Below are 115343 nucleotides of genomic sequence, written 5' to 3'. Positions count from 1 at the left end.
ACACCTTGCCGATCATTGCCAGTCCGCCAGCAGGCCAGTCCGTGGCCCAGTGGCTCAAGGACCTGCAAGCCCAGAACCTGAGTCTGCGCGAGTTCGAGCACGTGCCGCTGTACGACATTCAGGGCTGGGCCGGACAGCAAGGGGCGCTGTTCGACAGCCTGCTGGTGTTCGAAAACTTCCCGGTGGCTGAAGCCCTCAAGCAAGGGGCGCCGGCGGGCCTGACCTTCGGCGCGCTGCATAATCACGAAATCACCAGTTATCCACTGACCCTCGGCATCGAAGTCGGTGCCCACCTGCGTCTGGATTTCAGTTTCGACCGGGCCATGTTCAGTGCCGCGCAGATCAGCCAGTTGGGCGCCAGCCTGTTGCATGTACTGGAGCAATTCATCGCGCAGCCACAACAGGCGCTGGGCGCGATCAGCCTACTGAACCCTGAGGCACAGGCAAAGATGCTGGCGTGTTCCCGTCTGCCTGCGCCGCCAATCGACAGTCCGTTGCTGGTCCATGAGCGTTTCGAACAGCAAGCGGCACGCACGCCCGATGCACTGGCGGTGATGGTGGGTGACGAGCGCCTGACCTACGCCCAACTCAACGTGCAAGCCAATCAGCTCGCCCATCGCCTGCGCGCTCACGGTGTGGCACCGGGGCAGCGGGTGGGCCTGTCGGTGCGGCGCAATGCGCAGATGATCGTCAGCCTGATGGCCATCCTCAAGGCCGGCGCCGGTTATGTGCCACTGGATCCGGATTACCCGGCCGAGCGCCTGGCCTACATGATCGAAGACAGCGGCATGGACCTGCTGCTGGCGCAACCGGGCTTGCTGACCGATGTAGCGTTGCCGCAAGGTTTGCCGCGCCTGACGCTGGAGCCGGGCGCCGACGGTTACTCCACGGAAAACCTGGAAAACCTCGCCAGCGCCGAAGACCTGGCCTACCTGATCTACACCTCAGGCTCCACCGGACGCCCGAAAGGCGTATGCCTGGCCCATGCCGCGCTACGCGAGTTTTGCGTGATCGCGGCGGACTATTCGCAATTGGTCCCTGAAGACCGTGTGCTGCAATTCGCCACGTTCAGCTTCGACGGCTTTGTCGAGCAGTGCTACCCGCCACTGTGCGTTGGCGCGGCGCTGGTGATGCGCGGCGATGAGTTGTGGGACACCGACACGCTTTATCGGCAGATCATCCGGCACGACGTGACCCTGGCCGATTTGCCGGCAGCCTACTGGTTCCTGCTGGCTCAGGAGTGGGCCGCCCAGCCTCAGCGGGACAAGGGGCGTCTGCGTCAGGTCCACGTCGGTGGCGAGGCCATGTCGCTGGAAGGTTTGAAGCTGTGGCACGCGGCCGGTCTGGGCGATGTGCGCCTGCTCAATACCTATGGCCCGACCGAAGCCACCGTCGTTTCCAGTACCCACGAATGCACATTGGCCGATACCCGCAATCACATTGGCGTGCCCATCGGCAAAGCGCTGCCCGGTCGCGCGTTGTATGTGCTGGACAGCGAAGGGCACCTGCTGCCGAGCGGTTGTGTCGGCGAGTTGTGCATCGGCGGTGACGCCGGCCTTGCCCAGTGCTATCACCAGCGACCGGGCCTGAGCGCCGAACGCTTTATCGCCGATCCGTTTTCCGCCAATCCGGGTGCGCAGCTGTACCGCAGCGGCGACCTGGCGCGCTATCGCGAGGACGGTGCGCTGGAATACCTGGGGCGTATCGATCATCAGGTGAAGATTCGCGGTTTCCGGGTCGAGCTGGGTGAGCTGCAAGCGCACCTGCAAGGCCTGCCGATGATCAGCGAAGCCGCGGTGCTGGTGCACGAGGGCGTCGGCGGCAAGCAATTGATCGGCTATGTGGTGCCAGCTTCAGATGAACTGCTGGACGCGGATGCGCGTCAACTCACCGACACCGTGCGTCGCGCCTTGGGCGAGCGCCTGCCGGACTACATGCTCCCGGCGCAACTGGTGTTGCTGGCCGCGTTGCCGCTCAACCGCAACGGCAAACTCGACCGCGCCGCGTTGCCGGCCCCGCAGGTCTGGGAGGCCGAAGCCGGCAGCGCACCACAAGGGGCACTGGAAATCGAACTGGCGCAGATCTGGCAGCAGGTGTTGCAAGTCAGTCGCGTCGACCGCGAAAACAGCTTCTTCGAATTGGGCGGGCACTCGTTGCTGGCGACGCAAATCGTCTCGCAGATCCGCCAGCGCCTGGGCCTTTCAGTGAGCCTGCGTAGCCTGTTCGAACATCCGCGCCTTGAGGATTTCGCCGCTCAAGTGCAGACGCTGCAACACACCTGTGAGCGCCCGGCGCTGGTGGCCGACACCTCTGGCGAACGCCAGCCGTTGTCCTTTGCCCAGCAGCGCTTGTGGTTCCTGTGGAACCTGGAACCGGACAGTTCGATGTACAACATGCCGGGTGCCTTGCGCCTGCGGGGCGAGTTGAACCTCGACGCCCTGCGCCAGACCTTCGAAACCCTGGTGCAGCGTCACTCGGTATTGCGCACCACGTTCTACGAAGAAGACGGCCAGACCTGGCAACGGGTGCATCCGCAACTGCCGTTGAGCTTTGTCGACAGCGACCTGCGGCACCTGCCGGCGCCGGACGCCGAAGCACAACAGCTGGCCGGCGAAGAAGTCGCCCGGCCATTCGACCTGCGCCACGGTCCGTTGCTGCGGGTGCGAGTGCTGCGGGTCGCGGAGGATGAGCATGTGCTGTTGCTGACGGTGCACCACATCGTCGCCGATGACTGGTCGTTCCGTGTCCTGATCAATGAATTCGTCACGCTGTATCCAACCCTCAGCCGTGGCGAAACCCCGCAACTGCCGGCGCACAGCGTGCAGTACGCCGACTTCGCCAAATGGCAGCGCCAGTGGCTGGAGCAGGGCGGTGAACTGCAGCGCCAGCTCGATTACTGGCAGCAGCGCCTCGCTGAGCCACAAGCGGTGCTGGCGTTGCCCGCCGATGGTGACCAGCGCACCGCGCAAGCAGGCGCCGGCGCGCATTTCACCTTCAGTGCCGAACTGAGCCAGCAGTTGCGCGACTTTGCCCAGCAGCGCGATGTGTCGCTGTTCATGCTGCTGCTGAGCGGTTTCGCCCTGGTCCTGCGCCAGCGTACCGAGGTCAGTCGTGTGCGCATCGGCACCGATATCGCCAACCGAAATCAAGCCGGGCTTGAAGAAATGGTCGGCTTCTTCGTTAACCAACTAGTACTGCAAGTGGAGGTCGATGCCGAACAGTCGGCGGCGCAGTTGCTGGACGCCTGTCGCCGGGCGGTACTGGAGGCTTCGGACCATCAGGACCTGCCGTTCGAGCGTCTGGTGGAGGCCTTGCGCCTGCCGCGCCGCGCCGGACGTTCGCCGCTGTTCGACATCAAGCTGATTTACCAGGAAGGCGTTGGTCGCCTGCCGTCGATGGAGGGCCTGCAAGTCGAGGACTTCCCGTCCGGGCGACAGGCCGCCGAGATCGGCATGGTCGCTGCGTTCTACAACGACGCACAGCACATCCACCTGAGCTTCGAGACACCGGCCGGCCAGTACCTGCCGAGCACGCTGGAAAGTCTGTTCGAGCAGATTCAGGCGGTACTGGAGGCGCAGTTGCGCCGTGATCAGTTGCAGGTGGGCGAATTGCTGAACCTGGCCAGCGACGTGCAACGCCGCGCCGATGCGCGCTTGAGCGAGCAACGCAAGGCCTTGCTCGGTGGCGCCATGGCGATCAAGCGCCGCTCGGCGAACCGCGGCGCGCCGGCAGCGCAATCCGCAGCGGACTGATTCAGTCGGCGGCGCCCTTGAGCGTCGCCGTCATCATTTTCTGGAGGGGTTTATGACCGTTTCAACGACCAAGTCCATTCTCAAGATGGGTCGTGGTGCCCGCAAAAGCCTGTCCACCGATCCGACGCGGCTGGTGAGTTTTGCGCCGATGTTCGAAGACCACAGCATGCCGCTGGTGTGCCGTCCGGCCGTGTCCGGCGTGAGCCTGGTGGAATGGGCGACCCAGAATCGCGCGCTGATCGAAAGCAAGCTGCTGGAGCACGCGGTGATCCTGTTCCGTGGCTTCCAGGTGGCCGATATCGGCGAGTTCAACCGCTGCGTCGATGCGATTTCCGGCGGTGCCCTGGAGTACCTGTTCCGCGCCTCGCCACGGACCCAGATCACCGGCCAGTTCAAGATCTACAGCTCCACCGATTACCCGGCACCGGAGAAGATCTTCCCGCACAACGAACATTCGTATTCGCCGGTTTTTCCGCGTCACCTGTACTTCTACTGCGACACGCCGTCGACCACTGGCGGTGAAACGCCCTTCGGCGACACCCGCCGGATCCTCGCGCGGATCGATCCGGCGGTACGTGAAGAGTTTGCCCGTAAACGCATCATGTACGTGCGCAACTACGGCGACGGCATGGGCCTGCCGTGGCAGACCGTGTTCCAGAGCGAGGATCGCGCCGAGGTCGAAGCCTACTGCGCCAGAATCGGCATCCAGGCCGAGTGGAAATCCGGAAACCGCCTGCGCACCCGGCAGAACGGTCCGGCGATCGTGCGCCATCCATTGACCGGCGAGCGCATCTGGTTCAACCACGGCACCTTCTTCAACGCACTGACCCTGCCGGACAGCATTCGCGACAACCTGCTGCGTGAATTCGGCCCGCAAGACCTGCCGCAAAACACTTTCTTCGGCGACGGCTCGCCGATTCCCGACGAGGTGATCCGCCACCTGCAAGGCATCTACCGCGACGTGATGGTTGAGTTCGCCTGGGAGAAGGGCGACGTGGTCCTGCTCGACAACATCCTCAGCGTGCATGCGCGCAACGAATTCACCGGCTACAGAAAAATCCTCACGGCCATGGCCATCGCGCAGAAAAGCGCCGACCTGGATCAGGAATAAGGACACCCGACATGAACACCACCGCCCTCGAACCCTCGGTAGACGTATTCCAGACTTCGGCCCAGCAGGCCTTTTATTTGCGTGCCCAGGAGCTGGGTGCCCGGCCGCTGTTCGCCGCACTGACATTGCCGCTCGCCAGGCCGGTGGAAGCTCAGGTGTTGTGCAGAGCCGTGGAAACACTCGGCCGGCGCCATGAAATTCTGCGTACGGTGTACCGCCGTCTGCCGGGCATGAAATGGCCGGTGCAGAGCCTGTGCGATGCGCTGCCGGTCACGCTGCTGGGCAACCAGCCTTCGGTGGCCGAGGCCTTGAGCCGCAGCCGTGAAGTCATGGTTGAAGATTCGAATCAAGGGCTGGTGGTGGCGCCGGTCGAAGGCGAAGCAGGGCAGCATTTCATCACCCTGCTGACCCCGGCATGCAGCTTCGACGAGGCCTCTCTGCGGGTGCTGTCGGCCGAACTGGCCAGCCTGTTGCGCGGCGAAACCCTGGCCGACGACGAGGATGCACTGCAATACCTGGACTACAGCGCGTGGCAGGAAGAGCTGCGTGAAGAAGACATCGGCCACCAGGGCGCGGCGTTCTGGCGCAACCTGCAACAGCAGTTCGCCGTGGCCCATCGCTTGCCGTTCGAAAAAACCGTCGAGGTTTCCCTGGCCCGCTGTCTGGCCATACACACCGACGCCCATTGGCTCGCTGAGGTGCAACGGCTGGCGGCTGACCTGAAGGTCGAGGCGCAGCAAGTGGCGTTGCTGCTGTGGAGTGCATTTGTCGCCCGCATCGGCCAACAGGAAAAAGGCCTGATGGGCTGGCAGGTGGACGGTCGCAACGAGCAAACCGCCACCACTCTTGGCCGTTTCGCCCGGCGTTTGCCGGTGGCGTTCGAGCACCGTAGCCAGCAGACGCTGGCGCAAGCAATGGCAGCCTTTGCCGCCAGCGTCGAACAGTCGTTGTCGTGGCTCGATTGCCTCAACGAGTTCGAACTGAGCGCAGAGGGAGCCGCGCCGTTGCGTTACGGCTTCGTCTATCAGGCGGCCATTGAAAGCGCTATCGAGGTGGACGACGGCAACCCTGAAGTCCTGCGCCTGCGAGTGCAGGGTGATCAGTTGCAGTTGTCGTGTCTTGACGGTGCACTGCCCGAGTCGATGATGGCCGAATGGCTGGAGCAGTTTGTCGAGTTCAGCCGCCAGCTATTGGCGTCACCCGAACTGACCCTGGGTCAGGCTGAGCTGGTGAGTGCTGCGCAACGAACCCGATTGATCGATGGCTTCAATCCGAACGCCACCGCGCAGGCATTGCCGTGCCGCTTCCTCCACGAGTTGTTCAGCGAACAGGCGCGGCTGCATCCGCAGCGCATTGCCCTGAGTGTCAACGGCCAGCGCCTGACCTTTGCCGAGCTGGATGCGCGCTCCAACCAGGTGGCCAATGCCTTGCGCGGCCAAGGTGTGGCGCCGGACCAGATCGTGGCGGTCTACGGCCAGCGCTCGCTGGAAATCGTCATTGCGATGTTGGGCACGCTCAAGGCCGGTGCTGCGTACTTGCCGCTGGACCCGAACTACCCGATCGAGCGCCTGGCATTCATGCTGGCCGATACCGCTGCACGCCATGTGCTGGCCTGCCAACCGCTGCCGGACGCACTGGGTCGCGAGCAGAACATTTCACTGATGCCGGGGGCCGAGGTCTGGTCTGCCGCGCAAACCCGGCCTGAGCCACAAGGCGACAGTGCCAATCTGGCTTACGTCATCTACACCTCCGGTTCCACCGGCAAACCCAAGGGCGTGATGATCAGTCATGCCAACGCCGTGGCCTCGACCCTGGCGCGTAACGCCTTCTATCGCCAGCCGCTGCGCGGGTTCCTGATGCTCTCGTCGTTCTCCTTCGACAGCTCGGTGGCCGGGGTTTTCTGGGCGCTGGGGCAGGGCGCGACCCTGTGCCTGCCGGACGAAGACAGCTACAAGGACCCGGCGCGACTGGCCGAGTTGATCCAGCGCGAAGAGGTCTCCCACTACCTGACCTTGCCGTCCTACCACGCGCAGATTCTCGAACACCTCGACCGCCAGGCCCTTGCCTGTGTGATTGTCGCTGGCGAAGCGTGCAGCAATGCGCTGGTGCAGCGACATCGCGAGGCACTGCCGGGAGTGGCACTGGTCAACGAATACGGCCCGACCGAAGGCACCGTGTGGTGTTCGGCCTGGGAACTGCCCCTGGGCAATGACGACGACAGCATTCCCATCGGCCAGCCGATTGCCGGCATGCGCATCCACGTGCTCGGCCCGGACCTGCAACCGGTGGCCGTGGGCGTCGAAGGCGAGTTGTATGTCGGTGGTACCGGCATTGCCCGGGGTTATCTGCAGCGCGCCACGCTGACGGCCGAGCGCTTTGTTCCGGACTCATTCACCGCGAGCACGGGCCAGCGCCTGTACCGCACCGGCGACCTGGCGCGCTATCGCGCCGATGGCGTGCTGGAGTATCTGGGCCGGGTCGACCACCAGGTGAAAATCCGTGGTTTCCGCATCGAGTTGGGCGAGATCGAAGCGGCCATGCGCAGTGCGCCGGGTATCGAGGACGCCGCCGTGATTGCCGACCAAACCCCGACCGGCCCGCAGCTGTTGGGCTTTGCGGTGTCCCCGGCCGACACCGCCGACATCCGCCTCAACGAGTTGCGCAGCCACCTGGCCGAGGCTCTGCCCGAGCACATGCAGCCGGCGCGCTTGCAGGTGCTGGAGCGTTTCCCGCTGATGCCCAACGGCAAACTCAACCGCCAGGCCTTGCTCGATCTCGACGTGCGCCGCAGCGCCTTCGTCGCGCCGCGCAACGAACTGGAGAAAAGCCTCGCGGCGATCTGGGCCGAATCGCTGCACGTCGAGCGCGTCGGCGTGCACGACAACTTCTTCGAACTCGGCGGGCACTCACTGTTGGCCACGCGCATTCGTGCACGGATTCAGGAAGAGCTGAACCTGGCGATCCCGCTCAAGCTGTTTTTCGACGGTGACACCCTGGAACGTCTGGCGGCGCAGATCGAGCAGTTCCGTCAGCAAAGTGAACACCCGGAAAACGCTGTAGACGCCCTCGAAGCGTTGTTCGACGAAGTGGATGAGGAACACGCGCAATGAGTGCCGCACCGGACAGAATGATGACCCTGGCCCAGCGATTCTGTGGCTTGAGCACGGACGCCCGGCGTGCGTTGCAACAGAAGATGCACGCTCAGGGACTGACCCTTGAACTGCTGCCGATTCCGCCACGGGACCGCATCGTCGACACGTTGCCAGCGTCCTACGCGCAGCAGCGCTTGTGGTTCCTCTGGCAGATGCAACCCCAGGCCACCGCTTACAACCTGACCGGAGCCTTCCGCCTGAGCGGTGAGCTGGACCGCGATGCGCTGGCGCAAACCCTGGTGACTCTGGTGCAACGTCATGAAGTGTTGCGCACCACCTTTGTCTTCGATGACCGGCAAGTGCTGCAACACATCCACCCGCAGATGGACACCCCGCTGGTCGAGGCCACGGCGGCCAACGAGGTCGAACTGCAACGCCAGATCGCCCTCAACGCCGGGCAGCCATTCGACCTGCAGCACGGCCCGTTGATGCGTTGCCGCTTGATTCGCCTCGATGCGCAGCAACATGTACTGGTGCTGACCTTGCACCACATCGTCACCGATGGCGGCTCGCTGCCGATCCTGTTGCAGGAATTCACCCAACTCTACGGGCAATTGAGCGCCGGGCAGAACGCGCAGCTACCGGAGCTGGGCATTCAGTACGCCGACTTCGCCCGCTGGCAGCGCCTGTGGCTGGAGGCGGGCGAGGCTGAGCGCCAGCTCGACTATTGGCGCCGGCAGCTGGGTAACGAACACCCGCCACTGAACCTGCCGACCGACCGTCGTCGCCCGGCGATCCCGAGCCAGCAGGGTGCCAGCGTCGAGCTGGACATCTCTGCCGCACTGACCGCTCGACTGCGTGAGCTCGCCCGCCGTGAAGGCTGCACCCTGTTCATGGTGCTGATGGCCGCGTTGCAGGCGTTGTTGCATCGTTACAGCGGTGAACAGGACATTCGCGTCGGCGTGCCGATTGCCAACCGCACCCGCCAGGACGTGGAAAATCTGCTGGGCTTTTTCGTCAACACCCAAGTGCTGCGCAGTCAGCCCCGGGCCGACCAGCCATTCGTGCAATTGCTGGCCGAGATCAAGGCCGCGGCACTCGGCGCGCAGGCCCATCAGGACCTGCCGTTCGAGCAACTGGTCGACGGTTTGGGCGTCGAGCGCAGCCTGAGCCACACGCCGCTGTTTCAGGTGATGTTCAACCACCAGCGTGACAGCGGCGACCCGCAACGCTGGGACTTGCCGGGCCTGAGCGTCGAACCGCTGATCTGGGACGAAAAGACCACCAAGTTCGACCTGATGCTCGACACCGTCGAAGGCGACGAGGGCATCCACGCCTCGTTCGTGTATGCCACCGAATTGTTCGACGCCTCGACCATCGAGCGTCTCGGCCGGCACTGGCTGAACCTGTTGCAGGCGATCTGCACGGATAGCACGGTTGCCTTGGCGGACCTGTGCATGCTCGACGCCTGCGAGCAGCAGGCCACTTTGCTCGACTGGAACCGCAGCGCCGTATTGAACGTCGATCAGGCGAACGCTTTGTGCGCCCATCAACTGATCGAAGCCCAGGCCGCCGCGCACCCGCACAACATCGCCGTGACCTGCGACGGCGTCACCCTCACTTACGCCGAACTGAACCGTCGCGCCAACCGCATCGCCCATCGCCTGCGTGAGCGCGGCGTCGGCCCGGACGTATTGGTGGGCATCGCCCTGGAGCGTTCGCTGGAGATGATCGTCAGCCTGCTGGCGATTCTCAAGGCCGGTGGCGCCTATGTGCCGCTGGACCCGGAGTACCCGCAGGATCGCCTGGCCTACATGCTCGCCGACAGCGGCACGCGCCTGCTGCTGACCGATTCCGGGCTGTTGCCCCGCCTGCCATTGAACGAGCAGATCGAAGTGATCTGCCTCGATCACGCCAGCGACTGGCTGTTTGAGGCCAGTGCCGACAACCTGCCGAACCTGAGCGCTCCCGCGAACCTGGCCTACGTCATCTACACCTCCGGTTCCACCGGCAAACCCAAAGGCACGCTGCTGCCCCACAGCAACCTGACGCGGCTGTTCAGCGCCACCGAGCACTGGTTTGGTTTCAACGCGGACGACGTCTGGAGCCTGTTCCACTCCTATGCCTTCGACTTTTCCGTGTGGGAAATCTTTGGCGCGTTGTTCTACGGCGGCAAACTGGTGGTGGTGCCCCACGCGGTCAGCCGCTCCCCGGAAGACTTCGCCCGTTTACTCAGTAATGAGGGGGTCACGGTACTCAACCAGACCCCCTCGGCCTTCCGTCAGTTGATGCCTTACGCCTGCGCCAACGCGCCAGGCATGGCCCTGCGGTATGTGGTGTTCGGCGGCGAGGCGCTGGACGTGGCCAGCCTGCGTCCGTGGTACGACGCCTTCGACGACCGGCAGCCGTTGCTGATCAACATGTATGGCATCACCGAAACCACGGTGCACGTGACCTGGCGACCGCTGTCCCGCGCTGACCTTGATGGCGCCAACAGCTCGCCGCTGGGGGAACCGATCGGCGACCTGCGCTGGTACGTGCTCGACCCGCGCCTGAACCCGGTGGCCAAGGGCTGCGTTGGTGAGCTTTACGTTGGCGGCGCCGGCCTGGCCCGGGGTTATCACCAGCGTGCCGATCTGACCGCCACGCGGTTTGTGCCGGACCTGTTCGCCGCCGAGTCGGGCGCGCGTCTGTATCGAACCGGCGATCTGGCGCGTTACTGCACCGATGGCAGCATCGAGTACGCCGGGCGTATCGACCATCAGGTGAAGATCCGTGGCTTTCGCATCGAGCTGGGGGAAATCCAGGACCGCCTGCAAAGCCATCCGGCCATCGAGCAAGCATTGGTGTTGGCACCTGAGGTCAATGGCAGCCCGCAACTGGTCGCGTGGTTCACGGTTAGCCACAACGACAGCGATCTGCGCCAGTCCCTGCGCGAACATTTGCAGGCCGGTTTGCCGGACTACATGGTGCCGGCGCACCTGATCAAACTCGATCACTGGCCGCTGACCAGCAACGGCAAACTCGATCGCGGTGCATTGCCCAAGCCCGACGCGGTGCTGCTGCAGCAGGCTTACACGGCGCCGATGGATGAACTGCAAACCGGGTTGGCGGCGATCTGGCAAGACGTGCTCAGGCTCGAGCGCGTCGGCATCGACGACAACTTCTTCGAACTGGGCGGCGACTCGATCATCTCGATCCAGGTGGTCAGCCGCGCCCGTCAGGCCGGGATCCGCATCACCCCGCGCGATCTGTTCCAGCACCAGACCGTACAGAGCCTGGCAAAGGTCGCGGTACGCAGTGCCGGGCTGGTCATCGATCAGGGTCCGGTGCGCGGCGAAGTGCTGCTGACGCCGATCCAGCACTGGTTCTTCGAGCAAGCCATCGAGGCCCGTCATCACTGGAACCAGTCGGTATTGCTGGAACTGCACGAGCCATTGGACAGCGGCTGCCTGCAACAAGCGCTGGCGGCGTTGCTGGAACATCACGATGCCCTGCGTTTGCGCTGGCATCAGGTAAATGGCGTGTGGCATCAGGCACAAGCCGAGCACTGGAGCAGCGCCGAGGTGCTGTGGCAGCGTCAGGCGGCAAACGCCGATGAGCTGCTTGACCTGTGCAACGACGCGCAAGCCAGCCTGAGCTTGCAGGACGGCCCGCTGTTGCGTGCCTTGCTGGTGGACATGGGCGCCGCAGGCCAACGCCTGCTGCTGGTGGTGCACCACCTGGCGGTGGACGGCGTGTCCTGGCGTCTGCTGCTTGAAGACCTGCAAACCGCTTACGCTCAAGCACGTCAGGCCGAGCCGTTGCGCCTGCCGGCCAAGACCAGCGCCTACCAGGCCTGGGCCGCACATTTGCAACGGCATGCCCGCAGCCCGGAACTGGAGGCGCAAGCCGCTTACTGGCAAGCCCAATACCACGAAGTCGCACTGGAGCTGCCCGCCGACAACCCCGACGGCAGCCTGGCCAGCCAGCATGCGGTGAGTGTGGAAACCGTGCTCGACAGCACCTTCACCCGCCAACTGCTGCAAGATGCTCCGGCGGCTTACCGCACCCAGGTCAACGACCTGTTGTTGACCGCCCTGGCGCGGGTGCTGGGCCAATGGACCGGCCAGTCGTCGACGCTGGTGAAGCTCGAAGGCCACGGCCGCGAAGACCTGTTCGACGACATCGACCTGACCCGCACCCTGGGCTGGTTCACCTCGATTTTTCCGGTGAAACTCACCCCGGCTGGCGATCTGGCCGGCAGCATCAAGGCCGTCAAGGAACAGCTGCGCGCCGTGCCCGACAAAGGCATCGGCTTCGGCATACTGCGTTATCTGGCCGATGCCGGCCTTGAGGATTTGCCGTCACCCCAAGTCACCTTCAACTACATGGGCCAGTTCGACGCCAGCTTCGACGAGCAGGCGCCGTGGCGTCCGGCCAGGGAAAGCGGTGGCGCCGAGCAGGGCGCGTCGGCCGAACTGGACCGGGGCCTGAGCATCAACGGCCAGGTGTATGCCGGGCAACTGCGCCTGAGCTGGACCTTCAGCAGCGAAGTGTTCAAACCGCAAACGGTGCAGCGCCTGGCCGATGCCTACACCGCTGAACTGCAACAGCTGATCGAACATTGCCTCAGCGGTGCCGGCGGGTTGACCCCGAGCGACGTGCCGCTGGTGCACGTCGATCAGGTGCAACTGGATGCCTTGCCGCTGGCGGCCAGCCAGATCGAAGACATCCTGCCGTTGTCGCCTATGCAACAGGGCATGTTGTTCCACAGCCTGTTCGCCCCGGATGCCGGTGCCTACGTCCCGCAAATGCGCGTGGATGTGCAGGGGCTGGACGTCGAGGCCTTCCGCAATGCCTGGCAGCAGACGCTGGAGCGTCATGAAGTGCTGCGCGCGGCGTTCTTCAGCGAGAGCAATGGCTCGCGACCGCTGCAAGTGATCCTGGCCGACGCCACGTTGCCGCTGACCGTGCTCGACTGGCGCGACCGGCCTGATCTGCCCCAGGCGCTGGAGCGTCTGGCCGAGGATGACCGCCTGCGCGGTTTCGACCTGACGGCGGCGCCGTTGCTGCGCCTGACCCTGGTGCAGACTGCCGGTGACAACCATCACCTGATCTTCACCAACCACCACATCCTGCTGGACGGCTGGAGCACCTCGCAGTTGTTCGGTGAAGTGCTGCAGCGCTACTCCGGCGTCCTGCCCGCGCCGGGTGTTGGCCGTTACCGCGATTACATGGCGTGGCTGGGGACTCGCGACCGTGCCGCGTGCGAAGCCTTCTGGCTGGAGCAATTGCAGTCGTTCACCGAGCCAACGCGATTGGCCGGTGCCTTGCCGGGGTCGGTTGCAGGGCAGGGTGGTCATCGCACCCTGCACCTGAGCCTGGGCCGCGCGGCCACCGAGCGTCTGAACGGGTTTGCCCGCCAGGCCCGCGTCACGCCCAACACCCTGCTGCAAGCGGCATGGCTGTTGATATTGCAGCGCCACACCGGGCAGCCAACCGTGGCGTTCGGCGCCACGGTGTCGGGGCGCCCGAGCGAATTGCAAGGCATCGAGCAGCAGATCGGTCTGTTCATCAACACCTTGCCGGTGATCGCCACACCGCACCCCGAGCGCACGGTCAGCCAATGGATCGATGAAGTCCAGGCGCTCAACCTGCGGTTGCGCGAAGTCGAATACACACCGCTGGCGGACGTGCAGCGCTGGGCCGGTCACTCCGGCGAGGCGCTGTTCGACACCCTTCTGGTGTTCGAAAACTACCCGGTGGCGCAAGCGCTGGAGGAGGGCAACAGTAGCGCGTTGAAATTCTCCGGGATCACTCATCACGACCAGACCAGTTTCCCCTTGGCGATTGCCGCCGAGCTGGGCGACTGCCTGGACCTGCGTTTCAACTACGACACGGCGCTGTTCAGCGCCGAGGCAATCGAAGGTCTGGGCACACGTTTGGTTGCGTTGCTCGATGCCATGGTCAGTGCACCGCAACAGCCATTGGGGCGCTTGAGCCTGCTCGATGCCGCGCAAACCGCGCAGCAGGTCGAAGGCTTCAACCGCACTGCGCGGAGCTGGGCGGATGTGCGCCCGGTCTACCAGTGCTTCGAAGCCCAGGTACTGCAAACCCCGGACGCCCCGGCCCTGGTGTTTGCCGGCCAGCCCCTGAGTTATCGCGAGCTCAACCAACGGGCCAACCGCCTGGCGCACCTGCTGCGCAGCCAGGGTGTGGGCGCCGAGGTGTTGGTGGGTATCGCGGCCGAACGTTCGCTGGAGCTGGTCATCGGTCTGCTGGCAATCATGAAGGCCGGTGGCGCCTACGTGCCGCTGGACCCGGACTACCCACGCGAACGCCTGGAGCACATGTTCGACGACAGTGGCGTGCACTTGCTGTTGACCCAGCGTCATCTGCTTGCGCAGTTGCCGATTCCGGCCGCCACCACGGCGATTTGTCTCGACGACCTGGGCGGATTGCTCGATGGCCTGAGCGAAGAAAACCTGCCCTGCGTGGTCGAGTTGCAATCGCTGGCCTACATGATCTACACCTCTGGCTCCACGGGGAAACCCAAGGGCGCGGCCAACCGTCACGATGCCTTGTACAACCGTCTGGCGTGGATGCAGGGCGCCTATCCGCTGGACGGACGCGACACCGTGCTGCAGAAAACCCCGTTCAGTTTCGACGTGTCGGTCTGGGAGTTCTTCTGGCCGTTGATGACCGGCGCGCGCCTGGTCGTGGCCGAACCGGGTGCCCATCGCGATCCGGCGCAACTGGTCAGCCTGATCGAGCAGTACCGGGTCAGCACCCTGCATTTCGTGCCGTCGATGTTGCAGGCGTTTGTCCAGGGCGAAGGTTTCGAACGGTGCGTCAGCCTGCGCCAGATCCTGTGCAGCGGCGAAGCGTTGTCGGCGGATTTGCAGCGCAGCCTGTTCCAAGTGCTGCCGAACGTTGGCCTGTACAACCTGTATGGCCCGACCGAAGCGGCCATCGACGTGACCCATTGGACCTGCGTCGACGACGGCGGCATCAGCGTGCCGATCGGCCAGCCGATTGCCAACCTGGTGACCTACATCCTCGACGACAGCCTGCAACCGCAAGTGGCGGGCTGCGTCGGTGAGCTGTACCTGGGCGGCATCGGCCTGGCTCGTGGTTATCACAAGCGTCCGGACCTGACCGCCGAACGCTTCGTCGCCAGCCCGTTTGGCGAGCAGGGTGGGCGCCTGTACCGCACCGGCGACCTGGCGCGTTACCGCAAAGACGGCGTGATCGAATACGTCGGGCGCATCGACCATCAAGTGAAGATCCGCGGCCTGCGTATCGAGCTGGGGGAAATCGAAGCCTGCCTGCTGGAGCATCCGTCGGTGCGCGAAGCGGTGGTGATCGCCCTCGATGTCGGCAAATCCAAACAGTTGGTGGCCTATGTCGTAGGTGATGCCGCCATCGAGCCACTCAAACAACATCTGCGTCAGGCGCTGCCCGAACACATGCAGCCGAGCCACGTGCTGCTGCTCGATCAGTTGCCGGTCACGCCCAACGGCAAGCTTGACCGCCGCGCGCTGCCACAACCGGACCAGCAAGTGCGCGAGTACGTCGCGCCGCGCAATACCGTGGAATCGACGTTGCAAGGGGTGTGGCAAGCGTTGTTCGAAGTGCCGCTGGTGGGCATGCACGACAACTTCTTCGAACTGGGCGGCGACTCTATCGTCTCGATCCAGGCCGTCAGCCGCGCACGCAAGGCCGGTTTGAGCATTTCCCCCAAGGACGTGTTCAGCCATCCGACCCTGGCCGAGCTGGCTACGGTGGCCCAACCGGTCGTGGCGGATGAAACCGGGCTGGCGTTGGTTGCACCGGCAGCGAAAATCGAGCTGAGTGACGCGCAGTATCAAGCGCTGGATTTGACGGCGGACGAAGTCGAAGACGTCTATCCGCTGTCGCCGATGCAGCAAGGCATGCTGTTTCACTCGGTGCAGGACGGCGAATCGGGGCTCTACGTCAACCAGATCGAAGTGGGCGTGCGCGGCGTTGACGGTACGCGCTTCCGTGAAGCCTGGGCCGATGCCGCCCGCCGTCATGCAATTCTGCGCACCGCATTCCTCTGGGAAGGCGATAAGGAGCCGCTGCAAGTGGTGCGGCGCGATGCGCCTTCGCTGTTGACCGAACTGGACTGGCGCGGGCTGGATGATCAGCCTGGGCGCGTCCGCCAACTGGCCCGGGAGGAACGCGAACGCGGCTTCTCGCTGAACCGTGCACCCTTGCTGCGCCTGTTGCTGGTGCGTATGGAAGACGACCGCTATCGCCTGATCTGGACCTACCACCACATCCTCATGGACGGCTGGAGCGTGTCGCGCCTGATCGGTGAAGTGCTGCGCCATTACCGTGGTGATGAGCACGAGCCGGTGGCCGCTTATCGCGACTACATCGACTGGCTCGGTCAGCAAGCAGCGGAGGCCAGCGAGGCGTTCTGGAAAGGCAAACTCAGTAACCTCGAAGGCGCCACGCATCTGGCCCGCGCCTTGCCGGTCAAGGCGCCGCAAGCGGGTTACGACGCGATCTATACGCATCTGAGTGCCGGGCAGACCGCAGGATTGCAGGCCTTTGCCCAGCAACAGCAAGTGACGCTCAACACCTTGGTGCAAGCCGCGTGGCTGTTGCTGTTGCAGCGCTACACCGGCCAGCGCACGGTGACGTTCGGCGCCACCGTGTCCGGACGTCCGGAAACCCTCAACGGCTCGGAAAACATGCTCGGGTTGTTCATCAACACCTTGCCGGTGGTCAACACGGTGCCGACCGACATGAACGTCGGTGACTGGCTGCGCGAGATCCAGGCCTATAACCTCGACATCCGCGACTTCCAGCAAACACCGCTCAGCGATATCCAGCGCTGGGCCGGGCAGGGCGGGCAGGCGTTGTTCGACAGCATCATCGTCTTCGAAAACCAGCCGGTGGACCGCACCCTGCGCGAATGGAACGGCGACTCGCTGCGCTTCGAAGACGTCAGCGACTTCGGCCTGACCAGCTTTGCCATGGACCTGATGGTCAGCCTCGACGAGGGGCTGCGCATCGAGTACATGCACCAGCGCGATCAGTTCGATCTGGCGACCGTCGAAATCCTGCGCAGCCACATGGAAAGCCTGCTGCAGCGCCTGTGTGACAACGCCGGACGCGCCGTCGGCGAGCTGGGCCTGTTGACCCTGGACGAAGGCCGGGCGCTGGACGGCGAACGGCCGGTAGTGGCCGACGGTGACGAGACGCCGGTGCACGAGCTGATCCGTCAGCGTGCGCGCCGACAACCGGATCACACGGCGCTGGTCCTGAGCCATGCCGACCGCGATGCCGAACACTTGAGCTACGCCGAGCTGGACCGGCGCTCCGATGCTTTGGCGGTGCATCTGCTGGAACAAGGCGTGCAGGCCGAAGACGTGATCGGCGTGTTCATGGAGCGTTCGCTGGAGCTGGTGGTGTCGCTGTTGGCGGTGATGAAGTGCGGTGCCGCCTATGTGCCGCTGGACCCGCAATACCCGCAGGAACGCCTGCGCTACATGATGGCCGACAGCGACATGCGCTTGCTGCTGACCCAGGAACGGCTGCGCGATTCGGCGCAGCTTGATCCCGGCACGGCCATGGTCGCGGTGGACCGCCTGGACCTCGACATCGACGTGCCGACGCCGCAACGCACTGTGCACGCCGAGCAATTGGCCTACCTGATCTACACCTCCGGTTCGACCGGCAAACCGAAAAGCGTCGCCGTGGCCCACGGGCCATTGAGCATGCACGTGCAAGCCATCGCCGAGCTGTACGAAATGGACCCGGACAATCGCGAACTGCATTTCATGTCGTTCGCCTTCGATGGCGCCCATGAACGCTGGATCACCGCGCTGATCAGCGGTTCCACCCTGGTGATCCGCGACAACACCTTGTGGACCGCCGAACAGACCCTGGCCGTGCTGCACCGCCAGCGCATCAGCGTCGCCTGCTTCCCGCCGGCGTACCTGCTGCAACTGGCCGAGCACGCCGAATTGCAGGGCGGTGAGCCGCCGCCGGTGCGCATCTATTGCTTCGGTGGCGATGCGGTGCCGGACGCGACGTTCGAGCGGGTCAAACACAGGCTCAAGCCGCAATACCTGGTCAACGGCTACGGGCCGACTGAAACCGTGGTCACGCCGCTGCTGTGGAAAATCGCCGCCGACGGCCATTGCCAGGCGATGTACGCGCCGATTGGCCAACGCGTCGGTAGCCGCAGCCTGCACGTGCTGGACATGGACCTCAACCCGCTGCCGGTGGGCATGGTCGGTGAGCTGTACATTGGCGGACGGGGTGTCGCGCGCGGCTACCATCGTCACCCGTGGCTGAGCGCCGAGCGCTTCGTCGCCGATCCTTTCAGCACCGAAGGCGGGCGCCTGTACCGCACCGGCGACCTGGTGCGCCGCCGCGAGGATGGCGTGTTCGATTACGTCGGGCGTATCGACCATCAGGTCAAGGTGCGCGGCTTCCGCATCGAGCTGGGCGAAATCGAAGCGCGCTTGCGCGAGCAGGCCGGGGTCAACGATGCGCTGGTGGTGGTGCGTGACAACGGGCAGGGGCCGCAACTGGTGGGCTATGTGGTGGCGGCTGAGGACGAGGGCCTCGGCCCGCGTTGCCAGGCGGCATTGCGCGAGAGCCTACCCGACTACATGGTGCCGACCCATGTCGTGGTGCTGCCGTGCTTCCCGTTGACCCCCAACGGCAAGCTCGACCGCAAGGCCTTGCCGGATCCGGCCTTCACCGGCCGTGACTACGTGGCACCGCGCACGCCACTGGAATGGGCGTTGGCGGACATCTGGCAACAGGTGCTGGGCATCGACAAGGTCGGTATCACCGACAACTTCTTCGAGTTGGGTGGCGATTCGCTGCGCACCCTCAAGGTGATCTCGAAAGTCCGTGCCCTGAATCAGCCGGGCTTCCAGTTGAAACTGCGCGACATGATGGCCAGGCCGACGATTGCCGGGCTGTCCGGTGTCGATGAGCAGCCGCTGCGGCAGCGCCCGCAACCGCTGCTGTTGCTCAATCAGGTGGTCGATGATCAGCCGCCGCTGTTCTGCCTGCACGCCGGTTTCGGCACGGTGTTCGATTACGAGCCATTGGCCCGGCGCCTGGATGGCGAGCGCACGGTGTACGGCGTGCAATGCCGGATGCTGCTCGACCGGCAGTGGCACGACACCTCGCTTGCGCAGATGGCCGCCGACTACGTCGAGGCGATCCGCGCCCGGCAACCTCAGGGGCCGTACCACGTGCTGGGCTGGTCGCTGGGCGGGACGTTGGCGTTGCTGGTGAGTGATTTGTTCGAACAGCAAGGCCAGCGGGTGGCATTCGTCGGCCTGGTGGACAGTTTTGTGCCAACCCAGGCCAATGCCGTCGCCAGCCCGGATGAGTGGCGAGTGGATCTGGGCGAATTCCTGGGTGCAACGTTGGGTATGGATGGCGAGGTGATTGACCGGGCGTTGCGTGGTGAGTCGGCGGGAGACCACGACGCGGTGGCGCGGATCATTCGCGCGGTGATCGACAGCGAAAGTGATCAGGCCAGCGGGTACGCGCTGCTCGGTGCCGATGAGTTGGCCCAGACGTTCATGGTCAGCACGCGCTTGAAGGCGCTGTCGCGGCAGGTCGAGACCTTGCCGATTCCCCAGGCCGAGCTGCATTGCTGGTGGGCCGATGGCAACCCGACTGCCGAACGCGCGACCCTGGAGCGTCAGCAACCACGGCTGCGCAAGGTGCAGACTGTAACGGCGGGCCACTTCGATATCCTGCAACAGGACGAATGCCTGGACGCCGTGGTGGCGCTGCTTGGCCGGGAGGTGGTACCGCAGCTCTAGGGCTTGCCCGCGACAAAAACAGGCTCGCCCTAATGAACGGTCCTCACGGTTCGTTTATTGGGCGAGCCTGTTTATTTTTGGAGACTACCGCCCATGGCACTGCACCCGGACATCGAGGGATTTCTAGAGCTGGCCGAGTTCGGCCGCCTCAGCGGCAAAAGCCAACCCATGCATGAGCTGAGCCCGAGCGAAGCGCGGCAGCAATTCGAACAGACGTCACAGCTTCTCGATGCGGCTCCGGCAGGGGCGCTGACGGTATCTGCGCTCAGCATTACGGCGCGGGACGGGCATATGCTCAACGCGCGGCTGTACGCCAGACCGCAACCGGGCAACGAGCCGCGCCCGGTGCTGTTGTACTTGCATGGCGGCGGGTACGTGGTGGGCAGCCTCGATTCCCACGACACCCTGTGCCGGCGTCTGGCGCTGGCAGGGGAGTTTGCCGTGTTGTCGGCAGATTATCGGCTGGCACCTGAACACCGTTTTCCAACGGCTTTCAACGACGCCGAAGACATCGCCCGTTGGCTGGCGATTACCGGCGCCAAAGCGTTGGGCCTGGACGCGAGACGGATCGCACTGGCCGGGGACAGCGTCGGCGGCAGTCTGGTGGCATCGCTGTGTATCGCCATCGCCCATGACCCATTGGGATGGCCGCTTGTGCCGCGTCTGCAAGTGCTGCTGTATCCGGTGATCGACGCGGTAAAAAAACGCCCGTCTCTTGCGCGATTCGCCGAAGGCTATCTGCTGGAGGCCACGACGCTGGAGTGGTTCTACCAGCAATACCAACGCAGCGAAGCCGACCGCAGCGACTGGCGTTTTTCACCGCTGTACGCCGAGCGTTTGCATAGTCTGACACCCACCGTCCTGTGGCTGGCCGAGTACGACCCGTTGCTCGATGAAGGCCTGGCCTGGGCCGAGAAACTGCGTACCGCGGGGCAACCCGTGGTGCTGGACGTGAAGACCGGCATGACCCACGACTTTGCGCGCATGGGCGAAATGGTCCAGGAAGTGCCGGGGATGCTGGCGCAACTGGCGGCGCAGATCGGCGAGAGTCTGGCCTGACGCGTGGCGTGGTGATCAGCCACGCCGTCCCCCTGTAGGAGCGAGCTTGCTCGCGATGGTCGTTAACGATAACGCGTGTTTACTGGCTAAACGCAGCGCCTTTGAATCCATCGCGAGCAAGCTCGCTCCTACAGTTTGTTTTGCGCCGACTCAGATAACTAGGGCGGATCAAGCCGATCCAGCGCCCGATTCACCGCCAGTTCCCCCAGCATGATCACCTGCGCAATCCCCAACAGCGCATTGCGGCTTGTCCCCTGCAGATGATCCACCAGATCGTTGGCCATGACATTGGCCGACGCTAGCGACTCACTGGCGTGCACCAGCAGGGTTTCGGTACTGAGTTCGGGATTGACGATGAACATCGTGCAGGGTGCGCGCGGTGTGGCCATGATGTTGGGGCCCGGGTTGAGGTGGTGATCGAGGCTTTCGTGCGGGGAGGCCGGGTCGGAATCCGGCGGATTGGGTGTGACCTTGAACATAAGCTGATTACTCCTGAATGGAGCCGCTCATTCTTCTCTACTAAAAGAAGGGTGGCGGCTGGACGCAGGTTAGTAGACCGGGGAGATCAGCATTTACCGGCGCGCCGAAGCGCCCTGCGTACAGCCACCATCAATTTCAGGCAAGCCTGACTGATAGCGCTTCTACACCGTACTGATACAACCACGGGCTACTAAACCCGATCACTGACAATCAGTGACCCGAATCAAGTTACCGAGGCTCCCCAAGGCGCACAAGCCGGCGGATTCTGGCGTACCTGTAGGCAACGACGCAAGGCGTTGTGGCTTTCACGAAGTAACCTGTAGGGCGCTTAAACAAATGCTGCTGACGGGTGTTTGTCAGCGACGATCTGATTTCTGCACCGATTGTGTTTCGAACAAATAAACGGGAAACATCAGATGGGCTGTCCGGATTGATGTCACTCGACACTTAACTAAAAACTGCTAGATTCACCGCTCGATTGGCACGACAAGGAATGTTCGTTCATGAAATTTGGCTACCTGATCATCTACGTCAAGGATGTAGAGGCCTCTCTCAAGTTCTTCTCATCGGCCTTCGGGCTCAGCGTTCGGTTCATCCATGAGTCCGGCACCTATGGCGAACTGGCAACCGGCGAAACCGCCCTGGCATTCGCCGTCGATGAACTGGCCGCATCGAACTTCAGCACCGGTCATGTCCCGGCGCACTCATCCCTCAAACCGTTAGGCATCGAAGTCGGGCTGGTGACCGGGGATGTCCCGGCGGCCCATGCCAAAGCGATTCAAGCAGGCGCCAGCGAAATCGCTGCTCCGACTACCAAGCCCTGGGGGCAAACCGTGTCTTACGTTCGATGCCCTGACGGAACGCTGGTTGAGCTGTGCACGCCCGTAAACGCTACCGAGAGTGAGTCTTGAAAGCCGGGTGCGGAGCGAACCTCACAGACAAGTCTGGCAGTAACCTGCAAGTGGTCACGTCAACGGACCCATTGGCAATTATTAAAATCTCAGGGATTACACCGCAAATCCGGGAGCTGGAAACGCAGGCCGTTGCCGAAGGCTTCAGGTTCCTCTCCCGATTGATCGAGGAATGGGAAAGCGGTGCCAATCGATTCGATCAGCAGGGTGAGTGTCTTTTCGGAGTGTTCCGGAACGGGCGGCTGATTGCCGTGGGAGGTCTTTCATCAGACCCATTTGCCGAACCGGATGTAGGGCGATTACGGCGGGTCTACGTCGCACGTGCATCAAGGGGCCAGAACGTGGGTAAAGCGTTGGTGCAGCACCTGCTGGAAGTGGCGTCTGAGCATTTTCGCATTGTGCGACTGTCCACGGACACACCCGAGGGCGCTGCCTTTTACCTCCGCTGCGGGTTCCGGCCGATACAGGATGATTTTGCGACGCATATGAAGTCGTTGGTGGATGTCCCATAGAAAATGGGACATCGCTTTTGAAGTGCCTGACCTACTTTTTCGCCCGGTAACCGCTGTGTATGATCATTACGGCCCGATGCTGCCCGCCGCTCGGTCCCGCTGGGAAAGGTGAAAGCATCTCCTCCTTATTGATCAGCCGCTTTGAACCACGACGATTCGCCGCCAGTATTAAGGATGGACACGGTATGACCACGCAGAACACTTCACTACAAGACATCGCCGCGCCAGAGGGTGTTTGTTATGGCTGCGGCAGCCAGAATCCGCACGGGCTGCACATCAAGAGCTTCTGGCATGAAGACGGGGTGCATGTCATGGCGGAGCATATGCCCGATGACAAGTACTGCGGCTGGCCGGACCTGGTCTACGGCGGTTTGATCGCGATGCTGGTCGATTGCCACTCCAACTGGGCGGCGATGGCTTATCACTATCGGGCAGAACAGCGCGAGGTAGGCAGTTTGCCCCACATCACCTGCGTCACCGGTAACCTGGGCATCAAGTTCATCAAGCCCACCCCGATGGGGGTACGCCTGACGCTGCGTGCAAAAGTCGAGGGCGATGTCGGACGCAAAAGCCGGGTCATTTGCGAAGTTTTCGCCGGGGATGTCCTGACCGCTGTCGGGGACTCCATCTTTGTCCGCGCCGATACCGAACAACTCAGGGCCGCCGCGCAAGCAGAAAACGGAACCGGGCCACTGTAGGAGCGAGCCCGCTCGCGATGGACGCATAGGCGCAGCGTTTAACCAGTGAACACGCGTTATCGTTAACGATCATCGCGAGCATGCTCGCTCCTACAGGTGGAAGCAGTCAGCCATCGGGTTCGCCGCGCCAGCCACTGTAGGAGCGAGCTCGCTCGCGATGGACTCACAGGCGCAGCGTTTAACCAGTGAGCACGCGTTATCGTTAACGACCATCGCGAGCATGCTCGCTCCTACAGGTGGAAGCAGTCAGCCGTCGATACCGGACAACCCGGGGCCGCCGCGCAGCCACTGTAGGAGCGAGCCCGCTCGCGATGAACTCACAGGCGCCTCGTTTAACCTGTAAATACGCGTAATCGTTAACGACCATCGCGAGCGAGCTCGCTCCTACAGGTGGGGGCACTCAGTTATCAGTACTGCGCGCGCAGGCTCAGGGTTACGGTGCGCGGGTCGCCGTAGAAGTTGGTGCCCCAGGAGGCATCGACGCGGTCGTAGTACTTGCGATCGAACAGGTTGTTGGCGGTCAGTGTCGACGACAGGTTTTCGTTGAACTTGTAGCCGACCTGCGCCGTGGTGACGGCAAAACCGCCTTGCCGGAACTTCACGTCACGCTGGAAGTAGGTTTCGCTGACCACACGCACGCCACCGCCGACGCTGAAGTCCTTGAGCGGACCGTCGGTGAACTCGTACTTGGTCCACAGGTTGTAGTTGTGCTTGGGCGTGATGGTGCTGAAGGTCTTGCCTTTGTTGGCCTGGTCGCCGTCCAGGAACTTGGTGGAGGTGTAGGCGTAACCGGTGACGATGCTCCAGTTATCGGTCAGGTTGCCGCTCAGCTCGGTTTCCCAACCCTCGCTGCGTGCCTTGCCTTCGGTCATGTAGGCACCGGAGTTGTTGTCGTATTCGGCGCGGTTTTCATCGTAGATGCGGAAGGCGGCGATGCTGGCGTTCAGGCGGCCGTCGTAGAACTCGCGCTTGAGGCCGATCTCGTACTGCTTGCCTTCGCGCGGGCCGACCGGCTCGCCGTTCGTTCCGATTTCGCTCTGCGGTTTGAACACGCCGGTGTAGCTGAAGTAGGTCGACAGTTCCGGGGTGATCTTGCCGATGACGGCGCCGTACGGCACGACCTTGCGGTTGATGCTGGTGTGGGCCTGGCCGAAGTTGTTGAAGAAGGCGTTGGCGTTCTTCGCGTCGCTTTCGTACCAGGTCACACGGCTGCCGCCGATGACATCGAGCCAGTCGGTGACGTCGAACTTGGCGCGGGTGTAGACGCCATACTGGTCGGACTTGGACCAGTTGCCGTTGACGTGCGCATAGTCTTTGCGGGGAATGTCGATGCTGCCCGGATCGAACACGTTGATCGGGAAGTACTCGCCGCCGCCGTAGGTGAAGTCCTTGTCCAGGTGCTGGTACTCGGCGCCCAGGGTGAACTCGTGCCGGCGATTGGCGAACTCGAACGGCGTGGTCACGAAGCTGTCGACGCCGATGGTCTTGATGTGGGTGTAGTAATCGTAGGCCACGGCCCAGCTGTCACCGGTGGCCGGGTCGACCGCGCCGTCGGCCCAGGTGAAGTTACGCTGCGGGGTTTCGGCATCGCGGTAGGTCAGGGTGGTCTTGAACTGACCGCCGTTGTCCAGTTCGTGGTCGAGTTCGGCGAAGGTTTCCCAGACTTTTTCGTTGAGGGTGTTCCACTTGGCATCGACGAAGGTCGAGCGAGGAACGTCGAGCAGTTTGCCGTCGGCGTAGGCCGGCAAACCGAACGCCGGGGTGGAGTTGTTCTTCTGGTAGGCGCCGCCAACCGACAGGGTGGTGACCGGGTCGAGGTCGAATTCCAGGCGGCCGTAGACCATCGGGCGTTCGTTCTTCGCGTAGTCGACGAAGGACTTGTTGTTCTCGTAGGCGGTGATGAAGCGACCGCGCACGGTGCCCTCGTCGTTCAACGGGCCGGTGACGTCCACCGAAGAACGGTAGCGATCATAGGAGCCGGCGGCCAGTTCACCCCCGAGGGCGAATTTGCTCAGGGCGCGCTTGCGCACCACGTTGATCGTGCCGCCGGGTTCGCCAGCGCCCTGGTACAGGCCCGCCGGGCCACGCAGTACTTCGATACGGTCGTACATCGCCAGGTCGAAACTGGTGCCCATGTCGCCCTGGCCGGTCGGCTGCGAGACGCCGTCGACCTGCACCTGGTCAACGAGGAAGCCGCGCATGAAGATGTCGTTGAGGCTGGAGCCGGAGTTGTAGGTCTTGACGGTCACGCCGGTGACCTGGCGCAGGGCGTCCTGCAGGCTGTTCAAATTCTGGTCGTCCATGCGCTGGCGCGTGACGACGGACACCGACTGCGGGATGTCCTTGAGCTTGATGTTGCCCTTGCCGATGCTGACTTCATTGGTGGTATAGGAGTGCGAGCCTTCGGTGGTCGGCCCCAGCGCCAGGCCGGTAATGGACGTCGCACCCAACTGCAATGCACTGGAGTCTCCGGCCGACGGCACCAGCGACACGGTGTTGCCATTCAACTGAAAATTGATGCCGCTCCCCAGCAGCAAGGTTTTCAGTGCCTGTTCCGGTTCCATGTTGCCGGACACCGCCGTGGACTTGATGCCGTTGACCAGGTCCTGGCTGTAGAGAATCTGCAGATTGGTCTGCTGGCCCAGCTGGCGCAATGCACTGGCCAGCGACTGGGACGGCACATTGACGTTCACCGGAGCAGCCTCGACCTGGGTAGTTCCCAGCAGCAACAGGGTCAACAGCGCGCCCGGCACGACCGTTCGGAATTTCTTTTGCCGTTCGATGGCTAATGCCAACGGCGCGCGGGACAGGGTAGGGCTTTGCATTGCTCGAATCGCTCCAGAATGGTGTGTGCAGTTTTTTAGTTAATGATAATTATTATTAGACGGACCGCTTTGGCTAAACCGGAAAACAAACTTCAAAAAAACAATGATCTGCGCGCGGCACTGACCGTCAGGCCGTTGCGCGCTCGGTGACGACCCGGCCCGATTCCATGCGCACCAGTTGATCGGCCATGTCGAAATAGCGGTCATCGTGGGAGATGACGATGATGGTCTTGCCCAGGCGTTTGAGGTCCGGCAGCAGCTCGGTGTAGAAGATGCGGCGGAAGGTCGGGTCCTGGTCGGCGGCCCATTCGTCGAACACCAGCACCGGGCGTTCCTCCAGCCAGGCATTGACCAGCGCCAGGCGCTTGCGCTGGCCGGTGGACAGGTCGGTGGTGGTGAAACGGCCGTCCCTGACGCTGACCTTGTGTGCGATCTCCAGCCGCTGCAGATAGGTGTTGGCATCTTCGGGGATGTGCCGGTCGCCCTGCACCACGTCATCGAACAGGTAGTAGTCAGCAAAAATCGTGGTGAACAACTGGCGGTAGTCGTCGCGATTGTGCGCATCGATGCCCTGGCCGTTGAGCAGGATCGAACCCTGTTGTGGCGCGTAGAGCCCCAGCAGCAACTTGATCAGCGTGGTCTTGCCGCAGCCGTTTTCGCCGACGATGAAAATGATGTCGCCTTGCTCGATGGTCAGGTTCACCGGGCCCAGGCGAAAGGCGTCGCTGCCGGGTGCGGCGGGGAAGGCGTAGCTGACGTTGTTCAACTGCAGGCTGTCGACCATGGTCGGCGAGGTGCCTTGGTCGTTGAGCAGCAGGTGCGGTTCGGGCGAGGAGAACTGGCTCGACAGCTCGGCGATACGGCGGAAGGCAATCCGTGCGCGGCTCACAATTGGCAAAGTGCTGACCAGGTGCTCGATCGGGCCTTTCATGTACAGCAGCACCAGCACGAAGCCGCTCATCACTGCTTTGTCGGCGCTGGGCCAGTAGGATTGCAGGGCCAGTGCCAGGCCGATGACCACGAAGAACAGCATCGAGCCCAGGGTCTTGGCGATCACGAAGGTGTTGATCGAACGCACCTGGGTGTCGCAGATGAAATCGGCGGTGCCCTGGATGCCCTTGACGAACATGCGCTGGCGTCGCGGGCGGTGGATGCGCAATTCCTTGGCGCCGCCGGCAATGGCGTTGTAGTGCTTTTGCAAATCGTCTTCGGCCTCGCGGGCGGCCATGAAACCCAGGATGCCCTTGCCCTGCGCGTAGAACTGGATGCCGGTGCCGATGGCAATCGCCAGCACCATCATCAGGAACATCGGCCACGACAACAGCGCCAGATAACCCATGCAGCCGAGGGTCACGGTCAGGGAAATCGCCAACGGCGCGAAGGCGAAGGCGAAGTCGCTGATGGTGTCGACGTCGTGGGTCAGCACCGGGATCAACCGGTGGCTGCGGTAGCGCTCGATCTGCTCGATGGGCGCCGAAAGGACTTTTTCCCCAAGCGTTTTGCGCAGCCTGGCAATGATGTGCTGGCCGACGTAATTGGTGCCGATATCCGAGCAGATCGAACTGCCCAGGGCCAGCAGGCATAGACCGCTGAACAGGGCCACTACGCCTTGGGTCAGGCCGTCCGGCGAGTGCAGCGCATTGTTGATGGTCGCCAGCAGCACCGTCACGCTCAGACCGCCGACCATGCCCAGAAGGATCGACAGACTGACGACGAGCCGGAACGGTTTCAGGAGGGTGAACAATTCATGAATTGCACCGCGCGATGGCTGGGTCATGAGCAGAGGGTTCCTTGGGTCTTGAGGCAGATACCCAGTAGAACGTCTGGTGAGGGGGTTTATTTAAAGGATGGACGACACAAAACCTGTGGGAGCGGCGGTGCGGCGATCCGACTTGCTCGCGAAAGCGGTGGATCAGCAAAGTTGATGTTGGCTGACACGACGCCTTCGCGAGCAAGCCCGCTCCCACAAGGGCAGGGGGTGGTCAGAGATTGCGTACTACGCGGAAACCAATCCAGTCGCCACGGGTTTGCGGGTCGATGTCATTGCGGTTGCCCGAGCGGGAAAACACCGGTGCTTCACCCCAGTCGTTGCCACGGATGCGCAGGGTGTCGCAATCGGGTTCGGTCCAGGCGCTGCCATCGGTGGGCGCGCCGACATAGTCCGGGTGGTAGCAATCGGCGATCCATTCGTAGACGTTGCCATGCATGTCGTACATGCCGAAGGCATTCGCTGGATAGCTACCGACCGGGGAGGTATGGCTGTAGCCGTCGGTGGGGCCGTAGGTGTTGGCGTGGGTGGCGATGCTGTACTCGGTGCCGGGGTCGAACGGGAAGGGGAACGGTCCCGTTGACCCGGCACGGGCCGCGTACTCGCGCTGGGCCTCGCTGACGATGTGGTAATGCTGGCCGGTTTTGCGCGACAGCCAGGCGACATACGCCGTGACTTCGGCGAAGTTCATGCACACCGCCGGCTGACGCGGGCCTTGGGGGTAACTCGGTTTGCCATTGGTGCATGCCCGGCCGGGACGGGTATCGCCATCGGGCAGGGTGATCCCGGTTTCCTTCATGTATTGGGCCCATTCGCCGGCAGTGATCTGGTAACGGCTCATGGCGAAGGGTTTGTCGAATGTCACCTCATGCATCGGGCCTTCATCCGGCTCGCGGCCGACTTCGCCTTCCGGGGTGCCCATGGTGAAGGTGCCGGCGGGCAGCACCACCATTTCCGGACAGTTGCGGCAATCCTTGAAGACCTTGCCCGGCAGCGGTGCCGTGTACGCCTGGGCGAGGCTCGGTACGGCACTGCCGAGCAATGCCAGCAGCATCAGGGCACCGAGGCGTTGAAGGGGCAGCCTGTACAGGGTGTTTTTCATGAGGGTTCTCGCTAAAGGGAATCGGCGGTTCAGAGCTTGCTGGCCATCAGCTCCATCAACTGGTCGATGTGCGCTTCGGTATTGAGCAGCCCCGGCGATACACGAATGATCGGCCCGACATCACGGTCCACGGCATCGCACACGACACGACGATCCATCAGGAAATTGGCGACTTCCTCGCAGTCCTGGTGCTTGATGCGGAAGAAGGTGAAACCGGCGGAATGCTCCGGTGACAGCGGCGTGACCAGTTCCACCGACGGGTGTGCCTGCAAGCGTTTCTTCAGGTAGCTGTTGATGTCGTGAATGCGCGTCGCGACCTCGGCCTTGCCCAGTTCCAGATGCAGCTTGAAGGCTTCGGTCAGCGCCCAGCGGTGTTCGAACGAGTGGTAGCCGCCGTAGGTCATCACGGTGGAAAACTGGGTGGCTTCGGAGAAGGTCGGGATGGTCGGGGTCACGTCCTTTAGCTCGTCGGAACGGGCGCAGATGATCCCGGTGCCCCGTGGGCCGAACATCCATTTGTGGGTGCCGGCGATGAAAAAGTCGCAGTGCATGTCCGGGAAATCGACGTTCTCCACGCCAAATCCGTGTACGCCATCGATCACGTAGAGGATGCGGTCCTTGTCGGCGCGGTCACGGTTTTTCTCGGCCACCAGTTTGCCGATCTCGCCGATGGGCAGCTTCACGCCGCTGCCGGAATGCACCCAGGTCATGCCGAGTACACGGGTCTCGGGGCGGATGTTGCGTTCAATCGCGACCAGCACTTCGGCGGTCGAGACCTTGTACGGGTCTTCGAACAATCTGATCTTGCGAACCTTGGTGCCGTCCTTCTGGGTGCGGTATTCGAACACGCTGTTGGCGGCGTAGTGCTCGTGTTCGCTGGTGAGGATTTCCTGGTCCGGGCGCACGTGGATGCCGGCGTAGATCATCGCCAGGCCTTCAGTGGTGCTGCCGGTCAGGGCGATCTGCGACGGCTTGGCTTTCAGGTAGCGACCGGCCCACACGCGCACGTCTTCTTCACGGCGTTCGGTTTCGCCGCGATGCCAGTCCATGGCCAGGCCCGGGTTGCGATCGAGGTTGGCGCGGTGCATCTCGATGGCTTCACGCACCGGGCGCGGATGCGAGGTCACCAGGAAGTTGGCGAAGTGCAGGTAGTCCGGGTCCTGCGTGAACAGTTGACGCAGTTGGTCCCATTTGTCCTTGGGCAGCGGCGCGGGGCTTGCAGCCTGTGCGGGCAGGCTGATGGCCGAGGCCAGGGGAATGCCGGCCGCCAGAATGCCGGCCTGCTTGAGGAATGAACGACGGTTGGTCATGGGTTCGGTTCGCTTTGGCAAAAGGAAAAATCAGTTCTGCACCACAGGCCGGGAAGACTTCTGCACCTGGTCCCAGACCCGCAGGAAGTTGCCGCCCCAGAGCTTGGCGATGTCGGCTTCACTGTAGCCGCGGCTGATCAGTTCGGCGGTCACGTTGCGGGCCTCGCTGACGTCTTTCCAGCCGTCGAGGCCGCCGCCGTCGTTGAAGTCGGAACTGATGCCGACGTGATCGATGCCGATTTTCTTCACGGCGTAATCGATCGCATCGCCGTAGTTCTTGAGGGAGGCCTTGGGTTCTTCGTCGAGGATCGAGTAGAGCTGGCTGGCGTATTCGCCGAAACGCTGCTCGGGCCAGACGGTGATCACCGGATCGCCGGGCATCAGGGCCATCTCCAGTCCTTGCAACGGTTGCAGGTCGAAGCGCGCGCGCAGGGCGTTGAGCTTGGCCAGGGTGGCCTGGCTCAGCGGGCGGATGTAGGTCGGGAAGCCGACTATCTGCACCACGCCGCCGCTGTTCTTGATCAACTGCATTTCCGCGTCGCTGAGGTTGCGCGGGATGTCCACCAGCGCTCGGGGTGCCGAGTGAGAGGCGACCATCGGCGTGCGGCTCAGTTGCGCGACTTGCTCCAGGGCCTTGGTCGACATCTGCGACACATCGATGATCACGCCCAGGTCGTTGAGGCGATGGACCGCCTGTTTGCCAATGTCCGATAGCCCGCCAAGGGCATCGCGCGAATCATTGAAGAACGGCAGCGGCCGCGACGAATCGGCCCAGGCGTTGTTACCCACGTAGCTGAAGCCGAACATACGCATGCCTCGCGCTGCCCACTTGTCCAGGGCGTCGAGGTCATTGCCCAGAGGGTAGGCGTTGAGCATGCTGATGAAGATCGCGAACTTGCCTTCGCCATGCAGGCGCCGGAAGTCGTCGGGGGTGTAGGCGATGGCCGCTTGATTGGGGAAGTCACGCACCATGGTGCTGATGATCCTGTAGCGGGTTTCCTGCTCGTGTCGGGCCTCGTCGACGAAGCCGGTAGTCGGGCGATGGGGGGCGTTGGGACCGTTCCAGATTTCCGGCCAGCCGAAGATCGTCAGCGCCGCACCGGACAGGCGCCCGCGGCCGGTCTTGACCAGGTCGAACTGGCCTTCGCCGTCCTTGTCGACTTCGTTGCCGGCGGTGCCGAAGTCCATGGGCACGGTGATGTGGCCGTCGAACGAGAGGATGCGCTCCTGCAATTGATCGGCCTGTTTCATCACCTTGACCGGGTAGCCGGGATTGTCCCGAAACCAATAATCCCAAGCGGCGAAACCTGCACCGGCGCTGATCGCCAGGGCCAGCGGCAGGCCGATGAAAAGAGCCTTTTTCGAACGTGGTTTTGTCATTGCCGTCTCAGTCAGGTTCGCCGTCGGGGATCAGGCGCAGGGGCCTTTGCTATCTGGAGGGGACGAGTGGCTGGGCTGAGAATTTAGTTGTTTGTGCCGGCCTCTTCGCGAGCAAGCCCGCTCCCACATTCGACCGCGTTCCCCTGTGGGAGCGGGCTTGCTCCGGGCGGCGTTCCGACGAAGCTTTTAAATTTGTCTGCACAACAATCGTTCTAGCTTGGATAAAGCCTGCTCCATGGCTGACACAGGTAGGGCAATGACGATTTCTCGACGATGGTTCCTTGCGGGTCTGGCGCTGACCGGTGCCGCCGTGCCGGCGGCGTATTACGGGCAGCGCGAACTGACCAGGCCGGACCCGACGATCACCCCCGGCGAAGCCTCGTTCGACGTGGCGGATGTTGCCGGCCAGCGGTTGGCGGATACCTTGCGCGGGGTCTGGCACATTCGTTTCGAAGGTCGTGACGCCGGCATCGAAGGCTTGCCGCTGGAGGGACTGGAAGTGTTCCTCGATATCGGGCACAAGGGCCGCGGTTTCAGTGGATATCTCGACACCGCCGAGCGATTGCGCTCCACGCAAGAGCCCCGTTACCGGGTGCTGGGCGATCTGTCCGCGGCCAACCCGAAGCAGCTGGGTTGGCGACTGCTGGGTGCCAGCGGCTGCTGCGAGTACGAGTTCGACATGACCCTGGACGAGGTCTGGGCCGGCTTCGGCAACGCCGGCAGCGGCAGTCTCAGCGGGCGCGTGCTGGACCTGAAGCGGCCGTTGATGCTGCCTGCCCAGGACAATCGATTCATTGCCGTCAAACGGGTCTTCCCTGAAGCCCGCGAGCGCACCGGCCTCGATCCGGCCCTGCTGGCCTGGCTGGTATCGCCGGAGCACCGATTGTTCCACCAGCTCTGGCATGCCTCCCGGGACAAATGGCACAAGCTGTCCGAAGAGCAGCGCGGCGCCTTGCGCGGGCTCGGCTGGCAACCCGGCCCACGGGACAAGGAGCGCGACGCCCGAGGGGCGCGCAAGGATCGCAACGGTTCGGGCGTGGACTTTTTCTTCATGCACCGGCACATGCTCGGCACTGCACGTTCGATGCAGGACTTGCCCTCCTGGACGCATTTCCCGTTGCCGCAGCCGGAGCTGGCACGGGACCGGCCCGGCTTCGCACGTTATTTCGACAACCACGACGGTACGGCGCTGCCGCCGACCTGGCTGGCCGAGGACGATGACGAGTACACGCAGTGGGTCAGCGACATCAAGACCGCTGAGACGTATCACAGCAATTTCCAGGTCTGGGAATCGCGCTACCGTGATCCACGCTATCTGTCGACGCTGACCCTCGGCCAGTTCGGCTCGGAGGTCGAACTGGGCCTGCACGACTGGCTGCACATGCGCTGGGCTTCGGTGCCGCGTGATCCGTCGAACGGCCAGCCGGTGCCGTTTGCCCGTGATCCGGCGGACTTTTCCGCACGCTGGTTCGCCGCGGAAAACGACTTCCTCGGCGACCCGTTTTCCTCCCATGTGAACCCGGTTTTCTGGCATTTCCACGGCTGGATCGACGATCGCCTGGAGGACTGGTTCCGCGCCCACGAGCGCTTCCATCCGGGTCAGGTCAGCCGGCTTCAGGTCAACGGTGTGCAATGGTTTGCGCCGGGGCGCTGGGTCGAGATCGATGACCCTTGGCTCGGCCCGGTCACTCACGGCTGCAGCACTACCCCGGGGTTGCAGGCCGGCAAGTCAGTGGAAATGGACCCGGAAACCATGAAGCTGGCGTTGCGCATTACCTTTGGTGAGGACGAGAAAAAACTGGCGGGGCTGTTGCGCAAGGTGCCACAGCGGCCTTGGTATGCGCGCAATCTTAAGGCTAAACAGAGCCTGGCTTGATACCGCGTTATCGTTCTTCGCGAGCAAGCCCGCTCCCACACTGGATCTTGGTCGTACACAGGTTTTGTGTTCACTGAAGATCCAGTGTGGGAGCGGGCTTGCTCGCGAAGGCGTACTCACTGACAACAGAAATTACAGAACCTGCCACCCCCCACCCAACGCTTTGTACAACGCAATACTGGCCTGCATCCGCGACAACCGCAGTTGCACGTTCAAATCCTGTGCCGCATACAGCGTGCGCTGGGTTTCCAGTACCGTCAGCAAGTCCTCGGCCCCGGCCCGGTAGCGGCTTTGCGCGATGTTGAACGCGGTCTGCGCCTGGCTCAGCTCTTCACTCTGCCACTGGCGCTGTTCATCCAGTCCGCGAATGCTGTTGAGGGCTTTTTCGACGTCGGCGAAGCCGTTGATGATTGCGCCGCGATAGGTCTCCAGCAGTTCTTCCTGGCGCGCCGTGGCCTTGTCGCGCTGGGCACCGAGGCGGCCGTTGTTGAACACCGGCGCGAGCAGCCCGGCGGTGAGGTTATAGAAGGGGCTGCGCAGGATATCGTCGGCCCGGTCGGCACCGGAGCCGACTTCGGCGGTGAGCGTCACGGTCGGCAGCATCGCGGCCCGGGCGACGCTGACGTCGGCCTGGGCGGCGGCCAGTTGGGCCTCGGCCCGGGCAATGTCCGGACGGCGGCTGAGCAACTGGCTGGGCACCCCGGCGTCGATGACGGGCCAGGTCAGTTGATCGAAGTGTTCCTGGCCCAACGACAGCGCCTGAACCGGGCGGCCGAGCAGGGCGGCGAGGCTGATTCGCGCATCCTCGGCCTGTTGCTGCACCAGCGGTAACTGGCGTTGCTGCGCCGCCACCAGGCTTTTTTGCTGCGCCAGTTCAAGGGCGGTGGCCGAGCCCGAATCGAAACGGGTCTGCACCAGTTTCAGCACGCTCCGGGCATTGGCCAGGTTCAACCCGGCGATGCGGCCCTGCTCCTGCAACGACAAGGCTTGCGCGTAGCCGTTGGCCACGGCGCTGAGCAACGTCAACTCCACCGTGGCCTGGTCAAATTCGCTGGCTTGCAAGCTGAACTGAGCACTGTCGCGGCTGGCCCGTTGGCCACCCCAGAAATCGATTTCGTAGCTGGCGACAAGGTTCGCATTGAAGTAATCGACGGCGTCGTTATCGCTGTCGGCATCGAGCTGACTGTAGCCGCTGCCCCGCAGCAATTTCTGGCGGTTGGCGTTGACCGCGGCCTTGACCTCGGGCAGTTGCGAGCCTCCGGCAATCACCGTATCGGCCCGGGCCTGGCGCACTCTCGCGATGGCTGCGGCCAGGTCGTAACTGCCGAGCCGCGCCTGTTCGATCAGGCGACCCAGTTGCGGGCTGCCGAAGCGGCTCCACCATTGTCGGTTGGCATCGGTAACGCCTGCGGTGTGCAGCGATTGCCAGGCAGCGGGAGGCTGGATGCCGCTGTCGGGGCGCTGGGCCGGGCTGCCGCAGGCGCCGAGCAACAGGCACAGGGTTAACACACTGAGTGGCGGCTTCATAAATCGATCATTCACTGGTAAGGGCCGTGACCGGGTCGAGTCGGGCAGCTTTGCGGGCCGGCATGTAGCCGAAGACAACACCGGTGACCAGGGCGCAGCCGAAGGCGCCCAGCACCGCTATCAGAGAGAAGGCGACTGCGACTTCGCTGAAAATCAGCACGCCACCGACGATCAGCGCCAGGGCAATCCCGGTGAGGCCGCCCACCACCGAGAGCATCACCGCTTCGGTGAGGAACTGGCGCAGGATGTCGCGCTGGCGGGCACCGGTGGCCATGCGGATACCGATCTCCCGGGTACGTTCGCGCACGGTCATGAGCATGATGTTCATCACACCGATCCCGCCCACCAGCAGCGAAATCGCGGCAATCGAGCCGAGCATCAGCGACAGGGTGTTTTGCGTGCGTGCCTCGGCCTGGATCATCGCCGCGTTGTTGGTCAGTTCGAAATCGTGCTTGCCGTCGTGCAGGCGCAACATCAGTTGCTCGATGGCTTTTTCGGTTTCCTTGACCTTACGCGCGTCCGCGGCGGCGATGGCGATGTACTCCGGGTTGTGAGTACCGAACAGGCGCACGCTCGCGGCGGAGTAGGGGATGGCGATGCGGTCGTCGCTGTCGGAGTCGCCGGAGCTGGCGCCTTTTTCCGCGAGTACGCCGACCACCTGGAAGGGCACGTTTTCGATCAGGATGTACTGGCCGATCGGGTTGGCCACGTCCTTGAGCAGCTTGGTCCGCACCTTGTGCCCGATCACCGCGACGGCGGCGGCGTTCTGCTCATCGGCGTGGGTGAAGTAGCTGCCTTCGACCACCGGCCAGTTGAAAATCGCCGGGAAGTTGGTGTCGTTGCCACCGACGTAGCTCAAGTGATCGAGGTTGCCATAGCGCACCCCGGCCTCCTGGCCGTTGACCGGCATGATCCGCATCACCTGGGGCAGGCTGGCAATCGCCGCGACCTCATCGAGGGTGACGATGCCCATCGGCGTGCGCGGGTTGGGGGCCGAGCCGCTGAGGTAAATGATGTTGGAACCGAATGCGCCCATCTGCGCCATCACCTGGCGCTTGCTGCCTTCGCCCACGGCCAGCATCACCACCACCGAGGCGACGCCGATGATGATGCCGAGCAAGGTAAGCGCGGTACGAAACCTGTTTATCCACATCACCCGCCACGCCGCATGCACGGCATCGACCAATTCGCCTTTCCACGCGCCTGTCGCTTCGGCGCCTTCACTCAAGCGCTTGCGCAGGTCGACGGCTTGTAGCGCACCGGGTGTGGCCGAATTTTGCGCGCTCGGGTTTTCGTCGGCGCTGTCGCTGATGATCAGGCCGTCGCGGATCTCGATGATGCGCTTGGCCCGGGCTGCCACTTCGCGGTCATGGGTGATGAGGATCACCACATGACCCTGGCTGGCTAGCTCGTCAAGCAAGGTCATGACCTCGGCGCCGCTGTGGCTGTCGAGCGCGCCGGTGGGTTCGTCGGCAAGGATGATGTGGCCGCCGTTCATCAGGGCGCGGGCAATCGACACCCGTTGCTGTTGACCGCCGGAGAGTTGGTGCGGACGGTTGCCGGTGCGCGAGGCCAGGCCGAGGCGGTCGAGCAGGGCGGCGGCGCGGGCGTGGCGTTCGGCGGTCGGTAAGCCTGCGTAGATGGCCGGCATCTCGACGTTTTCCTGGGCCGAACCGGACGCAATCAGGTGGTAACCCTGGAATACGAAACCGAAGGCTTCGCGGCGCAGCCAGGCCAGTTCGTCACTGTCCAGGGCCGCGACGTTCTCCCCGGCGAAGCGGTATTCGCCCGAGGTCGGGCGGTCGAGGCAGCCGAGGATGTTCATCAGCGTCGACTTGCCGGAACCGGAGGCGCCGACAATCGCCACGAATTCACCGGCATGGATCGACAGGTCGATGCCGCGCAATACGTGAACTTCAGGGGCGTCGCCACCGCCGTAGGCTTTACGGATTTCGTGCAGTTCGATCAAGGGCGTCCGCATTCAGCCGCCACTCCCGTCGACCGGGCCGATCAACAGGTGATCGCCTTCCTGCAGGCCATCGAGGATCTGTACCCGCAGGCGGTCACTGATACCGGTACGCACGTTGCGCTGCTCGATGCTGCCATTGCTGGCGACCACTTGTGCGGTCTGCAGGTCTGCCTGCGCGCCGGCCCGCAGGGCAGCGATGGGCGCGGTGAGTACGTTCTGCGCCTGATTGGCGACGAAAAATACCTGGGTGGTCATTTCCGCCATCAAGGCGTTGTCAGCGTTGTCGACGTCCAGCAACACGGTGTACAGCACCACGCGGGCACTCCCGCTTTTGCTGGTGCTGGCGGGGCTGCCGCCGCCCTGGCTGGTCTGGTCCAGTGGTTTGGGCGGGACGGGGAGGATTTGCCGCACGGTGCTGGTCCAGCGCCGGGTGCCGCCGCTCAGGGTGGTGAACCAGGCGTGCATGCCGGGTTTGACGTGACCGATGTCGGCCTCCGAAACCTCGGCCCACACGGTCATTGGCGACAGTTTGGCGATGCGCAGGATCAGCGGCGTCTGCTGCTGGGCGTTGAGGGTCTGGCCGACCCGGGCATCCAGCGCCACCACGGTGCCGGCCATCGGCGCATAAATCCGCGTGTAGCCCAACTCGGCCTGATCGCTGCGCAGGCTGGCTTCGGCCTGGCGGATCTGCGCCTGGAACATGTCGATGCGCGCCTGGGTCGCGCGCAATTCGGCCTGGGCGGTCTGCACGTCTTCTTCACGGGTGGCACCGCCGGCGGCGAGGTTCTGTTGGCGCTGGTATTTCTGTCGGGCCAGTTCGTGTTGCGCCCGTTGTTCCTGCAGCTGCGCCTTGAGGTTTTCGATGGAGAAGCGCCCGGCGTCGAGTTTGGCCTGTTGCGTGGACGGGTCGATTTCCACCAGCAACTGGCCTTCCTTGACCAGGTCGCCGACTTCCACATGGATCTTGTGGATTTGCCCGGAAGCCTGGGCGCCGACATCGACATAGCGCCGCGGTTGCAGGGTGCCCAATGCCGTGACGCTGCTTTCAATGTCGGCGCGGCTGACCTGGACGGTGGCAAACCGGTCGCGGCCCGGCGGGATGAACTGCCAGGCGGCGACGGCGATGACGGGGATCAGGCAGAGTGCTGCAAACACGACACGTCGGGTTTGTCGGGAACGTTTCATTCGGGGTTCCGGCCAAAGGAAATCGGCCCGTCGTTCAGCGGCGCAGGCGGGCAGAGACGGGGAGCTGTCCTGTAAACGATGAGCCGGGCGCAGAATTTAGCCGACAACACGACCCTTTGTAGGAGCGAGCTTGCTCGCGATGGCATCAAGGACAACGCGTTGATCCAGACAGCACGCGTTATCGTTGACGTCCATCGCGAGCAAGCTCGCTCCTACACAGGGGGCGTGACTAAATGCCCGGCAAATTGAAGCAGTACTTTAAATCTATATGAGAATTACTATAAATTACGCTGCTCAAACTGCCACTATCGTGCCATTGCGTAATTCAGCGGGCGCCGAAACGGCTCAAGGACAGAAACCGCACCCCCGTGCGGACGGGAGTCATGTTGGAAAACTACTATCGCGAGCTGGTGTGTTTCCTGAACGCCAGGCTGGGCAACCGCCAGGTGGCCGAAGATGTGGTTCATGACGCTTATCTGCGCGTGCTGGAACGGACCAGCGACGCGCCGATCGAGCAGCCCCGCGCCTTCCTTTATCGCACCGCATTGAACCTGGTCATCGATGACCACCGCCGCAATGCCTTGCGTCGCGCCGAGCCGCTGGATGTGCTCGACAGCGAAGAACGCTACTTCACGCCTTCACCGCACAAGGTCCTCGATCACGGCCAGCGCCTGGACATGCTCCAGCGTGCCTTGGCGGAGTTGCCGCGGCTGTGCCGCGAGAGTTTCCTGTTGCGCAAGATCGAGGGCCTGTCCCATCCACAGATCGCCGAGCAACTGGGCATTTCCCGTGCACTGGTCGAAAAGCACATCGTCAATGCCATGAAGCATTGCCGTGTGCGGATGCGCCAGTGGGAAGGCCATTGAGCCTTCAGATTCATCAAGCCTCGTTAAATTTTGTTTCATTGTCCTCGTTCCTACTCAACAGACGACCTGTTGTGCGGCCCAAGGCCTGTCAGGTCACTTAGGTTCAATGCCCCGCTATTGAGGGGAACATCCAGAGGACACTGGAAATGACACAGGCAATTGCATCGCCCCTCGTTCACGACCTGATCGGCGTCGGATTCGGCCCGTCGAACCTGGCACTGGCCATCGCGCTGCAAGAGCGCGGGGCGAGCCAGGGTGACCTGGATGTGCTGTTCCTCGACAAGCAGGCTGACTACCGCTGGCACGGCAACACCCTGGTGACCCAGAGCGAATTGCAGATTTCCTTCCTCAAGGACCTGGTGACCCTGCGCAATCCGACCAGCCCTTACTCGTTCGTCAATTACCTCAAGGCCCACGGGCGCCTGGTGGACTTCATCAACCTGGGCACCTTCTATCCGTGCCGCATGGAGTACAACGACTACCTGCGCTGGGTCGCCGGGCAGTTCACTGCGCAAAGCCGTTACGGCGAAGAAGTGCTGACCATCGAGCCGGTGCTGCACAACCATCAGGTCGAGGCGTTGCGGGTGATTTCCCGCGATGCGAGCGGGCATCAGCATGTGCGCACCACCCGTTCGGTGGTGGTCAGCGCCGGCGGCACGCCGCGTATTCCCGAGGTGTTCAAGGCGCTCAAGGATGACGGCCGGGTGTTCCACCATTCCCAGTACCTGGCGCAGATGGCCAAACAGCCGTGCGTGGACAACCGGCCGATGAGCATCGCAATCATCGGTGGCGGGCAGAGTGCGGCAGAGGCCTTCATCGATTTGAACGACAGCTTCCCGTCGGTGCAGGTGGACATGATCCTGCGCGGCTCGGCACTGAAGCCGGCCGACGACAGCCCCTTCGTCAACGAAGTGTTCTCGCCGGAGTTCACCGACCTGGTGTTCCAGCAGCCTGACAGCGAACGCGAGCGTCTGGTGAACGAGTACCACAACACCAACTACTCGGTGGTGGACATCGATCTGATCGAGCGCATCTACGGCATCTTCTACCGGCAGAAAGTCTCGGGCATCGCCCGCCATGCGTTCCACACGCTGACCACTCTCTCAAAAGCCACAGCCAACGAACGCGGCATCGATCTGGTGCTGCGCAACAACGCCACCGGTGAAGTCTCGGTGCGTCACTACGACGCCGTGGTTCTGGCCACCGGTTACGAGCGGCAGATGCACCGCAAACTGCTGGCACCGCTGGAAGAGTACCTGGGCGATTTCGAGGTCGATCGCAACTACAGACTGATCACCGACGAGCGCTGCAAGGCCGGCCTCTACATGCAGGGCTTCTGCCAGGCCAGCCACGGCTTGAGCGACACCTTGCTGTCGATCCTGCCGATTCGCGCCGATGAGATTGCCGCTTCACTGTATGAGCATGGCAAGCATCGCGGGCATGGCCGGTCGGTGGTGGATTTGTTGCTGGCCACGGCCAGCTGAGTTGTTCGGTGGCTGCAAGGTCCTCTTCGCGAGCAAGCCCGCTCCCACAATTGATCTGCGAACACAGGTCAAAATGTGGGAGCGGGCTTGCTCGCGAAGGGGCCATCACAAACACCACCAGATTTGATTCCTGAACCCTTCCTGAAGAACCCCGCATTTCCCCCGGCAAGCTTTTGTAACGGGTTTACTCTCCAAACATCGGGGCGTAAGCTTCGCGCGTTTTCATCCATTACGGAGACCCACAGTGGGTACTTGTTCGAGTGACAGTTGTCGGCCGGTCTCGGTAACCGGCATTTTCTCGGCAAGATAACGCGCAGTCTCCTGTGCCGTTGTCTCGCCGACAAGCGAGCAGCGGCATCCTGATCATGGCCAGTCCTGGCCGTGTCCCGACGTCCCTCTCATCGACGCTGAACAGAGCGTGGTTTCGACTTTTCCTGTCGTGGCCGCCGCCCTATCGACACGCCTGTCATTCGTGACCGGCGCGCCAGGCCTTGCTTTGCCGGTCGTTCCGGCGGAACAGGCGTGGACTTGCCTGCTCGACGGTTTCCCGGCTGACCAAAGGGGCACCAGCCATGAAACTTACCCTCAAGGAATTCTTCGCAGGTTTCCTGCGTACCCGCCACATCGCCCGGCACTTCCGTCGCCTGGCGTTGCTGGAAACCTTCACCGACACCACGGTCAGCCGTGAAGTCCCACCGACCCTGGCGCAAACCCTGGTGGCTGCTGCCGGTAGCGACACGGGTCAATTGCTCAACAATCTGGGCAGTCACACCGATGGCTTGAGCGAGCATGAAGCCGATGCCCTGCGCGAGCAATTGGGCCTCAATGAAGTCGAGCACGAACAACCGCTGCCCTGGTGGACGCACCTGTGGCACTGCTACAAAAACCCGTTCAACCTGCTGCTGACGCTGCTGGCGGTCATCTCGTGGCTGACCGAAGACATGAAAGCTGCCATCGTGATTTTCTCCATGGTGGTGCTCTCGACCTTGCTGCGCTTCTGGCAGGAAACCAAATCCAACCAGGCCGCCGATGCTCTCAAGGCCATGGTCAGTAACACTGCCACGGTGATGCGCCGGGACCTTGAGGACCTCAGCGCGCAGCGCATCGAGTTGCCGATCAGGTTTCTGGTGCCGGGCGATCTGATCGTGCTGTCTGCCGGTGACATGATTCCCGCCGATTGCCGGGTGCTCAGTGCCAAGGACCTGTTCGTCAGCCAGGCGGCCATGACCGGTGAATCGATGCCGGTGGAAAAATTTCCCCGTCAGCAGGACCGCGACACACTCAACCCCCTGGACCTGGAAAACATCCTGTTCATGGGCACCAACGTGGTGTCCGGCACGGCCATGGCGGTGATTCTCACCACCGGTAACAGCACCTATTTCGGCGCCCTGGCCCAGCGGGTCGGCGCCACTGACCGGGCACCGACCTCGTTCCAGACCGGGGTCAACAAAGTCAGCTGGCTGTTGATCCGCTTCATGTTCGTGATGGCGCCGCTGGTGCTGTTCATCAACGGTTTCACCAAGGGCGACTGGACCGAAGCGCTGCTGTTCGCGCTGTCGATTGCCGTGGGCCTGACCCCGGAAATGCTGCCGATGATCGTCACCTCGACCCTGGCCAAGGGCGCGGTGTTCCTGTCGCGCAAAAAAGTCATCGTCAAACGTCTCGACGCCATCCAGAACTTCGGCGCCATGGACGTGTTGTGCACCGACAAGACCGGCACCCTGACCCAGGACAGAATCTTCCTGGCGCGCAACGTCGATGTCTGGGGCAATGACTCCGATGACGTGCTGGAAATGGCCTACCTCAACAGCTACTACCAGACCGGCCTGAAAAACCTGCTGGATGTGGCGGTGCTCGAACACGTCGAAATCCATCGTCAATTGAAAGTCGGCACGGCGTTTCGCAAGGTCGACGAGATTCCGTTCGACTTCACCCGTCGTCGCATGTCGGTGGTAGTCGCCGAGCGCGATCAACCGCACCTGCTGGTCTGCAAGGGCGCGGTGGAAGAGGTGCTGGCGGTCTGCTCGCGGGTGCGTCACGGCGAAGTCGATGAAGCCTTGACCGAAGAGTTGCTGGCGCGCATTCGACAGGTCACGGCCACGTTCAACGCCGAGGGCTTGCGTGTCGTGGCGGTAGCGGCACGGCCGATGAGTGAAGGACGCGACACCTACAGCCTGGCCGATGAGCAGGCACTGACGCTGATCGGTTACGTGGCGTTCCTCGACCCGCCCAAGGAAAGCACTGCGCCGGCGCTCAAGGCGTTGGCGGCCCACGGCGTGGCGGTGAAAGTGCTGACCGGCGACAACGAACTGGTGACTGCGAAAATCTGCCGCGAAGTCGGCCTGGAACAGCAAGGCCTGCTGATGGGCAACGACATCGAACGCATGACGGATGCCGAGTTGGCGAAAGCCGTGGAAACCACCAACGTCTTCGCCAAACTGACGCCCTCGCACAAGGAACGCATCGTCCGCCTGCTCAAGGGCAACGGCCATGTGGTCGGTTTCATGGGCGACGGCATCAACGATGCCCCGGCCCTGCGCACCGCCGACATCGGTATTTCCGTGGACAGCGCCGTGGACATCGCCAAGGAAGCGGCCGACATCATCCTCCTGGAAAAAAGCCTGATGGTGCTGGAGGAGGGCGTGCTGGAAGGCCGCCGGACCTTCGCCAACATGCTCAAGTACATCAAGATGACCGCCAGTTCGAACTTCGGCAACGTGTTCTCGGTGCTGGTGGCCAGTGCGTTCATTCCATTCCTGCCGATGCTGCCGATGCACCTGCTGGTGCAGAACCTGCTCTATGACATTTCGCAGATCGCCATCCCGTTCGATAACGTCGATGACGAAATGCTCAAGCAACCGCAGCGCTGGCAGCCGGCGGATGTCGGGCGCTTCATGCTGTTTTTCGGGCCGATCAGTTCGATCTTCGACATCACGACGTTCGCCTTGATGTGGTACGTGTTCGATGCCAACACCCCGGATCACCAGACCCTGTTCCAGTCTGGCTGGTTCGTGGTCGGGCTGCTGACCCAGACACTGATCGTGCACATGATCCGCACGCCGAAGATCCCGTTCGTGCAGAGCCGCGCGGCCATGCCGTTGCTGGTGATGACCGGACTGATCATGGCCGTGGGGATTTTCCTGCCGATGGGACCGCTGGCGCATTACTTCAAGCTGCAGGCGTTGCCGTCGCTGTATTTCGTGTTCCTGCCGGTGATCCTGCTGGCGTACATGGCGCTGACCCAGGCGGTGAAAGGGTTCTACATTCGCCGATTTGGCTGGCAATAAGGCCGCAGTACAACAATGCCCTTGTGGGAGCGGGCTTGGTCCGGGCGGCGTTCCGACGAAAGCGGTGGGTCAGTCAATGATGATGGTGACTGATACATCGCATTCGCGAGCAAGCCCGCTCCCACAAGGGGTTGTGTGTTTTTCAAGGAGTTCATCATGCAAGCCATCAACAACCTCAACCTGACTTCGCTGCTCGACACCCTGGTCAGCCTCAGCGCGGCGTTCATCCTCGGTGGCCTGATCGGTTTCGAGCGTCAGTATCGGCAGCGCACCGCCGGCCTGCGCACCAATGTGCTGGTGGCGGTGGGCGCGGCGATTTTCGTCGACATGGCCAACCGTCTCGGCGGGGCCGAAGGTGCTGTGCGGGTCGTGGCGTATGTGGTCTCCGGTATCGGCTTTCTCGGTGCCGGGGTGATCATGCGTGAAGAGGGCAATGTGCGCGGCCTCAATACCGCCGCGACCCTCTGGACCTCGGCTGCAGTCGGTGCCTGCGCCGGTGCCGATCTGCTGGCCGAAGCGTTGCTCGGCACGCTGTTCGTGCTCGCGGCCAACACCTTGCTGCGGCCGATCGTCAACAATATCAACCGTCAGCCGCTGGATGTGATTTCGGCGGAAGTCACCAACATCGTCTATGTGATCGCCCGGCGTACGCAGCAAAAAACCGTGCTGGCCTTGCTCGAAGCCGAGCTGGAGCGCAGCAACTATCCGGCCAGCGATGTCGATGTGCATGCCTTTGGTACGGATGAAATTGAAATCGAAGCCACCCTGGCGACCACCTCCGTCGATGGCGATGAACTGGATGCGCTGGTGGCGCGGATTTCGATGTCGACCCTGGTGGTGCAGGCGTTCTGGAGTCCGAGTACCACGGAGTAAAGGCCAGGGTTTCAGGGGCGAAGTGCGCTTGCGTTTCCAAGGCAAGAGTCAGATTAACCTGCATTGATTTAGGAATATTCCTACATAAACCTGGGGAGGTCTTCCGTAGGCTTTGCGACCTCTTGAAACCGACATCCTTTTGGAGGTCTCCTTGCCGAACAAATCCTTGCGCATCCTGATCGCCGATGCGCAGCACTTCAACCGCCTGCGGATCGAGCGGCAGTTCAACCAGCTCGGCTACTTTTGGGTGGCACCGGTGCAGAGCTTCGACGAACTCCTTCCATTGGTGGAGTACGGTTGCGAGCCTCTGGATCTGGTGCTCGTCAATGGGGCGATGACCAACGGAGCGCTGGACCTGTTCAATTTCCTTGCCGACAACCCGCAGGTTCGTCACGGTTTTATCTTCAATGAACAACAGGCACCGTTGTCGCCAGCCCCGGGCAAAGTCCAGGTCAGCCAGGCCGCTGTACCTGACCTGGCGTCAATCACGCAATTGATGAGCGCCGTCGATCGTCCGCTACCGTTCGTCGGAACTGTCATTTCTGTCAGGTAGCCCCTCCCAGCCTTCCATGCCATTGTCTATGCGCAGCGTTGTGCCCAGCCGCTGCGGTGCCTGGAGGGCATTTTTTTGCCCGATCGTGTTGTTTTGCACGGGAGTTGTCATGAAGTCAGCATTGATTGTGGAAGATCATCCGGTGGTTCGCTCCATGATCAAACTCGTACTCAAGGGTGAAGGATTCACGCAAATTTACGAAGCCTCCCGTGGCGATCAGGTGTTGTCGCTGATCCGGGAGCATCAACCGGATGTCGTGTTGCTTGACCTGGGTCTTCCCGGTGTGGCGGGGCTTGAGGTGATGGACCGCATCAAGGCCGAAAACACACAATGTCGCGTAGTGGTGTTCACCTCGCTGGAGGCCGAGTTCTATCAGGACCGCTGCATGCGGGCCGGGGCTGTTGCCTATGTTTCCAAGAGCAAGGACCTGGATGACTTGAAGGCCGCGGTGAGTTCGGTGATGGCCGGCTACACCTATTTCGCCCAGATCCCCTCGAGTTCCGTATCGATAGGGGATTTGCAACGCAGTGAAAAACAGTTGATCGACAAACTCTCCAATCGTGAGTTGACCATTCTGCAGTATCTGGCCCGGGGCTCGAAAAACCTGGAAATCGCCGAGATCATGCACCTGAGCTACAAGACCGTCAGTACCTACAAGACCCGACTCATCCTCAAGCTCAACGTGAACTCGTCGGTGCACTTGAGGGATTTCGCCCTGCGCAATCATTTGATCTGAATGAACGCTCTCAGGCGATTGGCTGGTTGGGTGCTGACGGGCCTTCTTCTATGGTCATCGACGGTCTGTGCACAACAGCCGTTGACCCTGTTGGGACGCTCGAGTGCCGAAGGTCTGAGTGTCGGGTGGTCGGAAGCCGAGCAGCGCTGGCTACAACAAAAGGGCCGATTGGTGCTGGCTGTTTCGACGCCGGATTATCCCCCTTTCGAGTTCAATACGGCGGGCAAGGTGTTCGAAGGCGTGACAGCCGATTACGCCGGATTGCTCGAACAAATGTTGAACGTCGACATTGAGGTCGAATGTTATCCGTCGCGGGCCGATGCGGTGCAGGCCATCAAGGAAGGGCGGGCAGACCTGCTGGGAACGGCCAATCGATTTGAAGCCGAGGATCCACAGCTGCAGATGTCCAGCGCCTACGCGGTCGATCAGCCGGTGCTGGTCACGCGTTCCGATTTCCCTCCGGTACTCGACCCGACACTGGCCGGCAAGCGGCTGGTGATGCTGTATCACTACCTGCCCGAATACAGCGTGCAACAGTTCTATTCCAAGGCGCAGGTCCAGCTGTTTCCCTCGACACTGGCGGCGATGGGCGCCGTGGCATTCGGCCAGGCCGATGTCTATCTGGGCGATGCGATCAATGCCCATTACCTGATCAGCAGGAACAACCTGAGCAACGTGCGCCTGACGGACTTCTCGCCCATGGAATCCGGGCGTTTTGCCTTTGCGATGACCCGCGACAACGTTTCGCTATTGCGCATCGTCAACAAGGCGCTGGCGGCCATCACCACCCATGAACAAATGAATATCCTGCGTCGTTGGGGAGCAAACGGGGCATCTATCCCGGGCGCCGAGTCATTGCAATTGAGCGTGGCCGAACAGCGCTGGCTCGAACGCCACCCGCGGGTGAGGGTGGCGATCAACGAAAACATTCCGCCGATTACATTCATCGACAGCGAAGGCAAATTTCGCGGTATCGGCGTCGATGTGCTGACCAAAATCAGTTCGCGTACCGGGCTGCAATTTGACATCCGGAGCGTGAAGTCGGTGGCCGAAATGATGACCGGCATCTCCAGCGGAGAGATCGATGTGCTGGCCGGTATCGGCCTCAGTTCCCTGCGTGACGACGAACTGCTGTTCACCCGGGCGTTTCTGAGCAGCCCTTCGGTGCTGGTGACCCGCGCAGCCGCGGGCAGCCCCAGGACACTGGATGACATGGCGGGAAAAACCCTGGCGCTGACCCGGGGCAACGTTGTCGGCGAGTACATTCGCCAGCATTACCCGTTGATCCGGCTGATGGATGCACCACTGTCGACGGACGCCATGGAAATGGTCGCCCAGGGCAAGGCCCAGGGCGGTATCAACTCGCTGATCAGCGCCCGTTACCTGATTTCCCGGCAGTATCGCGATCGCCTGCAAGTGACCAGCACCGTGGGCACCCACCCCGCCCGAAGCACCCTGGCAACCAGTCGCGAGGCTACCGAACTGCATTCGATTCTGGACAAGGCGCTGTTGAGCATCCCTCCCGAAGAGATCGACGAGCTGACCCAGCCCTGGCGCTATGACTCGATGGTCGAGCAGAGCTACTGGCTGCGACACCGCCAGGCGATCGTGCAGGCTTTTGCGGTGGCGGGTGTCTTGCTGTTGCTCGCGTTGGCCGGGATCGTCTGGCAGCGGCGGCAGATTCGCCAGCGTCAGCAGTTGCTCGGGCAACTGCAGGAAGCCAAGGACGCGGCGGACGACGCCAACCGGGCCAAGACCACGTTCCTGGCCACCATGAGCCATGAAATCCGTACGCCGATGAACGCATTGATCGGCATGCTCGAACTGGCGTTGAAACGGGCCGATGAAGGGGAGACCGACCGCGCCGCCATCGAGGTGGCATCCAATGCCGGACAACAATTGCTGGATTTGATCGGCGACATTCTGGACGTCGCCCGGATCGAGTCCGGGCATTTGTCGCTGGCGCCGGAGCGGGTCAATCTGCACGCGCTGGTGACGTCGGTCTGCCGGGTTTTCGAAGGGCTGGCGATGCAGAAGAATCTGCAGTGGCGGGTCGAACTCGACGAACACAGTGACCGCGACGTGATGCTCGATCCCACGCGCTTCAAACAAGTGCTGTCCAACCTGCTGAGCAATGCGATCAAGTTCACCCGTGAAGGCCGGGTGAGCCTGACGCTGCGCGTGCAGCCTCAAGCCCCGGAGCATCTTGCCGTCAGCGTACGGATCGAGGACAGCGGCATCGGTATCAGCGCTTTCGACCAGCAACGCCTGTTCAGCCCTTTCGTGCAGGCGGGCAACAGTCAGCAGACCGCCCGGCAAGGTTCCGGCCTGGGCCTGGTGATCAGTCGTACCCTGTGCGAAACGATGGGCGGCCATTTGCAGCTCGACAGTGAGCTCGGGCGCGGGACGCGGGTGGATATCAGCCTGGTGCTGCCTGCCCTGCAAGCATTACCCGCAGGGGGGATGGCCCAGGATCCGGCGCAGCTCACGACCCGGGTGTTGTCGATTCTGGTGGTCGACGATTATCCCGCCAATCGCCTGTTGCTCTCGCGGCAACTGAGCTACCTGGGCCATCATGTGGTGCTGGCCGAAGACGGGGCCCTTGGGCTTGAACAGTGGCGCGCAGGTGGGTTCGATCTGGTCATTACCGACTGCAACATGCCGGTGCTCAGTGGATATGAACTGGCGGGCGCGATACGTGAGCAAGAGCAGGTGCAGGGGCTATCGTCGACGCTGATACTGGGCTTTACCGCCAATGCGCAGGCCGAAGAGAAGGCCCGTTGTCAGGCGGCGGGCATGGATGATTGCCTGTTCAAACCGATCCGCCTGGTGGATTTGCAGGCGTGGCTGGCCCAGCGGTTTTCCAGCGCCCCCTTAGCGCCAACTGACGGCCATGGCTTCGCCGAGTTCGATTTGAGTGGGCTGGAGCGCTATGCGGATTCGGACCGCGAGCTGATCGATCAACTGATGCACGATCTGGCGCTGAGCAATCGCGAGGACCGCGTGCATTTGCTGGCCTTGCACGCCGGCGACAATCGTTCCGGATTGCAGGATCTGGCACACCGGATCAAGGGCGGGGCACTGATGGTGCGAGCGCTTGGCCTGGTCGAGTGTTGCGAACGACTGGAGCGGGCGTGCCATGACGGCCGTGCGGCACTGGTCGACGACGCCGTCGACCAGTTGCAGCAAGCCATGACCCGCCTGGACCAAAGTATCGGGCAGGGTTGAGGCTCAATCCCAGCTCGGTGCGATGCCTTTGGGGCTGGTCAACCGGTGGCCGCGATCCAGCGTTGCGATCAGCGCCATGTCGGCCTCGCTCAAGGTCAGCTCGCGCGCCTTCAAGTTGCTTTCGAGATTGGCCTGCCGAGTGGAAGACGGGATCACTGCGTAACCCGACTGCATGGCCCAGGCCAGGGTGACCTGAGCCGGCGTCGCTTGCAGGCGTTCGGCGATCTGCTGGATGAGCGGGTCGTTGAGAACTTCACCGTAAGCCAGGGTCATGTATGAAGTAATGCCGATGCCCTGGCTCTGCGCGAACGCGACGACGTTGCGGTTTTGCAGGTACGGGTGCAGTTCGATCTGGTTGGTAGCGATGTGCTCGGCACCGATGGCCGCTATCGCTTGCTGCATCAGGTCGATGGTGAAGTTGGACACGCCGATCTGTCGGGTCAGGCCCAGGCGCTTGGCTTCGAGCAGGGCGCCCATAAACGTTTCGACTGGCACCTGATCTTCCGGCGACGGCCAGTGGATCAGGGTCAGGTCCAGGTAATCGGTCTGCAGTTTGCTCAGGCTTTCCTTCAGGCTGTCGATCAGGCGATCGCCGGCCAGGTTGGCGACCCAGATCTTGCTGGTGATGAACAGCTCTTCACGGGCAATGCCGCTGGCAGCGATGGCTTCGCCGACGTCGGCTTCGTTCTCGTAGATTTGTGCGGTATCGATCACCCGGTAGCCAAGCGCCAGGCCGGTGCTCACCGAATCGATGACCACCTGGCCTTGCAAACGAAACGTACCCAGGCCGAAGGCGGGAATGGACATTGATGACTCCAGAGGTTGCAGTGGGAATGGGCGGCAGTATCCGCGCCTGCATCCGTGAGAAAAACCGCTGGAGCGGCAAAGCAATGTTTACCGGAAATCATGAATCACCTGCAGTTTTCGGCATTGATGATGTTTGTGCCGGCCTCTTCGCGAGCAAGCCCGCTCCCACAGGGGGAATGCATTGCAAATGTGGGAGCGGGCTTGCTCGCGAAGATGGCGACTCGGTCCAAAGCCTTACCTGCGGCCCCTAAGCAATATCACTACGGCTGAATTCCTCCCCAAGAAAATCGATCAACGTGCGCACCGAAGGCAGCAACCCCCGACGTGAGGGAAAGATTGCATGGATGACTCCGCTTTTCGGTGTCCAGCCCGGTACCAGCTCCACCAGTTGGCCGGCGGCAATTTCGTCGCGCACCACCACACTGGGCAGGTGCACGATGCCGATCCCGGCGACCGCTGCATGGCGCAAGGCCAACAGATCGTCGGTGACCATTCTCGGGGCGTGACGAATCATTGCCGTGCTGCCATCGGCGCCAAACAGTTCCCACTGATATTCGCGCTGCGCCGCACCCCAATGCAGGCTCGGCAAGCCGCTGAGGTCGGCCGGGGAGGCCGGAGTCGACAGGCGCGATAAAAAGGCCGGGCTGCCGACCACGCTCTGGGTGCTGTTGCCCAGTACCTTCATCACCATGTCGGTGTTTTCCAGCGGTGGAAAGCGTACCCGCAACGCAATATCGAAGCCTTCGTGAATCAGGTCGACCCGGCGATTGGTGCTCTCGATGAACAATTCCACCAACGGGTACTTGAGCATGTAGCGGGTCAGCATCGGCCCGACCCAGGAATTGAGCAGCGCCGTCGGGCAACTGACACGCACCAGGCCCTGAGGCTCGGAGCGGTTGCGTTCGATCAGTTCGGCGGCGCTTTCCGCCTCCACCCGCATGGCCAGACAGCGCTGGTAGTAGGCCTGGCCGATTTCCGTCAAGGAGCAATGCCGGCTGGTGCGGTGCAGCAGGCGCACACCCAGTCGCTCTTCGAGTTCGGCAATGCGTCGGCTGAGCTTGGACTTGGGCATGTCCAGTGCCCGGCCCGCCGCCGCAAAACCGTGATGTTCCACCACCTGGGTGAAGTAGTAGAGGGTGTTGAGGTCTTCCACCATCGTTCTCCAAATAGAACGCTAAAGCCGATTTTCACAGTCTAGCGCAGCAAAGGTCACGGTTTTAAGCTTTGTCCATGGCTTCACTCACCTCATCAGGAGACACCATGAAAAACATCATCGGTATCTACACCAGTCCACGGACCCATTGGGTTGGCGACGGTTTTCCGGTTCGCACGCTGTTTTCCTACGACAACCTGGGCAAACACATCAGCCCGTTCCTGATGCTGGATCATGCCGGCCCCGCTGAATTCACCCCGACCACCGAACGGCGTGGCGTTGGTCAGCATCCGCATCGTGGCTTCGAAACCGTGACTATCGTTTACAAGGGCGAACTGGAGCATCGGGACTCCACCGGCAGTGGCGGCAAGATCGGTCCCGGTGACGTGCAATGGATGACGGCCGCCTCGGGCATCCTGCATGAAGAATTTCACTCCGAAGGATTCGCCAGGAGCGGTGGCACCCTGGAGATGGTGCAACTGTGGGTCAATCTGCCGGCCAGGGACAAGATGGCCGATCCCGGCTACCAGACGATCCTCGACCGCGACATCCCGAGCATCGCCTTGCAGGACAACGCCGGCATCCTGCGCCTGATCGCCGGTGAGTTCGATGGCCGCCAAGGCCCGGCACGCACCTTCACCCCGGTCGACGTGTGGGACATTCGTTTGAATGCCGGCAAGTTGCTCACCCTGGATCTGCATGAAGGGCGCAACACCGCACTGGTGGTTTTGCGTGGCACGGTTCAGGTCAATGGCCTGGAGCCGGTGCGCCAGGGGCAATTGGCCCTGTTCGATCGCAAGGGCGACCGGATGACCCTCGAAGCCAGCGAAGACGCGGTGGTGTTGTTGCTCAGCGGCGAGCCGATCGATGAACCGATCGTCGGTCACGGGCCATTCGTGATGAACACCGAGCAGGAAATCCACCAGGCCTTCGCCGACTTCCAGTCCGGTCGCTTCGGCCGGATGCACGCTTAACCCGCTCCGCTTCAACAACCCGCTCTACACAGGATGCGTAGGCCGGTCCGAGGCCAGGGATGGCTGTTGCCTGAAAGAAAGAGGAAACGCATATGAACACTGTTAATGCTGGCAACTTCGATGGCCAGAAACCCACCATCGATCCCAACGACGCCGCGATGCTGTTGATCGATCACCAGAGCGGACTGTTTCAGATCGTCAAGGACATGGATGTGCCACAACTGCGCGCCAACGCCATTGCCTTGGCCAAGGCCGCAACCCTGCTGAAGATGCCGGTGATCACCACGGCCTCGGTGCCGCAAGGGCCGAACGGGCCGTTGATTCCGGAAATCCACCAGGCTGCACCCCACGCGCAATACGTGGCGCGCAAAGGTGAAATCAATGCCTGGGACAACCCGGAGTTTCACGCGGCGGTCAAAGCCACCGGCAAGAAAACCCTGGTGATCGCCGGCACCTTGACCAGCGTGTGCCTGGCGTTTCCGTCCATCGCCGCCGTGCATGAAGGCTACAAGGTGTTCGCGGTGGTCGACGCTTCGGGCAACCACTCGAAACTGGCCACCGAGCTGACCGTGGCCCGCCTGGCCCAAGCCGGGGTAGTGCCGATCGACATCATGGCGACGCTCTCCGAGCTGCAAGGCTCGTGGAACCGCCCGGATGCCGAGCAGTGGGCCGCTGTCTACGCCCAGGCCATGCCGCATTATCAATTGCTGATCGAGAGTTACCTCAAGGCCCAGCAAGTGGCGAACGAACACGAAGTGCTGGACTCCCGGCGCTAACCGGTTACCCCCACGCCGACTTCCACTCGGCATCGATAACAAGCGAGGACTACTGCAATGACCACTTCCTACAAGCGTCTCGACAAGGACAACGCCGCCGTGCTGCTGGTGGATCATCAGACCGGCCTGCTGTCACTGGTACGCGACATCGATCCGGATCGATTCAAGAACAACGTGCTGGCCCTGGCCGACCTGGCCAAGTACTTCAAGCTGCCGACCATCCTCACCACCAGTTTCGAGACCGGTCCCAACGGTCCGTTGGTGCCCGAGCTCAAGGCCCAGTTCCCGGACGCGCCGTACATCGCCCGTCCTGGCCAGATCAACGCCTGGGACAACGAGGATTTCGTCAAGGCGATCAAGGCCACCGGCAAGAAACAACTGATCATCGCCGGTGTGGTGACGGAGGTGTGCGTAGCGTTCCCGGCGCTTTCGGCGCTGGCCGAAGGCTTCGATGTGTTCGTGGTCACCGACGCGTCCGGCACCTTCAATGAGCTGACCCGTGAATCGGCGTGGAGCCGCATGACCGCTCAGGGCGCGCAATTGATGACCTGGTTCGGCCTGGCCTGTGAACTGCACCGCGACTGGCGCAACGACATCGAAGGGTTGGCCACGCTGTTCTCCAACCATATTCCGGATTACCGCAACCTGATGACCAGCTACAGCACGCTGACCAACAGCAAGTAACCCAGCCAACACGCTTGCTCCTGTGGGAGCGGGCTTGCTCGCGAAGGCGGCGTGTCAGGGTTAGACAGTTGCTCCCACAGGTTTTTTTCAGTGTGTCCAGCCAGACGCGCTCATCCAGAGAAATCAATTGCTCCTACACTATGGCCAATCCGTGCGATCTTCGCGTTATTGGCCCTGGCTGGAGTTGCTTGATGCTGTCATTGCTCACTGAACACCCGCTGATCTGCGCAATGGCGCTGATCCTGATCGATCTTGGGTTGTGGTATTTGCTCAGTGCCCTTGGCATTGGGTGGAGGCTGTTGGTACGGGTGGTGATTTTTTCGTTGTTCAGCCTCCTGCTGTTCAATGAAGGCCTGAACCCGATGGAGCCACCGCCCTGGGCCGACAACGTACCCTTGCATCTGGCGGCCACCGGTTTGCAGATTGGCTGGTGGTTGTTCGGCGCGCGGACCCTGACCGTGCTGATCGGCGCGGTGATGATGCAGCGGGTCGGGCATACAGGGCGGTTGCTCCAGGATTTGCTCGGCGCGGTGATTTTCCTGATCGCGGTCATTGCCGCCTTGGCCTATGTACTCGATCTGCCGGTCAAGGGCGTGCTGGCGACGTCCGGTGCGTTGGCGATCATTGTCGGCCTGGCCTTGCAAAGTACCCTAAGTGACGTGTTTTCCGGGATCGTCCTGAACACCACCAAACCCTACCAACTGGATGACTACATCTCCATCGATGGCATGGAGGGCAAGGTGACCGATATCGACTGGCGCGCCACACGCCTGCAGACCTCCCAAGGCTGCATGGCAGTGATCCCCAACTCGTTGGCGGCCAAGGCCAAGATCATCAATTTCAGCAGGCCGAGCGATATGTTCGGCATTTCCGTCTCGTTGGAAGTGAGTCCGCACGCGAGGCCGAACACGGTGATCGATGCTTTGGAGCGGGCCATTCAAGGTTGTCGTGCGTTGCTCGATACACCGTCGCCAAGCGTCGGCCTGAAAACCGCCAGCAACACCGGAGCGGTCTACGAAATCAGCGGCTTTGTCGCGTCGATGGACGAGAAACGCTCAGTGCGCAACCAGCTGTACGACTTGGCCTATCGGCACTTGCAGGCATCCGGGGTCAATTTGTTGTCGAGCGTGGAGCCCAGCCCGCCGATCAACTCGACACGCAAACGGGCATTGCTGGATAGCTCGCCGATTTTCTCCACCCTGCGCCAGGAAGAGAAAGACACGTTCAGCCAGAACATGACCCTGCAAACCTTTCGCGCCGGGGAGGTGATCCTGGAAGCGGGGGAGGTCAGCAATCACCTGTTCATTATCGAGTCCGGCGTGATCTCGGTGACCTTGATGCGTCACGGAGCGCCATACGAATCCGGACGCATGGGGCCGGGGGAGGTGTTCGGCGAGGCGGGTATTCTTACCGACAGCGCACTGCCTGCGCAGTTTACCGCCAAGACATTCAGTGGCCTGTACCGCATCGAAAAGTCATACCTCAAACCGTGCCTGGATGCCCGTCACGATATCAACGATGCAATGACAGCCTTGCTCGATTATCGGCTGCAAAAAGCGAAAACCCTGACTCAGGACCTGCCGGTGGTGGTGGAGAAAAAGGGCTTCTTGCGGTGGTTGCGCAATCGGGTGTGAATGGCCGCTGCGCGGATCGCGAGGAGTTCTCGGATAGCCCTTTCTTTCAAGGAGGCACCGCCAGTGGCCTCCTCGACTTTTGAAATATTGGCTATTTGTGTAAACCGGCTGCGGGACTAACGTAGTCACACACTCACTTGCCCTGGAGCACGCTATGAAACCCCGTATCGATTTCTACACTGCCTCGCCTGATGCCCTCAAAGCGATGATCGCGTTGGAAACAGCGGTTTCGAAATTGCCGCTGGAAAAAAACCTGATCGAACTGGTCAAGCTGCGTGCCTCGCAAATCAACGGCTGCGCCTTCTGCATCGACATGCACACCGCCGATGCGATCAAGGGCGGTGAAACCCCGCGCCGCCTGTTCGCCGTGACAGCCTGGCGCGAAGCACCGTTCTTTACCGAGCGCGAACGCGCTGCGCTGCTCTGGACCGAATCCCTGACCCAACTCAGCCTGACCCACGCTCCGGATGAAGACTACGAAGTGGTCAGCGCCCAGTTCTCGCCCAAGGAAATGGTCGACCTGACCGTGGCCATCAGCACCATCAACAGCTGGAACCGTCTGGCCGTAGGCTTTCGCAAAACGCCTCAGGCCTGACCCGCACAAGCATCAATGCGCATCGGCGCTCGGTGCGGCCGGTGGTTGCACCTTGCGCATCAAGGGCACCATCGCCGTGGCGATGATGAAACAGACCATGATCATCAAGAACGCGTCGCCGTAGGTTTGCGTCTGCGCTTCGCGGTAGGTCAACAACCAAAGCTGGTGCAGGCTGGCGGTGACCCCGGTGTCACCGCTCTGGCCGAGGGCGGCGAAGTTGTTGCCGACCTGTGACAGCCATTGGTTGAGCGCCTCGTTGGTGCTGTTGAGGTTCTCCGCCAACCGGGTGAAATGCAGGTTGGTGCGGTCATTGAGAATGGTCGCGCACGCGGCGATGCCGATAGCCCCACCCAGGTTGCGCATCAGATTGAACAACCCCGACGCATGTTTAAGCCTTGCCGGCGCCAGGCCGCCAAGGGTCAGCGTCACGGTGGGCGGCACCGCCAGTTGCTGGGCAATCCCGCGCAAGGCTTGCGGTAGCATCAATTCCCTGGCCCCCCAGTCATGGGTGATCGGGCTGAAATCCCACATCGACAAGGCGAACAGCCCCAGGCCAGTCATCATGATCCAGCGCAGGTCGATGCGGTTGGCCAGAAAGGCATACAGCGGAATCGCCATGATCTGGAACACCCCGGTGGAGAAAACCGCCAGACCAATGTCCAGCGCACCGTAGCCGCGCACCCGGCCGAGGAACAGCGGCGTCAGGTAAATCGTGGCGAACAGGCCGATGCCGGTGACGAACGAGAAGAAGCAGCCAAGGGCGAAGTTGCGATCCTTCAAGGCGCGCAGATCGACAATCGGATTGGCCACATGCAAGGTCCGGCCGATGAACGCCAGCCCGGCCAGGCCGCTGATCCACGCCGTGGTCAGGATCGTGCGGTCGCTGAACCAGTTCCAGCGCGGGCCTTCTTCGAGGGTGTATTCCAGGCAGCCGAGGAACAGCGCCAGAAACACCATGCTCAGATAATCCGCGCCCTTGAGCAGCGACAGTTCCGGCTGGTCGATTTTCACCAGCATCGGCACGGCCACGGCGACAAAGATGCCGGGAACCAGGTTGATGTAGAACAGCCAGTGCCAGGACGATATGTCGGTGATCCAGCCGCCGATCACCGGCCCCAGGGTCGGTGCCAGGGACGCCACCGCGCCGATGGTCGCGGCGGCGATGACCCGTTGCTTGCCGGTGAAGAACACGAAGGCCGTGGTGAACACCATCGGGATCATCGAACCGCCGAGAAAGCCTTGCAGGGCGCGGAAAACGATCATGCTCTGGATATTCCAGGCCACGCCGCACAGCAGGCTGGTCAGGGTGAAGCCCACCGCCGACGCACAAAACAGCCAGCGCGTGGAAAACACCCGGGAGAGCCAGCCCGACAGCGGGATCACGATGATTTCGGCGATCAGGTAACTGGTCTGTACCCACGCGGTTTCATCGGTGCCGGCGGAGAGCCCGCCGCCGATGTCACGCAACGAAGCCGAGACAATCTGGATATCCAGCAGCGCAATGAACATGCCGATGCACATGCTGGCAAAGGCGAAGACCTTGGTCGCCGTCGCCATGTTCGCGGCATTGAACGGTTGCGCCGGGGCGGTGACGGGGCGGCTCATGGCGCGCTGGCCACGACTGGCGCTTCAGGCTCCTTGCGCGTGTCCACTTCAGCGGTGACCGACAACCCCGGACGCAGGTGGCCGAGCACACTGTCGGCCGGATCGAGGTGGATGCGCACCGGCACCCGCTGCACGATCTTGGTGAAGTTGCCGGTGGCGTTTTCCGGCGGCAACACACTGAATTGCGAACCGCTGGCGGGGGCGAGGCTGTCCAGGTGACCGTGGAACTCCTGGCCCGACAGCACGTCGGCATGGATCACCACCCGTTGCCCCGGCAGCATGCGTGCCAGTTGGTCTTCCTTGAAGTTGGCATCGACCCACAGACCGCTGGTCGGCACCACCGAGAGCAATTGCGAGCCGGCCTGGGCATAGGCGCCAACCCGGGCCCGACGATTGCCGATCACACCATCAACCGGTGCCTTCAGTTCGGTGTAGCCGACATTCAATTGCGCCAGATCGCGCTCGGCCTTGGCCTGGATCAAGGCGGCCCGGGCTTGTTGTTTCTGGGTGTCGATCACATTCAATTGGCGTTGCGCGGCCAGCAATTCAGCCTGGGCGCGGTTGCTTTGGGCCTGGGCAGTCTTGAACGTGGTATTGGCACGCTGGGCGCTTTCCACCGAGACGGCGTTGGTGATCACCAGTTTTTTGTAGCGGGCATCGTCATCGCGCGAACGGGCGGCTTCGGCACCGGCGGCGTCGATGCCGGCGCGGGCCTGGCCGATGACGGCCTGTTGCAGTTGTTCGGTGGCGTCGAGGTTGGCCAGCAAGGCTTCCTGGGCGGCCACTGCGCCTTCGGCCTTGGCCAGGTTGGCACGGTAGTCGCGCGAGTCGAGACGGATCAGCACATCGCCTGCCTTGACCTTCTGGTTGTCGGTCACCAGCACTTCGTCGATATACCCCGCCACTTTCGGCCCGATCACCGTTACGTCGCCACCAATATAGGCGTCATCGGTTTCTTCGATAAAACGCCCGGCACTCCACCAATGCGCGCCATACACACCGGCCAATACCAGTGCCGCGATACCCACGGTGGGCAACAACAGGCGCTTGAGCAGGGGAGGTTTGGCGGCAGTCACCGGGGCAGCCAGGTCGGGTTCAACGGTGGGCATGCTGGTCATGGAAGATTACCTGTTGGAGCGGTGGTTAATTATGATGGCTGTAATATGACGTATGTAATATTTTGTGGCAAATGGTTTTTGCTGCCGGTCGTCAGGTGGCTGGTTTGATGCGAGGGCAGTTGAATAGGTGGCGGTCGATCTGGCGCCTTCGTCGGAACGCCGCCCGGAGCAAGCCCGCTCCCACAGGGTATGTGTCGAACAAACTTTTCTGTGAACAACACAGGTCCCTGTGGGAGCGGGCTTGCTCGCGAAGGCGGTGTTACAGACGAAAGAAATGTGGCAAGTAAATGATTACGGACTCGCCATCCCGGCCGTTCACCCTGACGAGCTGGTCGATAACGGCAATCCGTGTCGTTTCCCGTCAAGTGCGCGCAAGGCGTCGCTCTACACTGCCAGCAACCGATCAACATCCGGGGGAGCACGGGATGAATCAACCTGTCGAGCAACTGCGTATTCGCCTGGCCTGTGCGTTCCGCTGGGCGGCGCGGCTGAACCTGCACGAGTCCATCGCCAATCACTTCAGCGTCGCGGTGTCGGGGGACGGTCGGGAGTTCCTGATCAACCCTTATGGCAAGCACTTCTCGCGGATCAAGGCCAGCGACTTGCTGTTGCTCAACGCCGATGAGCCTGCCAGCCTGGATCGCCCGGACGCGCCAGACATCACCGCATGGGCCTTGCACAGTGCCTTGCACCGCAATCAGCCCCACGCTCGCTGCATCCTGCATACCCATTCGAAATACGCGACGGCCATGGCCTGTCTGGCGGATTCGCGGCTGCCGCCGATCGAGCAGAACTGCATGCGTTTTTTCGAGCGAGTGGCGATCGACGAAGGCTTCGACGGCATGGGCCTGGGTGAAGAGGCGGAGCGAGTCAGCCAGCTGCTGGGGGATAAGCCAATTCTGCTGATGGGTAATCACGGCCTGCTGGTTGTGGCATCGAGCATCGCCCAGGCGTTCGATGATCTGTACTACTTCGAACGCGCCTGCGAGACCTACATCACCGCGCTTTCCACTGGCCGTGAGTTGCGCATCGCCAGCGATGAAGTCGCGCGCAAGACCTGTCGGCAATGGCTCGACTACCCGGGCTTTGCCGACAAGCATTTCAATGCGCTGATGGGGATTCTCGACGAAGAAGAACCCGAGTATCGGAGTCTGTAGGAGCTGGCTTGCCAGCGATGGCGTACCTGAGATCGCCATCGCCGGCAAGCCGGGCTCCTACGAAAAGCGTTCGTCAGTCCGCCTCGACCGGCCGGTGCTCCTTGCGCAGCGGCTGGCGCATCACCGGGGCGGTCCATACCTGGCTGCGGTCTTCGCTGGGCGGGCAGCCGAAGCGGGCTCGATAGGTACGGGAAAAGTGCTCCAGCGAACCGAAGCCCGAGCAGGCTGCCACCTGGGCGACGCTCAAGCGCGTTTGTTGCAGCAAGCTGTGGGCCTTGGCCAGGCGCAGGGTGATGTAGTACTTGAGCGGTGACAGGCCGGTCTGATGCTTGAATTGCCGCTCCAGTTGCCGCCGTGAAAGGCCGACCTGAGCGGCAATTGCTTCGCAATCCAGCGGTTCCTCCAACGACTGCTCCATCAAGCCGATGGCGCGGCGGATCTTGCTGCCGTACAGCCCGGTGTTGGTCAGGCCGCCGTCCAGTTGATTGTCGGCCGGCGCGCGCACCTGGCCCATCAACAGGTGCATGCCGATTTCCCGGGCCAGTTCGCTGTCCAGGCTCTGGCCGATCCAGCCCAGCAGCATGTCCAGGGTCGTGGTGGCGCCGGCGCAGGTCATGCGCTGGCGCTCCAGGGTGTAGAGCTGCGGCCTGGCGTGGACCCGCGGATAACTTTCCTGAAAACCCTGCAGGTTGTCCCAGTGCACGGCGGCTTCGTAACCGTCGAGCACGCCGGCGGCGGCGAGCAGTTCGGTGCCGGTTTCCACGCCCATCAGCACGGCGCCGAACAACGCCTGTTTGCGTAACCAGCTTTTGAGTGCGAGGTTGCGGCTGTGTTTGTGCACATCGAAACTGGCGAGCACCACGCACACATCGAACCCCCGGTCGGCCTTCAAGCCGTCATTGGCGACCGTGGTCAGGCCATTGCTGGCCTGCACCGGTTCACCGTCCATCGACAACAGCGACCACTCGAACACGGTGCGCTGAGTCAGCCAGTTGGCAATGGCCAGCGGTTCCAGCACGGCCGCCAGACCGAAGTTGGAAAACGACGGCAACAACAGCACCGCGACACGCAACGGCGCGACGTCGCCGCGCCGCCAGGTGAAAGGTGTTTCGGTGCTGTTGGACGACTGACTGCTCATGGGTGATCTCTATCGTTGCTGCGTTTGCCATTGTGGGTGAATCCACACCGGGGTATCGACGGCCGGCAGTGGTGGCAGGCTGCGAATCAGGTCGCTGGCCTTTTCCGCGATCATCACCGTCGGTGCATTGGTGTTGCCGCTGACGATCACCGGCATGATCGAGGCGTCCACCACTCGCAGTCTGTCGAGGCCATGCACCCGCAGTTGCGGATCGACCACGGCTTCGACATCGCTCGCCAGTCCCATCTTGCAGGTACCGCTGGCATGGTAGCCGGTTTCCGTGACCTGCCTGGCCCAGGCGTCCAGCGCCTCATCACTTTGCGCTTGCGGGCCAGGCACCAGCTCTTCACCACGATAAGCGGCCATGGCCGGTTGCGCGATGATCTCGCGCACCAGCCGTGCGCCGGCGCGCATGTCGGCGCGATCCTGCTTGGTTTTCAGGTAATTGAACAGGATGCGCGGCGGCTGCCTGGGGTCGGCGCTGTTGAGCGTGACGCTGCCCAGGCTGGTGGGGCGCATCAGGTCGATGTGGATCTGGAACGCGTGGCCCGGCACCAGGTCGACACTGCCGGGTTTGACTGCCAAGGGCATGAAGGTCAGTTGCAGGTCGGGAAACTCGACCCCGGCCCGGGAGCGGATGAATGCCCCGGCCTCGAAATGGTTGCTCGCCGCCAGCCCGTCGTGGGTGGCAAACCAGCGTGCGCCGATCCACCATTTGCCCGGCGCGGTGGTCCACGGGTAGAGCGACACCGGTTGCTTGCACAGGTATTGCACCACTGTGTCCGGGTGATCGTTGAGGCGCCGACCGACACCGGGCAGGTCGTGTCTGACCTCGATCCCCAGGTCCCGCAGTTCCGCCGCCGGACCAATGCCGGACAGTAGCAGTAATTGCGCTGAGTTGATGGCCCCGGCGGTCAGCAACACTTCACGCCGGGCGAAGGCCTGGTGGACCGCGCCGTTGTGCTCGTACTCAATGCCGATGGCGCGTTTGCCGTCGAACAGAATGCGCAGCGCCAGAGCGTCGGTGTGCACCTGAACGTTGCCCCGGACCAGCGCTTCACGCAGATAACCGCGGGAGGTGCTCCAGCGTCGCCCGGCGCGGGTGGTGCGATCCACCGGGCCGAAGGCTTCCTGGCGATAACCGTTCAAATCATCGCTCAGGCCATACCCGGCCTGTGCGCCGGCCGCCAGAAACGCGGCGCACAATGGCGTCGTGGTATCGCCGGGGGTGACGTGCAGATGACCTGTCGCCCCACGGTAATCGTCCGCGCCATCGGCATGGGTCTGGGCGCGTTTGAAATACGGCAGCACGTCCTGATAACCCCAGCCGACGCAGCCCTGTTCGGCCCAGCCGTCATAGTCCCGGGCATGGCCGCGGATGTAGACCATGCCATTGATCGACGACGAACCGCCCAGCGTGCGGCCTCGCGGCGTGCCGATCCGGCGGCCGTCCAGAAAGGGTTCCGGCTCGGAGCTGTAGCTCCAGTTGTAGCGCGTACCGCCGACCACCAGGCCCACGGCGGACGGCATGTCGATGGTCCAGCTCTGGTCCGCCGGCCCGGCCTCCAGCAGCAGAATCCGCACCGCCGGGTCTTCGCCCAGACGATTGGCCAATACGCAGCCGGCGGACCCGGCGCCCACGATCAGGTAATCAAACGCATGGTTGGGCATGGTTCGGGGTGCTCCATCAATAGAAGGTCATGACACCAAACCCTGTGGGAGCGGGCTTGCTCGCGAATGCGGTGTGTCAGTCGATGGTTTCATTGCCTGATGCATCGCATTCGCGAGCAAGCCCGCTCCCACAGGGACTGCATTCGTCCGGTCAATTCGCGGTCGATCCATGAATCCCGTTAAACACCAACCGGTGAAAGTGATGCACCAGGTGCTCGCTTTCATTGCTGCGCTGGGCATCGATCATGTAGCGCCCCTGGTCGTAACCGAGCGAGCGCAGGCCTTTCTGCACCGAGATGTTCAGTGCGATGTCCTCCGGCCCCAGATCTTCGTTCATCCACTTCATGCACGATGTACTGACCGCCGCCGTTTCGGCATTGCTTGAGTAGTAACCGAAGCGCAGCAGCGAGCGTTCGGCGTCCAGCGGGATCATGATGAATGAGCCCAGGAACTCCGAAAACGGAAAGGTATAGAAGGTGTTGTTCGGCCACATGCCGATGTTGAAGAAGCATTCGTCCGGGTTCAGGTCCTTGCGCAGGGGCACACCGTAGGCTTCGGTCACCGAGAGGTTGGCCGGGGCGATGTAGGTCCACCAGTTGTCGCGTTTGCTCAACTGATAACCCTTGAAGTCGATCAACTTCGCCAGGTCGATATGGCAGGGCCCGGACAGCTTGAAGTGATAACCCTCGATGGAGTTATCCATGATCACCTTCCAGTTGGCCGGCACGATCACGTCCTGTTCCTCGATCAGGCGCATGTTGGCCAGGTCCGGAAACACCCGGCGCATTTCCTCGTCGGCGCCGGGGAACAAGTCCCGCAAGGACGGCGCGGCCGGGTCGAGGTTGAAATAGATGAAACCGCCCAATTCTTCGGTGCGAATCTGCGGGATGTTGAACTGCTGCAACTCGAAGTTTTTCATCTTCTCGCAACGCGGTGCGCTGCGCAGGCTGCCGTCCATTTCGTAGCACCACGAGTGATAGGCGCAACGCACCACACCGCTGGTGGTGCCGCGCCGTTCTTCCAGCAAGCGGTTGCCGCGATGCTGGCAAACGTTGTGGAAGGCATGGATCTGGCCCTGACGATTCTTCGCCACCACCACGCTCTGGTCGAACAGATCCGTGACCACGTACTGACCCGGTTCGGCAAACTCACTGACGTGCCCGGCCACGTGCCAGGCGTGCATGAAAATGTTGTCGCGCTCGGCCTTGAACAGGGTTTCGTCATAGAAGTAACGCGAGGGCAGGGTGAAGGCTTCTTCCGGGTCCTGGTGGTCCCAGCCGTCGATCGAGCTTTGGGTCTTGAGGTTGTGAATGGGTTGCATGGGGGCTCTCCTCGGTGCCTTGCGCCGCACGGTACGGCTTTGTTGTGGGTCCTAATCTAGGGGGCAGAGAGGCGGGTGGATTGATGGAAAGCGACCAGTTGCGGGGGAAAACATCAAGGCACTCCGAGGCTGCAATCTTTTGACCTGGAGCAAGTCATTGTGACCTCGATGTAGTCATACTGACTCTATTTTTTTGTGGTCAGTATGACTCTCGTAAAATTAACTTATTGATATACAACGATTCGTTAAATGGCATGTTTTGTGATTTTGATATGGCATTGACCCGAAGAAGGAATTTGCCATGTCTCACTCCATTCCCCTCGGATTCACGCTCTGCCTGTTGCTTTCCCCCCTGTGCATGGCCGACCAGGTCGTGCGCGAAGTGCCCGATACCACCGCTGGCAAAGGTTACGGTGCCTTGACCGGTTTGATGGTGGGCGCAGTGGGTGGGCTTGTTGGCGCATTGGTCGGTGCCGGTGTCGGATTTTTTGCCGGAGGTTCGATTCAGCAAGCCGCCGGGCTGACGGAAACCGCTTATGAAGTGAAGGACGCCCAAGGTGAAATCAGCACCGTGCGTTCACCTAATGCCCGCTTTGAACCGGGTCAGCAGGTGGCGCGCAAGGGGCCGCGGCTGGTGCCGGAGGGCAGTTGACGCTTCACGCCACCTTTTCAGGGGGATCCCGTTTTGGCGGGCAGACGAGCCGCACCTCGTCTGCCCGTTTTTTTATGGGGGCAGCGATTGTGTACATATCCGTTGTTGTGGTCATGGCTACTATTGGTTCCGCCCTTACGGCGGGTTACTTGGAGAAGCGCCAAGTAACCAAGCGCTTTATCCCCTGACGTACGGCCCTTCGCTTGGGCTCAGGGTTCCCTCGCTCCGGTCCTGCGCTCGGCCTTCCGACGGGGCAGGGCAGATCAAAAGCCAAAGCCAGGCGGCCTGCGGGCCGACCTGGCTTTGGCTGGTGCTCCCGTTTCCCTGTAGGAGCGAGCTTGCTCGCGAAAAACGCCGGGACAACGCGCTCATCCAGACACCCCGCATCATCGTTGACGTCCATCGCGAGCAAGCTCGCTCCTACAGTTCGATTGGGGGGCAGCTGCAAGAAACTGGTTGTTTATCAGCCCGGCCTCAGATGAAGCGAACGCGTGCTTTTTGTAGGAGCGAGCCTGCTCGCGAAAAACGCCCAGACAACGCGCTCATCCAGACACCCCGCGTCATCGTTGACGTCCATCGCGAGCAGGCTCGCTCCTACAGTTTGATTGGGGGGCAGCTGCAAGAAACTGGTTGGTTATCAGCCCGGCCTCAGCTGAAGCGAACGCGTGCTTGTTGTAGGAGTGAGCCTGCTCGCGAAAAATGCCCAGACAACGCGCTCATCCAGACACCCCGCATCATCGTTGACGTCCATCGCGGGCAAGCCCGCTCCCACAGGTATTGGTGGCGCCCGCCAAAGCCAGGTCGGCCCGAAGGCCGCCTGGCTTTTGCTTTGGCTTTTGATCTTCTTGCCCCCTCGAGAGGCCGAGTGGAGGTTCTGCGCAGTGGGCAAACCGGCATGGATGCCGGTTTAGCCGCGTACGGCCAAGGATGGCCGATCGCGGCGGGCCCACGGAGCAGGACCGGAGCGAGGGAATGCCGAGCCTTGGCGAGGCACCGAACGAAAGGGGCAAGAGCCCTTGGTTACTTGGGGCTTTTCCAAGTAACCCGCTGTAAAAGCGGAACCCTTAGCCGCCGTTACCGCAGAAATGGATGTGCACCCAATCCAAATGAGCCCCTATCAAACCCGCTCAAAAATCGCCGCAATCCCCTGACCACCACCAATGCACATGGTCACCAGCGCATAACGGCCACCGGTGCGATGCAGTTCATGGATAGCCTTGGTAGCAATGATCGCGCCCGTCGCGCCCACCGGGTGACCCAACGCAATCCCCGAACCGTTCGGGTTGACCTTGGCCGGGTCCAGATCCAGCTCCTGGCTGACGGCGCAGGCCTGGGCGGCAAAGGCGATGTTGGCTTCGATCACGTCCAGGTCGGCGATGGTCAGGCCAGCGCGCTTGAGCGCCAGGCGCGTGGCCGGAATCGGGCCCAGGCCCATGAATTCCGGTTCGACGCCTGCGTGGGCATAGCTGACCAGGCGGGCAAGCGGTTTCAGGTTATTGGCCTGAACCGCGTTGCCGGTGGCCATGACCAGTGCGGCGGCACCGTCGTTCAGGCCCGAGGCGTTGCCGGCGGTGACCGAGCCGTCCTTCTTGAACGCCGGCTTCATCGCAGCCAGTTGTTCCAGGGACGTGGCGCGCGGATGCTCGTCGACGCTGAACAGTTTGGTGCCCTTGCGATCCTGGATTTCCACGGTAGCGATCTGCTCGCTGAAGTAGCCGTTGGCAATCGCATGGGCGGCGCGTTTCTGGTCTTCCAGGGCCAGGGCGTCCTGCATTTCGCGGGTGATGCCATTGCGCGCGGCGACGTTCTCGGCGGTGATGCCCATGTGGATGCCATGGAACGGGTCATGCAGGATCCCGAGCATGTAGTCGATGACCTGGGCGTTGCCCATGCGCGAACCCCAACGGGCCGAAGGCATCAGGTATGGACCGCGGCTCATGGATTCGGCACCGGCACCCACGACGATGTCGGCATCGCCCAGCATCAGGGTCTGCGCAGCGTTGATGATGGCCTGCAGGCCCGAACCGCACAGGCGGTTGACGTTGTAGGCCGGGGTTTCCTTCGGAATGCCGGCGTTCATCGCCGCAACGCGGGAGATGTAGGCGTCACGGGTTTCGGTCGGGATCACGTTGCCCATCACCAGATGGCCAACGAGCGCCGGGTCCACGGCGGCTCGCTCCAGGGCGGTTTTTACGGCCGTGGTCGCCAGGTCGGCCAGTGGCACGTCCTTGAGCGAACCGCCGAAGGTACCGATGGCGGTACGGGTGGCGCTGACGACGTAGATTTCTGGAGTGTTCATGGCTGGTTTCCTTTCGGTGGATTCTTGTCTGTACTGCGATTGAGCAGGGCGTTCAAGGCGGTTTTCGCCTCGTCGGTGTTCAAGCGCTGGATGAACAGTGTGTTTTCTTCGCGCAGGGTGGCTTCCAGTTCGGCCAGGGAAGCCTGTTTCATCAGTTGCCGTGACTGGCGCAAGGCCTGCTGGGGCATGGCCAAAAAGCGCCGGGCGATTGTTGTCGCCGCCGCCAGGCATTGTTCGCCGTCATCGAAGGCTTCGTTGGCCAGGCCCCAGGCCACCGCTTCGTTGCCGTCCAGGCCATTGCCCAACAGGAGCAGGCTCGCGGCGCGGGCATGGCCGAGCCGGCGTGGCAGCAACAGGCTGGCGCCAAATTCGGGGCACAGGCCGATGTTGACGAACGGCATGCGCAACTTGGCGTTGCGGGTGACCAGCACCTGATCGCAATGCAACAGCAACGTGGTGCCGATGCCGATGGCGGCCCCACAGACTGCCGCGATCAGCGGCTTTTGCAGGCGAGTGACGACTTTCATCAGGCGGAACGCCGGGGCGTCCAGATGCGTCGGCGGATGTTGGAGGAAATCCACCAGGTCATTGCCGCTGGTAAAGCAGGCCGGGCCGCCAGTGAGGATGATTACACCGGTCTGCGCGTCTTCGTCCGCAGCCTGCAACAGGTCGGCCAGTTGCGTGTACATGGCGTTATTCAACGCGTTGAGCTTGTCCGGGCGGTCGATGGTCAGCGTCAACACGCCGTCGCGTTGCTCGTGTTTGATCAGGTCGGTCATCGCAGGCTCCGCAGGGTCGGTTCAGGCTGCCACTTTAAGCGCCGGACAAACCCCGGATCTATGGCAAAACGGGTCAACTGCGCTGCCGCTTTTTGCCATGCCGGTGAGCCAAAAACGACACACACCCATTCGGGGTATGGTTCCGTCCGGCGAATCCACCAATAGTGAGGGCATCCGCTCATCCAGAGCCGAACTCGCTATAAGGTGCATTTGCTATGGGCAAGACGCTGCTTAAGGTGATTTCCAGTCTGTTTATTGTACCGCTGACCTTGAATGCCTACGCCGCTCAAGTGGACGACAGCAATACGCTGCGGCTCTATAACTGGGCGGACTACATCGGTGAGAAAACCATCGCCGATTTCGAAAAGGCCACCGGCATCAAGGTGGTCTACGACACCTTCGACTCCTATGAAACGGTGCAGGCCAAGTTGCTCACCGGCCATTCCGGTTATGACCTGATCGTACTGAACGCGTCGCTTGCGCCGCCGCTGATCAAGGCCAAGGTGTTCCAGGCGCTGGATAAAAAACAGCTGCCGGGCTGGACCAACCTCGACCCCAAAATCCTCGAGGACCTGCAAGGCTATGACCCCGGCACCCAGTACTCGGCGCCGTACACCTGGGGTAGCAACGGCGTGACCTACAACGTTGACAAGATCAAGGAACGCATGCCGGACGCGCCCATCGGTTCGCTGGCGATGATTTTCGATCCAAAGATCGTCTCGAAGTTTGCCGATTGCGGCGTGACCCTGCTCGATGCGCCGACCGAAGTCATCCCCATGGCCTTGACCTACCTGGGTCGCGATCCGCGAAGCGCTGCACCGGCGGATCTGAAAGCCGCCCAGGAACTGCTGCTGTCCGTGCGGCCGTACATCCGCAAATTCGACTCGGTCAATTACCTGACCAGCCTGCCCAATGGCGACGTGTGCATGGCCATGACCTGGTCCGGCGACTACGCCACGGCCATGGCCCGCGCCGCAGAAGCCAAGAAGAAGATCGATCTGGCGTACTTCATCCCCAAGGAAGGTTCGCTGATCTGGTTCGACAACATGTACATCCCGGCCGACGCGACTCATGTCGCCAACGCGCACAAATTTCTTGAGTACCTGATGCAGCCGCAGGTGATGGCCGACGTCAGTGATTTCATCAACTACGCCAACAGTAACGCGGCAGCCACGCCGTTGCTGAACGCCGATGTGCGCGACAACCCGGCGATCTACCCCGATGCACAGACCCGCGAGCGTCTGTTCCCGCAGAAGACCCAGGACGCCAAGGACATGCGGGCTATTACCCGGGTCTGGAGCACTGTGAAAAGCGGCATCTGATTTGTTCGATCGTTAGTCAATTCGGTTAGAGGTTTATTTATGGCGACTCCAACACGCACCGTACTTTCGCCGGCGGACGAGTCCCGGCTGGTCAAGGCCGACAAAGCCCATCACATGCACGGCTACCACATGTTCGACGAACACGCCGAACAAGGTTCGTTGAACATCGTCGCAGGCGATGGCGCCTACATCTACGACACCCAGGGCAACCGCTTTCTCGATGCGGTGGGCGGCATGTGGTGCACCAACATCGGCCTGGGCCGCGAGGAAATGGCCGAGGCCATCGCCGACCAGGTGCGCCAGCTGGCCTATTCGAACCCGTTTTCCGACATGTCCAACAACGTCGCCATCCAGCTGTGCGAAAAACTCGCCAGCCTGGCCCCCGGCGACCTCGACCATGTGTTCCTGACCACCGGCGGCTCCACCGCCGTGGACACCGCGTACCGGCTGATCCAGTACTACCAGAACTGCCGTGGCAAACCCGAGAAGAAGCACGTCATCGCCCGGTTCAACGCCTATCACGGCTCCACCACCCTGACCATGTCGATCGGCAACAAGGCCGCCGACCGTGTGCCGGAGTTCGATTACGCCAACCCGCTGATCCACCACGTCTCCAACCCGAACCCGTACCGTGCGCCCGACGGCATGGGCGAAGCGCAGTTCCTCGAGTTTCTGGTCAAGGAATTCGAAGACAAGATCCAGTCGATTGGCACGGACAAAGTGGCTGCTTTTTTTGCCGAGCCGATCATGGGCTCGGGCGGGGTGATCATTCCACCCCGGGGCTATCTCAAGCGCATGTGGGACGTCTGCCAGCGCTACGACATCCTGTTCGTCGCCGACGAGGTGGTGACCTCGTTCGGGCGGCTGGGCAAGTTCTTCGCCTCTTACGATGTGTTTGATGTGCAACCGGACATCATCACCACTGCCAAGGGCCTGACCTCGGCCTACCTGCCGCTGGGCGCGTGCATTTTTTCCGAGCGCATCTGGAAAGTCATCGCCGAGCCGGGCAAGGGCCGCTGTTTCACCCACGGCTTCACCTACAGCGGCCACCCGGTGTGCTGCACGGCGGCGCTGAAGAACATCGAAATCATCGAGCGGGAAAACCTGCTGGCCCATGTCGACACGGTGGGGGCGTATCTGGAAGCGCGCCTGGCAACCCTGCGGGAGTTGCCGCTGGTGGGCGATGTGCGCTGCCAGAAACTCATGGCCTGCGTGGAATTCGTCGCCGATAAACGCACCAAGGCGCTGTTCCCCGATGAGATCAACATTGGCGAGAAAATCCACTCGCGGGCCCAGGCCCGGGGCTTGCTGGTGCGGCCGATCATGCACCTCAACGTGATGTCGCCGCCGTTGATCCTGACGTTTGCCCAGGTCGATGAAATCGTCGAGACCCTGCGGGTATGCATCCTTGAAGTGGCGGCCGAGCTTGAGCAGAGCGGCCAGTATTTCGGCCAATGATTTCATCCGTCAGACTTTTACCAAGGGCATGCTCACCCGCTAGACTGCGGGGTATGAGCAAACCAAACGACGATACGCTGATCGCAATGCCCTTCGGGGCATTGCACAAATGGCATGGGGGAATGCGCGAGGCATTCGCCCATATCGATGAGCCTGACGCCCTGCAACACCTGGCGTCAGCGTTGGCGCAACTGGTGTCCGTCGAGTCGATGATGATCAGCCTGGAGCGCAAGGACCGCGCGCCACAGTTGCTGCATCAGCGCGGGATTGCCCAGGAGTATCAGGTCTCGATTCTTGAGCGCTATTTTTCCGGGGGCTATCTGCTTGACCCATTTTGCCTGGCGGTGGAGCAGGGATTGGCGCAAGGGTTCTATCACCTGGAGGAAATCGCGCCGGACAACTTCTTCGACAGTGACTACTACAAGACCTATTACCTGAATGCGGGCTGTTCGGAAGACAGCTACTACATCGTCGATACCGGCAATGACACGAAGATTTCGGTCAGCCTCTATCAGGGTTTCGGTGGTGAATGCCTGAGCGCCGAACAGCTGAATCTGCTACGCGCCGTGGAGCCGTTGGTGCGCGAGTTCATCAGTGAGTTCAGTCAACGCGGAATGCTGCGCAGTCACGAGATCCAGTGCGATAAAGACCAGGGCATGCGCGATGATCTCAAGCACCGGGTGCAGTCGGCTTTCGAGCATTTCGGCAGCGACTTGCTCACCGAACGCGAGCGGGAAGTGGCGCATATGGTCCTGCGCGGGCATTCGGTGAAATCCACGGCCAGCCAGATGAACATCTCACCGGAAACCGTGCGCATGCACCGCAAGAACCTGTACCTGAAACTGGAGGTGGGGTCGCAGTCGGAGTTGTTTGCGCTGTTTATCGAGTGGTTGCGCAAGCATTGATCACCTGACACACCGATAACCCTGTAGGAGCGAGCTTGCTCGCGAAGAACGTCCAGACGACGCTTTCTGTCAGACCGCCCGCGTTATCGTTGGCCTCCATCGCGAGCAGGCTCGCTCCTACAGGGCTGGTCAGCGTGCCCGCAACCTTCGCCCGACCACACCTAGCACATCACAGCCATCGCGCAACACTCCTGCACCAAGCCAGTAAAAATCCCTACAGAATCATTTTCGGACGCATCCTACCCGCGCCTCAGAAACATCCTCTTCCAACCTCTGCCAGCCTCCTGAAAGCTCTCGAGCGCTTGAACGAGGGTGGAAATATAAGCCTCCTCGTTTGCCTGCTCATGCCAGACAAGGAGCAATACTCAACATGGTCAGTTTGCTTTCCCGTTTTTTTGGATTTCACCACAACCGCAAGCCCCCTCAATTTGAGCGGCCGAGCCTCCCGATCTCGCCGCTGGCCAAGGCCAGCCTCTTCCCCCCACCCCCGCCTCCGGTGTCCGAGACTGCCACGCTGCAACCGGTGAAAAACTGGTGCCATCCCTTCAAGGCCAAAGGCAATCCGCTGGATCAACTGACCCACCTGGCCAAAGCGGTGGCTGGCTACTATCCACTCGGACGCAACGGCCTGTGGCACGGCGGCGTGCATTTCGACAGCGGCACTGCTGGCACCCTCGATCAATCCAGTGTGCACTGCCTGGCCGACGGTGAAGTGGTGGCCTACCGCATCGACACACAGTCGCCGACCACAGGCTTTTTCGACAAAGAAACGGTAGAAAAACCCTTCTCGCGCAATTTCGTCCTGGTGCGCCATCGCCTGCAGCCACCGAAGATCGATGGCAGCCCGGACATTCCACCGAGCCTGACCTTCTACAGCCTGTACCTGCATTTGCAGGATTGGGGGAAGTATCAGCAGGACTCGACCATCGCACGCCCGGCATTCTGGCCCGAGCGTCCGACCTTTCGCGTCAAGCAGACGGCGAACGACGTTCTCCCCGACCAGCCTGAGCAGCGTGGCCTGAAGGTATTCAACAAATGGCATGGCCAGGTCATTGATTTTCTGTCGCGAGGCGCCGAGGTCACCATCAGCGGCAGGGGACAATTTAGCCAGCTCGAGAGCAGCCTGGGACCGGCCGAGCTGCTTAACCCCGATGGCTCGATCAAGGGTTATCTCTCGATCAAGGTGCTCCTGCACCCGGACCGCAAAGAAACCCGCATCCATTCGTCGAAGAAGACCGTCAACGTCCGGGCTGCACCGGTGATTGCTGCTGATAACGTCATTTTCGATTTAGCGGCTGGATCGGAGGTCACGGTCAGTGGCGAAGGCGAGTTTCGCAAGCTTGAACGCATCAACCAGTATGTGCGTTTTGATTCGCTGGACGGCGCCATTGAGCCACTAGCGAAAGATCAGGTCGTGGTGCTGGAGCAGCCCGTGGCGATCAAGGCGGGAGACTTGATCGGCCATCTCGGCCTGTATCAAGAGGGTGACACGAATCAGCCGGTAGAGAAGCTGCACTTGGAAACCTTCACGGGCGATGACATCGAGGTGTTCCTCGACGCCAGTCGTGCTTGGGCCCAACGCCTGCCGGAGAAAGACAGAACCTGGCTGAAGCTCGCCAAGGGCACACCCGTGGTGCCGCCTGAAGGAAATACCACCGCTGCGCAATTGCAGATGTCGAGTCCTTCCAGTCCACTCAGTGCTGCCGACTTGCTGGTCCCGAAGAAGTTGCTCAATGATCTGCCGGCAGACCGAAAAATCCAGGTGCCCGCGACCCCGACGCGCAAAGCCCGCACCTGGTATCGCCTGGAAAATTTGCTCCACGACGCCGACAACCGTCTGCTCGATGGCTGGGTGTGTGAAGAGACAGGCGTAACGCCTTGGGTCAGTCCGTGGGCCTGGGAAGGCTATGGCGTCATCATCGACTACAGCAGACCCAAACACTTGTTGGCCTCCTTTCTCAGCGCCGTCGACGGCTTCAGCGACGCGCAACGCGAGCGTTATCGTCCCATCGCCGAAAAAGACGACAAGGGCCCGATGAAAAGCCGCTTGTACGAAATCATCGATCGCAACCGCGACGGCAAGATGACGGCCACCGAACTGCAAGCGGCCCTTGAGCGACCGGCTCATGCGCAGTCGATTTCGCAGATGATCCTGTACAAGGAAAGCGAGTGGTTTCACCAGCCCAAGATCTGGGACGCACTGGATGATTTGCTCGGTCATAGCGGCTCGACGCCGCATCTGCACTGGCTGGCGGAGAAGCAGCGGATTGCGCAGATGGGGTGGTGGAGGGACGTCGCGGAGAAAGTAGGGTTGCCTTCGTGGGGGAGTGCTTATCACTTTCATCCGATTGGGTTAGCCACAAGGTTTAATACTGAGTGCCCAAAAAAATGTGTTGTTGAAACTTATACGTTGGAGGGGGTGGCTGGTTTCCTTACCGTCTCAAAAGAATCATTTCAGTTTATTTTGGAAAAGGAAGGGTATAGCAAATACCCTTACGTGCCGGCTGGTGCTAGCGGTGTGACTGTTGGGTATGGGTATGATTTAGGGCAGCAATCGGTATTGCAAGTTCGTCAAGATCTTGCTCAGCTCTATACTCAGTCTGATATTGAAATTTTAATAGGCGCTGTCGGGAGGCAAGGGGACCAAGCCAGAAGTATCTTAAATTCTGTAAGGCATATATCAATTAGTGAAGAAAACTCTATAGCTCTTGCCGTGAGAATGAAAAAGCGCTATGCGCAGTTAGTGATTGATGCTTATCCCGGAGTGATGGATTTGCATCCACACTGCCAAGGAGCATTACTGTCTCTTGTTGTCAATAGAGGCAACTCCTTTACTCGACCAAATACTGATTCTCGCTTGGAGATGAAGCAAATTAACGATGATCTATTGAGTCGTATGCCCGAAAAAATTCCTTCTAGGCTGCGCTCGATGAAAAGACTTTGGGAGGGGAAAGCTGGGCTTATAGGGCTAATAACCCGCCGAGAAGATGAGGCGAAACTTTTTGAGAGAGGTTTGAAATGCGATTGCTGGAACTAATGGTTAGCGTTTTCAGTTTATTTTGGGTTTCGTCGGCTTTTGCTGGCGGTGACTGCAATAAAAATAGTGTTATCACTAAAGATATTTTTCAGTGTGCAGACGCTTCATACAAAAAAATTGATAAAAAACTTAATGAGCAGTACTCGATGTTGATTGCAGATCCAAAATTCCTTAATAGGGATTTGCTTTTGGAGGGTGAGCGGGCTTGGATCAGATACAGGGATGTTTATTGCGCTAATGTTTACGAGTCTATATTTCCGGGTGAAGAAGCTGGAATCGAGAAAATAGTGTGCCTAACCGACTTGACATCGTCAAGATTAGTGGAGTTGTTGTATTTAGATACAGGCGTTAGTGGTGGTGGCTTCTATAGTTCGCTTTCTGTTATGAGTAGAGTTTCCTCTATGACGAGGGAGGAGTTGTTTTTGTATGTAGAAGGTGTGGAAAAATATCCTGAAGAGATTGAGTACTATAAGAAAAATTGTGAGTTAACAAGAGCTGTTCATGCAGAAGAAGAAAGAATCTGTCGAATTCGAATGAAATTTCAGGTGATGTAGGTGCAAGGCGGTAACTTAAAAAATTATATTGAGGTCGTGTTGCTATAGAACTCAAGCGAGTTGCAAGATAAATGGCGGGTGTATGAGGCTATAGGTGAGACAAACAGATTTCAAATCAATTTATGGTGTCTTGGTATGAGTGTAATCAAGCCAATGCTTTACTCTGTTATGGCTATGGTTTTCGGAGAGGTCGGCGCAAACGAATCTAAGGCTGATTTATGTTACGCTGATGAATATGTGATCGCGTCATGTCAGTTAGATGAAGCAAAGAATAGGATTCTATCCTTTTGTGCTAGCGCTAATAATGAAATTATATTTTATCGATTTGGCACTGCCTCAACGGCTGAGTTAACGAGGCTCTTTTCAAGCGAAAATCCAGTTTTTCGGTGGATAGATGCTGCGACATATACAACGTATTTTGGATTTAGGTCCTCAGGATATGCATATGTTTTTGGTGTTCCGCAAGAGACGCTAGGGGCGAAGGCCTTTTTGGAGGTGACGAGCCTGAATAGGTCCGTGATGAGTCGTACATGCACTGATAATTCTTTTGGAGGAAAATCAATTATTAGCGAGGCGATAAAAGAGGTAAAGGATAGTGTAGTTAGAGGGGCCGATTTTTTATTTCCACCAGATGACATCATGTTGGATGAAAACTCTAAACTGAAACGAGAGTAAGTTAACCATGCCAATCAGACTGGATAAAATTCCTCCTCTCGCACTGCGCCCTCAACGACCTCGATTTTTACTATGGCTCGGCATGTTGTTGCTGAGCTGTTTGCTGGGCGCCGGAGCGACGCTGTTGTTCGGTGACGAAACCCTACTCCAGCGGCCTTCGGATTTCTGGCGCTTGGCCTTGGGCATTCCAATCCTGATCTGGTGCGTACTGGGTTTCGGGCGAGTGTTGTTATACGCGGGCGAACAAGGTGCCGCCGATGGTTGGGACGAAGCTCGTGAAGAAAATCTGATCCGCAAAATTCGTCAGGGGCGTCGTTCACAGCAGGTGCTGGGTGTGAGCTTGCAGACTGCACTTCGAGCACCTGAGGATGAATTGGCAATACAACTGGAAGCTCTGTTGAGTGGGACGACGGCGCTGGAGTCACAAGCGTCCAGGATGGACGGTACAGTACTGCGCCATAGTTGTTTATCTTGCGATGCCGATGAGAATCCGGAAGCGGTACTGCTGAGTGTGTTGGCGCAGACGCTCGCCGACCTTGCACCCACTTTGGTGCAGTTGCCTGCTGATCAATCTTTGGCCCTGTTGCTGGAGGTCGATACCGGTTTGCCGGAGAAGCAATGGCGCCGAGTTTGGCTACAGGCATGGCGCGAATCCGGCATTCGCCAGCCCATAAATTCCGTCGATGGCAGCGGGCTGGCGGCACTGGACTATTGGCTCGATCAGCGTGTTGGTGATCGAGCGATGCTGCTGGTGGTGGCCGTGCAGTTTGCGCCGCAGCAGCCTGAAGGTGCGGCGGAAGCCGCCGTCGGGTTGTTGTTTGGCAACCGTCTGACGCAAACCACATTACCGCCAATGGCCTTTCTTCACCGCCCGGAGCAGGAGCGCAAGCCCACCGCCGATGACCTGCTTTACGCTACGCGCCAGGCTCTTGATTGGGTGCCGCTTGAATCGACATCAATCGAGCTGGTTTGGCGAGTGGGTATCGACGCGCGACGGGCTGCCGCCATTGCAGGCGTGTTGTCTGAAGTCGCCATGTCAGTCAACAGGCCGGGATTGTGCAACCTCGATGCAATGCTGGGTCATCCAGGCTGCGCTTCGCCTTGGCTAGCCGTCGCTGCCGGGGCGCAGGCGATTCAGCGCGGTGCGGGGCCGCAATTCATCTTCAGTGGCGGCGCGGCTGCGGCGGGTCTGTGGGGCACGGTGTTGATGCCTGCATCACCACTTTTGAACCAGAAGCCTTGAACGTAGTTCTGACGAGTGAGTTCTACCGCCAGCCGGATGAGCATCTCGCCGGAAACCGTGCGCAAGCACTGAGAGTTTCAGCCGAACACAGATCAAATGTAGGAGCGAGCCTGCTCGCGAAGAACGTCCAGACGGCGCGTTCAGTCAGACCACCCGCGTTATCGTTGGCCTCCATCGCGAGCAGGCTCGCTCCTACAGGGCTGGTCAGCGTGCCCGCAACCTTCGCCCGACCACATCCAGCACATCACAGCCATCGCGCAACGGGATGGCGCAGAGCAATGAAAAGTCGCTGAGGATGAAGGATTCGCACTCGATCGAGCCGCGCATGGACAGGTTTTCCAGTACTTGGGTGACGGCTCGGATTCGGTAGTTGGCGGCGTCCATCAGGACGTCGAGCGGTGCATGGGTGTCGACGAAGAGGGTGGGCATTTCACTGCAATTGCTGGTGAGTGCCATGAAGCGGTTGTCGGGGTGTGGAGTTGGGTTTTCGTAGGGTGGATCGGGGTGAATGGTTTTCATGGTTTCGAGCTCTCATAAAGAAAATGGAGCTGCCAAAAGCCTTTCCTACGGGCCGGGGTGGCAGCCATGTACGGGGTAGGAAATCGAGATCTGAGAGCACCTCTCGACCACGCCGAAGCGTGCCCGTACATGGCCGCCGCAGCTGATCTTACGGGCGCATTTTAACGGCCGCAAACCAGGCAATGACGCCAGAGCGCTTTCAGATTCTGGAGGTTCCTACACCCCACCACTGAATTTCAGTGATCCCCGAAAGACTATCGATTGAGCACCTTTCAAACCAGTTCACGCAAATCGCCACAATTCGAGGGAAATCTCCGAAGACCTTGCCCGGAAATGTCCTGGGACCTGTGGAACTTGTATCCGCAAAACGGGGGGAGTGAGTTGTGGGTGAGGTACAACGGGCATAACCGAAGCCTAGGAAAAACAGAAATGTCCTACGCCAATTGACGCCTGAATCGCCTCTACCCCTGTAGGAGCGAGCCTGCTCGCGAAGAACGTCCAGACAGCGCGTTCAGTCAGACTGCCCGTGTTATCGTTGACCTCCATCGCGAGCAGGCTCGCTCCTACAGGGGTTGCTGGTTGACCACAAGATTTGTGGCCAACCATGAAGCCTGATCAATCCTCGCGTTTGACCACCAGGGTCAAAATGTCATAGCTCGCCACCAGTTCACCCAACTGGTTGGTGACTTCCACATCCCACGCCACCACTCCTTGCGGGATGCCTTGCGGACTCTTCTTGCCCTGGTCGATCTTGCGCTTGCAGGTCAGGCGGGCCTGGATGGTGTCGCCGATGCCTACCGGGTTGATGAAGCGCAGGGTGTCGAGACCATAGTTGGCCAGTACCGGGCCGGGTGCCGGCGACACAAACAGGCCGGCCGCTGCCGACAGCACGAAGTAACCGTGGGCGATGCGCTTGCCGAACTGCGATTCCTTGGCCGCGATGTCGTCGAAGTGCATGTAGAAGTGGTCGCCCGACAGGCAACCGAAGTTCACCAGGTCCGCTTCGGTGACGGTGCGACGGTGGGTCAGCAACGACTCGCCGATCTGCAGGTCCTGGAAGTAGCGACGGAATGGGTGCACGTCGGTTTCGATGACCTTGGCGCCGCGCACGTACTCGCCGGTGACCGCTGCCAGCATGGTCGGCGATCCTTGCACCGCCGCGCGTTGCAGGTAGTGTTTCACCGCACGCAAGCCGCCGAGCTCTTCACCGCCGCCGGCACGACCCGGGCCGCCATGCTTGAGTTGTGGCAGCGGCGAGCCGTGGCCGGTGGATTCGCCGGCGCAATTGCGGTCCAGCACCAACAGGCGACCGTGCAATGCAGCGGCCACCGGGATCGCTTTGGCGGCGATCTGTGGATCCTTGGTCACCAGGCTGGCCACCAGGCTGCCTTTGCCGCGAGCGGCCAGAGCCAGCGCTTCGTCGAGATCGTCGTAGGCCATCAGGGTGCTGACCGGGCCGAACGCTTCGATGTCGTGAGCGCCACCTTCGGCGTGCGGATCGCGGGCCTGCAACAGGGTCGGGGCGAAGAATGCGCCCTTGTCGACGTTCACGCCACGCGGTTCGAAACCATCGCGAGCACCGAACAGCAGGTCGCTGCTCTGCAACAGGCTTTCCAGGCGCTCGGCCACGTCTTTCTGCTGATCGTGGGAGGCCAATGCACCCATGCGCACGGCTTCCACCGACGGATCGCCCACCACCACTTTGGCCAGGCGATCACGCAGGCGCGTAGCGACTGCATCGATGTGCTTGGCCGGGACGATGGCGCGGCGGATGGCGGTGCATTTCTGCCCGGCCTTGGTGGTCATTTCCCGGGCGACTTCCTTGATGAACAGCTCGAACTCTTCATCGTCCGGGGTCACGTCCGGGGCGAGGATCGCGCAGTTCAGCGAGTCGGCTTCGGCGGTGAACGGCACCGAGTTGCGGATCAGGTTCGGGTTGACCCGCAGCTTGGCCGCGGTGTCGGCGGAACCGGTGAAGGTCACCACGTCCTGGCCTTGCAGGCGGTCGAGCAGGTCGCCGGTGCCACCGATGATCAGTTGCAGGCTGCCCGCTGGCAACAGGCCGGATTCGTCCATCAGACGCACCACGGCTTCGGTCAGGTAGCTGGTGGCGCTGGCTGGCTTGACGATGCACGGCATGCCGGCGAGGAAGCTCGGGGCGAATTTTTCCAGCATGCCCCAGATCGGGAAGTTGAACGCGTTGATGTGCACCGCCACGCCCCCGCGAGGCACCAGGATGTGGGTGCCGGCGAAGGTGCCCATTTTGCTCAACTGCAGCGCCGGGCCTTCGTGGACGACGTTGCCGGACGGCAGCTCGCGCGAGCCGAGGCTGGCGTAGGTGAACAGCGTGCTGTTGCCGCCTTCGATATCGATCCAGCTGTCGGCGCGGGTCGCGCCGCTGTGGTGGGAGATCGCGTAGAGCTGTTCCTTGCGCTCGCTCAGGTACAGGGCCAGGGCCTTGAGACGCTGGGCGCGTTGCTGGAAGTCCAGCGCCATCAGGCCGCTGACGCCTTGGCGGCGACCGTGTTCGATGGCTTCGGCGAAGTCTGGGCGTTCTTCGTGGGTACGGGCGATTTCATGGCCGTCGATGGCGCTGCGCAGGATCTGCGCGCCTTGTTGGCCGATCCAGCGGCCGGCGATGAAGCTTTGCAGGGTGGGGGCATGCAGTGCAGGTGAAGAGGACATCACGATTGCTCCTGATTATGAAGGGGTATGGCGCGACCGTGACCGCGCCTTTTCGGAATTACCAAAGCGCCACGGTGTAACCGACGATCAGCCGGTTCTCATCGAGGGCGGTAGTCAAGCCATTGCCGGAACGGAAGGTCACGTTGCGCCAGCGCAGGCTGACGTTCTTGAACACACCGCTCTGGATGACGTAGCTGATATCGGTGTCGCGCTCCCATTCGCGCCCGTTGTCGACGCTGCCCGCCTTGACGTGGCGGCCGTCGGTGTAGCGGGTCATGAAGGTCAGGCCGGGAATGCCTTGCGCCGCGAAGTCATAGTCGTAACGCAGCTGCCAGGAATCCTCGTCGGCGCGGGTAAAGGTGTTGAAAGTCACCAGGTTGACCACGTACGGATCACCGCCGTTGAGGAACGGAAAGGCGCTGTCGCCGGACAATTGCTGGTAGGCGGCACTGACCTTGTGGGCACCGTGGGACACCGTGAACATGCCGTTGAAGTTACGGTTTTCGATGCGCCCGGCCCGCTCGGCGCCGTCGCCGCGGCTGTCGAAGTAACGCAGGTCGCTGCGCAGGCTGAAGCCGTTGCCCAGCGGTTGCGTATGCATCAGACCGGCGAATTGCTGGCGATAGATCTGGTCGAGCTTGCCGTAGTAGTAGCTCAGGTTCAGTTGTGGACTGAACGCGTAGCTGCCGCCGCCGAAGTCGAAGTGATCGCTGCTGGCAGCGCCGAAACCGATGTCATCGTTGCTGGAGGAGTCCCGCAGGTTGGCCTTGGTCAGGCGTCCGGCATTCACCGTCAGGCCGTCGATTTCCTGGCTGGTCAGCAAGCCACCTTCAAAGGTCGAACCCAACAGGCGTGTGTCGTTGTAAGTTGCCACGGGCAACAAGGGCTGCAGGGTGCCGAGTTTCAACACGCTTTTGGATACCCGCAATTTTCCGGTCAGGCCCAGCTCGCTGTACTCGTCGTCCGGCTCATGGCTCTGCGGGCCAAACGGCAGCAGCCCGGTGCCACGACGGTCGGGACTGGAGTCGAGCTTGATCCCCAGTTCGCCCAGTGCGTCGAGACCGAAACCGAAGGTGCCGTCGGTGAACCCGGACTCGATGCGCGCAGTGAATCCCTGGGCCCATTCTTCGGCCCTGGATTGCGGCGCGTTGTCCTGACGGAAGTCGCGGTTGATGTAATGGTTGCGCATATCAATACGGGCCTTGCTGTCGCCGATGAAGTCGGCCATGGCGCAGGGGGCGATCATGGGCAGACTCAATGCGGCGGCCAGTGAAAACAGTGATTCACAAGACGTGGTACGTGCGGGTTTCATTATTTTTATTCCCTGCCAACTGATCGGTCGTCGTTTAGTGTTTGCTGGCGCCGGTGGCACCGATGCCGGTCATCGAGCGGATGAACTGCGCCAGATAACGGCCACGCTCAAGGGCTGCACGGGGAGAGGTGTCGGTGACGGAAAACAGCCATGCACTAAAGAACGCCAGGCTCATGGAAAACAGCGCCGGGTTGGAGTACGGGAACAGTGCCTTGTCGTGATGCATCACGTTGACCCACACCGCCGGGCTCAGCACCAGCAACACAATCGCCGAGACCAGTCCGGACAGACTGCCGAGGACAGCGCCACGGGTGGTCAGGCCTTTCCAGTACATCGAGAGGAACAGCACCGGGAAATTCACCGACGCGGCGATGGCCAGCACCAGGCCCGAGAGGAAGGCGATGTTCTGCGATTCGAACAGCAGGCCGAGGATGATCGCCAGCACACCGATGCACAGCGTGGCGATCCGCGACACGCGCATCTCCTGCTGCTCGCTGGCCTGACCCTTGCGCATCACGCAGGCATACAGGTCGTGGGACACCGCCGAGGCGCCGGACAGCGCCAGCCCGGCGACCACCGCCAGAATGGTGGCGAAGGCCACCGCCGAGATGAAACCGAGGAACAGGTTGCCACCGACGGCCTGGGCCAGGTGTACCGCGACCATATTGCCGCCGCCAATGATCGCGCCAGTGGCATCGCGGTACGACGGATCAGTGCCGACCATGACGATCGCGCCGAAGCCGACGATGATCAGCAGCAAGTAAAAGTAACCAATGAAACCGGTGGCGTAGAACACGCTTTTACGCGCTTCCTTGGCGTCGCTGACGGTGAAGAAACGCATCAGGATGTGTGGCAGGCCGGCAGTGCCGAACATCATGCCCAGCCCCAGGGATATCGCGTCGATCGGGTTGGACAGCAAGCCGCCGGGCGCCATGATCGCGCTGCCCTTGGCATGTACAGCGGTCGCACCGGCAAACATCGCCTCAGTGCTGAAGCCAAAGTGCTTGAGCACCATGAACGCCATGAAACTGGTGCCGAACAGCAGCATCACCGCTTTGATGATCTGCACCCAGGTGGTGGCGAGCATGCCGCCGAAGGTCACGTAGAACACCATCAACACGCCGACCAGCATCACCGCGTAGAGGTAGTCGATGCCGAACAGCAATTCGATCAGCTTGCCGGCGCCGACCATCTGCGCCACCAGGTACATCAGGGCCACGGTCAGGGTGCCGAAGGCCGAGGTCAGGCGCACCGGGGTCTGTTCCAGGCGATAGGAAACCACGTCGGCGAAGGTGTACTTGCCGAGGTTGCGCAGGCGTTCGGCGATCAGGAACAGGATGATCGGCCAGCCGGCCAATACGCCCAGGGCGTAGAGCAAACCGTCGTAGCCGTTGAGGAACATCATCGCGGAAATGCCGAGGAAGGACGCCGCCGAGATCATGTCGCCGGCAATCGCCAGGCCGTTCTGGAAGCCGGTCATGCCGCCGCCGGCGGTGTAGAAATCACTGGCCGAGCGGGTGCGCAGGGCGGCCCAGCGGGTCACGCCGAGGGTGAACAGCACGAACACCAGGAACATGCCGATGGCGTTCCAGTTCAGTGGACGGGCTGCACCGTCGGCGGCCATCGCAAAATCAGTGACAGCCGCCAGTGGCAGCAGGAACAACGCGAGAAGGCGGCTCATCGTGCGCACTCCTGCTTGAGTTTTTCATTCAGCGGGTCGATCACGTTGTTGGCGCGATAGACATAGAAACCGGTCAGCGCAAAGGCCAGCCCGACGATGACGACACCCACCAGCATGCCCACGGTGGTCACGCCGCCGCTCAGGGACTGGCCGAGGGTAGAAGGGGAGAAAGCCACCAGCAGTACGAAGCCGAAGTAGATCACCAGCATGATCAGCGACAACGACCAGTAGAGTTTCTGCTTGCGTCGCACCAACTGGATGAAGTCGGGGTGCTGGTGGATGAGTTCTATGTCTTGCGGGCTCATGGTGACTCTCCTTTGTTGTTTTTGTTGTTGTCCCTGTAGGAGCGAGCCTGCTCGCGATGGTCGTCAACGATGACGCGGGGTGCCTGATACCCCGCGGCGATCTCTGGTTCATCGCGAGCATGCTCGCTCCTACAAGGGGGGTGGTGCAGGTGTTTCAGAGCTGATCGAAATCCAGCACCACCTTGTCGCTGATCGGGAAGGCCTGGCACGACAGCACATAGCCGGCGGCCACTTCGTAGTCTTCCAGGGCGTGGTTGCTGTCCATTTCCACTTCGCCTTCGATGACCTTGCATTTGCAGGTCGAGCACACGCCGGCCTTGCACGAGTAGGGCAGCTCCGCGCCTTGTTCGTTACCCGCATCGAGGATGCTCTGGCTGTTGCGTGGCAGGTCGAAGGCGAGGGCGCGGCCGTCGCTGATCACGGTGATCTGGCTGGCCGCCGCATCGACCTGGCGGGCGGCTTCGCGGGCGGCACGCTTTTGCTCGCTACCGGCGGCGGCGAACAGTTCGAAATGGATGCGCTCGGGTTGCATGCCCTTGGCCTTGAGGCTGTCGCGCACGGTCTCGGTCATTTCCTGAGGGCCGCAGATGAAGGCGGCGTCGAGGGCCTTGACGTTTAACCAGCGGCTGAACAGCTGCTCGCATTTCTCGGCGTTGATCCGACCGTTGTACAGGTCGACGTCCTGCTGTTCGCGGCTGAACACGAAGATCAGGTTCAGGCGCTGCAGGTAGCGGTTCTTCAAATCTTCAAGCTGTTCGCGGAACAGCGCGCCGGAGCTGGAGCGGTTACCGTACAGCAGGGTCACGCGGCTGTTGGGTTCGGTTTCCAGGGTGGTCTTGATGATCGACAGGATCGGCGTGATGCCGCTGCCTGCCGCCACCGCCAGGTAGTTGCCATGGCGCGCCGGGTCGAGTTCGACGCTGAAGTGCCCGGCGGGCGGCATGACTTCCAGGTTGTGCCCGGCCTTCAGCTGTTCGTTGGCAAACGCGGAGAAACGACCGCCGGCCACGCGCTTGATCGCTACGCGCAGTTCACCGTCGTTGACCCCGGTGCAGATCGAGTACGAGCGGCGTACTTCTTCGCCGTCCAGTTGCGTGCGCATCACCAGGTGCTGGCCCTGGGTGAAGTGGAAGCTGTCTTGCAGGTCCTGCGGAATCTCGAAGGCGATGGACACCGCGTCACGGGTCTCGGTGCGCACGTCCTTGATGGTCAGGCTGTGAAATTTGCTCATTGTTGTTCTCCAGCTGGACGGCCGATTGCCGCTCAGATGCACTTGAAATAGTCGAACGGTTCCCGGCAATCGACGCAGCGGTACAGGGCCTTGCACGCAGTGGAACCGAATTCGCTGAGCACCTCGGTGTGGGCACTGCCGCATTGCGGACAGACGATCAGCGGGCTTTCGCCGAGCAGGCTGCGTTTGCTGGTGCTGCCCTCGGGCGGCGCGATGCCGTAGGCGCGCAGGCGTTCACGGCCACTGTCGCTGATCCAGTCGGTGGTCCAGGCCGGGGTCAACTTGCGCTCCAGGTGCGGCGCCTTGAATCCGGCGAGTTCCAGCGCTTCGCGGATATCGCTCTCGATCACTTCGGTGGCGGGGCAACCGGAGTAGGTCGGGGTGACCACCACGTGCAAGTGACCGGCCTGCCAGTCCAGGTCGCGGACGATGCCCAGGTCGACCACGCTGACCACCGGCACTTCCGGGTCCATGACCTCTGCCAAAATCGCCCATGCGGCAGCCAGGTCGGTCGGTTGTGCCGGCCGGGCGCCGAGGTCGCTGGCGATCAGCTCACCAGGTTGCATCGGGGTACGCTCGTGGCAGGAACTGCATCTCGGCCAGCAAAATCCCTAAGTGTTCGGTGTGCAGGCCCTTGCGCGCATTCAGGTAGAAATAGCTCGGTGCGGCCGGCACGGGCAGGGTGGCGCTTGCGAAGATCTGCTCGACTTTGGCTTGCCACTGTGCGGCGACGCTGGCAATGTCCGGAGTGATGCCGGCTGCGCACAGGCGCTGTTCGCTGTCATCGGCGGCGATCAGTTCCACGGTGAAACGCCAGACTTCGGGGATCGCCGCGAGCATGCGCTTGTGGCTTTCCTCGGTGCCGTCGCCCAGACGCTCGACCCACTCGCCGGAGCGACGCAGGTGATAGGTCACTTCCTTCACCGCTTTGGCGGCGATCCCGGCGATGCGTTCATCGCTGGACTGGCTCAGGCCCTGCAACACCGGCAGGTGCCAGGCGTCATAGAGGAACTGCTTGAGGATGGTCACCGCGTAATCGCCGTTGGGTTGTTCCACCAGCAGCAGGTTGCGGTAGGCGCGCTCGTCGCGGCGGAACGCCAGATGATCGGCATCGCGGCCGTCGTCCAGCAGTTCGGCGGCGTATTCCAGCCAGTTGCGCGCCTGGCCCACCAGGTCGAGGCCGACGTTCATCAGCGCCAGTTCTTCTTCCAGTGCCGGGGCCTTGCCGCACCACTGGCACAGGCGCTGGCCCTGGATCAGGGCGCTGTCGCCGAGGCGCAGCAGGTATTCGATCAGATCAGTCTTGTTGTTCATGGTCGACCTCACATGTGCCCGACTTCGGCCGGCAGCTCGTAGAAGCTGGCGTGGCGGTAAACCTTGTCGTCCGACGGGTCGAACAGCGGGTCTTTCTCGTCCGGCGACGAAGCGGTGATCAATGCCGAAGGCACTACCCACAGGCTCACGCCTTCGCTGCGACGGGTATAGAGCTCGCGCGCGTTCTCGATGGCCATGGTGGTGTCGGCGGCATGCACGCTGCCGACGTGCTTGTGGTTGAGGCCGTGCTTGCTGCGCACGAAGACTTCGAAGAGGGTCCACTCGGACATTTCAGTTACTCCACATCAGGTGGCCGGATCAGGCGGCGTTCTTGTTTTGTTTTTTGCGGGCGTGGGCGACGGCGGCTTCACGAACCCAGGCACCGTCTTCAATCGCCTTGCGGCGGGTGGCGACACGTTCCTGGTTGCATGGACCGTTGCCCTTGAGCACTTCGTAGAATTCGTTCCACTGGATTTCGCCGAAGTCGTAGTGGCCGCGTTCGGCGTTCCACTTCAGGTCCGGGTCGGGGCAGGTGCAGCCCAGCAGTTCCAGCTGCGGGATGGTCTGGTCGATGAAGCGCTGGCGCAGTTCGTCGTTGCTCTGGCGCTTGATTTTCCAGGCCATGGACTGTGCGCTGTTCGGCGAGTGTTCGTCGCTCGGGCCGAACATCATCAGCGACGGCCACCACAGGCGGTTGATCGCGTCCTGGACCATGTCTTTTTGCGCCTGATTGCCGTGGCGCATCATGGTCAGGAGGATTTCGTAGCCTTGGCGCTGGTGGAAGCTCTCTTCCTTGCAGATGCGGATCATCGCCCGTGAATACGGGCCGTAGGAGGTGCGCTGCAGCACCACCTGGTTGACGATCGCCGCGCCGTCCACCAGCCAGCCCACCGCACCCATGTCGGCCCAGTTCAGCGTCGGGTAATTGAAGATGCTCGAGTACTTGGCCTTGCCGCTGTGCAGCTTGGCGATCTCTTCATCGCGGTCGGCGCCCAGGGTTTCCATGGCGCTGTACAGGTACAGGCCGTGGCCGGCTTCGTCCTGGATCTTGGCCATCAGTTGCAGTTTGCGTTTGAGGCTTGGCGCGCGGGTGACCCAGTTGCCTTCGGGCAGCATCCCGACGATTTCGGAGTGGGCGTGCTGGGAAATCTGCCGGATCAGGGTCTGGCGGTAGGCATCTGGCATCCAGTTCTTGGCTTCGACCTTGATTTCTGAATCGATTTTTTCCTGGAAGGCGCGTTCCTGTTCGGACATTTCCGAGAGGTCTTTTATGCGTTTGACGCCTGTTTCTACTAGCTGTGCGTACATTTTTGGTCTCCCGCCTTGAATCTGTTCTGAGGCATGGAGAACTTTATAAGCGATACAGGAATTAATATCAAACACAAAATGACGTGTCGTATTTGTTTTTTGTATCGCTTTGAGGGTGGTGGGGTTTTTGGGTTGGGTACATATCCGTTGCTGCGGTAACGGCGGCTTAGGGTTTCGCCCTTACGGCGACTCACTTTTTTTACAAGCGCCTAAAAAAGTAAGCAAAAAACGCTCGCCCCGAACGTCCGGCCCCTCGCCAGGGCTCGGGGTTCCTTCGCTCCGGCATTCCTCCGGGGGCACTGCCCTCCGGTCGGCTGCGCGCGACCTGCATGCAATGAGTTCGACTGCGTCGAACGGCGCTGCGCGCCATTCCCCGGATGAACGCCTCCACTCAGCCTCCCGAAGGGGCGGGTGGATCAAGATCAAGAGCGGCAGGCGAGCTAACGCTCGGCCCTGTAGGAGCGAGCTTGCTCGCGATGGTCGTCAACGATGACGCGGGCTGCCTGAATGCCCGCGGTGTCCTGGCGTTTTCGCGAGCAAGCTCGCTCCTACAGGGGAACGCGTTCAATTGCGATCAGGCCGGCCAGTAGGCCGCCTCGCTTTTGCTTTTGATCTTCTTGCCCCCTCGAGAGGCCGAGTGGAGGTTCTGCGCAGTGGGCAACCCGGCATTGATGCCGGGTTAGCCGCGTACGGCCAGGGATGGCCGATCGCGGCGGGCCCTGTAGGAGCGAGCTTGCTCGCGATAAACGACAGAACACCGCGGGGTGTCAGGCTGCCAGCGTCATCGTTGACGACCATCGCGAGCAAGCTCGCTCCTACAGGCTTTTCCAAGTAACCCGCTGTAAAAGCGGAACAATAAGTGGCCGTTACCGAAGAAACGGATATGCCCCCAATCCCAATCCCAATCCCAATCCCAATCCCAATCCCAATCCAAAAAAAAGCCCCGCATAAAGCGGGGCCATAAAGGGTGCAGCAGTCATGCTTTAGGACGTTTATCCACCACGTGGCAAGCCTTGCCCTCGGATCGCTTGATCGAGTGGAAAGGCTGCAAAACGATCCGCGAACTGATCCCGATATACGTCTTGATGTGCTTGCTCAGTTCCCCGCAAACAGCCTTCTGCTGTTCGTCGGTCAGGTGCTGATGCTCGGCCTTCAACTCCACATGCACATCGACACTGTCCAGGTTGCCGTTGCGATACAGGTGGATCTCATAGCACTCGGCAAGCTGTTTGACTTTGAGGACCTGCTCCTCGATCTGCGTTGGAAACACGTTGACCCCGCGGATGATCAGCATGTCATCGCTGCGTCCGGTGATCTTGTCGATGCGGCGCATCGGTCGCGCAGTACCCGGCAGCAGGCGCGTCAGGTCGCGGGTGCGGTAGCGGATCATCGGCAGGGCTTCTTTGCTCAGGGAGGTGAACACCAGTTCGCCCATCTGCCCGTCCGGCAGTACTTCGCCGGTGACCGGGTCGATGATTTCCGGATAGAAGTGGTCTTCCCAGATGGTCGGGCCGTCCTTGGTTTCGGCACATTCCATGGCCACGCCCGGGCCCATGATTTCCGAGAGACCGTAGATGTCCAGGGCAGTGATGCCCATGCGTGCCTCGATGGCGCTGCGCAGTTCGGCGGTCCACGGCTCGGCACCGAAGATGCCCAGGCGCAGGGCCAGTTTGTGCGGATCGATGCCCTGGCGCTCGATTTCGTCGGCGATGTTGAGCATGTAGGACGGCGTGACCATGATGATGTCCGGCTGGAAATCCTTGATCAGTTGCACTTGTTTTTCCGTCTGGCCGCCGGACATCGGGATCACCGTGCAGCCGAGGCGTTCGGCACCGTAATGCGCGCCGAGGCCGCCGGTGAACAGGCCGTAGCCATAGGAAATGTGCACTTTGTCGCCACGATGGCCGCCAGCGGCGCGGATCGAGCGGGCCACCACATTGGCCCAGGTGTCGATGTCGTTCTGGGTGTAGCCGACCACGGTCGGTTTGCCGGTGGTGCCGCTGGACGCGTGCAAACGCACGATGTCGTGCATCGGCACGGCAAACATGCCGTAGGGGTAGTTGTCCCGCAGGTCGGACTTGGTGGTGAAAGGGAATTTCGCCAGGTCGTCCAGAGACTTGATGTCGTCCGGGTGCACGCCCAGCGCATCGAAGCGCTGACGGTACAGCGGCACATTGTAGTAGGCGTGGCTCAGGCTCCAGCGCAGGCGTTCCAGCTGATGCTGGCGCAGCTCGTCGATGCTGGCGGTTTCCAGCGGGTCCAGCACAGGGTTCAGCACGGCTTGGGCAATTGGCATGTTCATGTGTTCACTCGAATTGTTTTTGTGTTCCAGCTCCTGCGCGCAGGGGCTTTGAGTGCATGCCCCAAGGATACCTCTGGGCTCCTTGGGAATCGCGATTCTTTAGTGGGATAGACGCTCGATGATCAGCGCGATCCCTTGGCCGACGCCGATGCACATGGTGCACAGGGCGTAACGGCCGTTACGTTCTTCCAGCTCATGCAGGGCGGTGGTGACCAGTCGCGCGCCGCTCATACCCAGCGGATGACCAAGGGCGATGGCGCCGCCGTTGGGATTGACCCGCGGGTCGGTGTCGCTCAGGCCCAGTTCACGCAACACCGCCAGACCTTGTGCGGCGAAGGCTTCGTTGAGTTCGATCACGTCCATGTCCGCCAGGCTCAGGTTGGCCAGTTCCAGCACCTTGCGGGTGGCCGGTACCGGGCCGATGCCCATGATGCGCGGCTCGACGCCGGCAGTGGCCATGGCCACGACCCGGCCACGGGCGGTCAGGCCGTGGCGCTTGGCGACTTCCGGGCTGGCCAGCAGCAGGGCACAGGCACCGTCGTTGACCCCGGAGGCGTTGCCGGCGGTGACGCTGCCGCCTTCGCGGAACGGCGTCCCCAGTTTGGCGAGCTGCTCAAGGGTGGTGTCGCCGCGCGGGTGTTCGTCGTGCTCGACCACCTTGGCCGGGCCTTTGCGCTGGGGGATTTCCACCGCGACGATTTCTTTGGCCAGGCGCCCGTTGGCCTGGGCAGCGGCAGCGCGTTGCTGGCTGCGCAGGGCGAAGGCGTCCTGGTCGGCCCGGGAGATGTTGAACTGTTCGGCGACGTTCTCTGCCGTTTCCGGCATGGAGTCGATTTCGTAGGCCTTTTTCATCAGCGGATTGACGAAGCGCCAGCCGATGGTGGTATCGAAGATTTCGGCCGCACGGGAAAACGCCTGCTCGGCCTTGCCCATCACCAGTGGCGCGCGGGACATGGATTCAACGCCACCGACCAGCATCAGCCCGGTTTCGCCGCTGCGAATCGCCCGGGCGGCGGTGCCGATGGCATCCAGCCCGGAGCCGCACAGGCGATTGAGGGTGGTGCCCGGCACGCTGACCGGCAACCCGGCCAGCAATGCCGACATGCGCGCGACGTTGCGGTTGTCTTCGCCGGCCTGGTTGGCGCAGCCGTAGATCACGTCGTCGACCGAGTTCCAGTCGACCTGGGGGTGGCGGCGCAGCAGTTCGCGCAACGGCACCGCGCCGAGGTCGTCGGCGCGCACGCCGCTCAGGACGCCAGCGTAACGGCCGATGGGGGTGCGCACCGCGTCGATGATCAGGGCGTCTTTCATTCGGGGGTCTCCTGCGTCAGCACCGGGCCGCGCACTTTGTAGGATTTGCCGTGGAACAGGGCGATCAATTGGCCCTGCTGGTTTTCGATGCGTACGTCGTAGTTGCCGGTGCGACCGGAGCGGCTCTGCTCGATGCAGTCGGCGTTCAGCGTGTCGCCCAGGCGGGCCGGGGCGATGTAGTCGATGCTGCAACCGATGGCCACCGTGGCTTCGTTGTAGCTGTTGCAGGCAAAGGCGAACGCCGAATCGGCGAGGGCGAACAGGTAGCCGCCGTGGCAGGTGCCGTGGCCCTGGACCATGTCGGCCCGCACGGTCATGCCCACTCGGGCAGCACCCGGACCGGCGGACAGCAGGCGCATGCCCATGGCCTGGCTGGCGGTGTCGCGCTGGAACAACGCTTGTGCGCAGTCGCTGGCGAGGTTCATCGCTTCGCGGTTAGTCATGGAAGTTTCTCCCTTCGGCAACCCGGCGGCGCAACAACAGCGATGGCCGGTAGCGTTCTTCGCCGTAGGCGGCTTGCAGGTTGTCCAGCACGGTCAGGATGTGGGGAAGGCCTATGGTGTCGGCCCAGGCCAGCGGGCCCTGTGGATAATTGACCCCGGCACGCATGGCCAGATCGATGTCGGCGGCCGAGGCCACGCCTTGCAGCAAGGCGTCGGCGGCCTCGTTGGCGAGCATGGCGACGGTGCGCAGGACGGCGAGGGCCGGGCTGTCGTTGAGCAGGCTGATCTTGAGGCCGGCGCGTTGCAGCAGGGCGATACCTTGTTCGAGTGCCAGCGGATCAATGCCGTTCGAGTAGCTGATGGCGATGCGCTGGGCCTTGGCGTAATCGTGCGCCAGATCCAGCAGGATCAGGTTGCGCAGCCCGTCTTCTCGGGCACGCTGGCAGGCCATGCGGCCATCGCTCAAGGCCAGCACGGCGTCGCCCACTCGCAACAGTCCGCGACCGTCGCGCCGGATGACTTCGACGCCTTGCTCGCTCAAGCGCGCGAGCAAACCCTGGGCGATGCCGAGGTCACCTTCGGCGATACAGGTCTCGACGCTCGCGCTGCTGCTGATTTCAGCTGCTTGCGGACGTTCGGCGCCTTGGGCGTAGCTGTAGAAACCCTGTCCGCTTTTGCGCCCCAGACGTCCGCCGTCCACCAGTTCTTTCTGGATCAGCGACGGCAGGAAGCGCGTGTCCTGGTAATAGGCGTCAAACACCGAGCAGGTCACGGCGTAGTTGACGTCGTGGCCGATCAGGTCGGTCAGTTCGAATGCGCCCATGGCAAAACCACCAGCCTCACGCATCAGCGCATCCAGCGTCGGGCAATCGGCAGCGCCTTCCTGAAGCATCCGCAGGCTCTCGGCGTAGAACGGCCGGGCCACGCGGTTGACGATGAAACCCGGTGTGGAGCGGGTGTGCACCGGTTTTTTGCCCCAGGCTTTGGCGGTGTCGTACAGACATTCGGCGAGTGCCGGGTCGCTGGCCAGGCCGGAGACAACTTCCACCAATGCCATGACCGGCGCCGGGTTGAAGAAGTGCAGGCCGAGCAAGCGCTGTGGATGATCAAGTTGCGCGGCGATGCTGGTGATCGACAGCGACGAGGTGTTGCTGGCCAGGATGCAGTGCTCGCCGCAGATGCCTTCGAGCTGGCGAAACAGCGCGCGTTTGACCTCAAGGTTCTCGACGATGGCCTCGATGATCAAGTCGCAGTCGGCCAGGGCTTCGATGGCTTCCACCGCGTGCAGGTTGGCGATGGTGGCGCTGCGCGCTTCGGCGGACAGCTTGCCGCTTTCGACCCGTTTACCCAGTTGCCGATCAATGCCTTCGATGGCCTGCGCCGCCGCGCCGGGGCGGTTGTCCAGCAGCAATACCGGATGACCGGCTTGAGCTGCGACCTGGGCGATACCGGCACCCATGGCGCCGGCGCCGATCACGGCGACGCGTTCAGTTTTATTCAATGCGGTCATGACTCAGCGTCCCTTGAAGCTTGGGGTGCGTTTTTCCATGAAGGCGCCGACGCCTTCGCGGTAGTCCTCGCTGCGCCCGGCCAGGCGCTGCAGGTCTTTTTCCAGCTCAAGCTGTTCGTCAAAGCTGTTGCTCATGCTGGCGTTGAGGCTGCGCTTGATCAGCGCCAGGCCGTAGGTTGGCTGTGTGGCGAGGTGGCGGGCCAGCTTCAGCGCTTCATCGCGCAGTTCGGCGTCTTCCACGCAGCGGTAGATCAGGCCCCATTGCTCGGCCTGTTCGGCGGTCAGGCGATTGCCGAGCAGGGCCAGGGCCTTGGCGCGGGCCATACCGACCAGGCGCGGCAAGGTCCAGGTGCCGCCGGAATCAGGGATCAGGCCGATCTTGCAGAACGCCTGGATGAAACTGGCCGAACGCGCGGCCAGTACCAGGTCGCAGGCCAGTGGAATGTTGGCGCCTGCACCCGCAGCCACGCCGTTGACCGCGCAGATCACCGGCATCGGCAGGTCGCGCAGTTGGCGGATCATGGGGTTGTAGAACTTCTCGATGGATTCGCCCAGGTCCGGCACGGCACTGCCCGGCGCGACGTTGCGGTCGCTCAGGTCTTGCCCGGCGCAGAAGCCGCGACCTTCACCGGTCAGCAGCAGTACGCGCACGTCCGGGTTCTGCCGCACCTGTTTCAGCGCTTCCTTCACTTCGCCATGCATCTGGGAGTTGAAGCTGTTGAGCTGGTCCGGCCGATTGAGGCTGAGCAGGGCGACGCCGGCCTCGATGGAAAACAGGATGTGTTCGAAGTTCATGGTCTTGGCGCTCTCTAAGAGGTCGTACGAATTCGGTGGGCCGATGACTACTGGCCGGTAAAGGTCGGTTTGCGCTTTTCCTGAAAGGCCTGGATGCCTTCATCACGGTCGCGAGTGCCGGCCAGCACGGTGAAAGCGTGGCGCTCGAAACGCAGACCGCTGGCCAGATCGGTGTCCATGGCCTTGAGCAGCGCTTCCTTGGCCAGGCGCACGGCCAGTGGTGCCTTGGCTGCAATGCTGCGGGCGATGTGCAGGGCGCGGTCGACGGTAAATTCCGGTTGTGTCACTTCGCTGACCAAGCCGGCGCGCTGGGCCTGGCGGGCGTCGATCGGCTCGCCGGTCAGGACCATCTGCATGGCCATGGATTTGCCGACGGCGCGCAGCAGGCGTTGGGTGCCACCGGCGCCGGGCATGATCCCGAGATTGATTTCCGGTTGGCCGAAGCGGGCGTCTTCGCCGGCAATGATGATGTCGGCGTGCATCGCCAGTTCGCAGCCACCGCCGAGGGCGAAGCCGTTGACCGCGGCGATCAGCGGTTTGCTGAAGCGGGTGATGGTTTGCCACGACGCCTGGCGCGGGTCGTCGAGGATACCGACCAGGTTGCGCTCGGCCATTTCCTTGATGTCGGCACCGGCGGCGAAGGCCTTGCGGCTGCCGGTGAGGACCACGGCGCGGGTGTCCGGGTCGGCTTGCGCGGCATTCAGTTCATCGGCCAGTTCGCCCAGCAACTCGGTGGTCAAGGCGTTCAGGGCTTGCGGGCGCTGCAGGGTAATCAGGCGGACGCCGGGCTCGATCAGTTCGACGGCAAGGGTTAGAGGCATGGCGGATGCCCTCACGGTGCACGCTCGGCGTGGTGCCGGCTCGTTATTGGATCGGCCGCAGGGGCCGGTTTTGCCCCAGTATAGCTATAACGTGATACGTAAATGCAATACGAAAATAGATTTAATGTGTCTTATTGGTGGGGGTGTCGATTGCTTTGCTTCCTGCGTCAAGGACGCTGGTGGCGGGTTTAACCCTGAATTTATTGGGTTTAAGCCCGATTCAAACGGCCCGTTGGCATTCGTCGGAAAGCGCTATTTCAAGTGATACGCTTTTTAGTCTTTGTGATTGGAAAAGTGATGTGATACAAAATGAGCCATTATTTGCATCGCTTTGTGAAGGACGCTTTCATGACCTGCTACAGCCTTGATGGCCTGACCCCGGTGGTTGACCCGAGCGCTTATGTGCACCCGTCCGCCGTATTGATCGGTGACGTGATCATCGGCCCGCATTGTTATGTCGGTCCGCTGGCCAGCCTGCGCGGGGATTTCGGGCGGATCGTGCTGGAGGAGGGCGCCAACCTGCAGGACACCTGTGTGATGCACGGTTTCCCCGACAGCGACACCGTGGTCGAGCGCAACGGCCACATTGGCCACGGCGCGGTGCTGCACGGTTGCCGGATTGGCGCCGACGCATTGGTGGGCATGAATGCGGTGGTGATGGACAACGCCCGGATCGGCCCGCGTTCATTCGTTTCGGCGGCGGCGTTCGTCAAGGCCGGCTTCGAATGCCCGGAACAGTCGCTGGTCATGGGCGCACCGGCCAGCATCAAGCGCACCCTCAGCGATCAGGAAGTGGCGTGGAAGCAGGCGGGCACACGTGAGTACCAGGAATTGGCCAGGCGTTGCCTCACGCAGATGCGGGTTTGCGAACCGCTGAGCGAGCCGGAAGCTGATCGCCCGCGCATCAGCGACAGGGGGTTGCGGCCCAAGGGCAGTGCCCTGTGAATACAAATCCCCTTGTAGGAGCGAGCCTGCTCGCGATGGACGTCAACGATGACGCGGGCTGTCTGAATGCCCGTATTGTCCGGACGTTTTTCGCGAGCAAGCTCGCTCCTACAGGTGGGTGCGATTAACAGGCAGGTTTTCGGTATATTCCTTTTCTTTTTTTGCACGGAACGCCCATGTCGTCCCTGACCCCCTTGAACCATCTGATTACACGCTTCCAGGAACAGACGCCGATCCGTGCCAGTTCCTTGATCATCACGTTGTACGGGGATGCCATCGAACCCCATGGCGGCACCGTGTGGCTGGGCAGTCTGATTCAATTGCTCGAGCCCATCGGCATCAACGAACGGCTGATCCGTACGTCGATTTTTCGCCTGACCAAGGAAGGCTGGCTGACCGCCGAGAAAGTCGGTCGTCGTAGCTACTACAGCCTGACCGGCACCGGTCGCCGGCGTTTCGACAAGGCCTTCAAGCGCGTCTACAGCACCACGATGCCGGCCTGGGATGGCTCCTGGTGCCTGGTGATGCTCTCGCAACTGACCCAGGACAAGCGCAAACAGGTGCGCGAGGAGCTGGAGTGGCAAGGCTTCGGTGCGATTTCGCCGGTGGTGCTGGCCTGTCCGCGCAGCGACCGTTCCGACGTCAACGCGACCCTGCTCGACCTTGGCGCGCAGGAGGACACCATCGTCTTCGAAACCACCGCCCAGGATGTACTGGCCTCCAAGGCGCTGCGCCTGCAAGTGCGCGAGAGCTGGAACATCGAGGCGCTGGCCGCGCACTACAGCGAGTTCATCCAGTTGTTCCGGCCGCTGTGGCAAGCGCTGCGCGAGCAGGAAAACCTGCAGCCGGCCGACTGCTTCCTGGCACGGGTGCTGTTGATCCACGAGTACCGCAAGCTGCTGCTGCGCGACCCGCAACTGCCGGACGAGTTGTTGCCCGGCGATTGGGAAGGCCGCGCCGCCCGCCAGTTGTGCCGCAACATTTACCGTTTGATCTACGCCAAGGCCGAAGAATGGCTGAACGCTGCACTGGAAACGGCCGACGGCCCGTTGCCGGATGTGGGTGAAAGCTTCTACCGGCGTTTTGGCGGACTGAAATAGCACGTCATTGTTCAGGGAGTGGTGCTGTTCAGGAGACTTGAAGCATCCGATGTCGTGTGGATTGACGTAGACAATAAAAATAAGCCTGCGTGAGGCCTGACATGATTTCTACAACTGCACAGCGCCATGATGGGTTCGACCAGTGGATCCATCAGATCAACCAGATCTGTGGCGCCTTCAACGCACAACCCCTGGGCAGCGAATTTGCCGGGCGCATCCGCGAATACCAGAGCGATGCGCTCAAACTCAGTTTCGTCGACGCGTGCCAGGCGCGGTTGTACCGTACGCCCCAGGAAGTCGCTGCGGGCGAGGGCGGCAAGTATTTTGCGGTGTTCCAGCTCGACGGCACGGCGGGCATGGCCCAGGGCGATGACAAGGTCTTGTTGTCCCCCGGTGACATCACGCTGATCGATGCCTCGCGGCCCAGCGACTTCACCTACAGCGAAAACTCCCGGCAGTTGTCGTTGATCCTGCCGTATCAACTGGTCGAGCAAACCCTGCGCTTCAATCAGGTCAGGTGCGGCCACCGGATTGCCGCCAGCTCGCCCATCGCGATGCTGTCGCACCGGTTGATCCTCGATGCGACCCGCCAGCAGCACCTGACCCGACAGGAAAGCGAAGCAACCCTGGAGGCGATTGTCAGCCTGCTGCGCCCGGCGATCAGCCAGGCCGACGACTGCACCGATGCCCATGAGCGGATTTTCCGCAAGACGCTGAATTGCATTGACGAAAACATTCGCTCCGAAGACCTGTGCCCGGAATGGCTGGCACGGGAAGTCGGCATGTCCACCCGTGGCCTGTACCGGATGTTTGCCAAGAAAGGCCTGGTGGTGGCGCGCTACATCAAGAACCGCCGCCTGGACCTGTGCGCCGAGTCCCTGCGCCAATCGGGCAAGGAGCAGAAGTTGTCGGTGCTGGGGTATTCGTGGGGCTTTTCTGATTCGAGCTACTTCTCCACCGCGTTCAAATCGCGCTTCGGCATTGCGCCGGGGGAGTATCGCAAGCAGCATGCCTGAGTTTTTGCCTGTACCTGTAGGAGCGAGTCTGCTCGCGATGAACGTCAACGATGACGCGGGCTGTCTGAATACCCGCGTTGTCCTGACGTTTTTCGCGAGCAAGCTCGCTCCTACAGGGAATAGACGTTTTACGTGCCATTGCGGAGCAACAGGCCCAACGCCTCCAGCTCGCTTTTCTCAAGATCCGAAACCAGCACGAAGCGCATGTGATTCTCTTGCCAGGACACCACGTTGAAGCCGCGGATCGTTTCGCTCCGGCGCGGTTTGTCCGCCTCCGGCGTGGGCAGGATGAACACATTGATAATGTGCTTGTTGCGCCCGTAACTCAGGGCCGCCGTGGTCTGGTGTTGCAGATAATCCAGGCGCCCGCCCAACAGTGGAAAACCCTGCGCCGAGTAATCGAATACCGGTGGCGAGAAGTCGAGTTTACCGGTGAACCAGGGTTTCACGGTATGGCGGTCGGATGACACCACATCGTTCAAATGCTCGCCCATCAATGAGCGAACGTGGCTGGAAACGGCCTCGTCCATCAGCGGTGCCTGGACGCCCGGTGTTGCCACAAAAAGCACCATGGCCAAGGCCAGCGCCGCCGCTGAAAACGCCGGCGCGAACCAGGTTCGCCAACGCTCGATGAAACGGGGTTTTGGCGGATCAACGGGGAACACACTGGCGGCCAGCGCTGCCGGTGCCCTGTAATACACCGCGCTCTGCTTCACACCAGCCACCAGCAACCGAGCCTGATCATGCAATCGCGCACATTCGGCGCAAGCGGCCAAATGCCCGGCCACATTCGCCGTGGTCGGCGGATCGAGTTCCTTGTCCAGGTAGCCATGCATCAGCGTCTGGCAAACCGTGCAGTCGAGTTCATTCATGATCGTGCAGCTTCAGTAGTTCGAGCTTGAGCATGGCGCGAGCCCTGGCGAGTCTCGACATGACGGTTCCCAGGGGAATGTCGACCACCAGGGCGATGTCCTTGTAGGGCATGTCTTCGAGCTCCTTGAGAATAATCACCTCACGAAACACAGGTGGCAGGGCGCACAGGGCTTGCTGGACCAGCGCCGCATTTTCCGTGTGAATGGCCAGCAACTCCGGGGTCTGGTCGTGGCTTGATGCTCCCGGGTCCTGGGCAACATCGTCGCCGAAAGCGACCCAGTGGCGCCCGGCCGTGGCCTTGAGCCAGGTGTAGCTTTCATTGCGCACGATGGTCAGGAACCAGGCCTTGGCGTTGCCATCGACGAAACGCTGGGAAAACCTGAAGGCGCGCAGGGCGCTTTCCTGCACGACATCGCGCGCGGCGCTGTCGTTGCCGGTGAGCCAGCGCGCGAGGTTGTAGGCGGCGTCCAGGTGGGGCGCAAACAGTTCCTCAAATCGCTTCATGGTGGTTCCCGCACTGTCCCTCTTCTATAACCATGGTCCGTGGCATTTTATTCCCCGGTAAAAGAATATTTTTCGACCGGGAATAAAGACCCGTCCCACAAGGTTTTACCTCGTGTCAGCTGCATCACTGTAGTTCGCCTGCGAGGGAAAACTGATGAACATTCATTCAAAACACCAACGACGCGTCGACGGCCTGCTCAATCCTGACCGCCGCACGCTGCTCAAATGTTCGGCGTGGGCCGGGGCCGGCGTGGTCTGGGCCCTGTGCGGCGGCATTCCCCGGGCTTTCGCCCTGGATGACGCGGGAAATGTCACAGACCCCAAGGCACTCGCCAGCAACTTCCACTTTGTGCAGGTCAGCGACTCGCACATCGGTTTCAACAAGGAGGCCAACCCGGAACCGGTCAAGACCTTGCAGGTGGCCATCGACAAGGTCATCGCGCTGCCAAAACGGCCCTCGCTGATCCTGCATACCGGGGATATCACCCACCTGTCCAAGCCCGAAGAGTTCGACACCGCCGCCCAGTTGCTCAAGGGCCTGCCGTCCACCGTGCACTACGTGCCGGGCGAGCACGACACCCTCGACGAGGGCGGCGGCAAGCTCTATCTGCAACGCTACGGCAAAGGCACCAAAGGCAATGGCTGGTACAGCTTCGATGACCACGGCGTGCATTTCATCGCGCTGGTGAATGTCTTCAACTTCCAGGCGGGCCATGAGGCGACCCTTGGCGCCGATCAATTGGCGTGGCTGGCCGACGACCTGCGCGCTGTAACGAGCAGCACCCCCATCGTGGTGTTTACCCATATTCCGCTGTGGACGATTTATCAGCCATGGGGTTGGGGCACCGAGGATGGCGACCAGGCGATTGCCATGCTGCGCCCTTACGGTTCGGTGACGGTATTGAACGGGCATATCCATCAGGTCATCCAGAAGGTCGAAGGCAATATCACCTTTCATACCGCCCGTGGCACCGCGTATCCGCAACCCGCGCCGGGCACGGCGCCGACGCCTGGGCCGATGACGGTGGCCGCCGATCAGCTGCGCAATTATCTGGGAGTCACCGACGTGCGGGCGACGCAGGGTGAGCATCCGCTGGCGCTGATCGATTCGACACTGGTCTAGGGGAGGGTAAGCGAATGAAAACGCGACTGTTGGCGGTTGCCTGCCTGATGCTGGCGATGCCGGTATGGGCTCAGGAGGTGAAGGTCAATATCAAGGAGTTCATGTTCGGACCCAAGGATCTGGCGGTCGCCGTGGGCACCAAGGTGACGTGGGTGAACGATGACGAGATCCCGCACACGGTGGCAGAGACTCACAAGGTATTTCGCTCGGCGGCGCTGGACACCGGTGACAGTTACTCCTGGGTGTTCAACACGCCGGGGGAGTATGAGTATTTTTGTGCACTGCATCCGCAGATGATCGGCAAGATTGTGGTCAGCCAATAATCCACTGATCCACTGATCCACTGATCCACTGATCCGCTGTAGGAGCGAGCTCGCTCGCGAAAAACGTCAGGACAACACGGGTATTCAGACAGTCCACGTCATCGTTGACGTCCATCGCGAGCGAGCTCGCTCCTACGGTGCGTTGAGGTTCAGAGTCGGTGTTTCATCGAAGAAATTCCACGGTTTGAGCAGCACATGCACCCATTCGGTCGGCATGATCGGCCATTCTTCGGCACGGGCGATGTGGGTGGTGCCGGTGGTCAGCCAGACCACATCGTCAGTGTTCTCGATGGAGTGGTTGTCCTGGGTGAATTGCCCCAGGCCCGAGTCCTTGTCCGAGCGGTTCGGGTACTTGCCTTCCGGGTATTTTTCCTCGGGGTTGTATTGCGTCACCCACAACTGCTTGTCCATGAAACTCAGGCGGTGGTACAGCCATTCGTCCTTGCCGAAGTTGGCACCCTTGGCCACCGGGTGCGTGCCGCCGGCGTACGGAATCAACTGATAGGAAACCGGGTTGCCGACTTTGTTTTCCTTGCTGAAGTTGGTCAGCAGGCGCACGGTCGACGGGTCGAATTTCTGCGCTGCCTGCTGCTCGTTGCCGACAATTTTGGTTTCGGTCTGCATGGTGCTGGTGCGCGGGCCGCCACGGTCGTTCGCCAATACCACCGGGTTCACTTCCACCAGTGAGTTCTGCTCGCCGTCCACGTCCATATCGAGGCGGAAGTTGTAGATGTGCTGGTGCGTGGTGCCGACGATGTTGTGGTCCAGCAGGGTGCCGTAGCGGGTGTCTTCTTTGGCGGTGTCCTCGTGCATGGTCTTGGATTTCACGCCCTTGACCGCTTCGATACCGGTGGCGCCGGCGTCGATGCCGATGGTGCCGTTCTGCTGGAAGACCCAGTCGAAGATGTAGTCGTAGTTGCCCACGGTGCTGATCCAGCGCACCACCAGCTCACGACGCTCGGTGCTGAGGTTGGGCTGGCCCATTTCCTGGTGCTTGTATTCCGGACCGGCGTAGCGCTCGAACACTGCGATGGCGCGCGGGATCGCGGTCGGTGCGCCGGTGTAGTCGGCGATGGTGGCGTCCAGCAGCACGGCGTTTTCCGGGGCGTCTTTGCCGCGGGCGATCGGTGAAGTCAGGGTGCCCATGCCGTAGTCGCCGGAGTCGAGGTAGGCCTTGAAGTACCAGCCGATATCCGGGTCGCCGTAAGGCACGATCATGCCGCCCAGCGAGCCTTCGTACATGATTTTGCGTTTCTTGCCCTTGTCGTCGTAGGTGACGGTGGACAGGATCGGACCGACCCGCGAATCGAGGCGAACGTGGAATTCCCAGTTCTGCCAGTGAATGCTGTTGCCGCTGATGGTGTAGTTCTTGCCCTCGGGCTCGGTGATTTCCAACGGTTTGACCTCGACGCCCTTGCGTCCGCGCCCGTCATACGGCGTCGGCTTCATCGGCACCGGGATCAGCGCTTCGTCTTCGATCTTGATCAGCTTCTTCTGTTCCAGATCGACAATCGCCACCAGCCCTTCAATCGGGTGCGCCCAGTAGTTGCCGTCGTCGGTGTTGAGGTAGCTGACGATTTTCAGCAGGCGCTTGTCCTGCGCCAGGCCGTCCTTGCCGTCGAAGTAACCGACGGTCAGCGGCGTGGCCACGACTTTTTTCACATCGTTGATGCCGCGCTTGGCCAGGGCCTGGGCGTATTCCGGGCTGGTCTCGACGGCCGATTGCACCGTTGCGAAATCGTCCAGGAGCACCATGCCGTGGGCGCCTTCGATCGGCTTCCAGGACTTGAGTTGTTTGCTGTCGAGATCGACCAGCGCCTCGATCACGTGCTTGCCGTCGAGTACCACGATTGAGGCCTCACGCGGCTGGGCGACGTTCTGCCCGGTCAGGGCGAAGTTCCACACCTGATCCTTGGGCGGCTCCTTGACCGAGACTTCGGTAAAGCGGAAACCGGGTTTGTAGTTTTCCGATTTCTTGACGATGTCCACGGCCGTGGTGATTTCGGCGGCGCTCAGGGGGTTGAGCGGGTTAGGGCGGGTCTCGACGACGAAGGTCTTGTCCAGCCCGGACTGGAACACCTGGTTGATGAAGTCCGTGGACATGAACGCCGTGTGGTCCTTGAACACCACCGGCACTGTCAGCTCGATACGCTTGCCGTTGAGCATCGCCACTTTACTGTCGGGCTTGACCTTGAGATAGACCCCGTCCTTGGCAATGGTGAACAGGTTGGCGTAATCGTCCCATTTCACCGTGGCACCAAAGGCCTCCAGACCCGCTTGCAGCGGCACCATGTCGGCGTGACCGCCGTGGGCCTGGGCATTGCCCGCCCAGAAAGGCAGGCCGAGGGTGCTCAGGGTGATGGCCAGGGCCAGGCGGGCAAGCGGTGTTCTTTTGGGCGACGCTTTGGGGCTGAACATGTGTGAATTCCTGGGGAAAAGCCGGGTACGGGCATTCCTGCACTTTGTTACAACCCGTCAATGGTTGCATTTGAATGCCTGCCAGATTTCTTTGCTTCCGTGCCGCCATCCAGCTTTGCTGACGAAATGCACCATGGCAAGCGGACAAAGTGCACCGGTGTGAAGGCCGCAAAGCATTGCTTCAAGTTAATAGGAAGCATTACTATTCACGCCCCGTCTCCACAGCACAGCGCAATGACCCTCAAGCTGCCCCGCAGACACGGCTTTTTCGAGCATTACGAAGAGTTGGTTGGCACCTGGACCCGTCGCCTGAGAAACCGTCAGCAGGCCGAGGACCTGGCCCACGATACCTTCGTGCGGGTGCTTGAGTCCGATTCGGCGCAGGTGGAGCAGCCCCGGGCGTATTTGCACCAGACCGCGCGCAACATCGCCGTGGATGGTTATCGGCGTGAGGACCGGCGGGGCGCCATGGAGTCAGAGGCGATCGATCTCAGTGAGTCGCCGACCGGCGACCCGGAGCATTTCATGCACGCGATCCAGTTGGCGGATTCCATCGAGCGGGCGCTCACCGAGCTGCCGGTCAACTGCCGCAAGGTGTTTGTCTGGCAGAAAATCGAGGGCCTGACCCAGGCCGAAATCGCCGAACGCCTGGGACTGTCCAAGAACATGGTGGAAAAGTATATGATCCGCACGCTTCGGCACCTGCGTGATCGCCTGGACGGGTTGCAGTCATGACCGGCCGCGCTTTCTCCTCCCCAGCCAAACAGGAACTTCCATGATGGATACTCGTGATTGTGCGTGCGGGCAGACAACGGTTCGCGATGACGCGGCGCAGTGGTTTGTGCGATTGCAGGAGCCTGTCGTCGATGTCGAAGTGCGTCGCCGGTTTCAGGCCTGGCTGGACGAACACTCCCAACACCGTAACGAATTCGAATTGCTCCAGGGGTTGTGGAGCGCCGCCGACCTGGTGCCGGCGGCGCGTTTGCGTGCCTTGTGTGAAACCCCGCCAGCCCTGAAAAAGCGTCGCCCCGTGCTGCGTTACGCGGTGGCCGCCAGCGTGCTGGCGGTAGCGCTCGGCCTGGGCCTGTTCAACGGCCTGAATCATCCAGCGCCGTACACCGCCGAGTTTTCCACGGCCCTGAATGAGCGACGCCATGTGGCGCTGCCGGATGGCTCGGTGGTCGATCTGGACAGCCGCAGCCGGATTCAAGTGCGCTTTGAAAAGGGTCAACGCAACGTTGAGCTGAGCGAAGGCGAAGCGATGTTCAGCGTCGAACATGACACCAGCCGGCCTTTCGTGGTCGCGGCGGGCAGCGGCAAGGTCACGGTCACCGGCACCCGTTTCGATGTACGTCGCGGCGCCAGCGCAACCCGGGTAGTGGTGGAGCAGGGCACCGTCAAGGTTCAAGGGCGCGACGCCGCCGACAGCGATTTCATCAATCTGACAGCTGGCCTTGGCACCCACGTCGATGCCCGGGGCAACGTTGCCGCCGCCTATGCCGTCAACCCGGCGGAAATGACCGCCTGGCGCAGCGGCAAACTGGTGTTCAACAACGCCAGCCTGGCTGACGTCGCCGAGCAGGTCTCGCGTTATCGGGAGAAACCGCTGAAGGTCGGCAACGCGGCGGTGGGCAATCTGCGCCTGACCAGCGTGTTCAAGTCCGACAACACCGACGCGCTGCTCAAGGCCTTGCCGAGCATCCTGCCGGTGGCCGTGCGCACCCTTGGCGACGGCAGCCAGGAAATAATTTCAAAATAAAATTCAGGTTTTTTTCGAGTTCATCGTCTTCCTGTTCAACTGCAACTGGTTTGCATTAACAAGCGCACACTCTTGCGATCCACAGGATTACGTTCGACGTGAAAATCTCCACCGCTAAAAACAACAAACTCCCCTGGTTGCCGCTGGCCCTTGCGCTGGCGGTCAACGTAGCGCTGCCCCAGGCCTTTGCGGCCGACGGCATCCACATCCCGGCGCAACCCTTGGGACAAGCCCTGAGCCAGTTGGGCCAGCAGACCTCGCTTCAGGTGTTCTTCAGCCCTGAACTGGTCGCCGGCAAGCAGGCTCCGGCGGTGGATGGCAACCTTTCCCCGGAAGACGCGCTGCGTCAGTTGCTGCAAGGCAGCGGCCTGCAATACCAGATCGATGAAGGTTCGGTGACGCTGATGCCGGCGCCAGCCTCGACGGCCAGCGGTCCGCTGGAGCTGGGCGTGACTGACATCAAGGTCGTCGGCAACTGGCTCGGCGATGCCGATGCCGCCGTGGTGCAGAACCACCCCGGGGCACGAACCGTGATCCGCCGCGAAGCCATGGTCGAGCAGGGCGCGATGAACGTCGGCGACGTGTTGAAGCGCGTTCCTGGTGTGCAAGTGCAGGACGCCAACGGCACCGGTGGCAGCGATATTTCCCTCAACGTCGGCGTGCGCGGCCTGACTTCGCGCCTGTCGCCTCGCTCCACCGTGCTGATCGATGGCATCCCGGCGGCGTTCGCGCCTTATGGCCAGCCGCAACTGTCCATGGCCCCGATTTCCTCTGGCAACCTCGACAGCATCGACGTGGTGCGCGGTGCCGGTTCCGTACGCTACGGACCACAAAACGTGGGCGGTGTGATCAACTTCGTGACCCGTGCGATCCCGGAACAGGCCTCTGCGGAAATCGGCACCACCCTGGAAACTTCGCAGCACGGTGGCTGGAAGCACATCGACACGGCATTCATGGGCGGCACCGCCGACAACGGCATGGGCGTGGCGCTGTTGTACTCCGGCGTGAACGGCAACGGTTACCGTGAAAGCAACAACGGCAACGACATCGACGACGTGATCCTCAAGACCCATTGGGCGCCGACCGATGTCGATGATTTCAGCCTCAACTTCCACTACTACGATGCCAAGGCCGACATGCCCGGTGGCCTGACCCAGGCGCAGTACGACGCCGACCCGTTCCAGTCCGTGCGCGACCACGACAACTTCAGCGGCCGCCGCAAGGATGTGTCGTTCAAGTGGGCGCGGCAGATCGACGATCGCACCCAGGCCGAAGTGCTGACCTACTACACCGACAGCTTTCGTGGCAGCACCATCGCTTCCCGTGACCTGAGCACACTCAACTCCTATCCGCGCAGTTACTACACCTTCGGTATCGAACCACGGGTGTCCCGCGTCTTCGATGTGGGCCCGACCACCCAGGAAGTCAGCGTCGGTTATCGCTACCTGAAAGAGGCCATGCACGAAGAAGCCAGTCGTGTGGCGCTGGTCAACAACGAGCCCGTGGTGCGTCCGGGGGCGGACGGCCATGTCTATCAGGACCGCACCGGTGGAACCGAGGCCAATTCGGTCTACGTCGACAACAAGATCGACGTTGGCAACTGGACCGTCACTCCGGGGATTCGCTTCGAGCACATCAGCACCGACTGGCACGACCGCCCGGTGCTCGATAACGCCGGTAAACGGGTGCCTGAGAAAAACCGCAGCATCGAAAGCAACGAGCCGCTGCCAGCCCTGAGCATGATGTATCACGTGTCCGATGCCTGGAAACTGTTTGCCAACTACGAAACCTCGTTCGGCGCGCTGCAGTACTTCCAGTTGGGTCAGGGCGGTATCGGCGACAACACCGCCAACGGCCTGCAACCAGAAAAGGCCAAGACCTACGAAATCGGTACGCGCTACAACGATGACGTGTGGGGCGGTGAGGTGACGCTGTTCTACATCGACTTCGACGACGAACTGCAATACATCAGCAATGATGTGGGCTGGACCAACCTCGGCGCGACCAAGCACCAGGGCATCGAAACGTCGGTGCACTACGATCTGGCCGCGCTGGACCACCGCCTGGACGGCCTGACCGCCAATGCCGGTTTCACCTACACCCGCGCCACCAACGAAGGTGACATCCCGGGCTTCAAGGGCCGTGACCTGCCGTTCTACTCCCGTCAGGTGGCCACTGCCGGCCTGCGTTACGACATCAACCGCTGGACCTGGAACCTCGACGCGTTCGCCCAATCCAAGCAGCGCTCGCCGGGCACCGGCGTGAACGCCGACGGCAGCTTCAACGGCAACTACATCACCGAAGGCAGCGCCGACGGCCAGTTCGGTGACATTCCGGGTTACGTGACCTGGAACGTGCGTAGCGGCTATGACTTCGGCCCGCAGGTGTCGAACCTGAAGCTGGGAGCGGGGGTGAAAAACATCTTCGACAAGCAGTACTTCACCCGCTCCAGCGACAACAACTCGGGCATGTACGTCGGTGCGCCGCGCACGTTCTTCGTGCAGGCCAGTGTCGGGTTCTGATAGACCGAGGTGCCCCAGAAACCCTGTGGGAGCGGGCTTGCTCGCGAAAGCGGTGTGTCATTCAGCATTGATGTTGGCTGACACTACGCCTTCGCGAGCAAGCCCGCTCCCACATTTGGTTCGCAGGTTTACCGGTGGAAGCTTTTCAGACCTTCAACACTTTCCCGCCAACGGCCACCGCCACCAGCAGCACCGCCATCAAGGCAAAGGCAAAACTCAGGCTGCTGCCATGGGCGATGAAGCCGATCACGGCCGGCCCCGCCAGGATGCCCGCGTAACCCAGGGTGGTAATGGCCGGCACGGCGATGCTCTCGGGCATGACTGTCTGCTTGCCCACGGCGGTGTACAACACCGGCACGATGTTCGAGCAACCGGCACCCAGCAGCGCATAACCCACCAGCGCCGCCTCCCAACCCGGTGCGAAGGTCGCCAGCAACAAGCCTGCGGCGGCTGTCAGCCCGCCGAACACAATCACTCGTTTCGCGCCCAGCCGCCGTACGATTTTGTCACCGGTCAGGCGTCCCACGGTCATGGTCAAGGCAAACGCTGCGTAGCCGAGCCCCGCGTAGGCGGTGTCGATACCGCGCTCCTGCGCCAGGAACACCGCGCTCCAGTCCAGTGCCGCGCCTTCGGCCAGGAACACGATGAAGCACATGCCACCGATGAACAGGACGATGCCATGGGGAACGGCAAACGCCGGGCCCGAACTTTCGCTGCCATAGGGCAACAGGTGTGGCACGGCCTTGGCCAGTGCGATCAACAGCAGCACGATCACCACCAGCGTGGCGCCCAGTGGTGAAATGCCGAGCCCGAGCAAGGCACTGACACCTGCCGCGCCGACTATGCCACCGAGACTGAACAGGCCATGGAAACCCGACATCATGTTCCTGCCGCTGGCGCGCTCGACGATCACCGCTTGCAGGTTGACCGTCGAATCCACCGTGCCCAGGCCCGCGCCGAACATGAACAAGGCAGCGATCAAGGCCGGAATCGACGACACCGTCGCCAACAGTGGCAGGGCGGCACAGATCAGCAGGGTCCCGCCGGTCGCCACGCGTCGGCAGCCGAAACGGGTGGCCAGGATGCCGGCCAGAGGCATTGCCAGAATCGAACCCACGCCAAGGCTCAGCAGCAACAGGCCCAGGGTGCCTTCATCCAGCCCGGCCCGGGCCTTGGCATAGGGCACCAGCGGCGCCCACGCGGCGATGCCGAACCCTGCGATGAAGAAGGCGATGCGCGTGGACATCTGTTCCAGGCGGCCGGGAACGAAGGTGGTTTGGTTGTTGAGGCTGGTCATATCAATCCCTGGCAAAAAACGTCACGTCCTCAACGGACAGTGATCGGCCGGCGAGGGTTCGATCAGTGCCCGGAAAGTTTTGCGGTCAAACAGGGCGACATCGTTGCACAGCGCCGCTGTGTTTCGCGATATGTTGAGCCATTCCAATGACACACGGAGGGCGCCATGGCGCAGAGGTACGATGCACGGGGCAATATTTACATCGTGGTGGCGCCCGAAGAACTGCGCCGCCAGGGTATCGACTTGCCCCTTCAGGCCGGCCACGCCGCACAAAGCCGTCAGGCATGGGCCGTGGCGGCCATCGAGGCTTGCTGTAGCTGGGCACCCGGCACGCAGCCGGTCGGCGGCAAGGATCATCGCAGCGACGGATTGCTGGTCGGACCGTTCCAGGCGTCGTCTCCCTTCGATCTGCTGATCGTCAACACCGATGGCACGCTGGCCGAGCGCAGCGGCAACGGGCTGACGATCTTTTCTCAGGCGCTGAGCGACCAAGGTTTTTTTGCGCAGGGCGAAACCTGTGAACTCAGGGTGCATCACGATAAAACCGACACGGCTTCACCGGGGCAGACTTCGGTGAAAACCGCTCAAATCGAGGGCGTGAAGGGTTTCTGGCTTGACCTTGGCCAGCCTGGGTTCGGGCCGTCGGCGGTCAGTGCCGCGGGCGTTGAAACGGCGCTGTTGAACGGCCATGAGCTCAGCCACGTCAAACAGTTGTCGACACTCAATGGCGCATGGTCGCGCAGCCAGTTCGCGCGGGTCGGCAACCCGCATTGCGTGACGTTGGTCGACAGCGCCGATGCCTTGCCGAGCAACGAGCAGATGCGCGAGCCGGCGTTGGGCGAAGGGCTGACGCGAATCGCCTACGCGATGCCGACCGGGGCAGGACAACCTTGTGTTGCGGGGATCAATCTGCAATGGGCGATGCGCTTGTCCGCAGGGCACATCGCTGCACGGGTGTTCGAGCGGGGCGAGGGGCCGACGGCGTCGTCGGGGACCAGTGCCAGCGCAGTGGCCTGTGCGGCGTGGCGCGTGGGTTGGGTCAGTGCCGGGGAAGTGAAGGTAACGATGCCGGGGGGCACGGCGCCGATCTTGCTGGAGGAAGAGCAGGGGACGTTGAGTCGGGTCAGCCTGTTTGGTACGGCTCGAATGATCGATTGATTGTCAGATCGCCTTCGCGAGCAAGCCCGCTCCCACAATTGAGCGAGTTGCCCGGACAAACGCGATCAAATGTGGGAGCGGGCTTGCTCGCGAAGAGGCCTGCCCAGTCAACACCAAACTCAGCTCACCCCACTGAACTCCACCACCGGTATCGTCCGCTTCATCAACACCTTGCCATCGCGCACCGAGTACAGCGGCAACCCCTGGCTGCGGATGACCTCGTAGTCACTCTCGGCCGACAGGATCAGCAGGTTCGCCGGTCGCCCGCGTTCCAGGCCATATCGATCGCCGAGGTTCATGGCTCTGGCGCTATTGTCCGTCACCAGGTCCAGCGCACTTTGCAGGTTGCGATAACCGAGCATGTGGCAGATGTGCAGACCGGCTTCGAGCACCCGCAAGATGTTGCCATTGCCCAGCGGATACCACGGATCGACGATGGAGTCCTGGCCGAAACACACGTTCATGCCCGCTTCCAGCAACTCGTTGACCCGGGTCACGCCCCGGCGTTTCGGGAAATTATCGAAGCGCCCTTGCAGGTGGATGCTTTCAGTGGGGCAGGAGACAAAGCTGATCCCCGAATGCCCGAGCAGGCGAAACAGCTTGGCGCAGTAGGCGTTGTCGTAGGAGCCCATGGCCGTGGTGTGGCTGGCCGTGACCCGCGAACCCATGTCGCGGCTGCGGGCCTCTTCGGCCAGCACTTCGAGAAAGCGTGAGTGCGGGTCGTCGGTTTCGTCGCAATGCACGTCCACCAGGCAACCGCTGCGTTCGGCAAGGTCCATGAGGAACTTCACCGAACTGACGCCCTGATCGCGGGTGTATTCGAAATGCGGAATGCCGCCCACCACATCCGCCCCCATGCGGATGGCTTCTTCCATCAACTCGCGACCATTGCGGTAGGACTCGATGCCTTCCTGGGGGAACGCGACGATTTGCAGGTCGACCAGGTGCCGGCTTTCCTCGCGCACTTCGAGCATCGCCTTGAGCGCAGTCAGTTGCGGGTCGGTGACGTCGACGTGGGTGCGCACATGCTGGATGCCATGGGCGGCGAGGGCCTGGATGGTTTTCCGGGCGCGGGCCTTGGTGTCTTCCAGGGTGATGGTTGCCTTGCGCTCGCCCCAGCACTCGATGCCTTCGAACAGCGTGCCGCTCATGTTCCAGCGCGGCTCGCCGGCGGTCAGGGTCGCGTCGAGATGAATGTGCGGCTCGACAAAGGGCGGCACCACCAGATTGCCGCCGGCATCCAGATCGTCAGGGCCCAGGGTCGGGGCTTCGATCTGGCGGGAGATGCTGCTGATCCGGCCGTTTTCCAGGTACAACTCATGCAGGCCTTCCTGGTTGCGCAGACGGGCATTGATGATGTGCATCGGGCGGATCCTTTTAGCGAGTCGTATAGGCAATACCTCTACGTTAGCTCGCTGGTGGCAACTCGTGCCAGTGACATTGATCAGCGTAATCCAAATGTGGGATTTGGGTTTGTTCAGGAGATTTTTTGCAGGGGCAAGAACCGCATCAAGGCAGCGATGACTGCTTCAGGCGCGTCTTCCTGGACCAGGTGCCCGGCGTTGGGTATCGGATGGAACTGCGCGCCGGGAATCATCTGGTGTAAGGCCCGCCCGCGTTCGACGGGAATCCACCGGTCGTCTTCACCCCAGAGAATCTGCACCGGGCAGCGAATCGTCGGGTACAACCCCTGCGCCTCAAGGGTGTAGCGCTCGTCCATCTGCGCGATCTGCCGGTAGAACGCCGCTTGCCCCGGTTCTCCCAGCCATGGCTGTACGTAGGGGGCGAGTTCGGCGTCGGGAATGTCGCGCTGGATGGCTCCGCGAATATAGGCCGGCACGATGGCGCGCTGGATGTAATCGGGCAATCCGATGAACGCCGCTTCATGCTGACGCACATGCTGCACGAACGGCGAACCCCAGGGTGTCAACGCTACCGGGTCGATCAGTGTCAGGCTGCGGTAATCCTTGCCATTGAGCAGATGCGTGCGCAGGGCGGTGGCGCCGCCGAAGTCGTGGGCCACCACGTCGGGGCGATCCAGGCCCCAATGCTCCAGCAGTTGCGCCAACAGCTGGTTTTGCACGCCCAAGGACACATCGCCATCCGGCTGTGCGGATTGCCCGTAACCCAGCAGATCGAAGTAGTACACGCGGTGTGTGGTGATGAAGTGCGGCGCTATCCGGTGCCACACCCAGGAAGAAAAGGGCGTGCCATGCACGAACACCAGCGGCGGGCCGTCGCCGTGAATGGCGTAGCGCACCTGATGTCCTTTGAAGTCAAAAACCTCATCCAGCGGCTGTAGGAGCGAGCTTGCTCGCGAAGAACGTCAACGATAACGCGCGGCAGCTGGCAGCCCGCGGGGCTCTGGCGTCCATCGCGAGCGAGCTCGCTCCTACAGGTGGGGGCTATTCGCCGCGATAGATGCAACCGCTGGTGCAGGTTTCGTGGATGCGGATCGCACTGAGTTCCGGCAACAGAGGCTTCAATTCCTGCCAGATAAACTTGGCCAACACTTCGCTGGTCGGGTTTTCCAGGCCAGGAATGTCGTTCAGGTAGTTGTGGTCCAGACGCTCGTACAGAGGCTTGAAGATCTCTTTGATTTCCGAGAAATCGCGGATCCAGCCGGTGTGCGGGTCGAGGTCGCCGCTCAGGTGGATCGCCACTTTGAACGAGTGACCGTGCAGGCGCCCGCACTTGTGGCCGTCCGGTACGTGGGGCAGGCGGTGGGCGGATTCGAAGGTAAACTCTTTGAAAATTTCCACAGTATCTTCAGCTCTGTTCAGGTGGCGTTCGCCGCAGCGATTCGGGCAGGTGGCGAGTTTACCAGTTTGTCCTGACTAAAGGGTCAGCAAGCGCTCGCCCAGGCGACCGTTGGCGGCCAGTTCGAGGAATTCGTCGCCCATGCGGCGGCTTTCGTCCATGGTCGTGCGCCAGTATTTCTGCCGGCTCGGGGCGTCGCCCATGAAGCGCTTGAAGTCGTTACGGTCTGGCAGCTTGCCGTAGGGCAGGCGCGCCAGATAGTCCTTCGACGGCGCCAGCAGCAGCACGTTTTGCAAGCGCGCCGGGCAGGCGCGGCGCCACGGCAGGGTCTTGTCGAACCAGCCGGGAATCACCCGATCGGTGAAATGCGGGTAAAGCACGATGTCGTTGCCGCTGTAAGGCAGGTCCAGGTGGTAGTCCAGCAAGCCGCCGTCGCGGTAGGTGCCGGCGCCAGCGCCCGGCAGGTCGCGCACACCTTCCATCACCATCGGGATCGAGCCCGAAGCCAGCAGGGCCTGGCGCAGATTGCCGGCGTTGAGGGCGACGAAGCGCGACGGGAAGTCGTGCAAGGCGTCGACCGGCGGCGCCAGGCGCGGGTCGTGGATGATCAGGCGTTCGAAGTGTCGGGCCAGCCGTGCCCGGCCGCGCAGGTTGTCGGCGATGACCGAGGACAGGCCCAGCCCGAGGCGTCCGCGGTGATCGTCGGCGAGCAGGCCGTGGCTTTTGACCACCATGATGTTCAGGCGGTAATCGCTGTTGTCGAGGATCGAGGCATCGCGACCTTCGAGCAGGTCATTGAGCATGCGCTGTGAGCTCTGGCTGATCTGCGCCATGGTCACGCCCTTGGCGAAATTCTGCTCGGTGTACAGCTGCCCGAGACGCCGGATGCCTTCGGCGGCGTCTGGCAGGCAGGCGCTGGCGAAGCGCCAGGAACCCACCGATGCACCAATCAGCGAACGTTCCCGCGGTGCCGCCGGCAGCCACTGGCCGAACAGCGCCAGGTCCAGCCCCTGAATCCCCAGCGCCTTCGGACCGCCGGCCGCACCGGGCAAGGTGCCGACTTCAGCCGCATCCAGGCCGTTGGCGCGGATGTGCGCAAAGGCGCGCGGACCGGCCTTGAGGGTCAGGGAAGGGAACTTGATGTGGATGGCGGTCATTACGGTCTCGATGTGTGGCCAGCAGAAATTATAAACACGAACACTGTGGGAGCGGGCTTGCTCGCGAAAGCGGTTTGACCGTCAACATTGATATCGACTGACACGGCCTCTTCGCGAGCAAACCCGCTCCCACAGGGAATGTGTAATGGCCAGCAGTAATGGCCATTCAGCTTCAATTAAGTTCGTCCAGCTAAGGTGTCGCCCACGCCCGGGAACCTGGCCCGGATCAAGCGCCGGAATTGCAGACGCTGGTACCATTGCGGCTTTCGAGAAGCTCACACCACTCGCACTGGCCAGTTCTACCGATGATCGGCAGCAGGGTATCGACCGGGATCTGGAATCAGACGCTGTCAGCGGGCAGGTTCTCAAGAATCATCAGGATTGGTAATGAAGGTGTTTTTATTCAATCGATGCGCCGGCGGCCGGATGGCGCTGCTGCTTCTGGCATTTTGCTCAGCGGTGATGGCCCGCGACCTGGACCAGGATGAAGCCCTGCGCCTGCGTCAACAGGGCGTGATCCTGCCGCTGGAGCAACTGCTGCAGCAGGCAATGGATCGCTACCCCGGCTCGAAACTGCTGGAAGCCGAGCTCGAAGAAAAACACGACGTCTACATTTATGAAGTCGAGTTGCTGACCCCTGAAGGCGTGGTCCGCGAACTGGGCATCGATGCCGCCAACGGTCGCTTATTGAAAGACAAGGAAGACTGATCCATGCGTTTGCTTCTGGTGGAAGACCATGTGCCCCTGGCCGACGAACTGCTGGCCGGTCTCAACCGCCAGGGTTATGCGGTGGACTGGCTGGCCGACGGTCGCGACGCGGTGCATCAGGGCAGTACCGAACCTTACGACCTGATCATCCTCGACCTCGGTTTGCCCGGCGTGCCGGGGCTTGAGGTGCTGGCGCAATGGCGCGCGACGGGGCTGGCCACGCCGGTGCTGATCCTGACGGCCCGTGATTCCTGGGCCGAGCGCATCGAAGGCCTCAAGGCCGGTGCCGACGATTACCTGACCAAACCCTTTCATCCCGAAGAGCTGTTCTTGCGCATCCAGGCGCTATTGCGCCGTTCCCATGGCCAGGTCAACCAGCCGACGCTCAAGGCCGCAGGGCTGCACCTGGACGAAAGTCGCCAGTGCGTTGTCCGCGACGGTGCGGACATTCAACTGACTGCCGCGGAGTTTCGCCTGTTGCGTTATTTCATGCTGCACCCCGAGCAGATCCTCTCCAAAAGCCACCTCGCCGAACACCTCTACGACGGTGAAACCGCGCGCGATTCCAATGTGCTGGAGGTCCACGTCAACCATCTGCGCCGCAAGCTCGGCAAAAGCGTGATTGAAACCCGTCGCGGCCAGGGCTATCTGCTCGGCGGGCAAGCCCGGTGAGATCGATCCAGCGCCGCTTGAGCCTGGGCCTGATCAGCGTGATGGTGGTCGTTGGCCTGGTGCTGGCGCAAACCAGCCTGTGGCTGTTCGAAATGGGCTTGCAGCGCTACCTCGAAGCCGGGTTGCGCAATGACAGCGAGAACCTGCTGGCGGCCCTCGTGCGCGGGCCGCAAGGCTTGCAACTGGATGAACGACGGCTGTCGCCGGCCTATCAGCGGCCGTTTTCCGGGCATTATTTCCGCATCGATTTCGCCGACGGCCATTGGCGCTCCCGTTCCTTATGGGATCAGGAACTGCCGGCACTCGATCAACCCGGCCTGCACGACAACCTGCAACTGGGGCCGGAAGGGCAGCAGTTGCTGGTGCTGCGTACGGACTATCGACGTTCGGGGGTGCCGATTTCCATCAGCGTCGCCGAGGATTACACGCCGATACGCGAAAGCTTCCGGCGGGTGCAACAGCTTGGGTTGGGCCTCGGTTTGACCGGGCTGCTGCTGATTTTGCTGCTGCAGCG

At 61.7% G+C, this 115343-nt stretch carries 84 protein-coding genes and 1 pseudogene (2 of these 85 cut by a window edge); 43 read left to right on the top strand and 42 right to left on the bottom strand.

Annotated elements, in window-relative coordinates; genetic code table 11:
* The 5 genes from AC06G5_RS21245 to AC06G5_RS21225 all read left to right on the top strand — a co-directional run.
* A protein-coding gene (locus AC06G5_RS21245) for an amino acid adenylation domain-containing protein (RefSeq protein ID WP_480458274.1) crosses the window boundary here: on the top strand, positions 1–3752 show its 3' end. Its footprint begins 5482 nt before the window's first position; the window shows 3752 of its 9234 coding nt (coding positions 5483–9234); its start codon lies beyond the left edge, outside the window; the stop codon is at positions 3750–3752.
* A 52-nt stretch (positions 3753–3804) separates the two neighbouring features.
* Complete coding sequence (locus AC06G5_RS21240; protein ID WP_480458273.1) at positions 3805–4863, top strand: TauD/TfdA family dioxygenase; 1059 nt, start codon at positions 3805–3807, stop codon at positions 4861–4863.
* Between the two features lie 11 nt (positions 4864–4874).
* Positions 4875–7973, top strand: coding sequence for a non-ribosomal peptide synthetase (locus AC06G5_RS21235; protein WP_480458272.1), 3099 nt, complete (start codon positions 4875–4877; stop codon positions 7971–7973).
* The gene (locus tag AC06G5_RS21230; protein WP_480458271.1) at positions 7970–19771 is read left to right on the top strand and encodes an amino acid adenylation domain-containing protein; all 11802 of its coding nucleotides are present in this window, start codon (positions 7970–7972) and stop codon (positions 19769–19771) included. Before AC06G5_RS21235 ends, AC06G5_RS21230 begins: the two co-directional genes overlap by 4 nt.
* Before the next feature lie 93 nt (positions 19772–19864).
* Complete coding sequence (locus AC06G5_RS21225; RefSeq protein WP_413704332.1) at positions 19865–20830, top strand: alpha/beta hydrolase; 966 nt, start codon at positions 19865–19867, stop codon at positions 20828–20830.
* A gap of 158 nt (positions 20831–20988) precedes the next feature.
* On the opposite strand, the gene AC06G5_RS21220 is transcribed toward AC06G5_RS21225, so the two are convergent.
* Positions 20989–21309: a DUF6124 family protein gene (locus tag AC06G5_RS21220; RefSeq protein ID WP_413704333.1), complete on the bottom strand. Its 321-nt coding sequence runs from the start codon at positions 21307–21309 to the stop codon at positions 20989–20991.
* Between the two features lie 504 nt (positions 21310–21813).
* On the opposite strand from AC06G5_RS21220, the gene AC06G5_RS21215 reads away from it, so the two are divergent.
* The 3 genes from AC06G5_RS21215 (at position 21814) to AC06G5_RS21205 (ending at position 23431) form a co-directional block, all read left to right on the top strand.
* Positions 21814–22221 carry a VOC family protein gene (locus AC06G5_RS21215; protein ID WP_480458270.1) on the top strand — a complete coding sequence of 136 codons (408 nt, stop codon included), beginning with the start codon at positions 21814–21816 and terminating at the stop codon, positions 22219–22221.
* 50 nt (positions 22222–22271) lie between these two features.
* Positions 22272–22733, top strand: coding sequence for a GNAT family N-acetyltransferase (locus AC06G5_RS21210; RefSeq protein WP_480459916.1), 462 nt, complete (start codon positions 22272–22274; stop codon positions 22731–22733).
* A gap of 185 nt (positions 22734–22918) precedes the next feature.
* Positions 22919–23431: a PaaI family thioesterase gene (locus AC06G5_RS21205; RefSeq protein ID WP_413422563.1), complete on the top strand. Its 513-nt coding sequence runs from the start codon at positions 22919–22921 to the stop codon at positions 23429–23431.
* Positions 23432–23838: 407 nt separating this feature from the next.
* Here AC06G5_RS21205 and AC06G5_RS21200 read toward each other — a convergent pair whose 3' ends face one another.
* From AC06G5_RS21200 to pvdM, 5 genes are all read right to left on the bottom strand, one after another.
* Positions 23839–26256 (bottom strand): TonB-dependent siderophore receptor, encoded by a 2418-nt coding sequence (locus tag AC06G5_RS21200; RefSeq protein ID WP_413422565.1) that lies wholly within the window; start codon positions 26254–26256, stop codon positions 23839–23841.
* A gap of 127 nt (positions 26257–26383) precedes the next feature.
* Complete coding sequence (locus AC06G5_RS21195) at positions 26384–28033, bottom strand: cyclic peptide export ABC transporter (protein ID WP_480458269.1); 1650 nt, start codon at positions 28031–28033, stop codon at positions 26384–26386.
* Positions 28034–28238: 205 nt separating this feature from the next.
* Positions 28239–29126, bottom strand: a complete 888-nt coding sequence (gene pvdO, locus AC06G5_RS21190) for a dihydropyoverdine dehydrogenase (protein WP_413704335.1) — start codon at positions 29124–29126, stop codon at positions 28239–28241.
* 29 nt (positions 29127–29155) lie between these two features.
* A complete protein-coding gene (gene pvdN, locus AC06G5_RS21185) occupies positions 29156–30436 on the bottom strand; it encodes a pyoverdine-tailoring periplasmic protein PvdN (protein WP_480458268.1) in 1281 nt (426 codons plus the stop codon).
* Between the two features lie 30 nt (positions 30437–30466).
* Complete coding sequence (gene pvdM / locus AC06G5_RS21180; protein ID WP_480458267.1) at positions 30467–31816, bottom strand: pyoverdine-tailoring dipeptidase-like protein PvdM; 1350 nt, start codon at positions 31814–31816, stop codon at positions 30467–30469.
* A 256-nt stretch (positions 31817–32072) separates the two neighbouring features.
* Between pvdM and pvdP the strand changes: the two genes are divergently transcribed.
* A complete protein-coding gene (pvdP, locus tag AC06G5_RS21175) occupies positions 32073–33692 on the top strand; it encodes a pyoverdine maturation tyrosinase PvdP (RefSeq protein ID WP_480458266.1) in 1620 nt (539 codons plus the stop codon).
* Positions 33693–33824: 132 nt separating this feature from the next.
* Here the strand turns inward: pvdP and AC06G5_RS21170 are convergent, their stop codons facing one another.
* From AC06G5_RS21170 to AC06G5_RS21160, 3 genes are read right to left on the bottom strand one after another with little or no spacing between them, the layout of a single operon-like run.
* Positions 33825–35219, bottom strand: coding sequence for an efflux transporter outer membrane subunit (locus tag AC06G5_RS21170; protein WP_480458265.1), 1395 nt, complete (start codon positions 35217–35219; stop codon positions 33825–33827).
* A 7-nt stretch (positions 35220–35226) separates the two neighbouring features.
* A complete protein-coding gene (locus AC06G5_RS21165) occupies positions 35227–37200 on the bottom strand; it encodes a MacB family efflux pump subunit (protein ID WP_480458264.1) in 1974 nt (657 codons plus the stop codon).
* On the bottom strand, positions 37201–38373 hold the full coding sequence (locus AC06G5_RS21160; RefSeq protein WP_480458263.1) for an efflux RND transporter periplasmic adaptor subunit: 1173 nt from the start codon (positions 38371–38373) through the stop codon (positions 37201–37203).
* Positions 38374–38756: 383 nt separating this feature from the next.
* On the opposite strand from AC06G5_RS21160, the gene AC06G5_RS21155 reads away from it, so the two are divergent.
* The 7 genes from AC06G5_RS21155 to AC06G5_RS21125 all read left to right on the top strand — a co-directional run bounded on the left by AC06G5_RS21155 (position 38757) and on the right by AC06G5_RS21125 (position 49400).
* Complete coding sequence (locus AC06G5_RS21155) at positions 38757–39239, top strand: sigma-70 family RNA polymerase sigma factor (protein ID WP_413704342.1); 483 nt, start codon at positions 38757–38759, stop codon at positions 39237–39239.
* Positions 39240–39385: 146 nt separating this feature from the next.
* Entirely contained in the window at positions 39386–40723 is a 1338-nt protein-coding gene (locus AC06G5_RS21150) for a lysine N(6)-hydroxylase/L-ornithine N(5)-oxygenase family protein (protein WP_413427881.1), read from the top strand.
* A 572-nt stretch (positions 40724–41295) separates the two neighbouring features.
* Entirely contained in the window at positions 41296–44010 is a 2715-nt protein-coding gene (gene mgtA, locus AC06G5_RS21145) for a magnesium-translocating P-type ATPase (protein WP_413704344.1), read from the top strand.
* Between the two features lie 156 nt (positions 44011–44166).
* Positions 44167–44883 carry an MgtC/SapB family protein gene (locus AC06G5_RS21140; RefSeq protein ID WP_413427879.1) on the top strand — a complete coding sequence of 239 codons (717 nt, stop codon included), beginning with the start codon at positions 44167–44169 and terminating at the stop codon, positions 44881–44883.
* A gap of 151 nt (positions 44884–45034) precedes the next feature.
* On the top strand, positions 45035–45436 hold the full coding sequence (locus tag AC06G5_RS21135) for a chemotaxis protein CheY (RefSeq protein ID WP_480458262.1): 402 nt from the start codon (positions 45035–45037) through the stop codon (positions 45434–45436).
* A 109-nt stretch (positions 45437–45545) separates the two neighbouring features.
* Positions 45546–46172, top strand: a complete 627-nt coding sequence (locus AC06G5_RS21130) for a response regulator (RefSeq protein WP_413427877.1) — start codon at positions 45546–45548, stop codon at positions 46170–46172.
* The gene (locus tag AC06G5_RS21125; protein ID WP_480458261.1) at positions 46173–49400 is read left to right on the top strand and encodes a transporter substrate-binding domain-containing protein; all 3228 of its coding nucleotides are present in this window, start codon (positions 46173–46175) and stop codon (positions 49398–49400) included.
* 3 nt (positions 49401–49403) lie between these two features.
* On the opposite strand, the gene dkgB is transcribed toward AC06G5_RS21125, so the two are convergent.
* Both dkgB and AC06G5_RS21115 read right to left on the bottom strand, forming a co-directional pair.
* Positions 49404–50207 carry a 2,5-didehydrogluconate reductase DkgB gene (gene dkgB, locus AC06G5_RS21120; RefSeq protein WP_480458260.1) on the bottom strand — a complete coding sequence of 268 codons (804 nt, stop codon included), beginning with the start codon at positions 50205–50207 and terminating at the stop codon, positions 49404–49406.
* Positions 50208–50454: 247 nt separating this feature from the next.
* The gene (locus tag AC06G5_RS21115) at positions 50455–51363 is read right to left on the bottom strand and encodes a LysR family transcriptional regulator (protein WP_223531675.1); all 909 of its coding nucleotides are present in this window, start codon (positions 51361–51363) and stop codon (positions 50455–50457) included.
* A 104-nt stretch (positions 51364–51467) separates the two neighbouring features.
* Between AC06G5_RS21115 and AC06G5_RS21110 the strand changes: the two genes are divergently transcribed.
* From AC06G5_RS21110 to AC06G5_RS21090, 5 genes are all read left to right on the top strand, one after another.
* Positions 51468–52334, top strand: coding sequence for a pirin family protein (locus tag AC06G5_RS21110; protein WP_480458259.1), 867 nt, complete (start codon positions 51468–51470; stop codon positions 52332–52334).
* 92 nt (positions 52335–52426) lie between these two features.
* Positions 52427–53110, top strand: a complete 684-nt coding sequence (locus AC06G5_RS21105; RefSeq protein ID WP_480458258.1) for an isochorismatase family protein — start codon at positions 52427–52429, stop codon at positions 53108–53110.
* 57 nt (positions 53111–53167) lie between these two features.
* Positions 53168–53794 (top strand): isochorismate family cysteine hydrolase YcaC, encoded by a 627-nt coding sequence (gene ycaC, locus AC06G5_RS21100; RefSeq protein ID WP_413427873.1) that lies wholly within the window; start codon positions 53168–53170, stop codon positions 53792–53794.
* Between the two features lie 191 nt (positions 53795–53985).
* Positions 53986–55428, top strand: a complete 1443-nt coding sequence (locus AC06G5_RS21095; RefSeq protein ID WP_413427872.1) for a mechanosensitive ion channel domain-containing protein — start codon at positions 53986–53988, stop codon at positions 55426–55428.
* 154 nt (positions 55429–55582) lie between these two features.
* Positions 55583–56023, top strand: a complete 441-nt coding sequence (locus AC06G5_RS21090) for a carboxymuconolactone decarboxylase family protein (RefSeq protein WP_008017565.1) — start codon at positions 55583–55585, stop codon at positions 56021–56023.
* 12 nt (positions 56024–56035) lie between these two features.
* On the opposite strand, the gene AC06G5_RS21085 is transcribed toward AC06G5_RS21090, so the two are convergent.
* Together AC06G5_RS21085 and AC06G5_RS21080 are read right to left on the bottom strand one after the other, a co-directional pair.
* Entirely contained in the window at positions 56036–57628 is a 1593-nt protein-coding gene (locus AC06G5_RS21085) for a DHA2 family efflux MFS transporter permease subunit (protein WP_413427871.1), read from the bottom strand.
* Positions 57625–58746, bottom strand: coding sequence for an HlyD family secretion protein (locus AC06G5_RS21080; RefSeq protein WP_413427870.1), 1122 nt, complete (start codon positions 58744–58746; stop codon positions 57625–57627). Before AC06G5_RS21080 ends, AC06G5_RS21085 begins: the two co-directional genes overlap by 4 nt.
* Positions 58747–59171: 425 nt before the next feature.
* Here AC06G5_RS21080 and AC06G5_RS21075 point away from each other — a divergent pair, with 425 nt between their 5' ends.
* Entirely contained in the window at positions 59172–59903 is a 732-nt protein-coding gene (locus AC06G5_RS21075) for a class II aldolase and adducin N-terminal domain-containing protein (protein WP_413704350.1), read from the top strand.
* A gap of 73 nt (positions 59904–59976) precedes the next feature.
* Here AC06G5_RS21075 and AC06G5_RS21070 read toward each other — a convergent pair whose 3' ends face one another.
* The 3 genes from AC06G5_RS21070 to AC06G5_RS21060 all read right to left on the bottom strand — a co-directional run bounded on the left by AC06G5_RS21070 (position 59977) and on the right by AC06G5_RS21060 (position 64033).
* Positions 59977–61041: a GlxA family transcriptional regulator gene (locus tag AC06G5_RS21070; protein WP_413427868.1), complete on the bottom strand. Its 1065-nt coding sequence runs from the start codon at positions 61039–61041 to the stop codon at positions 59977–59979.
* Positions 61042–61050: 9 nt separating this feature from the next.
* Positions 61051–62712, bottom strand: a complete 1662-nt coding sequence (locus AC06G5_RS21065) for a choline dehydrogenase (RefSeq protein ID WP_413427867.1) — start codon at positions 62710–62712, stop codon at positions 61051–61053.
* A 151-nt stretch (positions 62713–62863) separates the two neighbouring features.
* Positions 62864–64033 carry an aromatic ring-hydroxylating oxygenase subunit alpha gene (locus tag AC06G5_RS21060; protein WP_413704352.1) on the bottom strand — a complete coding sequence of 390 codons (1170 nt, stop codon included), beginning with the start codon at positions 64031–64033 and terminating at the stop codon, positions 62864–62866.
* A gap of 301 nt (positions 64034–64334) precedes the next feature.
* Here AC06G5_RS21060 and AC06G5_RS21055 point away from each other — a divergent pair, with 301 nt between their 5' ends.
* Positions 64335–64685, top strand: a complete 351-nt coding sequence (locus AC06G5_RS21055; protein WP_480458257.1) for a hypothetical protein — start codon at positions 64335–64337, stop codon at positions 64683–64685.
* Between the two features lie 1117 nt (positions 64686–65802).
* Here AC06G5_RS21055 and AC06G5_RS21050 read toward each other — a convergent pair.
* Together AC06G5_RS21050 and AC06G5_RS21045 are read right to left on the bottom strand one after the other, a co-directional pair.
* Complete coding sequence (locus AC06G5_RS21050) at positions 65803–66984, bottom strand: acetyl-CoA C-acyltransferase family protein (RefSeq protein WP_413704354.1); 1182 nt, start codon at positions 66982–66984, stop codon at positions 65803–65805.
* Positions 66981–67763 (bottom strand): enoyl-CoA hydratase-related protein, encoded by a 783-nt coding sequence (locus AC06G5_RS21045; RefSeq protein ID WP_413427863.1) that lies wholly within the window; start codon positions 67761–67763, stop codon positions 66981–66983. The genes AC06G5_RS21050 and AC06G5_RS21045 overlap by 4 nt, the downstream gene beginning before the upstream one ends.
* Before the next feature lie 215 nt (positions 67764–67978).
* On the opposite strand from AC06G5_RS21045, the gene AC06G5_RS21040 reads away from it, so the two are divergent.
* The 7 genes from AC06G5_RS21040 to AC06G5_RS21010 all read left to right on the top strand — a co-directional run bounded on the left by AC06G5_RS21040 (position 67979) and on the right by AC06G5_RS21010 (position 76957).
* Positions 67979–69085: a polyamine ABC transporter substrate-binding protein gene (locus AC06G5_RS21040; protein WP_480458256.1), complete on the top strand. Its 1107-nt coding sequence runs from the start codon at positions 67979–67981 to the stop codon at positions 69083–69085.
* A 39-nt stretch (positions 69086–69124) separates the two neighbouring features.
* On the top strand, positions 69125–70543 hold the full coding sequence (locus tag AC06G5_RS21035; protein ID WP_413704357.1) for an aminotransferase: 1419 nt from the start codon (positions 69125–69127) through the stop codon (positions 70541–70543).
* Complete coding sequence (locus tag AC06G5_RS21030) at positions 70540–71448, top strand: helix-turn-helix domain-containing protein (protein ID WP_413704358.1); 909 nt, start codon at positions 70540–70542, stop codon at positions 71446–71448. Before AC06G5_RS21035 ends, AC06G5_RS21030 begins: the two co-directional genes overlap by 4 nt.
* 370 nt (positions 71449–71818) lie before the next feature.
* Positions 71819–74485 carry a lysozyme family protein gene (locus AC06G5_RS21025; protein WP_480458255.1) on the top strand — a complete coding sequence of 889 codons (2667 nt, stop codon included), beginning with the start codon at positions 71819–71821 and terminating at the stop codon, positions 74483–74485.
* Positions 74467–75039 carry a lysozyme inhibitor LprI family protein gene (locus AC06G5_RS21020; protein ID WP_480458254.1) on the top strand — a complete coding sequence of 191 codons (573 nt, stop codon included), beginning with the start codon at positions 74467–74469 and terminating at the stop codon, positions 75037–75039. The genes AC06G5_RS21025 and AC06G5_RS21020 overlap by 19 nt, the downstream gene beginning before the upstream one ends.
* A 135-nt stretch (positions 75040–75174) precedes the next feature.
* Positions 75175–75714, top strand: coding sequence for a hypothetical protein (locus AC06G5_RS21015; RefSeq protein ID WP_480458253.1), 540 nt, complete (start codon positions 75175–75177; stop codon positions 75712–75714).
* 7 nt (positions 75715–75721) lie between these two features.
* A complete protein-coding gene (locus AC06G5_RS21010; RefSeq protein WP_480458252.1) occupies positions 75722–76957 on the top strand; it encodes a hypothetical protein in 1236 nt (411 codons plus the stop codon).
* 204 nt (positions 76958–77161) lie between these two features.
* On the opposite strand, the gene AC06G5_RS21005 is transcribed toward AC06G5_RS21010, so the two are convergent.
* The 16 genes from AC06G5_RS21005 to paaF all read right to left on the bottom strand — a co-directional run bounded on the left by AC06G5_RS21005 (position 77162) and on the right by paaF (position 94494).
* Entirely contained in the window at positions 77162–77476 is a 315-nt protein-coding gene (locus AC06G5_RS21005; RefSeq protein ID WP_413427856.1) for a hypothetical protein, read from the bottom strand.
* A gap of 615 nt (positions 77477–78091) precedes the next feature.
* A complete protein-coding gene (gene paaZ / locus AC06G5_RS21000) occupies positions 78092–80161 on the bottom strand; it encodes a phenylacetic acid degradation bifunctional protein PaaZ (protein ID WP_480458251.1) in 2070 nt (689 codons plus the stop codon).
* A 58-nt stretch (positions 80162–80219) separates the two neighbouring features.
* Positions 80220–81473, bottom strand: a complete 1254-nt coding sequence (locus tag AC06G5_RS20995) for an OprD family porin (protein ID WP_480458250.1) — start codon at positions 81471–81473, stop codon at positions 80220–80222.
* A gap of 34 nt (positions 81474–81507) precedes the next feature.
* Positions 81508–83154 carry a cation acetate symporter gene (locus AC06G5_RS20990; protein WP_480458249.1) on the bottom strand — a complete coding sequence of 549 codons (1647 nt, stop codon included), beginning with the start codon at positions 83152–83154 and terminating at the stop codon, positions 81508–81510.
* The gene (locus AC06G5_RS20985) at positions 83151–83459 is read right to left on the bottom strand and encodes a DUF485 domain-containing protein (RefSeq protein WP_413427852.1); all 309 of its coding nucleotides are present in this window, start codon (positions 83457–83459) and stop codon (positions 83151–83153) included. The genes AC06G5_RS20990 and AC06G5_RS20985 overlap by 4 nt, the downstream gene beginning before the upstream one ends.
* A 154-nt stretch (positions 83460–83613) precedes the next feature.
* On the bottom strand, positions 83614–84690 hold the full coding sequence (paaE, locus tag AC06G5_RS20980; protein ID WP_480458248.1) for a 1,2-phenylacetyl-CoA epoxidase subunit PaaE: 1077 nt from the start codon (positions 84688–84690) through the stop codon (positions 83614–83616).
* Positions 84691–84722: 32 nt separating this feature from the next.
* Positions 84723–85256, bottom strand: a complete 534-nt coding sequence (gene paaD / locus AC06G5_RS20975; protein ID WP_480458247.1) for a 1,2-phenylacetyl-CoA epoxidase subunit PaaD — start codon at positions 85254–85256, stop codon at positions 84723–84725.
* Positions 85243–86004, bottom strand: coding sequence for a 1,2-phenylacetyl-CoA epoxidase subunit PaaC (paaC, locus tag AC06G5_RS20970; RefSeq protein WP_480458246.1), 762 nt, complete (start codon positions 86002–86004; stop codon positions 85243–85245). Before paaC ends, paaD begins: the two co-directional genes overlap by 14 nt.
* A gap of 8 nt (positions 86005–86012) precedes the next feature.
* The gene (paaB, locus tag AC06G5_RS20965) at positions 86013–86294 is read right to left on the bottom strand and encodes a 1,2-phenylacetyl-CoA epoxidase subunit PaaB (protein ID WP_007943393.1); all 282 of its coding nucleotides are present in this window, start codon (positions 86292–86294) and stop codon (positions 86013–86015) included.
* Between the two features lie 28 nt (positions 86295–86322).
* A complete protein-coding gene (gene paaA, locus AC06G5_RS20960) occupies positions 86323–87312 on the bottom strand; it encodes a 1,2-phenylacetyl-CoA epoxidase subunit PaaA (RefSeq protein WP_413704364.1) in 990 nt (329 codons plus the stop codon).
* 976 nt (positions 87313–88288) lie between these two features.
* The gene (gene paaK, locus AC06G5_RS20955; RefSeq protein WP_480458245.1) at positions 88289–89614 is read right to left on the bottom strand and encodes a phenylacetate--CoA ligase PaaK; all 1326 of its coding nucleotides are present in this window, start codon (positions 89612–89614) and stop codon (positions 88289–88291) included.
* Positions 89615–89713: 99 nt separating this feature from the next.
* Positions 89714–90925, bottom strand: coding sequence for a 3-oxoadipyl-CoA thiolase (pcaF, locus tag AC06G5_RS20950; RefSeq protein WP_480458244.1), 1212 nt, complete (start codon positions 90923–90925; stop codon positions 89714–89716).
* Positions 90922–91368, bottom strand: coding sequence for a hydroxyphenylacetyl-CoA thioesterase PaaI (gene paaI, locus AC06G5_RS20945; protein ID WP_413422995.1), 447 nt, complete (start codon positions 91366–91368; stop codon positions 90922–90924). Before paaI ends, pcaF begins: the two co-directional genes overlap by 4 nt.
* A complete protein-coding gene (gene paaH, locus AC06G5_RS20940; protein ID WP_480458243.1) occupies positions 91361–92878 on the bottom strand; it encodes a 3-hydroxyacyl-CoA dehydrogenase PaaH in 1518 nt (505 codons plus the stop codon). The genes paaI and paaH overlap by 8 nt, the downstream gene beginning before the upstream one ends.
* 3 nt (positions 92879–92881) lie before the next feature.
* Positions 92882–93673: a 2-(1,2-epoxy-1,2-dihydrophenyl)acetyl-CoA isomerase PaaG gene (paaG, locus tag AC06G5_RS20935; RefSeq protein ID WP_480458242.1), complete on the bottom strand. Its 792-nt coding sequence runs from the start codon at positions 93671–93673 to the stop codon at positions 92882–92884.
* A gap of 47 nt (positions 93674–93720) precedes the next feature.
* The gene (paaF, locus tag AC06G5_RS20930; RefSeq protein WP_413704369.1) at positions 93721–94494 is read right to left on the bottom strand and encodes a 2,3-dehydroadipyl-CoA hydratase PaaF; all 774 of its coding nucleotides are present in this window, start codon (positions 94492–94494) and stop codon (positions 93721–93723) included.
* 348 nt (positions 94495–94842) lie between these two features.
* Between paaF and paaY the strand changes: the two genes are divergently transcribed.
* From paaY to feaR, 3 genes are all read left to right on the top strand, one after another.
* Positions 94843–95439 carry a phenylacetic acid degradation protein PaaY gene (gene paaY / locus AC06G5_RS20925; RefSeq protein ID WP_413423125.1) on the top strand — a complete coding sequence of 199 codons (597 nt, stop codon included), beginning with the start codon at positions 94843–94845 and terminating at the stop codon, positions 95437–95439.
* Positions 95440–95615: 176 nt separating this feature from the next.
* Entirely contained in the window at positions 95616–96539 is a 924-nt protein-coding gene (gene paaX, locus AC06G5_RS20920; RefSeq protein ID WP_413704370.1) for a phenylacetic acid degradation operon negative regulatory protein PaaX, read from the top strand.
* 101 nt (positions 96540–96640) lie between these two features.
* Complete coding sequence (gene feaR / locus AC06G5_RS20915) at positions 96641–97555, top strand: transcriptional regulator FeaR (RefSeq protein ID WP_413423003.1); 915 nt, start codon at positions 96641–96643, stop codon at positions 97553–97555.
* A 128-nt stretch (positions 97556–97683) separates the two neighbouring features.
* On the opposite strand, the gene AC06G5_RS20910 is transcribed toward feaR, so the two are convergent.
* Complete coding sequence (locus AC06G5_RS20910) at positions 97684–98427, bottom strand: anti-sigma factor family protein (protein ID WP_413704372.1); 744 nt, start codon at positions 98425–98427, stop codon at positions 97684–97686.
* The gene (locus tag AC06G5_RS20905) at positions 98420–98932 is read right to left on the bottom strand and encodes a sigma-70 family RNA polymerase sigma factor (RefSeq protein ID WP_413423007.1); all 513 of its coding nucleotides are present in this window, start codon (positions 98930–98932) and stop codon (positions 98420–98422) included. The genes AC06G5_RS20910 and AC06G5_RS20905 overlap by 8 nt, the downstream gene beginning before the upstream one ends.
* Before the next feature lie 154 nt (positions 98933–99086).
* Between AC06G5_RS20905 and AC06G5_RS20900 the strand changes: the two genes are divergently transcribed.
* Together AC06G5_RS20900 and AC06G5_RS20895 are read left to right on the top strand one after the other, a co-directional pair.
* The gene (locus tag AC06G5_RS20900; RefSeq protein ID WP_413423009.1) at positions 99087–100055 is read left to right on the top strand and encodes a metallophosphoesterase family protein; all 969 of its coding nucleotides are present in this window, start codon (positions 99087–99089) and stop codon (positions 100053–100055) included.
* Positions 100056–100069: 14 nt separating this feature from the next.
* Positions 100070–100378: a cupredoxin domain-containing protein gene (locus AC06G5_RS20895; RefSeq protein WP_111285877.1), complete on the top strand. Its 309-nt coding sequence runs from the start codon at positions 100070–100072 to the stop codon at positions 100376–100378.
* A 132-nt stretch (positions 100379–100510) separates the two neighbouring features.
* Here AC06G5_RS20895 and tynA read toward each other — a convergent pair whose 3' ends face one another.
* The gene (gene tynA / locus AC06G5_RS20890) at positions 100511–102796 is read right to left on the bottom strand and encodes a primary-amine oxidase (protein WP_413423011.1); all 2286 of its coding nucleotides are present in this window, start codon (positions 102794–102796) and stop codon (positions 100511–100513) included.
* A gap of 234 nt (positions 102797–103030) precedes the next feature.
* On the opposite strand from tynA, the gene AC06G5_RS20885 reads away from it, so the two are divergent.
* The 3 genes from AC06G5_RS20885 (at position 103031) to AC06G5_RS20875 (ending at position 107077) form a co-directional block, all read left to right on the top strand.
* A complete protein-coding gene (locus AC06G5_RS20885) occupies positions 103031–103531 on the top strand; it encodes a sigma-70 family RNA polymerase sigma factor (protein WP_413423013.1) in 501 nt (166 codons plus the stop codon).
* A 40-nt stretch (positions 103532–103571) separates the two neighbouring features.
* Complete coding sequence (locus AC06G5_RS20880; RefSeq protein ID WP_413423015.1) at positions 103572–104555, top strand: FecR family protein; 984 nt, start codon at positions 103572–103574, stop codon at positions 104553–104555.
* Between the two features lie 98 nt (positions 104556–104653).
* The gene (locus AC06G5_RS20875) at positions 104654–107077 is read left to right on the top strand and encodes a TonB-dependent siderophore receptor (protein WP_480458241.1); all 2424 of its coding nucleotides are present in this window, start codon (positions 104654–104656) and stop codon (positions 107075–107077) included.
* 145 nt (positions 107078–107222) lie between these two features.
* Here AC06G5_RS20875 and AC06G5_RS20870 read toward each other — a convergent pair whose 3' ends face one another.
* A complete protein-coding gene (locus tag AC06G5_RS20870) occupies positions 107223–108374 on the bottom strand; it encodes an MFS transporter (RefSeq protein WP_413704376.1) in 1152 nt (383 codons plus the stop codon).
* Positions 108375–108539: 165 nt separating this feature from the next.
* Here AC06G5_RS20870 and AC06G5_RS20865 point away from each other — a divergent pair, with 165 nt between their 5' ends.
* Positions 108540–109532, top strand: coding sequence for a diaminopimelate epimerase (locus tag AC06G5_RS20865; protein WP_480458240.1), 993 nt, complete (start codon positions 108540–108542; stop codon positions 109530–109532).
* Positions 109533–109651: 119 nt separating this feature from the next.
* On the opposite strand, the gene codA is transcribed toward AC06G5_RS20865, so the two are convergent.
* The 4 genes from codA to AC06G5_RS20845 form a co-directional block, all read right to left on the bottom strand.
* Entirely contained in the window at positions 109652–110896 is a 1245-nt protein-coding gene (gene codA, locus AC06G5_RS20860) for a cytosine deaminase (RefSeq protein WP_413704378.1), read from the bottom strand.
* A gap of 113 nt (positions 110897–111009) precedes the next feature.
* Positions 111010–111792 carry an alpha/beta fold hydrolase gene (locus AC06G5_RS20855; protein WP_480458239.1) on the bottom strand — a complete coding sequence of 261 codons (783 nt, stop codon included), beginning with the start codon at positions 111790–111792 and terminating at the stop codon, positions 111010–111012.
* A gap of 145 nt (positions 111793–111937) precedes the next feature.
* Positions 111938–112294 (bottom strand): 6-carboxytetrahydropterin synthase QueD, encoded by a 357-nt coding sequence (gene queD / locus AC06G5_RS20850; RefSeq protein ID WP_008021670.1) that lies wholly within the window; start codon positions 112292–112294, stop codon positions 111938–111940.
* A 75-nt stretch (positions 112295–112369) separates the two neighbouring features.
* A complete protein-coding gene (locus tag AC06G5_RS20845) occupies positions 112370–113449 on the bottom strand; it encodes a patatin-like phospholipase family protein (protein WP_413423027.1) in 1080 nt (359 codons plus the stop codon).
* A gap of 197 nt (positions 113450–113646) precedes the next feature.
* On the opposite strand from AC06G5_RS20845, the pseudogene AC06G5_RS20840 reads away from it, so the two are divergent.
* The 4 genes and pseudogenes from AC06G5_RS20840 to AC06G5_RS20825 all read left to right on the top strand — a co-directional run.
* Positions 113647–113744: pseudogene (locus AC06G5_RS20840) on the top strand (PepSY domain-containing protein); the annotation flags it as partial.
* A gap of 92 nt (positions 113745–113836) precedes the next feature.
* Positions 113837–114157: a PepSY domain-containing protein gene (locus AC06G5_RS20835; protein ID WP_413423029.1), complete on the top strand. Its 321-nt coding sequence runs from the start codon at positions 113837–113839 to the stop codon at positions 114155–114157.
* Between the two features lie 3 nt (positions 114158–114160).
* On the top strand, positions 114161–114829 hold the full coding sequence (locus AC06G5_RS20830) for a response regulator transcription factor (protein WP_480458238.1): 669 nt from the start codon (positions 114161–114163) through the stop codon (positions 114827–114829).
* On the top strand, positions 114826–115343 hold the beginning of the coding sequence (locus tag AC06G5_RS20825; RefSeq protein ID WP_480458237.1) for a sensor histidine kinase. It continues 796 nt past the right edge of the window; 518 of the gene's 1314 nt are visible here — the first part of the coding sequence; the start codon lies at positions 114826–114828; its stop codon lies off the right edge, out of view. The genes AC06G5_RS20830 and AC06G5_RS20825 overlap by 4 nt, the downstream gene beginning before the upstream one ends.

The sequence above is a fragment of the Pseudomonas sp. WT-JTC genome, from assembly GCF_056711565.1.
The sequence above is the reverse complement of the archived record's forward strand: the minus strand, read 5'-3'. Positions and strand labels throughout refer to the sequence as shown.

Excerpts from the sequence above, each read along its gene's own strand:
- paaD (WP_480458247.1), bottom strand. The coding sequence starts at position 85,256 with ATGCAACCTGGTGAGCTGATCGCCAGCGACCTCGGCGCCCGGCCGGCA.
- AC06G5_RS21080 (WP_413427870.1), bottom strand. The coding sequence starts at position 58,746 with ATGACCAGCATGCCCACCGTTGAACCCGACCTGGCTGCCCCGGTGACT.
- paaK (WP_480458245.1), bottom strand. The coding sequence starts at position 89,614 with ATGAACATGCCAATTGCCCAAGCCGTGCTGAACCCTGTGCTGGACCCG.
- paaH (WP_480458243.1), bottom strand. The coding sequence starts at position 92,878 with ATGACCGCATTGAATAAAACTGAACGCGTCGCCGTGATCGGCGCCGGC.
- AC06G5_RS21105 (WP_480458258.1), top strand. The coding sequence starts at position 52,427 with ATGAACACTGTTAATGCTGGCAACTTCGATGGCCAGAAACCCACCATC.
- AC06G5_RS21220 (WP_413704333.1), bottom strand. The coding sequence starts at position 21,309 with ATGTTCAAGGTCACACCCAATCCGCCGGATTCCGACCCGGCCTCCCCG.
- paaX (WP_413704370.1), top strand. The coding sequence starts at position 95,616 with ATGTCGTCCCTGACCCCCTTGAACCATCTGATTACACGCTTCCAGGAA.
- AC06G5_RS21045 (WP_413427863.1), bottom strand. The coding sequence starts at position 67,763 with ATGACCGACCTGATCAAACACGAGCAACGCGACGGCGTGTTGACGCTG.
- AC06G5_RS21075 (WP_413704350.1), top strand. The coding sequence starts at position 59,172 with ATGAATCAACCTGTCGAGCAACTGCGTATTCGCCTGGCCTGTGCGTTC.
- AC06G5_RS20865 (WP_480458240.1), top strand. The coding sequence starts at position 108,540 with ATGGCGCAGAGGTACGATGCACGGGGCAATATTTACATCGTGGTGGCG.
- AC06G5_RS21165 (WP_480458264.1), bottom strand. The coding sequence starts at position 37,200 with ATGCGGACGCCCTTGATCGAACTGCACGAAATCCGTAAAGCCTACGGC.
- AC06G5_RS21235 (WP_480458272.1), top strand. The coding sequence starts at position 4,875 with ATGAACACCACCGCCCTCGAACCCTCGGTAGACGTATTCCAGACTTCG.
- pvdM (WP_480458267.1), bottom strand. The coding sequence starts at position 31,816 with ATGACAAAACCACGTTCGAAAAAGGCTCTTTTCATCGGCCTGCCGCTG.
- tynA (WP_413423011.1), bottom strand. The coding sequence starts at position 102,796 with ATGTTCAGCCCCAAAGCGTCGCCCAAAAGAACACCGCTTGCCCGCCTG.
- AC06G5_RS21085 (WP_413427871.1), bottom strand. The coding sequence starts at position 57,628 with ATGAGCCGCCCCGTCACCGCCCCGGCGCAACCGTTCAATGCCGCGAAC.
- AC06G5_RS20985 (WP_413427852.1), bottom strand. The coding sequence starts at position 83,459 with ATGAGCCCGCAAGACATAGAACTCATCCACCAGCACCCCGACTTCATC.
- AC06G5_RS21015 (WP_480458253.1), top strand. The coding sequence starts at position 75,175 with ATGAGTGTAATCAAGCCAATGCTTTACTCTGTTATGGCTATGGTTTTC.
- AC06G5_RS21130 (WP_413427877.1), top strand. The coding sequence starts at position 45,546 with ATGAAGTCAGCATTGATTGTGGAAGATCATCCGGTGGTTCGCTCCATG.
- AC06G5_RS21155 (WP_413704342.1), top strand. The coding sequence starts at position 38,757 with ATGTTGGAAAACTACTATCGCGAGCTGGTGTGTTTCCTGAACGCCAGG.
- paaZ (WP_480458251.1), bottom strand. The coding sequence starts at position 80,161 with ATGTCCTCTTCACCTGCACTGCATGCCCCCACCCTGCAAAGCTTCATC.
- pcaF (WP_480458244.1), bottom strand. The coding sequence starts at position 90,925 with ATGAAAGACGCCCTGATCATCGACGCGGTGCGCACCCCCATCGGCCGT.
- AC06G5_RS21090 (WP_008017565.1), top strand. The coding sequence starts at position 55,583 with ATGAAACCCCGTATCGATTTCTACACTGCCTCGCCTGATGCCCTCAAA.
- AC06G5_RS21140 (WP_413427879.1), top strand. The coding sequence starts at position 44,167 with ATGCAAGCCATCAACAACCTCAACCTGACTTCGCTGCTCGACACCCTG.
- AC06G5_RS21070 (WP_413427868.1), bottom strand. The coding sequence starts at position 61,041 with ATGAGCAGTCAGTCGTCCAACAGCACCGAAACACCTTTCACCTGGCGG.
- pvdO (WP_413704335.1), bottom strand. The coding sequence starts at position 29,126 with ATGAAAAACACCCTGTACAGGCTGCCCCTTCAACGCCTCGGTGCCCTG.
- feaR (WP_413423003.1), top strand. The coding sequence starts at position 96,641 with ATGATTTCTACAACTGCACAGCGCCATGATGGGTTCGACCAGTGGATC.
- AC06G5_RS20995 (WP_480458250.1), bottom strand. The coding sequence starts at position 81,473 with ATGAAACCCGCACGTACCACGTCTTGTGAATCACTGTTTTCACTGGCC.
- AC06G5_RS21025 (WP_480458255.1), top strand. The coding sequence starts at position 71,819 with ATGGTCAGTTTGCTTTCCCGTTTTTTTGGATTTCACCACAACCGCAAG.
- pvdN (WP_480458268.1), bottom strand. The coding sequence starts at position 30,436 with ATGACCAACCGTCGTTCATTCCTCAAGCAGGCCGGCATTCTGGCGGCC.
- AC06G5_RS21115 (WP_223531675.1), bottom strand. The coding sequence starts at position 51,363 with ATGGTGGAAGACCTCAACACCCTCTACTACTTCACCCAGGTGGTGGAA.
- AC06G5_RS21230 (WP_480458271.1), top strand. The coding sequence starts at position 7,970 with ATGAGTGCCGCACCGGACAGAATGATGACCCTGGCCCAGCGATTCTGT.
- AC06G5_RS20895 (WP_111285877.1), top strand. The coding sequence starts at position 100,070 with ATGAAAACGCGACTGTTGGCGGTTGCCTGCCTGATGCTGGCGATGCCG.
- paaG (WP_480458242.1), bottom strand. The coding sequence starts at position 93,673 with ATGAACTTCGAACACATCCTGTTTTCCATCGAGGCCGGCGTCGCCCTG.
- AC06G5_RS21160 (WP_480458263.1), bottom strand. The coding sequence starts at position 38,373 with ATGAAACGTTCCCGACAAACCCGACGTGTCGTGTTTGCAGCACTCTGC.
- ycaC (WP_413427873.1), top strand. The coding sequence starts at position 53,168 with ATGACCACTTCCTACAAGCGTCTCGACAAGGACAACGCCGCCGTGCTG.
- AC06G5_RS21020 (WP_480458254.1), top strand. The coding sequence starts at position 74,467 with ATGCGATTGCTGGAACTAATGGTTAGCGTTTTCAGTTTATTTTGGGTT.
- AC06G5_RS21060 (WP_413704352.1), bottom strand. The coding sequence starts at position 64,033 with ATGCAACCCATTCACAACCTCAAGACCCAAAGCTCGATCGACGGCTGG.
- AC06G5_RS21035 (WP_413704357.1), top strand. The coding sequence starts at position 69,125 with ATGGCGACTCCAACACGCACCGTACTTTCGCCGGCGGACGAGTCCCGG.
- paaA (WP_413704364.1), bottom strand. The coding sequence starts at position 87,312 with ATGTACGCACAGCTAGTAGAAACAGGCGTCAAACGCATAAAAGACCTC.
- AC06G5_RS21005 (WP_413427856.1), bottom strand. The coding sequence starts at position 77,476 with ATGAAAACCATTCACCCCGATCCACCCTACGAAAACCCAACTCCACAC.
- paaI (WP_413422995.1), bottom strand. The coding sequence starts at position 91,368 with ATGACTAACCGCGAAGCGATGAACCTCGCCAGCGACTGCGCACAAGCG.
- AC06G5_RS20900 (WP_413423009.1), top strand. The coding sequence starts at position 99,087 with ATGAACATTCATTCAAAACACCAACGACGCGTCGACGGCCTGCTCAAT.
- AC06G5_RS20905 (WP_413423007.1), bottom strand. The coding sequence starts at position 98,932 with ATGAAGCGATTTGAGGAACTGTTTGCGCCCCACCTGGACGCCGCCTAC.
- AC06G5_RS20880 (WP_413423015.1), top strand. The coding sequence starts at position 103,572 with ATGATGGATACTCGTGATTGTGCGTGCGGGCAGACAACGGTTCGCGAT.
- paaF (WP_413704369.1), bottom strand. The coding sequence starts at position 94,494 with ATGCCTCTAACCCTTGCCGTCGAACTGATCGAGCCCGGCGTCCGCCTG.
- AC06G5_RS21065 (WP_413427867.1), bottom strand. The coding sequence starts at position 62,712 with ATGCCCAACCATGCGTTTGATTACCTGATCGTGGGCGCCGGGTCCGCC.
- codA (WP_413704378.1), bottom strand. The coding sequence starts at position 110,896 with ATGCACATCATCAATGCCCGTCTGCGCAACCAGGAAGGCCTGCATGAG.
- paaC (WP_480458246.1), bottom strand. The coding sequence starts at position 86,004 with ATGAACAACAAGACTGATCTGATCGAATACCTGCTGCGCCTCGGCGAC.
- AC06G5_RS21200 (WP_413422565.1), bottom strand. The coding sequence starts at position 26,256 with ATGCAAAGCCCTACCCTGTCCCGCGCGCCGTTGGCATTAGCCATCGAA.
- AC06G5_RS21095 (WP_413427872.1), top strand. The coding sequence starts at position 53,986 with ATGCTGTCATTGCTCACTGAACACCCGCTGATCTGCGCAATGGCGCTG.
- AC06G5_RS21205 (WP_413422563.1), top strand. The coding sequence starts at position 22,919 with ATGACCACGCAGAACACTTCACTACAAGACATCGCCGCGCCAGAGGGT.
- AC06G5_RS20990 (WP_480458249.1), bottom strand. The coding sequence starts at position 83,154 with ATGAGCCGCCTTCTCGCGTTGTTCCTGCTGCCACTGGCGGCTGTCACT.
- AC06G5_RS21125 (WP_480458261.1), top strand. The coding sequence starts at position 46,173 with ATGAACGCTCTCAGGCGATTGGCTGGTTGGGTGCTGACGGGCCTTCTT.
- AC06G5_RS21110 (WP_480458259.1), top strand. The coding sequence starts at position 51,468 with ATGAAAAACATCATCGGTATCTACACCAGTCCACGGACCCATTGGGTT.
- AC06G5_RS21195 (WP_480458269.1), bottom strand. The coding sequence starts at position 28,033 with ATGACCCAGCCATCGCGCGGTGCAATTCATGAATTGTTCACCCTCCTG.
- AC06G5_RS21150 (WP_413427881.1), top strand. The coding sequence starts at position 39,386 with ATGACACAGGCAATTGCATCGCCCCTCGTTCACGACCTGATCGGCGTC.
- mgtA (WP_413704344.1), top strand. The coding sequence starts at position 41,296 with ATGAAACTTACCCTCAAGGAATTCTTCGCAGGTTTCCTGCGTACCCGC.
- AC06G5_RS21030 (WP_413704358.1), top strand. The coding sequence starts at position 70,540 with ATGATTTCATCCGTCAGACTTTTACCAAGGGCATGCTCACCCGCTAGA.
- AC06G5_RS21215 (WP_480458270.1), top strand. The coding sequence starts at position 21,814 with ATGAAATTTGGCTACCTGATCATCTACGTCAAGGATGTAGAGGCCTCT.
- AC06G5_RS20870 (WP_413704376.1), bottom strand. The coding sequence starts at position 108,374 with ATGACCAGCCTCAACAACCAAACCACCTTCGTTCCCGGCCGCCTGGAA.
- AC06G5_RS21050 (WP_413704354.1), bottom strand. The coding sequence starts at position 66,984 with ATGAACACTCCAGAAATCTACGTCGTCAGCGCCACCCGTACCGCCATC.
- AC06G5_RS20830 (WP_480458238.1), top strand. The coding sequence starts at position 114,161 with ATGCGTTTGCTTCTGGTGGAAGACCATGTGCCCCTGGCCGACGAACTG.
- AC06G5_RS21055 (WP_480458257.1), top strand. The coding sequence starts at position 64,335 with ATGTCTCACTCCATTCCCCTCGGATTCACGCTCTGCCTGTTGCTTTCC.
- AC06G5_RS20885 (WP_413423013.1), top strand. The coding sequence starts at position 103,031 with ATGACCCTCAAGCTGCCCCGCAGACACGGCTTTTTCGAGCATTACGAA.
- AC06G5_RS20845 (WP_413423027.1), bottom strand. The coding sequence starts at position 113,449 with ATGACCGCCATCCACATCAAGTTCCCTTCCCTGACCCTCAAGGCCGGT.
- paaB (WP_007943393.1), bottom strand. The coding sequence starts at position 86,294 with ATGTCCGAGTGGACCCTCTTCGAAGTCTTCGTGCGCAGCAAGCACGGC.
- AC06G5_RS21010 (WP_480458252.1), top strand. The coding sequence starts at position 75,722 with ATGCCAATCAGACTGGATAAAATTCCTCCTCTCGCACTGCGCCCTCAA.
- AC06G5_RS21225 (WP_413704332.1), top strand. The coding sequence starts at position 19,865 with ATGGCACTGCACCCGGACATCGAGGGATTTCTAGAGCTGGCCGAGTTC.
- AC06G5_RS21240 (WP_480458273.1), top strand. The coding sequence starts at position 3,805 with ATGACCGTTTCAACGACCAAGTCCATTCTCAAGATGGGTCGTGGTGCC.
- AC06G5_RS20835 (WP_413423029.1), top strand. The coding sequence starts at position 113,837 with ATGAAGGTGTTTTTATTCAATCGATGCGCCGGCGGCCGGATGGCGCTG.
- AC06G5_RS21170 (WP_480458265.1), bottom strand. The coding sequence starts at position 35,219 with ATGAAGCCGCCACTCAGTGTGTTAACCCTGTGCCTGTTGCTCGGCGCC.
- dkgB (WP_480458260.1), bottom strand. The coding sequence starts at position 50,207 with ATGTCCATTCCCGCCTTCGGCCTGGGTACGTTTCGTTTGCAAGGCCAG.
- AC06G5_RS20910 (WP_413704372.1), bottom strand. The coding sequence starts at position 98,427 with ATGAATGAACTCGACTGCACGGTTTGCCAGACGCTGATGCATGGCTAC.
- paaY (WP_413423125.1), top strand. The coding sequence starts at position 94,843 with ATGACCTGCTACAGCCTTGATGGCCTGACCCCGGTGGTTGACCCGAGC.
- paaE (WP_480458248.1), bottom strand. The coding sequence starts at position 84,690 with ATGAGCAAATTTCACAGCCTGACCATCAAGGACGTGCGCACCGAGACC.
- pvdP (WP_480458266.1), top strand. The coding sequence starts at position 32,073 with ATGACGATTTCTCGACGATGGTTCCTTGCGGGTCTGGCGCTGACCGGT.
- AC06G5_RS21040 (WP_480458256.1), top strand. The coding sequence starts at position 67,979 with ATGGGCAAGACGCTGCTTAAGGTGATTTCCAGTCTGTTTATTGTACCG.